The sequence below is a fragment of the Olsenella massiliensis genome, from assembly GCF_001457795.1.
GTDB classification, from domain to species: Bacteria; Actinomycetota; Coriobacteriia; order Coriobacteriales; family Atopobiaceae; genus Olsenella_F; species Olsenella_F massiliensis.
In genome coordinates this window covers 632,855-745,082 of sequence record NZ_LN898211.1, presented here as the reverse complement: position 1 = coordinate 745,082, position 112,228 = coordinate 632,855, and the positions used below count along the sequence as shown (strand labels likewise).

Genomic DNA, 112,228 nt, shown 5'->3' with positions numbered 1-112,228 from the left:
GGCACGCTCCTGGAAGCCCTCGTCCTCAAGGCTCACCTGATAGGAGGTGCGCAGGTCCTGCAGGCGGGTGTCGGAGGGGCTGGGGCGGCCGTGCGACGCGAACCAGTCGTACACGACCCCCTTGCGCGTAAAGAACGCCACCATGGGGTGGACGGCCCCCGCGATGCAGGCGATCGTCAGGGCCGTGAAGCCAAGGGCGATGAGGGTCGCGACGGGGTCCGGCTCGCCGATGACGATGACCCAGCACAGGAGGGAGACGAGCAGGCACAGGCCGCCCGCCAGCGCGAACAGCCTCTTGAGGTAGCCCCCGTGCTGAGCCAGGTACAGCTCGCGAAATCCCTCAAAGTCAACCTGCGCCTCGTACGTCTCGTGCATCGTGTGAACCTCCGCCGTCGCCAATGAGCCCGCCCAGGAGCCATGTTCCTGGCCCACTGTAGGTGACGCACGTCAGGGAAATATCAGTTGCCCATGAGGGCCGTGAAAGCTCTCGGCAAGCTCCGGCAAGCGGCAGGGTCGCCACATGCCATGGGCGGCACCGGCCGTCACGGACATTCCCGTCGTCATATGCCGTGTAAAAGCGTCGATCGTCCCGCGCCTCTCTGGCCGTCATAGTAAAATGAGGCTGGTATGTGCCGTCGCAGGCGCGCGTCCCGCAGGGGCGGGACGCCCCTAAGGGGCAGAAGAGAGAGGAAAGACCGTTGGGAGAGGAGCTAGGGTAATGTATAAAATCCTCGAAAAGACGCAATTCTCCGAGAAGGTGTTCAAGTTTCGCGTCGAGGCGCCGGAGATGGCCAAGCACGCGCATGCGGGCCAGTTCCTCATGATTCGCGCCAACGAGTCGGGCGAGCGCGTCCCCTTCACCTTCGCCGACTGGAGCGTCGACGAAGGCTGGGTCGAGTTCATCTTCATGGTCATCGGCAAGACCACCACGATGCTCGCGGCCATGGAGGTCGGCGACTGCATCCAGGACGTCACGGGCCCGCTGGGGCACCCCACCGAGATGGGTCAGGGCAGGTGGGCCGTCATCGGGGGCGGCGTGGGGCTGGCCATCGCCTTTCCCGTCGCCCGCCAATTCGTCGCCGCAGGCCGTGAGGTCCACGCCATCATGGGCGCCCGCACCAAGGACCTCCTGCTGCTCGAGGACCAGTTCCGCGAGGTCCTTGACGACGAGCACGTCCACGTCACCACGGACGATGGCTCCTACGGCGAGAAGGGCGTCGTCACCGCCCCGCTCGAGCGCCTGCTGAAGGAGGGCAAGGTCGACCACGTCTTCTGCGTCGGCCCCGTGCCCATGATGAAGTTCTCCGCGCTCACCGCCCAGAAGTACGACATCCCCATCGTCGCGTCGCTCAACCCCATCATGGTCGACGGTACCGGCATGTGCGGCTGCTGCCGCGTGGAGGTGGGCGGCCAGACGAAGTTCGCCTGCGTCGACGGCCCCGACTTTGACGCGACGAAGGTTGACTGGAACGACCTGCGGGCCCGTCAGGCCGCATACCGCACCGAGGAGGGCCAGGCCCTCAAGGCTTACGAGGAGGCGAACTGCGCATGCCAGAGATAAAGGGTCGTTGGGTCGCGGACATGAAGTCGCCGCGCACCGCCGACAACGAGGAGCCCGCCGACGAGCGCGCCCGTGACTTCCGTCCCGTCGACAAGGGCTTCACCGAGGACATGGCCGTGGCCGAGGCCGCGCGCTGCCTCAGATGCAAGAAGCCCCTCTGCGTCGAGGGCTGCCCCGTCAACATCGACATCCCCGCCTTCATCGAGAAGATCTACGACCGCAAGTTCGGCGAGGGCCTGGACATCATCCACGAGTCCTCGATGCTGCCCGCCGTCTGCGGGCGCGTCTGCCCCCAGGAGAACCAGTGCGAGGGCGTCTGCGTCCGCGGCAAGAAGGGCGACCCGGTGGCCGTCGGCCAGCTCGAGCGCTTCCTGGGCGACCGCCCCGAGCTTGCCAGCCCCACGAAGGTGTCCCCCAAGAACGGCCTGAAGGTCGCCGTCATCGGCTCCGGCCCCTCCGGCATCGCCTGCGCCGGCGAGCTGGCGCGCAACGGCTTTGACGTGACCGTGTACGAGGCGTTCTTCACGGGCGGCGGCGTGCTCGTGTACGGCATCCCCGAGTTCCGCCTGCCCAAGGCCGTCGTGAGGCGCGAGATCGACGGCCTCAAGGACCTGGGCGTCACGTTTGAGTACAACAGCGTCATGGGACGTTTGGCCGACGCCGACGAGCTGCTGGGCGAGAAGGGCTTCGACGCCATCTACGTGGCGACGGGCGCCGGGCTTCCCAAGTTCCTCAACATCCCCGGGGAGAACCTCCCCAACGTCTTCTTCGCCAACGAGTACCTCACGCGCGTCAACCTCATGAGGGCCAACGAGTTCCCCGCCTATGACACGCCCACCAAGCATGGCAAGAACGTCATCGTCTTTGGCGGCGGCAACGTGGCCATGGACGCCGTGCGCACCGCCAAGCGCCTGGGGGCCGAGCGCGCCATCATCGCCTATCGCCGCACCGAGGACGAGATGCCCGCGCGTCGCGCCGAGCTTCATCACGCCAAGGCGGAGGGCGTCGAGGTCATGCCTCTCGTCTCGCCCCTTGAGTTTTTGGCCGGCGAGGACGGCAACGTCTGCGCGGCCCGCGTCCAGAAGATGGAGCTGGGAGAGCCCGACGAGTCGGGGCGCCGCCGTCCCGTGCCCGTCGAGGGGGCCGTCGAGGAGATTGCCTGCGACGTCGCCATCTCGGCCATCGGCACCAACGCCAACCCGTTTGCCCGGCTCATCGGCGGCATGCAGCTCAACAAGTGGGGCTACATCGACGCCGACGAGGACGGTCGCACCTCCAACCCCCGGATCTGGGCCGGCGGCGACATCGTCACCGGCGCGGCCACGGTCATCCTGGCCATGGGTGCCGGCAAGAAGGCCGCCGCGAGCATGACCAAGGTGCTGCTGGGCCAGGAGTAGCGCCCTCACGCGCGGCAGTGACGCAAGACAGCCCCCCGGCATCTCACGGTGCCGGGGGGCTTAGACGTGGCGGCGCATCCCTAGCGGCGTATCCAGCTCTCGTCTGCCGGATCGTCCCTGAAGGCCAGCAGGCGCGGCCTGTCGCCCGCGGCGAGGTAGCCCTCCGCCACTGCCACGTCCACGAGAGTGTCAAGGTCACAGAGGCTGTGGTTGGTCACCTGGGCCGCCGCGAGGCGCTCGGCGGCGCGGCGCATGCCGTAGGTGAAGATGCTCACGACGCCCAGCACCTCGGCGCCCGCCGTGCGCAGCGGCTCCACGCAGTCAAGCACGCTGCCGCCCGTGGAGATGAGGTCCTCAACGACCACGACCCTCTCGCCCCGCTCGAGCCGTCCCTCTATCTGGTTCTTACGGCCATGGTCCTTGGCCGACCCGCGCACGTAGCCCATGGGCACGCCCAGGCGGTCGGCGGCGATGGCGGCGTGGGCGATGCCGGCCGTGGAGGTTCCCATGAGCATCTGGAGCGTGGGGTGGCACTCCTTGGCCACCTGCGCGAGCGCCTCGTCGATGAGCGTGCGCACCTCGGGGTGGCTCAGCGTGAGGCGGTTGTCGCAGTAGATGGGGCTCTTGATGCCCGACGCCCAGGTAAACGGCTCGTCGGGACGTAGGAACACCGCCCTCACGGACAGAAGCGCGCGGGCGATGTCTTGGCTTGATGCCATGATGCCTCCTTCGTCGGGACGCGTCGGCGCCGGCCCCGTCCCGAATACCGTCGTGACCTTGCTAGCGCCGCGCCTTGAGCGTGGCAAAGAGCCTGCCGTTATGCCGCTTCACGAACGAGATGAAGTTGCCCTCCTGGTAGCAGAGGCCGACGTGCCGGGCCTTGATGGGCGCCAGCATCGCCTGCATCATCCTGCTGCGCGGACGCGCCACCTCCACGGCCACCCGTGCCCGCTCGGTGGAGATCATGTTTTTGATCTCAGCGAGCTTCTGTGCGCGCGAGAGCTCGCAGAGAGGGTTGCAGACGTTCTCTATGCAGCCCACCAGACGCTCGATGTAGCGACGCTGGACCATCTCCATGCTGGCGGCGTCGCCGTCCAGGCCCCAATGCCGATAGAGGTCGAGCATCCACCCGTGCTCCTCCTCGCGCTTCTCGTACATGTCCGGGCGCCAGCGTGCCGTCTCGGACTCCGAGCGCTGCCGGATGAAGTGGTAGAACGGCTGCGACATGACGCCCACCCGCTCGACGTCACGGATGAAGTCGAGCACGAAGGGAAAGTCGTCCCAGAAGGTGGCCCTGAAGCGCAGGCCCAGGTCCTCGATGCGCCTGCGAAGGAAGAGCTTGTTCCAGGGCGGATAGAGCTGGTTGTTGTCAAAGAGCCGCCAGGCCGCGCGCCTGAAGTCCGCCTGGGTGGCAAAGACGGCGTCCTCGCAGCTTTTGACCTCGCTGTCGTGCCGGTCGTCGGACCCGAAGTAGGTGTCGATGTAGAACCCGGACACCACCAGCTCGAGGCGGTTGCGCACGCCAAACTCATACATCGTTGCCAGCATCGTGGGCTCGGCCCAGTCGTCGGCGTCAAAGAACATGACGTACGTGCCGGCGGCGCGGTCGAGCGCCGCGTTGCGCGCGGCCGGTGCGCCGGCGTTTTCCTGGTGGATGACCGTGATGCGGATGTCGCGCGCGGCGAAGGAGTCAAGGATGGCCCCCGTACGGTCCTGGGACCCGTCGTCCACCGCCAAAAGCTCAAAGTCCTCGAACGTCTGATGCTGGAGGCTCTCGACGGCCCTGCCGACATAGGCGGCGACGTTGTACGCCGGCATGATGACGGATATCTTGGGCTGCGTGGGGGACATGCCGTAACGTCTCCAGACCAAAGGGCCAATACGGGCGCCCGCATTCGCACCGACGACGGGCGTCGGGGGGCGCGACGGGCGGCGGTGCCGCCGAGGACATTATCACCTAGACCGGCTCGGACGTTGTGGACGCCCTATGATGAGCGAGCGAATCCAACAAAGTGCACAAGACGCCGGCCCGCGGACGTTCGCGGCGGCGCCTGCGCGCCCACGGCGAAACGACGCGCGTGGCCTGCGTCAGTCGCGCGCGACGAGCGTCCCCAGCTGCAGCCCCAGACCCGCGGCATCAATCCTCGTCAGGGTGGCTCCCGACTCCTCCTCCTGGGTCGTGGGCGCCTCGGCCTGCGAGAGCCTGGAGACGCCTACGGACTGAATCTGCTCCACCACGCCCAGAAGCTCGCTCGACCCCATGTCCGTCTCCAGCGAGCTGAGCAGCTCCGCACCCGAGCCCAGCAGCGACGTCACGCCCGATCCGCGCAGCCCCCTGAGCCTGTCCCACAGGGAGTCGGCGGCGACGATCACATGGTCGAGCCGCACCTGCGTGGCGGCGGCGACGGCCGGCACGAGCGCGGCGGCGCCCCCCTCGCCAAAGCACGATCGTATCGTGGCGTCGGGCGAGGTCGTCAGCGCGGCGTCAAGCGGCAGGGCGGACAGGACCCCGGTGCGACGCGTGGCGTCAAGGGACAGGATCTGCACCTTCTGGAGCGCGGGCGCGGATGACGAGACGTCGTCGACGGTGACCAGCAGCAGGTTCGTGAAGGAGTCCGAGGAGGCCATGACGCCCTCGGCCGAGACGGGCTCCACCTCCTGGGCCCCGACGGAGCTTATGAGCCCGTCGTCTCCCGACCTGCCGTGCGCGCGGGCGCACCGCCACAGCAGCACGAGGGTCACCGCCAGCGCCACGGCGACCACGACAAGTATGGCCACCGCGACGCGGTTGCGCTGCGGGCCCAGGTCGAGAACGTCACTGCGCTCAAAGCTCTGCCGTTGTCGTCTTCTCAGCCCCATGCGTCTGTCCCCTCCTCGTCGCCGGTCGCGTCCCGACCGCCGCATCCCGACCCGGGCGCCATCCTCAGTCCCACGGCAGCAGGGCCCCCGCGGGATAGTCGACGCCCTCAAGGCACAGCCCGCGCGCCGGCGCCGTGGGACCCGCCGCACGACGGTCGCAGGCGTCGAGCGCGGCGCGCACCCACGAGACGTCACGTCTGCCGCTGCCGACCTCCACGAGGCTGCCGACCACGATGCGCACCATGTTATGCAGGAAGGCGTTGCCGTCCACCTCGACCGTCACGAGCGGCTCGCCCGCCTCGTTGTCCTGCGACACCCGAACCCTCTGGACGTTCCTGCACGTCGAGCGCCCGTCATGTCGGATGAGCTGGGCCGAGGAGGCCTTGCAGAAGCTCGCGAAGTCGTGCTCACCCACCAGGCAGCGCGCCGCCCGGTCCATCGCCGCCACGTCCAGCCGGGGCTGGGAGCGAAGCCACCAGGCGTGATCCCAGGCCATGACGGGACGCGCGGCGCCACAGGCGATGCGGTAGCGATAGTGACGGCTCGTGGCGTCAAAGCGGGCGGAGAAGCCCGCCTCGGCACGATAGAGGGCGCGGACCGACAGGTCGTCGGGCGTGAGCGCCACGAGCGAGGCGTGCATGCGCCTGCCGCTGAGCTGGCACTCGGGGCCCCTGAGGGGCAAGCTGACGTACTGGCCCAGGGCGTGGACGCCCGCGTCGGTGCGACCGGCGGCGTCAAGCTCCACCTCGCGTCGCAGGACGACCTCAAGGGCCCGACGCAGCTCCCCCAGCACGGTGCGCCGTCCCGGCTGCTCCGCCATGCCCGAGAAGCCCTCCCCTCGGTACCCCACCATGATCACGAGCGTGGAGCGTCGCGTCGCCGCATCCGTCACAGGCTCACCCCCGCCGCCTGCCACTCCCCTGCCGTCAGCTCGTCGCAGCGACGCGGGGGCGCGGGTCTCGCCACATGGTCCCCGAGGGGCTTTCCCATCCAGACCATGTCATACCAGCGGCCAAACTTGTGACCGCTGTCATGGAAGGTCCCCACGAGCCCATAGCCCTGCCGCTCGTGAAAGCGGAGGCTGGCGTTGGTCAGATACTCGTCCTCCACGGGCGCATAGCCTATGCAGGCGTTGAGGTCGAGGATGCCTCGCAGGCGCGACGTCTCCTCCAGGGCCCGGTAGAGACGGCCCCCCAGGCCCTGGCCCCGCTCCTCGCGAGCAAGGTAGATGGTGGTCTCGGCCGACCACCCATAGGCGGAGCGCCCCACGAAGGGGCCCGTGCAGGCATAGCCCAGGACGCGTCCCGCGCGCGTTGCCACCAGATAGGGGTGGCCCAAGGCGCAGGTCCGCTCCATCCGCGCGCGAAACGTCTCCGTCGAGGGAGTCTCCCATTCAAAGCTGACGGCCGTGCGCTCGACGTAGGGGGCGTAGACCGCGCGGCAGGCTGCCGCGTCATGCGGCGTCGCCCTGCGTATGGTCACCTCGTCCGCCATCCACCCTCCCCGTCCGTCCGCCGTGAGGCGGGCAGTCCTCGTGCCTGCTAGTGTAGCGTCATTGTGCCCGACTGAGACGCCTGAGGCCAGACGGACGCAAGACGCGCCCGCGCCCGCCGTGCAGGCCGCCCGGGCGCCCCCTACATGAGAACGACCAGCACGGGCACAGCCACGCTCGTCAGCATGACCATGAGGTCGCGTGCCTCAAGACGAGGCGGGGACATGAGGGTTCCCCCTCCCGTGAAGCCACGGTCGCGCATGGCCTCCGCCAGCTGGTCGGACCGTCCGAACAGGGATGCCACCAACGGCACCAGCACCGCCGCGTACGACCTGAGCCGTCGTGACACACGTCGGTCGTCGAAGCGCGCCCCGCGCGCGATCTGGGCGAGGCGTATGCGGTCGAACTCCTCGATGACCTCCGGGATGAAGCGCAGGGCTATCGACACGGTGGTGGTCACGGCGCCCACGGGCACGCCCCATGAGAGCAGCGGCCTCAGCGTCCATCCCAGGGCGCGGGCGAGCTGGGGAGAGGTCGTGGTGGCGCTCACGAGCGAGACCCACGTCACCAGCAGGCAGATGCGCAGCTGTTTCCTACACCTCTCTCGATGTGTATACCATACATGCCCCCCATCTCTGCCCTCTTGCCCTACACGACGCTCTCCCGCGCACGCCGCAGGTGCCCAGAAGCCTGAGGTCGTAGCTGCCGTCCACGACCAGCGCATGACCCAGCATGACCAGCACGAGCACCAGCAGGGCCGGCCTCAGGGCGCGCAGGGCCGCGCAGAGGGGCACGCGACAGCTTGCGACGGCGGCAAGGGCAAGCGCCCCCAACAGCCCCAGCGCGACGTCCCTTGAGGCCAGTAGGGTCGCCAGGCTCAGCGAGACGAGCGCGAGCATCTTGGCGCGGGCGTCCACCTCATGAAGCCAGCAGGAATTCCTCAGATGGGACCCCAGGGAGAACGACCTAGAAAGCCCCATCGTCAACCTCCGCCTTCCTTAGGTCACGGGGAAGGTCAAGTCCCGCGGCGGCGGCGAGGGCGGGGTCCCTGACAAGCGCCTCGGGCGAGCCCGACCACACCACCGTGCCCGCGCTCAGCACGCAGACCGTCGCGGCGCGATTCAGCCACTCCGCCACCTCGTGCGTTATCACGACGACGGCGGCGCCGCGACGAGCCAGCAGGTTCGCCAGATCCATGACGGCCTGCGCGGCATGGCCGTCAAGTCCCGCCGTAGGCTCGTCGAGCACGTAGGCGCCAGGCCTTAGGGCCACGATGCCCGCGAGAGCCGCCCGACGCGCCTCGCCGCCCGAGAGCAAAAGGGGGGACCTGTCCCAGAGCTCCTCCGCGACGCCAAGGTCCCTCAAGGCCAAGACGGCCCGCCGATGCGCCTCGTCCTGCCCCATGCCGCGATTGAGAGGGCCGTACATGACGTCCTGCCTGACGCTGTCGGCAAAGAGCTGGTCTGCGGGCCTCTGGAAGGCAAGGCCCACGTCACTCGGGCGCACGTGCCTTCCCGCCAGGCGCACCGATCCCTCGTCAGGCTTCGCCAGGCCCGCCGCCACCAGAGCGCAGGTGGTCTTGCCGGCGCCCGACGGGCCCACGAGCAGCGTGACGCGCCCGCGCCGGGCCGTGAGCTCGACGTCGCGAAGGGCGGGCGCCGCAGGAGGACGGCGCGCGTCGTCGTACCAAAGGCTCACATGCCTCAGCTCAAGGCCCTGACCAGACGCACACTCGCCAACAGGCCCTGGCGACGCACGCGGCGTGTCGTCCACGAGCGGCTTCAGAAAGTACGCCGAGGGCGGCTCCTCACCGGCGAGCAGACGCGCCCGCAGGCCCACGAGGCCGGCGATCTCACGCGCCCGCGCACCGCGCGCGGAGAAGAGCTCGTCGGGCGTTCCCTCCCACGCGAGCGCGCCTTCCTTCAGCACGAGCACCCGATGCGCCCCAAGAACCTCCTCGGGCCGATGCGTTACCTCAAAGATGCCCATGCCCCGCGCACAAAGCGCGTCCAAGACGCCGCGAAGCTGCCGACGCGCGCGAAGGTCGAGCTGCGCCGTGACCTCGTCCGCGACAAGAAACGACGGACTCATCGCAAGCGCTCCCGCCAGGGCGACGAGCTGCTGCTGCCCGCCGGAGAGCTCACCGACGGTCCGCCTCGCCAAGTCTTTTGCGCCCACGGCATCAAGTGACGCCGCCACGCGACGTCGTACCTCGTCTTCGGCAAGGCCCAGGTTCATAGGGCCAAAGGCCACGTCGTCCCACACGTGCGAGCTCACGAACGACGTCGTGGGGTCCTGCCGCACCAGGCAGGCGCGCTCTCCCTTTTCAAGGGCGACGACTCCCGACTGAGGCGTCAAGGAGCCGCTCGCCAGTCGCGCGAGCGTGGACTTGCCCGAGCCGCTGCGACCCACGACCACGACGCGTCGGCCGGCCGAAAGCTTCAGCGACAGGTCCCTGACCGTCCAGGCGCCGGCGCCGAGGCGGACAAAGACGTGCTCCATGTGCAGCATGGCCCACTCCCCTCTCATCCGGATGGCCTGACCCGGCGCGCCAGGACGACACGACGCCGCCTTGTGACGTCCCGCAGACAGACGCGGCCGACATACGAAGGGAGGCCCGCAGCGCGAGCCTCCCCGACACGTCATGCACGCGAGAGAACCGAAGCTACTCGGCGTCCTCGGCCTTGGGCTCGGCGTCCTCGGCCTCGGCGGGCGCCTCCTGCGGCGCCTCGACAGGCTCCTGCGCGGCCTCGGCGGGCGCCTCCTGCGGCGCCTCGGCGACCTTTTCGACCTTCTTGACGGAGGTCTTGGCGGCGGCCTTGGGCTGGACGGCCTCGGTCACGAGCTCAATGATGACGACCTTGGCGGCGTCGCCCTTGCGAGGACCGAGCTTCATGATGCGCGTGTAGCCGCCGTCACGGTCGGCCCACAGGCCCTGTGCGGCCTTCTCAAAGACCTCGCGCACGATCTCCTTGTCACCGACCTTGGCGATGGCAAGGCGACGGGAGTGGAGGTCGCCCCTCTTGGCCCAGGTGATGACGCGGTCCACGTCGGGACGGATGGCCTTGGCGCGCGACTCGAGCGTCTTGATGCGATCATGGGCCAGAAGCGACGCGACGAGGCTCTTCTTCATTGCCTTGGTATGGCTCGCGTCAGTGCCGAGCTTCATACCCCTCTTCTTGTTGTGTCTCATGGTCTAGCTACTCCTCAGTTAACGAGCGACGTGCCTTAGGCCTTGAGGCCAAGGCCCATCTCCTCGAGCTTGTCCTTGACTTCCTCGATGGACTTGACGCCAAAGTTGCGAATGTTGAGCAGGTCGTTCTCAGAGAACTCGACAAGCTGTCGCACCGAGTGGATGTTGGCGCGCTTGAGGCAGTTATAGGAGCGGACCGAAAGGGCCAGATCCTCGATCTGCTTGTCAAGCTCGGTGTTGTCCTCCTCGACGTCGTCCGCGAAGATGGATGCGTCCTCCTGGGGCTCCTCCTCGGCCGTGAGGCTCATGAAGGCGCTCATGTGCTGGTTGATGATATTGGCCGCCTCGACGACGGCGTCGCGCGGCGAGATGGAGCCGTTGGTCTCGATCTCGAGGACCAAACGGTCATAGTCGTTGCGCTGGCCGACGCGGCAGGCCTCGACGAGCTTGGCGCAGCGGCGGACGGGCGAGTAGAGCGAGTCGACGCACACGTAGCCGATGGGGTCGTTCTTGCCCTCGTTGTCGGTGCCGGCCACGTAGCCGCGACCCGTGCCGACGTGCATCTGCATGGAGAGGTGCGCGCCCTCGCCCAGCGTGCAGATGACATGGTCCTTGTTCACGAGCTCAAACTGCGACGGAATCTTGAAGTCGCCGCCCGTGACGGTGCAGGGACCTTCGACGTTGATCGTCGCGGTGCCGCTCGCGGCCGTGCCGTTGCCCTTGAAGACCAGGCCCTTGACGTTCAGGACGATGTCGGTGACGTCCTCGTAGACGCCCTCGACCGTATCGAACTCCTTCTGGACGCCGTCGATCTTGATGGCCTCGACAGCGGCCCCCTCGAGGGAGGAGAGCAGGACGCGGCGCAGCGAGTTGCCCAGCGTCTCGCCGTAGCCGCGCTCGAGGGGCTCGGCGGTGATGCGGGCGAGGTCGCTGTGAATCTCCTCGACCTTGACATCCGGACGGATGAATTCTGACATAGCAAATCCTCCTGCAATCGACGCTTACTTGGAGTAGAGCTCGACGATCAGCTGCGCGTCAATGTCAAGGTCGATCTGGTTGCGAACGGGAACCTGAAGCACGGTGCCCTGGAGCTTCTCGATGTCAACCTCAAGCCAGGCGGGAACGGCCTTGCCGTTGGAGGCGACGATGGCCTCCTTGATGGGGAGAAGGTCCTTGGCCTTGTTGGAGATGGCGACCAGGTCGCCGGCCTTCACCTGGTAGGAGGGGATGTCCACGCGCCTGCCGTTCACGGTGATGTGACCATGGCGGACGGTCTGGCGGGCCTCCTTGCGGGTGCGGGCAAAGCCAAGACGAAAGACGACGTTGTCGAGACGGCTCTCGAGCAGGCTCATCAGGTTGTCGCCCGTGATGCCCTCGGTCTTCATGGCCTTCTGGTAATAGCTGCGGAACTGCTTCTCGAGCACGCCGTAGATGAACTTGGCCTTCTGCTTCTCACGCAGCTGGACGCCGTACTCGCTCTCCTGGCGGCGACGGCGGCGGAGCTGACGCTTGGATTCCTTGTTGATGCCCATGACGACGGGATCGATGCCAAGCTGGCGGCACCTCTTGAGGACAGGGGTCCTATCAACTGCCATTTCTACTGTCCTTCCTTGCTACACCCGACGACGCTTGCACGGGCGGCAACCGTTGTGCGGAATGGGGGTCTTGTCCTGGATGCCCGACACCTCGAGACCGGCGGCCTGGAGGGAGCGAATGGCGGTCTCACGACCGGAGCCGGGCCCCTTCACGAACACGGCCACCCTGCGAAGGCCATGCTCCATGGCGGCCTTGGCGCACGCCTCCGCGGCGATCTGCGCGGCAAAGGGCGTGGACTTGCGGGAGCCCTTGAAGCCCACGGTGCCGCCGGACTGCCAGGCGATGACGTTGCCCTGGGGGTCGGTGATGGAGATGATCGTGTTGTTGAACGTGCTCTTGATGTGGGCCTGGCCCACGGCGATGTTCTTGCGCTCGGCGCGACGGACGCGCGTCGCGTGCTGGTTCTTCTTCTGCGGCATTGTCTACTCTCCTACGCCTTCTTCTTTGCACCGATCTGACGCCTCTTGCCCTTGCGGGTGCGAGCGTTGGTGTGGGTGCGCTGGCCGTGGACAGGAAGACCCTTGCGATGACGAAGGCCGCGGTAGCAGCCGATCTCCATCAGGCGCGCGACGTTCTGGCGAACCTCGCGACGCAGGTCACCCTCCGTGGTGAAGGTGGCGCCAATGAAGTCGCGAATCTTGGTGATCTCGTCCTCGGTCAGATCCTTGACGCGCGTGTCGGGGTCGATGCCGCACTCGGCGCAAATCCTCTTGGCGCTGGTCGCGCCGATGCCGTACAGATAGGTAAGTCCGACCTCAGTGCGCTTGTCGCGCGGGAGGTCGACACCGTTGATACGTGCCAACTTCGAGCTCCTCTCTTAGCCCTGACGCTGCTTGTGGCGAGGGTTATCACAAATGACGTAGACCTTGCCATGGCGACGGATGATCTTGCACTTGTCGCACATCTTCTTAACCGAAGGACGTACCTTCATTGTGCTTTCCTTCCGGTAGTTCCTTGCTCGTACTGAAACCTCACCGGCAGCATCAGGTGGAGCTGACCTGCCTTATCGAAACGCCCAGCCGCAGGCGTGGATATCTGTCGTGATGCCGCGCACCCCTCGGGGCCGCCCGCTACTTGTAGCGATAGGTGATGCGACCCCTCGTGAGGTCGTAGGGAGAAATCTCGACCACCACGCGGTCGCCGGGAAGGATGCGAATGTAGTTCATGCGAATCTTGCCCGAGATCGTGCAAAGGATGGTCTTGCCATTTTCAAGTTCCACGTTGAACATGGCGTTGGGGAGAGGCTCGATGACCTTGCCCTCCAGCTCGATTCCGTCCTGCTTAGCCACCGTACCTACTTTCTCTCGCTAGTCACAGCGACCATATATCATACATAAAGACGCGCGGGACGTCCCCCTGCCGCAGAGAATTTCATATTCCCTGCAGAGGGGGACGTCCGTCCGCGCCCGTCACCTGCCTCAAGGAGAGGTCCCTCCCCTGAAAGGCGCCTACTTCTGACCGCCCTGCATGGGCAGCCAGGGTCCGTCCTCGTCCTGGGTGAGGATGACGGGGCCGTCCTCGGTGATGGCGATGGTGTTCTCGTAATGGGCCGCCGCCTTGCCGTCATCCGTGACGACGGTCCAGCCGTTGCCCAGCGTATGGTTTTCGTGGGTGCCCAGCGTGATCATGGGCTCGATGGCAATGACCATGCCCGCCTGAAGCCTGACGCCGCGACCCTTCTTGCCAAAGTTCGGCACGTTGGGGTCCTCGTGCATCACGTGACCCACGCCGTGGCCCACGTACTCCCTGACGACGCCGTATCCGTGCGCCTCGGCGAGCTGCTGGACGGCATGCCCGATGTCACCCAGGTGGTTGCCGGGGACGGCCTGCTCGATGCCCGCCTTCAGGCAGTCGCGGGTGACCTCGCAGAGGCCCCTGACCGCCTCGGAGGGGGTGCCCACGAAGAAGGTCCAGGCGTTGTCGCCCACCCAGCCCCCAAAGGTGGCGCCCGTGTCGATGGAGATGACGTCACCGTCGTTGAGGAAGACCTCCGGTGACGGGATGCCGTGAACGATCTGCTCGTTGAGCGAGGCGCAGATGCTGCCCGGGAAGCCGCCGTAGCCCTTGAAGGTGGGAATGGCACCGTGCAGGCGAATGAAGCTCTCCACGGCGACGTCGATCTCCTTGGTGGAGACGCCGGGACGAACCATGGAGCCGGCGAGGCGCAGGGCCTGCTTGGACAGCGACCCCGCCTGCTTCATCTCTTCGATTTCTGCCGCTGACTTGATGTGAATCATAGACCGAGCGAAGACGTGACGTCGGCATAGACCTCGCCGACGGGACGGTCTCCGTCAACCTCCTTCAGTATTCCGTGCCCTCGATAGTATTCGATGAGGGGTGCCGTCTGATTCTTGTAGGTCTCGAGGCGCCGTGCGATGGTCTCGGGCCTATCGTCATCGCGCTGATACATCTTCCCGCCGCAGCGGGGGCAGGCCGTGACGCCCTCAGTCGCGGTGTACCCGCAGTCATGGCAGGTGCGTCGCGAGCTCAGGCGATTGACGATGACCTCAGGCCTGACGTCCACCAGAAGCGCCGCGTCCAGGCCCATGTCGAGCTTCGCCAGCTCGACGTCCAGAGCGTCCGCCTGATCGGTGTTACGGGGGAAGCCGTCGAGGACGAAGCCCCTCTGGGCGTCATCCTGCTGAAGGCGCTCCGTGACCAGGCCGATGACGAGCTCGTCAGGAACGAGCTTGCCGGCGTCCATGTAGCCTTTTGCCTGGACGCCCAGCGCGCTCTGCGCCTTGACGGCCGCACGCAGGAGGTCCCCCGTCGAAATATGGGCGACGCCGTAGTCCTCGACCAGCTTCTGCGCCTGGGTTCCCTTGCCCGCGCCCGGTGCTCCTAGAAGTACGATTCTCATGCTTCTCTTCCTTCCCGAGACCTCTCCAGAGGCGTAACGCGTCGCGCACCGATGTCCCTGGCGCGAGCGCGGGCCGAAGCGGGGCCAAGGCGCGCGGCACGGTCAGGGAGAGGCACGTACGTATACGTAAGTGTACTTGCTTGACGGGCGTCATGCCGGCGAGGAGGCCCAGGAGCCTGCGAGCGGGCACGGCCAAGGCCGACGTCCCGCAGGCGAGCGGGACATGCGGCGCTCCCTGGCGCGCCTGACGAGGCAGGGGCCGACGCACGCTGCGCCGACCCCTGCCTCCCCAGCTCTTGCGAATCATTCCCCGCCAGACGGCCCCGAGCGCGGCCTAGACGAAGAATCCCTCGTAATTGTGCATCTTGAGCTGGGACTCAAGCTGCGAGATCGTGTCCATGGCCACACCGACCATGATGAGCACCGAGGTCCCGCCAAAGCTCTGGAGCAGGGTGTTGCCCGTGAGCGAGAACAGGATGGACGGGACGATCGCGAGCGCGGCCATGAAGAGCGCGCCGGGAAGCGTGATGTGGTCGAGCACGTTCTTGATGTACGCGATGGTCGCGCCGCCCGGGCGCACGCCCGGGATGAAGCCGCCGGCCTTCCTCAGCTGGTCGGCCGTCTCCTCCGGGTTGAACACCATGCTCGTGTAGAAGTACGCGAAGAACACGATGAGGAGCACGGAGAGGACCCAGTTGACCCACCCGCTGGAGAGCAAAGACGCAAAGCCCTGAATCCAGGCGACGCTGGGGAAGAACACGGCCACCTGCGCCGGCAAGTACAGAAGCGCCGAGGCGAAGATGATGGGGACGACGCCCGCCGTGTTGACCTTGATCGGCAGGTAGGTGGACTGCCCGCCCATCATGCGACGACCGATGACGCGCTTGGCGTACTGCACCGGAATGCGACGCTGTCCACGCTCGATGTACACGATCAGCGGGATGATGGCGACGATGACCAGCAGTGTGACGACCGTGATGATGGCCCCCAGGCCCGAGGTCGTCCACGCCTGCGTGAGGGTGGGTCCCAGGCCGGCCATGATGTTCACGAAGATGATCAGGGACATGCCGTTGCCGATGCCGCGCTGCGTGAGCACCTCGCCCATCCACATGATGATGATGGCACCCGTGAGCAGCGTGGCGACGACGATGACGTTCTCAAGCGCCTCGGGCACGCCCGGCATGCCGGCGAAGTTGATGCCCTGTGACTTGAACAGGAAGAGATACCCGATGGCGTTGATCAGCGCGAGGAGGATCGTGACGTAGCGCGTGTACTGCGTGATCTTGCGCTGGCCCGACTCCCCCTCCTTGGCGAGCTCGCCCAGCGAGGGCACCACGGCCTGCATCATCTGCAGGATGATCTGCGCGGTGATGTACGGCATGATGCCCAGGCTGAACACCGAGACGCGCGAGAGCCCGCCGCCCGAGAACAGGTTGAGCACCGCCAGGGCACCCCCGCCCGAGCTCAGGGCCGTCCCAACAGAGATCATCTGCTTGAACGGGATGCCCGGGGCAGGCAGGTAGGCGCCCAGACGATACAGGAGGAGGATCCCGATGGTGAACAGGATCTTCTTCCTGAGCTCAGGGATGCGAAACGCGTTGGCGATTCCCTTTAGCACGCCTCTTCGACCTTTCCTCCAGCGGCCTCGATCTTAGCCTTGGCGGACGCGGAGACCTTGTCCACCTTGACGATCAGGGCCTTGGTGAGCTCGCCGTCACCCAGAACCTTGACGGGGATGTAGTCGTGCTTGATGACGCCCTTGGCCTTGAGGCTCTCGGCGTCAACGGTATCCCCGGCCTCGTAGAGCTTCTCAAGGCGAGCGACGTTGACGGGGGCGTACTCGACGCGGTTGCGGTTCTTGAAGCCGGGGAGCTTGGGCAGGCGCATCGCGAGGGCGGTCTGGCCGCCCTCGAAGCCGGCGCCCTTGCCGCCGCCGGAGCGGGAGAGCTGGCCCTTGGAGCCACGGCCGGCCGTGGTGCCGAAGCCGGAGGAATTCCCGCGACCGATGCGCTTGCGGCTCTTGCGCGAGCCCTCGGCAGGACGAAGATCATTGAGCTGCATGTGGGTGACTCCTAGTTCTCTTCAACCTCAACAAGGTGCTTGACCTTGAAGATCATTCCACGGACGCTCGGGTTGTCAGGAAGGACCGAGACATCGCCGATCTTGCGAAGGCCCATGGCGCGGCAGGTGCGCGTCTGGTCCCTCTTGACGGACGCGACGGCACTGCGCACGAGCCTGACGGTGAGCTTCTTCTCGTCTGCCATGGCTTAGGCCTCCTTCCCGGTGAACATCTCGGAGACGGTCAGGCCGCGACGCTCGGCGGCCTCCTCGGGGGAGGTCAGGGACTTGAGGCCCTCGGCGGCAGCCTTGATGATGTTGAGGGCGTTGTCGGTGCCCAGCGACTTGGACAGCACGTTGGTGATGCCGGCAAGCTCAAAGAGCGGACGGACGGGGCCGCCGGCGATGACGCCGGTACCCTCGACGGCGGGCTTGATCAGGACGCAGCCCGCGCCATAGCGGCCCTCGACGACGTGCGGGACGGAACCGCTCGCGGTGACGGGCACCTTGAACATGTTCTTCTTGGCGTCATCGACGCCCTTCTGGATGGCCAGGGGCACCTCGGCGGACTTGCCCATGCCGATGCCCACGTTGCCCTTGCCGTCGCCGACGACGACCAGGGCGAGCAGGGACATGCGACGACCGCCCTTGACGGTCTTGGACACTCGATGGATATAGACTACGCGCTCCTGAAGATCGGAGTCATTCTGGCGCTTACGATCACGTGGCATTCAAATCCTCCTAGAACTTCAGGCCCGCGGCACGGGCGCCATCAGCTAGAGCCTTCACACGGCCGTGATAGATGCGACCGGCGCGGTCAAAGACGACCTCGGAGACGCCCTTCTCGAGGGCGCGCTCACCGATGAGCTTGCCGACGAACTCCGCAGCCTCCTTGTTGGAGCCGATCTTGCCCAGGGCGCGGAACTCGGCGCTCAGCGTGGAGGCGGAGCAGATGATCCTGCCGTCAGCGTCATCGACGACCTGCGCGTAGATGTGCGCGTTGGTGCGATGCACGGTGAGGCGGGGACGCTCTGCGGTACCGAAGATCTTGGCGCGGACACGGCGCTGGCGGCGCTTGAGACCCGCTCTCTTTGCCTGGAACCTGTTCATTCCTTCTCCTTCACGATGCCATCACCTGACGGGGTGATGGTCTTTCCTATGTGGGGCCGCCGCCTGCGAAAGACGCCGCCGCGCAGGCGACCCGGACGGTCAGCCGACCGCCGGGACGGCGCGCACTGCTACTTGGCGGCCTTGCCGAGCTTCCTGCGGATGTGCTCGCCGGCGTAGTGGATGCCCTTGCCCTTGTACGGCTCGGGCGGACGCTTGGCGCGCACCTCGGCGGCAACCTGACCCACCTGCTCCTTGGAGATGCCCTTCACCGTGATGTGGGTGTTGTCGGGCACCTCGAAGCTGATGCCCTCGGGGCAGGTGTAGATGACGGGGTGCGAGTAGCCCAGGGAGAGGTCCAGGTCCTTGCCCTTGAGGACGGCACGATAGCCGACGCCCGCGAGCTCGAGCTTCTTCTCGAAGCCGTCGGACACGCCCGTGACCATGTTCTGGACGAGGGTGCGAACGAGGCCCTGCTGGGCATTGGACTGCTTGGTCTCGTCGTTGCGGGTGACGAGGATCTCCTCGCCCTTCTGCTCGACGGTGACGAGATCGGAGAACGTGCGGGTGAGCTCGCCCTTGGAGCCCTTGACGGTGACGGTGGCGCCATCGATGGTCACAGTGACCCCGGCAGGGACCGTGACAGGCTTCTTGCCAATTCGAGACATTGTCTCCTCCTTACTTCCTGTCGCGCCTTACCAGATGTAGCACATGACCTCGCCGCCGATGCCCTGCTTGCGGGCGTCGCGGTCGCACATCATGCCCCTGGAGGTAGAGATGACGGCAGTGCCCAGGCCGCCGAGGACGCGAGGCAGCTTGTCGGCAGAGGAGTAGATGCGCAGGCCGCACTTGGAGATGCGCTTGATGCCGCGGATGACGCGGGCGTTCTTCTTGCCGTACTTGAGCGTGATGTGCAGGGTCTTCTGAGGCGTGGTGTCCTCGACCTCATAGGACTGGATGTAGCCCTCCTCGCAGATGACACGGGCGAGCTCGGCCAGGACCTTGCTCGAGGGCATGGAGACCTCGGGCTTGCCGGCGTTGTTTGCGTTGCGGATGCGCGTCAGCATGTCTGCGATGGGATCAGTAACCTTCATTGATTCCTTCTCCTTAGTTCGTGATGAAACTGTACGTACGGTTCGTACTCGCCCGTGGCGAGAGCGCCTGTACGACAGAGCCCCGGCTTACCAGCTTGCCTTGCGGACGCCAGGAAGCTCGCCCTTGCTCGCGAGTTCGCGGAAGCACACGCGGCACAGGCCGAACTTGCGATAGACGGAGTGGGGACGCCCACAGCGCTGGCAGCGGTTCTGCTTGCGAGTTGAGTACTTCGGCTCACGCGACGCCTTGACGATCATCGATGTCTTAGCCACAAATCCTCCTCTTCGAGGGTAGACCCCGGTCTTGGCTCATGCCAGGTTGCCGAGGCGACAAACGACAGTAGTTAGTTCCGCTTGAACGGGAAGTGGAAGGCCTCGAGCAGCGCCCTGCCCTCCTCGTCCGTGGGGGCGGTGGTGACGATGGTGATGTCCATGCCGCGGGTGTGGTCGACCTTGTCAAAGTCGATCTCGGGGAAGATCAGCTGCTCGGTGACGCCCATGGAGAAGTTGCCGTGACCGTCGAACGACTTGGGGCTGATGCCGCGGAAGTCGCGGATACGCGGGATGGCGGTGGCGATGAGGCGATCGAGGAACTCGAACATGCGGTCGCCGCGCAGGGTCACCTTGGCGCCGATGGGCTGACCGGCGCGCAGGTGGAAGGTGGCGATGGACTTGCGGGCGCGGGTCACGATGGGCTGCTGGCCGGTGATGGTGCGCAGGTCAGCGACGGCGCCCTCGATCGCCTTGGAGTCGGTGGCAGCCTCGCCGACGCCCATGTTGACGACGATCTTCTCGAACTTGGGAATCTGATGGACGTTCTTGTAGCCAAACTTCTTCTGAAGCTGGTCGCGCACCTGGGAGACGTAGATCTCCTTAAGACGCGGGATGTACGCGGTCTGATCTGCCATGCGATCTCCTCACTCATGGTGGTGTTTAGCACGGGGTTGGCGCGGCGGCGCGGCGGCCGTCCGTTAGCCTCGTGCCCCCCGATTCGTGGCAAGCGAAGCGGGAGCCAGTGTCAGCCTGCGAGCTTTAGACAGCATGGTCCTAGAGTTCGCACGCAAGCCTATATGTTAGGCCTTTGCGGAAGTGGTCCCGGCTCAGGAAAAAACATCAAAACTTATTCACAACTGCTGGTTCGTCGCGGCGGGCCGGCACCCTTGTAGGAAAATCGAGCGCCATGGGAGCGCCTCGCGTTCCCAGCCTTAGCCAAAACACGACAAAGATTACAGAATATCAGGTCTCAGGCAGGATATTTTGATATGTATGTCGTGTTTTAGCTAAGCGAGCCATATGCATGACATTGCATACGAAGGCTCCCCCGCAACTTCGTGCGGGAGAGCTCGCCGTCGTTCCTGATACGTGCCTCACGCTGGCGACGCGCCACGCTGGTGACTCGCACTGACGCCTCATGAGGGCGCCCCATGCCGCTGTCCCGCGCGGGCGGCGTCTAGCCCTTCCTGCGGCGCAGGACGATTGCGACGGCGATGACGGCGACCGCCGCAAGGCCCAGGCCGACGCTGAGGCCCACGGGCAGTGAGTCGTCGTTCGTCTGGGGAGTTGCGCCCGTCGTGCCACCGTCCTGAGGCGCCTGAGGCGTCAATCCCGGCTGGGCATGATAGGCATTGTCAAACACCGCGCCGACGGAGTCGTTGTTGACGCCCTCATAGAGCCTGGTCTTCGTGCCGTCGGCGTTGATCCTGTGCCAGAGGCGCCGGACCGCGAGGTTGCCGTCCGCGCCCTTGGTGACCTCGTAGCTCACCTGGTAAGCAGCCGCGTCATAGCTGTAACCTGCCGCGGAGCCGGCAAGCTCGCGAATCGTGTAGGCGTAGGTGCCCTCCCTGGCAAAGGTGATGGCACCAAACTCAACGCCATACTCATACGCATCGCCCGTGACGCTGACGGTGACGGTCTTGGAGCCGCCCTCGCTGCCGGCGGGCATGGGGTTGCCGGGGTCGTCCGCCGAAAGCACGAAGCTGAAGGTGGCGGGAGCGGCGGGTCGGTCGCCCGAGACGCGCTTCAGGACCGTGGGGTCACCATAGGTGGGCTTTGGCTCGGCAGGCGTCGGCGGCGTCACCTTGAGCTTGGTGTTCGTGAGCGTGAAGCCCGACGCCATAGTGCCCGTGGCCGCAGCGGCGCTAAAGCCCGCGACCTCGCCTAGCTCGACAACGGAGTAGGAGACCTCCCTGCCGTCACGATACGTCGGCACGCCCGAGAAGGTCGCGGTCCAGCCGTTGTCGGCACTGAGCGTCACGGTGGCGCCGTCGACCGCCTCCGCGCCGTCCATGAGCTGAGCCTTCACCGCGCTGCCCGAAGGTGCCGCCATGGGAGAGCCGCCCTCGTCGAGCCAGACCTTCCTGACGGTGATGTCGCGCGTCGCCGCCTTTACCTTGAGCGTCGCGCGAATGCTGGTGTCGCCCGCCGGGGCGACGGCATCCCTGCCGAACGCCCACTGGGCCGCGCCCCATGTGAACGCGAACGCCTTGCTCGTGCCTGTCGCCGACGTCGCGACGGCATCAAAGTGTCCCGTCACCGTGCCCGTCGCCGTGAGCAGCGTTCCTGCCGCAGCCGTCAGGGGTACCCCGACGCCGGGAATCGTGAGCTTCATCCATCCCGCGTCACCCGTGTTCGTGGCAGCCCCCGCAGCATTGACGACGCCCTGGAGGTCGGCGTACGTCCTGATGGAGCCAGGGTCAGAGAGCTCAAAGCCCACCGTGACCCTGTTGCCGTTCACCTTGACGGAGGAGACCTTGAAGCCGTCGCCAAAGCCGGCCGTGGTCACCTTGGAGGTGTCACCGTCAAGCCCCGCCGGCAGCGTGAGTCCCTCGGGCACGTCAATCGTGGCCGTGAAGCCAAACGAGCCGAGGTCGAGCGCGATCTTGCTGGGTTCGACGCCGGGATACAGGGCCTCGATCTGGGCCATCTGCGCCTGAATCGCCGTGACCTTCACCGCGCCGGTGAGGCCCACCGTCGAGCCCTGCACGGCCTCGTACGCCGCGTCGTTTTCCGTATTGGCGTCGATGAGCAGGTCGGCCGGAAGGTCCAGGGCGGTCACGACCTTGGCCAGGATGGTCTGCCGGACGACGGGAGAGCCCGCCGTGCCCTTGACGTCCATCCCGGACGCGGTCTGCGCGCCGCTCCAGGTGAAGTTGAACGCCGCCTTCACGGCGTCGGAGCCTCTGCCCCGGGCCGTGAGTCTGCCGCTCACGTCGCTCGTGGCCGTGAGCTCGCTGCCGTTGGGGGTGCCCGCCTTGAGCGTGAGCCCGCCGATCGAGACTCTCATGGCGCCGCCCATGCCCGCCGTGCTGGCGTCGGCAAGCAGCGTCGCGAGGTTGGCGTGCTGGCGCTTGAGACCCAGCGTGACGGTGACGGTCTGGCCCGAGACCTGCGTGTCCGTGACCTCGAACAGGCCCCCTCCGCCCACGAGCGTCACCGTGGGGTTGGCGGGTAGGGTCACCTCAGCGGGCAGGGTCAGCCTTGCCGTGATCGCGCCTTCCGTGCCCGTCAGCGCGACCTTGGACAGGTCGGCGACGTCCGCGGAGAACTGCTCCCTCATGGACTGAACCTTCGCCTTGACGTCCGTCAAGTCGATTGCCTGCGTGAGGCTGAACGTGGACGTGCCGTCCGCCACGGCGATCAGGTAGTCGTTCGTGGCGGCGGCGGAGGCCCCCCACAGGTCCGCGCCCAGCGTCCCGGACGCGGTGACGTCGATGACGGTGGGGTCCTCCTTCCACTTGAGGTAATACGTGGTGTCGGCCGTTATCGTGGGCTCCTGTGGCGAGACGACGATTCCCCCGCCCAGGTCAAGGTCCTCAAAGCGGACGGCTCCCGTGCCGTCTGCCGACGTGTACCAGTTGTAGAACGTGCCGAGGCTGGGGTCGTGGACGTCCTCGATGACGCTCCCGCGCTTCGTGGCGACGTCCGCCGTCAGCTTGAGGTCGTTGTGGCTCAGTCCGCCCAAAAGGCCCCACAGGCCCTGGTCATAGCGCGCCTGGGCCCTAAGCTTGGCGACGTCGCCGCCCGATGCGTCCTTGACGACGTCAAAGACCTCGGGATGCGTCTTGAACACGCTCGAGTCGGCGAACGTGCCGCCGTTCGCGCTAAACGACACGACGTAGTGGTTCTCGTCGAGCTGGGCGTACAGGTCTATCTGGGTGGTTGTGCCCGAGAAGCTCAGGGTCGCGCCGGGCGCCGTCGCGGCCCCTGAGCCGTCGGGCGCGGTGTTCCAGCCCCTGAAGGTCTTCCCGGTGACCTTGAAGTCGGGGTTCTTTGCCACGACGTCCTCAAAGCCCAGGGCGGTGGCTGTGGTCTCGCCCGCCTTGAGGGACTGGGTCCAGCTGGCGGCGCCCTGGTGATAGACGACCGAGCGAGACCCCCATGCGGCATAGACCTCGAGGTTGGACGTCACCTTGGTGGTCGCATGGTCAAACGGGTGCTCCGCGCCGCCTGCGTCCTTGTAGAACCAGCCCTTGAACACCGTGCCGTCTGCGGCGGTGGCGACGCCCGGGTCGCTCGTGCCCCTCGTGAACCCCAGCGCGTACCCGCGCACGGTGGTCTGGACCTTGTCGGCGGAGCTGCCGTCCGCAAACGTCGCGCCGTCCTTGTTGAGCTTGAAGGTCACGGTGGCACCCGGCACCCACACGTGCTTTTGGCCGTCCGCCGTTGGGGTGCCCACCTCATAGCGGTAGGTGGACCCGTTCGCGTTGATGGGGGTGACCAGGCTCACGCTTGGGTCCGCCAGCGTCAGCAGCGTCAGCGGCTCGTCCCCGTTTTCCGGACCGTTCGTTGGGATCGTCTGCGCGACGCCGGCGTTCTTGATGAGGAAGGAGCCTCCCGTCACGACATAGTGACTGCCGTCGTTTGCGCCGCCGTTGTCCACCGTCGCGTCCTGCGCGGGCGTGTTGACCGCCGAGCTGCCCTTGAAGGTGAGAAGGCCAGGCGTGCCATCCGAGGTCTGCACGCCGTACGCAGGATACGTCACGAGCCCGCTCGTCTCGAAGGTGGAGTTCTCAAACGTGACGTTGCCGCCGTAGTTAAGGTTGAGCCCGCCGCCCCTGCTGTTGAGGATCTTGAGGGTGGAGTCTTGGATCGTCGTGTTGTTCGAATAGCTTTGGGTCGCGGCGTCGTAGGTCGACCCCACGGTCATGCGCCCACCGTTCACGACGAGGGTCGAGCCGTTTTTGATGAGGCTCGGAGACGTGCCGACAAGGCCAAACCCCTGGTAATACAGGTCTCCCAGGAACGCCCAGTTGCTCGTGGGCCACTTGCCCTTGGTGCTTAGGTATGACCTGTCCATGTAGAGGTTATGCGGCGCGTTCCACGTCTGGATGTTGAAGCGCACGCCCTCGGTCACAAGCCTGGTGTTCTCGAGCCACAGCGGGGCGCCGTGCCCTCCCCAGGCGCCCTTGTCCGCATCGTCAGACCTGCCCTTGACCGTGACGTCCGCGTTGACGAACTTGGACCCGCCGGCATAGTCCATCCCGCGCCCCTGCAGGTAGTCTGCGCCCGTGGCGGTCGAATCGGCCTTGATGACAAGCGCCGACCGGTCGCTTCCCTTGACGAGGCCCTTGTTGTTGAAAGCGTAGGCGTTGCCGTCAAGCACGTAGTTACCGTCGTTGAGCTCGCCGCCCTTGAGGATGGTGATGGCCGTCCGGCAGCCGCGCATCGTGAGGGTCTTGCCCGGCGCCACCGTAAGGTGAGAGCCGCTGTTCACGGTGATGCAGCTCGTGCCCGCCGCCGGCGTAGAGGCCGGCTGCCAGGTGGTGTCCTGCGCGATCTCGAGCGTGACCGGCTTCGTCGCGACCCCGACGGACAGGGGCCACTCCCCTGCCGCCTTGTCCAGGTTCGTGGCGATGATCCTGCCGTTGGCCGTCACGGCGGCAAACGCGGCGGCATAGGTCTTCTTTGGCGTCGTGGCGCTCTGGCCGTCATACGAGTCGGACCCGTTGACGGGGTCCACGTAGATGACGCTGCCCGCGACGGGATCGTATTTGGCATAGAGCGTCATGTCCTCAGACCCCATGACGACGGGGTCCTTCACCGGCCGGGTGAGTGAGCTGTCGGCGTACCATCCCGCGAACGTCGAGCCGGCCTTGGTGGGGACATGGCTTGCAAGGTCAAGCGTCTTGCCCGTGGCGACGGACGTGGTGGGGGACAGCCCCTCGGGCAGCGTCCCCCCGTTGAGCGCGAAGGTGAGCGTGGCAGACGCCGAGGCGGCCTCGTCGGGGTCAGCGCCGCGCGCGGCGCCCGGGCGCACGTCCTGCGGCGAGGGTGCCGTCGGGGCGGTGTTCGCGTCCGTCTCGGGCGCGGCGGGGGCTGACGGCGCGGTCGCGGGAGCTGACGGCGCAGCCTGCGTTGTCGTCACGACACCGGCGCCACCGGATGCGGGCGTGGCGTCAGATGGGCCCTTCGTCAGGCCGGTGGCATAGGCCAAGCCGTCCGCCGGGATCATGGACGTGACGAGCGCGGCGCAAAGCGCAAGGACGGCAAGGTGCCGTCTGAGGATACGAGTGCATCTCATGGGGTGCGTCTCCTGGTTCGTGTGAGGTGACTCGGCACATTCTTAACCAAGATTGAATTGTAGGGGCGGCGCTCCTCAAACGCAACTGGGCATCTGCCCTACCGCCGCGGCAGCGACGCATGTCATAGCGATCCGACGAAAAACCCCGCCTCGTCTGAGGCGGGGTGCGCGGTGTCATGTGGCGCCGGGGCTTCCCGGCACGAAGCTGCCGCCACGGGCTCCCTAGATCTCCTCGCCCGACTTCTTGGCGTAGCGAACCTTCTTGCCCGACTCGTCAAAGCGGTACCCCACGCGGGTGGGGGTGTCGGTCTTGGGGTCGATGAGGGCCACGTTCGAAACGTCGATGGCGGCCTCCCTCTCGACGATCCCGCCGTTGTTGCCCATCTGGTCGGCCTTCTGGGCCTTCTTGACCAGGGCGACGCCGCGGACGACGACCTTGCCCTCGGACGGGATGGCGCGGATGACCTCACCGCGCTTGCCCTTGTCCTTGCCGGAGAGGACCTGAACCTGGTCGCCCTTCTTGATCTTCATCTTAGCCATGAGCTCACTCCCCTACAGCGTCTCGGGCGCGAGCGAGACGATCTTCATGTACTTGCGCTCGCGCAGCTCGCGAGCGACGGGCCCAAAGATGCGCGTGCCCTTGGGCTCGCCGTCCTTGTTGACCAGCACGCAGGCGTTCTGGTCGAACTTGATGTAGCTCCCGTCCTTGCGGCGGTGCTCCTTGACGGTGCGCACGATGACGCAACGGACGACGTCGCCCTTCTTGACCTGGCCCGAGGGCGTCGCCTCCTGCACGGCGCACATGATGACGTCGCCGAGGCCAGCATAGCGACGCTTGGAGCCACCAAGGACCTTGATGCACTTCACGCGCTTGGCGCCGCTGTTGTCAGCGACGTTGAGCATGCTCTCCATCTGAATCATTGCAAATTCCTCCGTACGCTACCCTGAGCAGAGGTGCGGCCGCACGGGCGCCGCACATGTCGGGGAGCGGTTGATACGATCGTTTACTTAGCCTTCTCGACGATCTCGACGACGCGCCAACGCTTGGTCTTGGACAGGGGCCGCGTCTCCATGACGCGGACGGTGTCGCCAAGGCCACACTCGTTCTTCTCGTCGTGGCAGTGGAGCTTCTTGCTGATCGTCATCATCTTGCCGTACTTGGGGTGATGCTTACGGTAGGTAATCTGCACCGCGATGGTCTTGTCGCCGGAAAGCGAGATGACCTCACCGGTGCGGACATGCCTTGCGTTCCTGCTTTCGGTATCTGCCATGTCTTATCTCTCCTGCGATCTACTTCTGGCTTGCGGACGCGTCCGCAGCAATCTGGCGTGCGCGCATCTCGGTCTGGACGCGGGCGATGTCACGCTTGACGATGCTCACGCGGGCGGTGTTGTCCAGCTGGCTGGTGGCCATCTGGAAGCGGAGGTTGAAGAGCTCCGCACGGCCGTCCTCGAGCTTCTGGGCGAGCTCGTCGTCGGAGAGCTCTTGGATGTCCTTGTACTTCATTTACTTTGCCTCCCCGTCCTGCTGCTCGGCGCGGGTGATGATCTTGGTCTTGATGGGAAGCTTGTGCTGCGCCAGGCGCAGGGCCTCCTTGGCGACGGCCTCTTCGACGCCGTCAAGTTCGAACATGACGCGGCCGGGCTTGACGACGGCCACCCACTCCTCGGGGTTGCCCTTGCCGGAGCCCATGCGGGTCTCGGCGGGCTTCTTGGTGATGGGCTTGTCGGGGAAGATCGTGATCCAGACCCTGCCGCCACGCTTCATCTGACGCGTCATGGCGATACGGGCGGCCTCGATCTGGCGGTTGGTGATCCAGTGGGCCTCCAGGGCCTGGATGCCCCACGTGCCAAAGTGCAGCTCGGTGTTGCCCTTGGCCTTGCCCTTCATGGAGCCACGCTGAACCTTGCGGTGAAGGACGCGCTTGGGAGCCAGCATTAACGACCCCTCCTCTCGTTACGCCCGCGACGAGGACGGTTGACGCTGGTGCCCTCGAGCTCGGGGTGCAGGGCGGGCTGGCCGGGAAGCTGCTCTCCCTGGTAGATCCAAACCTTGACGCCCACGGCGCCCATGGTGGTGCGAGCGGTGGCCTGGCCAAAGCTGATCTTGGCGCGCAGGGTGTGCAGGGGCACGCGACCCTCGCGGTACCACTCGCGGCGGCCCATCTCGGCGCCGTTCAGACGGCCGGAGCACTGGATGCGGATGCCCTGGGCGCCGGACTTGCGCGCGGACTGGACGGCCTTGCGCATGGCGCGGCGGAAGGCGATGCGGCCCTCAAGCTGCTCGGCGATGGACTGGGCGGTGAGCTGGGCGTCGAGCTCGGGGCGCCTGACCTCGACGACGTCCACGTTGACGCCGCCCTTCTGCACGCCGCAGATCTTCTCGAGCTTGCCGCGCAGCGCGTCGATGTCCGCGCCCTTCTTGCCGATGACGATGCCGGGACGGGCGGTGTAGATGGTGATCTTCACCTTGTCGCCGGCGCGGTCGATCTCGACGCGCGACAGCGCCGCGTTGGCGAGCTGCTTGCTCAAAAACGAGCGAATCTCAAGGTCGTTACCAAGGTTCTTGGCGTAGTCCTTCTTATCGGCGTACCAACGGGAACGCCACTCCTCGGTGATGCCGAGACGAAAGCCGGTAGGCTGAACTTTCTGGCCCATGCTCTCCCTACGCCTCCTTTCCAGGTGCGACGACGACGGTGATGTGGCTGGTGCGCTTGTTGATGCGCGACGCGGAGCCCTTGGCGCGCGGACGGATGCGCTTGAGCGTGGGGCCCTCGTCAACGTAGGCGCTCTTGACCACGAGGTTGCGGGCGCGCAGGCCGTTGTTGTTCTCGGCGTTGGCGACGGCGGACTGCACGACCTTGGCGACCGGCTCGGCGGCGGCGCGGGTCGAGAACTGCAGAACCTCGAGCGCCTTCTCGACGGGAAGGTTGCGAATCAGGCCAACGACCATGCGGACCTTACGAGGAGCCATGCGCACATACTTGGCGGTGGCGCTGACCTCTTGCGCCGCGGCGTTCTTTGCCATTATCTACGCACCTCCTAACCCTGCTTGTGGCCACGGAAGGTGCGGGTCTGGGAGAACTCCCCCAGCTTGTGCCCCACCATGGACTCGGTGATGTACACGGGAACGTGCTTGCGGCCGTCGTGGACGGCGATCGTGTGGCCGACCATCTCGGGGAAGATGGTCGAGGCGCGCGACCAGGTCTTGATGACCTCCTTCTTGCCGGACTCGTTCATGGCGGCGACACGCGCGAGGAGGCGAGTCTCCACAAACGGACCCTTCTTGAGACTTCTGCTCATACTTTCGATCTCCTAAGGCTCGTGTGCTACTTGGAACGACGACGAATGATCAGACGGTTGCTGGCCTTCTTGGGGTCGCGCGTCTTCTTGCCCTTGGTCGGAATGCCCCAGGGGGTGACGGACGGCCGGCCGGAGGTGTGGTTCTTGCCCTCGCCGCCGCCGTGCGGGTGGTCAACCGGGTTCATGACCGTGCCGCGGACCGTCGGGCGGACGCCCATCCAGCGCTTGCGGCCCGCCTTGCCGATCACGATGTTGGAATGCTCGGCGTTGCCGACCTCGCCGATGGTGGCGCGGCAGGTGAGCAGCACGCGACGCAGCTCGGAGGAGGGCATGCGCAGGACCGCGTAGCCGTTGTCCTTGCCCATGAGCTGCACGGAGGTTCCGGCGGCACGGGCCATGGCCGCGCCCTTGCCGGGCTGGAACTCCACGGCGTGGACGAGCGTGCCCACGGGGATCTCCGAGAGGGGCATGGCGTTGCCCGGCTTGATGTCGACGTCCTTGGTGCCCGACAGGACCTTGTCGCCCACGTGGAGGCCCTCGGGGGCGAGGATGTAGGCCTTGGCGCCGTCGACGTAGTGAAGCAGCGCGATGCGGGCGGAGCGGTTGGGGTCGTACTCGATGGTGGCGACCTTGGCCGGGATGTTGTCCTTGTTGCGCTTGAAGTCGATCCTGCGGTACTTGCGCTTGGTGCCGCCGCCCTGATGACGGGTGGTGATGCGGCCGTTGTTGTTGCGACCGGCCTTCTTGTTGAGGGGCTCCAGGAGCGACTTCTCGGGCTTCGTGGAGGTGATCTCCTTGAAGTCGGAGATCGTCTGCCAGCGACGACCGGCGCTCGTGGGCTTGAGGTGCCTAACTGCCATTGCTTCTTTCCCTTTCTTCCGTTGGCCACCACGCTCGGGACCAAGTGTGGTGACACCGGACTACCACGGTACCGCGCGTATCCATCATGCGCGGCATGCAAGCCCGCCTCGCGAGCGTCTGTCGCAAGACGGGCGGGTTGCCTTAGCCCTCGGCTGCCTGCGTGTTGGCGAAGATCTCGATCTGCTCACCATCGGCGATGGTGACGATGGCCTTCTTCCAGGAGCGGGTCTTGCCGGCGACGTAGCGCACGCGCTTGGTCTTGGGCTTGACCCACATCGTGTTGACCTTCTTGACGTGGACGCCGAACAGCTTCTCGACGGCGTCCGCGATCTCCTCCTTGGGGGCGGAGCGGGCGACCTCGAAGCTGTACTTGTTCTGCGACATCTGGTCAAAGGAGCGCTCGGTGACGACCGGGCGGATGATGACCTCGTAAGCGGAGTTCATTTAAGCGAGCACCTCCTCGAGCTGCTTGGCGACGGCGGTGGTCATGACGAGCGCACCGTTGTCGAGGAGGTTGCGGGTGTTGGCCTCGGAGACGCCAAAGATGAGGACCTGGGGAAGGTTGCGGAACGAGAGGTAGGTGATGACGTCGTCATCGTCAAGGATGAGGGTCACGCGCGTGCTCTCGAGACCCAGGGCCTTGAGGACGGCGGCCGCCTGCTTGGAGGAGGGCTCCTCGAAGGAGAGGCCGTCGAGCAGGATGAGCTCGTTGTCAGCCACCTTGCCGGAGAGGACGGACCTCATGGCAAGCTTCCTCTCCTTCCTGTTGGTGCGCTTGGCGTGGCTGCGCGGGGTGGGGCCGAAGACGGTGCCGCCGCCGGTCCACTGGGGGGCGCGGATGGTGCCCTGACGCGCGCGGCCGGTGCCCTTCTGGCGCCACGGCTTGGCGCCGCCGCCGGACACGGCGGAGCGGTTCTTGGTGGAGTGGGTGCCCTGACGCAGGGACGCCTCGTAGGCGACGACAACCTGGTGCACCACGGGGATGTTCGGCTCGATGCCGAAGACGCTGTCAGCGAGCTCGGCGGTCTCGACCGCCTGCCCCTGCGCGTTCTTGACTTCAATCTTGGACATTGTGTCTCCCTTGCTAGCCTAAGGATCGGTACGTGCGAGGCCTTAGGCCATGCGGACCTGGACGAGGGCGTTCTTGCCGCCGGGGACGGCGCCCTTGACGAGCATGAGGTTCTGCTCGGCGTCAATGCGGACGAGCTTGAGGTTCTTGACGGTGACGCGCTCGTCGCCCATGTGCCCCGCCATGTGCAGGCCCTTGCGAACGCGGGCGGGATAGGCGCACTGGCCGATGGAGCCGGGCTTGCGCTGGTTGCGCGAGCCGTGGGTCATGGGGCCGCGGGCGAAGTTCCAGCGCTTGATGGTGCCCTGGAAGCCCTTGCCCTTGGAAGTGCCGATGACGTCGACGACCTTGACCTCGGCGAAGTCCGCGACGGTGACCTTGTCGCCCGTGGCGTGCTTCTCGCCGTCCTCGACGCGAACCTCGCGCAGGTAGCGCATGGGCTCGACGCCGTGGGCGTCAAAGTGACCCTGCATCGGCTTGTTGACGTGCTTGGACGTGATGTCTCCGAAGCCAATCTGGACGGCGTCATAGCCGTCGGTTGCCTTCGTCTTCACCTGCGAGACCACGCAGGGGCCGGCCTGGATGACGGTGACGGGAACGACGTTGTCGTTTTCGTCCCACACCTGCGTCATCCCGATCTTGCGGCCAAGAATCGTGCTGACCATGCTTGTTCCTTACCCTCGGTGGTCATGGGACCTTCGCGTGCGCGCAGGGACAGCTCCTCCGTCCCTCCCCAGCGGACCACATCCTATGGTTGCCGCGCCGCTCAAGGCAGCCGGGCGAGCTCGGGCACTCGACACAGCTGTCCCCTCAAGAAACACAGCCTGACTAGTTTACACTTCGGATGCCGCGTTCACAATGTTTGCGCAGAAAATAGTGGGTGACATGCAGGGCATGTCCTCAGCCGAGGTCCCGCGCCCATCCCGTCTCGTGCCGCATCTTAGCCAGAACACGACCGATATATCAAAAAACGTCAAAACTACGGGCATTTCTGTAACAAACGTCGTGTTTTGGCTAAGGCGCCCGCTCGACATGCAAGAGGCCCCCGACCGCGCGGTCGGGGACCTCTCAGGATCGTAGGCAAACAACGAGACTTAGAGCTTGATCTCGATGTCCACGCCCGCAGGCAGGTCAAGGCGCATCAACGAGTCCACGGTGGACGAGCTGGGGTCCACGATGTCGATGAGGCGCTTGTGGGTGCGCATCTCAAACTGCTCGCGGGAGTCCTTGTCCTTGTGGGGCGAGCGGATCACGGTGTAGACGTTGCGCCTGGTGGGCAGGGGGATGGGGCCGGCAACCCTGGCACCGGTCTTCTGGGCGGTGTCAACGATGAGCTTGGCCGACTGGTCCACAACCTCGTGGTCGTAGCCCTTGAGGCGAATCCTGATCTTCTGGTTAGGCACGGTACTTACCTCCATCATGAGCGTGAAGCTCCCTTGTGGGGGCCTCGTCCGCCTGGCAGGCGGACGAGGCCCGGTTCTGCTTGCTAGTTGGCGCTTCCGCCGTTCTTGGAGACGATCTCCTCGCGAATGTTCTTGGGGACGGCCTCGTAGGAGTCAAACTGCATGGTGTAGCTCGCGCGACCCTGCGTCTGGGAGCGAAGGTCGGTGGCGTAGCCAAACATCTCGCCCAGGGGCACCTTGGCGCGGATGAGCTTGGTGTTGGAGCGGTCCTCCATGCCCTCGATCTTGCCGCGGCGGCCCGAGAGGTTGCCCATGACGTCGCCCATGTACTGCTCGGGCGTCTCGACCTCGACGCTCTCGATGGGCTCGAGCAGCACGGGATCGGACTGCTGCAGGGCCTTCTTGATGGCCATGGACCCGGCGATCTTGAAGGCGGCCTCGGAGGAGTCGACCTCGTGGTAGGAGCCGTCAACGAGCGTGACCTTGATGTCCTGCGTGGGATAGCCCGCGATGACGCCGGACTGGAGCGCCTCCTGGATGCCCTTGTCCACCGAGGGGATGTACTCCTTGGGGATGGCGCCGCCCACGGTGGCGTCCACGAACTCGTAGCCAAAGCCGGGCTCCATGGGCTCCACGTCGATGATGGCGTCGCCGTACTGGCCGCGGCCGCCGGACTGGCGGACGAACTTGCCCTGGACGTGGCTCACGGCCTTGCCCGCCGTCTCGCGGTAGGCGACCTGCGGCTTGCCGACGTTGCACTCGACGTGGAACTCGCGGCGCAGGCGGTCGACGATGATCTCGAGGTGAAGCTCGCCCATGCCGGCGATGATCGTCTGACCGGTCTCGTGGTCGGTGTGGACGCGGAAGGTGGGATCCTCCTCGGCCAGCTTGGCCAGGCCCACGGACATCTTCTCCTGCTCGGCCTTGCTCTTGGGCTCCACGGCCACGTCGATGACGGGGTCGGCAAAGTCGATGGACTCCAGGATGATGGGGTGCTTCTCGTCGCAGAGGGTGTCGCCGGTGGAGGTGTTCTTCATGCCGACGCAGGCGACGATGTCGCCGGCGGAGCACTCGTCGCGGTCAACGCGGTCGTTGGCGTTCATCTCGAGGATGCGGCCAAGGCGCTCGCGCCCGTCCTTGACGGAGTTGTAGACGTAGGAGCCCGCCTCCGCCTGGCCGGAGTACACGCGGATGTAGGTGAGCTTGCCGACGAAGGGGTCAGTCATGATCTTGAACGCCAGGGCGCTGAAGGGCTCCTTGGTGTCGGCGTGACGAACGTCCTCGGCGCCCTTGGGGGTCGTGCCGTGGATCTCCTGGATGTCCAGGGGGCTGGGCAGGTAGTCGACGACGGCGTCAAGGAGCTCCTGGATGCCCTTGTTCTTGTAGGCGGAGCCCACGAAGACGGGGTTGAGCTCGTTGGCGAGGACGCCCTTGCGGATGGCCGCCTTGACCTCGTCAACGGTGACCTCCTCGTCCATGAGGAGCTTCTCCATGAGGTCGTCGTCAAAGTTGGAGACGGCGTCGAGCAGCTCCTCGCGCTTCTGCTGGGCAAGCTCGACGAACTCCTCGGGGATGGCGTCCATGACCTCGGGGTAGATCATGCCCTTGGCGTCCTCCTTGAAGTCCCACGCCTCCATGGTGACGAGGTCGATGAGGCCCCAAAAGTTGGACTCGGCGCCCATGGGGATCTGCGCCGCCACGGCGGCGGCGCCCAGGCGGTCCTTCATGGTCTCGATGGCATGGAAGAAGTCGGCACCCACGCGGTCGAACTTGTTGATGAAGGCGATGCGGGGCACGCCGTAGTTGCCGGCTTGGCGCCAGACGGTCTCGGACTGGGGCTGCACGCCGGCGACGGCGTCAAAGACGGCGACGGCGCCGTCGAGGACGCGCAGGCAGCGCTCGACCTCGGCCGTGAAGTCAACGTGGCCCGGGGTGTCGATGATCTGGATGATGTGGTCCTTCCAGAAGCAGGTCGTCGCGGCGGACGTGATGGTCACGCCGCGCTCCTGCTCCTGGGCCATCCAGTCCATGGTGGCAGCACCGTCATGGACCTCACCGATCTTGTGGGTCTTGCCGGTGTAGTAGAGGATGCGCTCCGTCGTGGTGGTCTTGCCGGCGTCGATGTGGGCCATGATGCCGATGTTGCGGAGGTCCTCGAGCTTGTACTTAACCTTTGCCATGTGTTCGTCTCTCCCTCAGGGGTTAGAAGCGGTAGTGAGAGAACGCGCGGTTGGCCTCAGCCATCTTGAAGAGGTCCTCGCGACGCTTCACGGACGCGCCGACGCCGTTGGAGGCGTCCACGATCTCGTTCGCGAGGCGCTCGGCCATGGTCTTCTCCTTGCGTGCGCGCGAGAAGTTGACCATCCAGCGGATGGCGAGGGTGGTGGCGCGACGGGAGTTGACCTCCATGGGCACCTGGTAGGTGGCGCCGCCGACGCGCTTGGGCTTGACCTCGAGGGTCGGGCGGACGTTGTCCATGGCCTTCTTGAAGACGGCCAGGGGGTCCTGCTCGGTCTTCTGCTGAACCATGTCAAAGGCACCGTAGACGATGCGCTCGGCGGTGGCCTTCTTGCCGTCGAGAAGGACCTTGTTGATGAGCTGGGTCACGAGACGGTTGTTGTAGACGGCGTCGGGAGTGACCTCACGACGACTTGCTGCTGCACGACGCGGCATGTGTATCTCCTCAGAAAACTGGTTGCAGTGTCAGATGGGACGCGGGGCTACTCCTTGGGGCGCTTGGCGCCGTAGCGGGAGCGGGCCTTCTTGCGGTCCTGGACAGCAGCGCAGTCGTAGGCGCCGCGGACGATCTTGTAGCGCACGCCAGGCAGGTCGCGGACGCGGCCGCCGCGGATGAGCACGATGGAGTGCTCCTGGAGGTTGTGTCCCTCGCCCGGAATGTAGGCCGTGACCTCGATGCCGTTGACGAGGCGCACGCGGGCGACCTTGCGCAGCGCCGAGTTGGGCTTCTTGGGCGTGGTCGTGAAGACGCGCGTGCACACGCCGCGCTTCTGCGGGTTGTGCTGCAGCGCTGCGTTCTTGGACTTGGCCTGGTGAGACACGCGGCCCTGGCGGACGAGCTGGTTGATGGTAGGCAAAGCTTCTCTCCTTAGGTGAGATCGAACGGGGTGTGGTGCGCGAGCACCTATGCATCGAGGAGGGCGCAGCACCGCTCTCCGGGATCGTCGTGACGGCATGCCCGCGACCGCCGCCCAAAACCCAGCCTGGGGGTTCGCGAGGACGGACATGCGGCGAGCAGTACCGCAGAATACGCCGTCACGGGGGCCATGTCAAAATACCACGGCCCCGGGCGTATCCTTAATCAGACGCATCTTCATGAGAAGCACACAGTCAGAGCTGCGCCGCCCTGCCCGAGCCGGACGTGAGGCGTCGGCGCGAAACCTGGTACCGCGGCGCTCCCGGGTGCCATGGCGCTCCCGGGTGCCACGACGCGACGCGCGCCTCACTCGGCAGGAGGCCTCAGGTCCTCGGCGGCATGCGAGAGCCCGATGGCGACGAGGTCCACCACATGCTCGTCCAAGAGCGAGTAGTAGACCCTCTGCCCGTCACGGCGCGACGAGACGAGGCCGCGGTCCCTCAGGAGCCGCAGCTGGTGAGAGACGGCCGACTGTGACACATGGCAGACCTCCTGGAGGTCGGTGACGCTCTTCTCCCCCCCGACGAGGCCGCCCAGGATCTGGAAGCGGGTGAAGTCCGACAGCGCGTCAAAGATCTGCGTGGCGTCGTACACCACGTCGTCGTCCGCCAGGTAGCACGCCAGCTCCTCGTCGGTGATGCCCATACGCCCGCCCTTCCCCCTGTCGCAGATGTCCCCGCCCCATGACGGGCCGCGCGTGGCGCGCGGCGCCGTTTTTGATGGCTAGATGGCGTCCAGCGCCTGGCGCACGTCGGCAAGGAGGTCCTCGGTGCCCTCGATGCCGCAGGACAGGCGCACCATGCCCGCGCCGATGCCGGCGTGGGCCAGCTCCTCGTCAGTCATCTGGCGATGCGTGGAGCTGGCCGGGTGCAGGCAGCAGGACCGCGCGTCCGCCACATGGGTCTCGATGGCAAAGATCTTGAGCGCCGCCATGAAGCGCTCGGCGGCGGGGCGGCCCCCCGCAAGCTCGCAGCTCACGACGCCGCAGGACCCCCCGGGAAGGTACTTCTGGGCGAGCTCGAAGGACGGGTCACCCGGCAGGCTCGGGTAGTTGACCCGCGCCACCTGCCCGCTGCCCGCAAGGAGCTCCGCCAACGCGCGGCCGTTCGCGCAGTGCCGGGCCATGCGCACGTGCAGGGACTCCAGGCCGAGGTTCAGCAGGAACGCGTTCTGGGGGCTCTGGATGGACCCGAAGTCACGCATGAGCTGCGTCGTCGCCTTAGTGATGAAGGCCCCCTGCCTGCCAAAGCGCTCTGCGTAGACGACGCCGTGGTAGGAGTCGTCGGGGCGGGTGAGGCCGGGAAAGGCGTCGGCGTGCGCCATCCAGTCGAACCTGCCCGCGTCGACGATCGCCCCGCCGACCGCGGCACCGTGGCCGTCCATGTACTTGGTGGTGGAATGGGTCACGATGTCCGCCCCCCACTCGATGGGACGGCAGTTGACCGGCGTGGGGAAGGTGTTGTCCACGATCAGGGGGACGCCATGGTCGTGGGCGGCGCGGGCGAACTTCTCGATGTCGAGGACCGTGAGCGCCGGGTTGGCGAGGGTCTCGCCGAACACGCACTTCGTGGTGGGCCTAAACGCCGCGTCGAGTTCCTCGGGCGTGCAGAAGGGCGAGACGAAGCTGCACTCGATGCCCATCTTGCGCAGCGTGTGGGCCAGCAGGTTGAAGGTTCCGCCGTAGATGGTGGAGCTTGCCACCACGTGGTCGCCGCACGCGGCGAGGTTGAAGACGGCAAAGAAGTTCGCGGCCTGCCCGGAGCTGGTGAGCATGGCGGCGCAGCCGCCCTCGAGCGAGGCGATCTTGGCGGCCACGTGGTCGTTGGTGGGATTCTGCAGACGGGTGTAGAAGTAGCCGCTGTCCTCAAGGTCAAAGAGGCGTCCCATGGCGTCCGAGCTGTCGTACTTGAAGGTGGTGGACTGGACGATGGGCACCTGGCGGGGCTCGCCGTTCGTCGGGACATACCCTGCCTGCACGCAGCGCGTATCGATGCTACACGTCATGAAGCGCCTCCCATGTGGACGATGGCAACATACCGGCGCCTGCGGCGGCCAAGATGGCGCGGCGCCGTTGCCTTAGTATAGTATCCGAGAGGACGAGGACCCTTGAGGAGGACGCATGTCGGACGTTGCCATCACCTGCTGCTCCACCGTTGACCTGTCGCATGAGTGGCTCGAGAGGATCGGCGTCGGCTGCCTGCCCTTTAACTACTATCTTGACGGCGTCCCCTGCAAGGACGACTTTGGCAGGACCCACTCCCCCAGGGAGCTCTACGAGCGCATGCGCGCCGGGGCCGTCGTCAAGACCTCCCAGGTCAGCGTGGGCAGCTACCTTGAGCACTGGCGACCCCTCCTCAAGGCGGGCCGCGACGTCCTGCACGTCTCGCTGTCCTCGGGCATATCGGGAACCTACTCGTCCGCCTGCACGGCCCAGGATCAGCTCAGGGCCGAGTTTCCCGACCGCACGGTCCACGTGGTCGACTCCCTGTGCGCCTCCTCCGGCTACGGCCTGCTCGTGGACAAGCTGGCCGAGCTCAGGGACGGCGGCATGGACGTCGACGAGCTGCACGGATGGGCGCTGGCGCATCGCCTTGACGTGCAGCACTGGTTCTTCTCGTCGGACCTCACGTTCTTCGTGCGGGGCGGGCGCATCTCCAAGGCGGCGGGCGCCGTGGGCGGCCTGCTCAAGATCTGTCCCGTGATGAACGTGCCCGATGACGGCACCCTGGCCGTCAAGGAGAAGATCCGCACCAAGGGCAGGGCCGAGCGGCGCGTCCTTGAGCTCATGGAACAGCTCGCCCAGGGCGGGGCCGACTACGCCGAGAAGGTCTTCATCTGCCACTCCGAGTGCCTGAGTGACGCCCAGGACCTCGGCGCGATGGTCACGAGGTCCTTCCCCGCGCTGCGCGGCGAGGTGGAATACTTTGACATCGGGGCCACCATCGGCTGCCACACCGGCCCCGGAACCGTGGCGCTCTTCTACTGGGGCACCAGGCGGCCGTAGGCCCCGACGCCTAGGCGCAGGACGCGTCCGGGTCCAGCGGCATCGCAAAGAACTCCTGATAGCGCTCGAGGACTCCCGGCTCATGAAGGGTCGAGAGGAAGGTCACGCTCCCCTGCTGCCGATCGTCGGCAAGCAGATCGCGCTCACCCAGCAGCGAGGCGAGCCGCCGGGCCGTTCCTGCGGCGCCGTCAAAGAAGGGAACGTCGCCCACGACGGCGCGAATCTGACGCGCCACGAAGGGATAGTGGGTGCAGCCCAGGACCACGGAGTCGACCTTCCCGCGGTAGGCGCCCACCAGCTCCGTCAGCAGGTCCTGAAGGTCCGGGGCGTCAAGGTCTCCCTGCTCGATGCGATGGGCCAGGCCCACGCACGGGACGGCCACCACGTCCGAGTCTGAGCCGTACGCGCGCGCGAGGCGCTGGAACTTGTCGAGGGCCAGCGTCACCTGCGTGGCCATGACCAGGATGCTGTCGTGGGGCACCCGCTCCGTCGCGGGCTTCAGGGCGGGCTCGACGCCGACGAAGGTCAGGTCGGCAAACTCGTCGCGCAGCCGGGCCAGCGCCACGCTCGTGGCGGTGTTGCAGGCGATGACGACGGCCTTGGCGCCGCAGGAGGCCAGGTGGCGCACGATGTCGCGGGAGTACCCGAGTATCTGCTCGCTCGACTTGCTCCCATAGGGGTTGTGCGCCCCGTCGCCCACGTAGACGAAGTCCTCGTGGGGAAGCTGGTCCACGAGGCGGCGCAGCACGCTGATGCCGCCGATCCCGGAGTCAAAGACCCCCACGAAGCCGCGCTTGTCCGCCATGGCACCAACCCCCTCCCGGCATGTCCCCACACAGGCCCATAATCGTCATGTCACGTGCACAGCATACCCGTTTGCGGGCGGGGACCTGCGAAGGCCCCGTGCCGCGCGCGCCGGGTCGCCGTCCCTCTCAGCTCATCCTGCCCCGGTCCATGGAGAGGCTCGCGTCCGCCACGGCCATGGTGCTCGCGCGGTGGCTCACCACCAGCACCGTACGCCTGCCGCGCTGCTCGTCGAGGCTGCGCAGGATCACGCCCTCGTTGAGCGCGTCGAGGTTGCTCGTGGGCTCGTCCAGGATGAGGAAGGGGGCGTCGTGGAGAAACGCGCGCGCCAGCCCCAGGCGCTGGCGCTCCCCACCCGAGAGCGTGTCGCCCAGCTCGCCGACGGGCGTGTCGTAGCCCCGCGGCAGGCTCATGATGAAGTCGTGCACCGAGGCGGCGCGACAGGCCTCCTCGAGCTGTCCTTGGCTGGCGTCCGGTCGCGCGATGAGCAGGTTGTCTTTGATGCTGCCGTGAAAGAGGTAGGTGTCCTGCTCGACGAGGGACTCAAGCTCCCTCAGGCGGTCGGTGCGGATGGTGTCGATGCGCTGGGCGCTGATGGACACCTGGCCGCGGGTGACGTCCCAGAAGCGCATCAGGAGTCGGCAGAGCGTTGACTTGCCCGAGCCGCTCGCGCCCGTGATTCCCACGATGCCGCCCACGGGCACGCTCAGCGACACGTTGTCAAGGACCCGCTCCTCGTCGTAGGCAAAGCTCACGTTCTTCATGGCGGCGCCCTCAAACGCTATGTCGTCACCCTCCAGGACCTCCTCGACCTGAGGCTCCTCGTCCAACAGGTCGATGACGCGGCGGGCGGAGGCGAGGGTGCCCTGAAGCCCGCCGCCCAGGTTGGCCAGGGCGATGACCGGGCCAAACGAGCTGAGCTGGAGCACGGTGGCGAGGACGGCCGAGGGAGCGTCGATGGACGAGGCGCCCCACAGCGCCGCCCCCACGACGAGCGTGGTCAAAGACAGGACCGCGACGAGGGCCTGGGTGACGGCCGCGCCCGTCGAGGCGCCCGCGGCGAGCCGTCGCTGGGTCTGCGCAAGGCCCTCGGACCTCTCGTCCAGGCCGTCCAGGCGCGTCTCCGCGGCGCCAAACTGCAGCACCTCGGCAAGGCCGCGCAGACCGTCGAGCACGTAGGTTGACAGGGCGGCCGCCTGGGCTCGCGAGGCGACGCCGGCAGGGGCGCAGGCGCGCGAGACGGCCAGGGGCACCGCGACGCCCACCAGCAGGTAGCCCACGGCAGCCACCACGCCCAGCTGCCAGGCGAGGCCTCCTATGAGGCGCACCATGACGGCGCAGGTGAGCGTCGCGATGCCGACCGGCGAGACGGTGTGGGCAAAGAACACCTCCAGAAGCTCTATGTCCGCGGTGACCGTCGAGATGATGCTGCCCTTGTCCGCCCCCGCGAGCTTGGCGGGACTCAGACGTCGCAGGCTGGCAAAGACCTGGCTGCGCACCTGGGCCAGAAGCTTGAACGCGATGTAGTGGTTGCAGGTCTGCTCGAGGTAGTGCAGCACCCCGCGCAGGACGCCCAGGCCCGCCAGGACGGCCGCGCAGGCGCCTGGCGAGAGCGCGGGCCACGCGCCTGCCGTCACCCCCGCGAGCGAGAGGGCCTCGGCCACCGCGAGGGCGGGGATGAGGATGGCGCAGCAATGGCCCGCCACGCCGCAGATGACGGACAGGGCCATCACGCCCGCCAGCGGGCGCGTCAGCCCCAACAGGCGCCACATGACCCAGGCGTTACTCCGCGTCCGCATCACCGGCCTCCTCAGGGTCAATCGGGCCTGCGGGCCCGAAGGCGACGCGCCCCGCGCGAGCGCGCGGCGTGAAGTTCTCGAGCGCCCGCTGGGCCTCCCACAGGGCACGATAGTCGTCACTGTCCGCCAGCAGCCGCTCATGGCTGCCCGCGCCCACCACCCGACCGCCGTCAAGCACGTGGACCTCGCGAGCCTTCGTCACGTTGGACAGGCGGTGGCTGATGAGGACGACCGCCTTGTAGCGCGCGACGGAGCGCACCGCCGCCATGATGGCCTCCTCGCTTTCGACGTCGATGTTGCTCGTCGCCTCGTCGAGGATGTAGACGGGAGAGTTGCGCAGGAGCGCCCGAGCCAGGGCCAGGCGCTGGCGCTGACCTCCCGAGAGGCTCTCCCCCTGAGCCTCGACGACGGTGTCAAGGCCCTCGCGAGCGCGCAGGTACCCGTCAAGCCGCACGCTCGCCAGGACCTGCCACAGGTCGTCGTCGGGCGCGTCGGGGTCGCCCATGAGCAGGTTGTCGCGCACCGTGCCAGCAAAGAGGTAGCTTGAGCTGGGCACCAGGGTCACATAGCGCGCAAGGCTCTGCGCACGGTAGTCCGACAGGGGACGGCCGCCCAGCAGCACCGTGCCTCCCATGGGCGCGACCGCGCCTCTCAGCAGGGACGCGATGGTGGACTTGCCCGACCCCGAGGCGCCGACGAGGGCGGTGAGCCCCACGGACGGCACGTCGATGGACACGTCGTGAAGGACCTCCCGCTCGCCGTCCCACGAGAAGTCCACGTGGCTCATGCGCAGATGGTCCCCCGGCGCGGGGTCGGCGGTGCCGCCACCTGACGGCTCGGGGAGGTCGAGCACCGCAAACATGGCGTCGGCGGCGGCCAGGCCGTTCATGGCCACGTGGAAGTGGGAGCCCAGCGCGCGCAGGGGCAAAAAGAAGTCGGCCGACAGCAGCGCCACCAGAAGCGCGCCAAAGAGACTGACGGAGCCTGCGGAGAGGAGGCCGAGCGCCACGGCGATGCCCAGGGCGGCGCCGCCCAGGGCCATGACGTCCATGACGATGATGGAGTTGAGCTGCATGCGCAGCACCCTCATCGTCACGACCCTGAAGCGCTCGGACTCGGCGTCCATGGCCTCATGGCGCGCCGCGTCGGCCTGGTAGATCTTGAGCGTCGTGAGGCCCTGGAGATTCTCGAGGAAGGAGTCGCCCAGAGTGACGTACTCGTCCCAGTATGCGCCGAGCAGGCGACGGGCAACCTTCTGCGTGGCCATGATGGTCAGGGGGATGAGCGGCACGCACGCAAGCAGCGTGAGCGCCGCCGGCCAGGTCGCGCCCTCCAGGGCCACCAGCGCCACGACGAGCGTGGGGGGCGCCAGCAGCGAGAAGGCGAGCTGGGGAAGATACTTGCCGAAGTAGGCCTCAAGCTGTTCGCAGCCCTCGACGGCAAGCTGCACGACCTTGGCCGTGGACACCTGGGCGTCGTAGCCCGGCCCCACGACCAGAAGCTTCTCGTGCAGACGATGCCTGAGGGAGCGCTTGGCCTCGCGCGAGGCGGCCCATCCCTCCGCCGAGGCGCGTTTGACGGCGAGCACCCTGAGGGGCAGGGCCGCCAGGCCCGCCACGAGCGCCAGCGGCACGAAGGCGGCCCCGGCGCCGCAGGAAAGGTCGGCCAGCGCACGGGCGAGGGCCCCGGCCAGCACGACGTCCGACACCAGGCCCAGCCAGCTCGCGCCCGCCGCGAGCAAGGCGTGTCGCAGCGCGTCGGGCGCCAGGTCAAAGAGTCTCTTCCGTATCATCGCCTCACCGCGTCACCCCTCGCTTGCCCCCCGTGACGAGGCAAGGCATAATCGTTGTGCCACAAAGCGTAACAAACGGCCGCGTTCGTGGGTCTCGCGCACCCTCCCGAGCCACGCGTCCATCACGCCGGCCGCAGCAACGGGACAGGAGAGCTTTAGCATGAGCAACGAAGGCAAGAAGGTCAAGGTCCACTACACCGGCACGCTCGACGACGGCACCAAGTTCGACTCGTCGCTCGACCGGGGCGAGCCCCTGGCGTTCACCTGCATGGCCGGGCAGATGATTCCCGGCTTTGACCGCGCGGTCAGGGACATGGCCGTCGGTGACACCGTCACGATTCGCCTGGAGCCCCAGGACGCCTATGGCGAGCGGCGCGAGGAGCTCGTGCAGGAGGTCCCGATGTCCGAGGTGCCCGAGAACCTGCGCGGGGTCACGGTGGGCACGCAGCTGATGCTGCGCTCGCCCCAGGGCGCCCCTGTGCCCGCCCGCGTCAGCAGGGTGACGCCGACGACGCTGCACCTTGACCTCAACCACGAGATGGCCGGCAAGGCGCTCAACTTCACGATCGAGCTGCTCGAGGCCAAGTAGGGCCATCCGTCGCGACGCGGGCAAAGACGGGCCCGGCCGCCGCAGGCGCGGGGTCGCGCCCGGCAATACGTCGCACGAGCGTTTGGGGGAGGAAGCATGGGCGTCTCGTCCTACAAGGCCAAGCAGATGATCGTCATGCGGCGGGACCTCAGGATGCGCAAGGGAAAGATTGCCGCCCAAGCCGGTCACGCCTGCGTCGAGGCGGTGCTCCTCGCCCTGGTGAAGGAGGGGCGCCAGGACCAGCTGCGCGCGAGCGACGACGGTGGGCGGGCCTACCTGGCCGATGCCGCACGACGGCACACCGCGCTCTATGACTGGTTTGACGCGGGCGTCGCCAAGGTCTGCGTGTACGTCGACTCCGAGGAGGAGCTCCTGGCCCTGGCGGACGAGGGTCGCAGGCGCGGGCTTGTCGTCGCGCTCGTACGCGACGCGGGGCTGACCGAGTTCCATGGCGAGCCCACCTACACCTGCCTGGCGTTTGAGCCCCTGCGCGCAGAGGACATAGACCCCCTCACCAAGGACCTGCCGCTGTACTAGCGAGCAGGCGGTCCAAGATGCCTATACTGGCCCTATGAACACCAGGTCGGACAAGCTCTCGCAGGCGCTCTCGGTCCTCGCGACGATCATCGTCGTCGCGGCCGTCATCGTGGGCCCTCGTGCGATGGCGTGGAGGGCCGCCCTGGGCGGCGGGGCGGACGTGCGGGCCGCCGCAGGAGATTCCCCCCGCGCCACGACGACCCCGACCCCGCCCGACGCGGGCGTCGTCGTTCGCGAGGACGGCAGCTACACCTCCAAGGACGAGGTGGCGGCCTACGTCCACGAGTTTGGGCGCCTGCCGCGCAACTTCGTCACCAAGACCAAGGCGAGGGAGCGCGGCTGGGACAACGCCAAAGGCAACCTCGACGAGGTCTGCCCCGGGATGTCCATCGGTGGCGGGCGCTACCACAACGACGACGGCGCGCTTCCCGACGCCACAGGGCGCAGGTGGACCGAGTGCGACATCGACTACCACGGCGGCCGTCGGGGCGCCCGGCGCCTCGTGTTCTCCGACGACGGGCTCATCTACTACACCGCCGACCACTACCGGACCTTCGAGCGCCTGTACTAGCGCAGGGGAGCTGCCATGACCCGACGTCAGCGCCTTGTCATAGACGAGAGGGACGTTTCCGACGCCGCCTCTCTGCACGCCTACCTCGCCCGACGCCTGGGCTTCCCGATCTACTACGGGGCGAACCTCTCGGCGCTCGCCGACTGCCTCGGTGACGTCGTGACGCCCACGCACATCATCGTCCTGCGCAGGAGGCCTCCTGCGTCCGAGCCCCGCTGGCTCGACGACGTCTGTCGCGTCCTTTTGAGGGCCGCTCGCGACAACGCGGCCCTCGCCGTCACGGTCGTGGGCGACGAGGACTCAGACCCGACGCTCCCGTAGCGGCGCGGCGGACGAGCCATCCGGGCACGGGCATGATGATGTGCTGGACCGCGTTGCCGAAGGCCTCGAGGTCGCCCGAGAGAAGCGTGTCAAGCAGAAAGAGCCCCGTGCCCCCACCAGGGCGAGCATGGGGTCGATGCGGCCGCCTGACGGCAGCAGGTGCAGGATGCCCGCAAAGAGGATGATCATGAGGACGCCCGACCAGAAGATGGTGATGGAGAGGCCCAAGGGGACGGGAATGGCCTGAAGCGGGCGGCGGGCCACGTATTTCAGCACGTCTCTTCCTCCGTTCCAAAGCATGTCGCAGGGATGGAAGGTGGCCCTGCCGGCGGGCGCCCCGACGTCATGCGGACGTCCCCGGACCCCTTGCGAGGCCCGGGGACGCTGACGTGCCCGAGGGGATGACTCCTGTTGGCGCCCGCGCGCATCAAGGGCCAGGCCCCTTGCGCCGGGAGGCTAGCTCCTCTTGTTGCGCCTGCCCATCCCGACCACAAAGAGCGCAAAGGCGCCCAGGAAGCCCAGGAGCGAAACGTTGCCCGCAGAGAGGCCGGTGCTTGCGGGGACCTCGGCCTCGGGCTGGTAGGAGGCGACGGCCTTGGCGACGACGTCCTCGTCGGTGACGGGAAGCTTCACGTCGGCAGCGGCCTTCTGGGCGTCAAAGTCCTTGACGGCGGAGGCGTAGGCGAACGGCGTCGCGAGCGTGCCGTCGTCCTTGAGGTCGGACGCCTTGAACGGCGTGGACGCGTCGCCCTTCCCAAGGTAGCTGCGCACCTCGCCCAACAGCGCGTTCACCTTGGCATAGGTCTCGTTCGAGACGACCCTGTGCGCCTCGTCGGCAAGGGCGTTGCGGGCGGGTCCGTCAGCGGTGGCCTGCATCTGCGCGTCCACCTCCTGCTGCTGGGCGACGATCTCCTTCTGCAGCGCGTCCAGGTAGGCATGGACCCCGTCGGCCACGGACTCGCGGTTGTTGTAGGCCAGGGTGTTGAGGTCCATGAGGGCGTAGTCCAGGTACGTGGTGCCGCTGTCCTGCATGGCCGTCGCCTCGTTGACGTCGATCAGGGTCGGGTCGTAGACCTTCTTGCCGCTCTCGTCCTTCTTGTACTCGGTGATCTCGCCGATGTGGCTCACGTCAAAGTTCGCCTCGGACGGATACAGGCTCTCGTCCACCTTGGTCAGCAGCGCGGAGTAGCTCGGCACGAAGACGCTGAACTCGCTGCGGGACAGGGCCTCCCACTGCACGGTGGCTATGTCGGCGTCAAGCCCCCGGCGCACCTGGAAGACGTGCGTCTCGGTGGTGCGGTTGTTGCCGATGGCATAGAGGTCGGCGTTCTTGTTGGCGTCCACGTCGGTGCCCTCGCCGCGGGTGGCATAGGCCCTCAGCACCGTGAAGGTGTCCGACTTGGAGGCGGGAGTAAAGGTGAGGTCGGAGCTGGTGAGGCTCGTGACCTGGCCCTTGTCGTCGGTGGTGTAGTCTGTGCCCGCCACCTTGGCGTCGCCAAAGTAGTCATGGCCCTGGACGTAGCGGGTGTTCTGTCCCGCCTCCTGCGCCTCGGAGGTTGAGCCGTAGGAGCCGGCGACGTCCATCGCGCCGTCCCTCTCCACGTAGGACCCGGCCTTCTTGGCCGTCTCGACGATGCCAGCCGAATGCAGGCAGGTCTCGGCGTCGTCCAGGTTTGCGTCGAACTTGAGGTTGTCCATGTTGGGGTTGAGCGAGACGACGTCGGGCGTCATCTTGACGGCGCACCACTCGTGACCCGACAGCTGCATGAAGATCCAGGTCTCCTTGGCGTCGCCGATCACGATCTGGTTGGCGTCCTGCGTGCCCTTCTCGTCAATGACCTTGCCGAGAAGCTCCACGCCCTCGCGGGCCGTAGAAGCCTGCGACAGGACGAAGTCGGCGATGGAGTACTCGCCGATTCCCGTGTCCACCCTGGGGTCCACCGCGTCGATCTTGTCGTTCATGTTGGTGGTCAACGTCGAGGAGACGCTCACGCCCTTCTCGTTGGTGCCCGCCTCAGAGTACGCCTTGGCGGCGACGTCGCCCTCAAGCGTCCAGTTGTCCGGCGTGTCACGGACATAGGTGTAGCGGAAGGTGGGTCCCTCTATCTTGTACTGGAAGCTCTCCGACGGGTCCACGCCGTTCTCGTATGACTGGAGGGTCTTGCCCTGCGTGGTCGCCGGCTCAATGCCAAAGGCCTTGCCATAGCGATTGGCAAAGTCCTCCGACCTGCCCCAGTAGGTGTCGCCGTCCGCCGACTGTGCGCTGCCCACGTAGATCTGCGTGCAGGCGAGCGCCACCGACGGGCTTGTCGCCAGGGCGAGCGACAGCCCCGCCGTTATCAGGACCTGGGGAATCTTGGAAAACCTCACGTGCGACTTCTTCAACATGCGACCCTCCGCTTCTTGTGACGGGACGATTCCGCGCCGACCGGCGCCGCGCGCTGCGCCACCTGGCGCGTGACGCTGCACCACCTGGCGCATGGCGCTGCACCACCTGGCGCGTGACGCTGCACCACCTGGCGCGTGGCCCGACCGCCAGCCTGTAATGAACCCTCGCAGCAAGCGTAGCCAAGCGCCATACGGACAGCGCCGGCCTTATGATGCGGTTTCGCGAGCGTGCAGAAATTGACGATGAGTGGATTAGCTTAGTCTAGATATCCAATGTACCTATCTTAATGTATGAGGTTGTATCCTTTGTTTAACAGGATGATTTAAATATTACTTCAAAGCATTATATTGAATATTTATGGTAGTTATGCTGCTAATCATCGTGCCACGCCGCCGCGCATGCTCCCCACGTCCGAGCGCGTCGCCCCATGCTCGGGCATATCGCCCCCTGCTCGGGCGCGTCTTCCCGTGCTCGCGAGCATCGCCCCGCGCCTGCGAGCATGCTTGAAATTATCAATGACCAAGTCAGGCCGATTTGGTCATTGATAAGACGTTTTCCCAGGATGCAAATAATTAATGCTCAGCGTGAGCCCTCTCCGGTCATTAATAATCTCAGAGCTTTCTCTAATAGTTTCAAAGTTTTCTCCGGGGGTCCGGGGGGTCCGGGCAAATCGCAGGCTGCAAGCTATACCATCCGACAGCCCCCTAGAAAGTTCCGACGATTCCCTAGAACTCGGCGTTGCCGACGGTGCGTGGGTGCGGCAGAACGTCACGGATGTTGTCGACGCCGGTAAGGTACATGACGAGGCGCTCAAAGCCCAGGCCAAAGCCCGCATGGCGGCATCCGCCGAAGCGCCGAAGGTCGCGATAGTAGCGGTACTGGTCAAGGTCGAGCCCCAGATCGCGCATGCGACCCTCAAGCACGTCCAGACGCTCCTCGCGCTGAGAGCCGCCGATGATCTCGCCGATGCCGGGCACGAGGCAGTCGGCGGCGGCAACCGTCTTGCCGTCGTCGTTGAGGCGCATGTAGAAGGCCTTGATGGCGGCGGGGTAGTCCGTCACGAAAACGGGGCATCCAAAATGCCGCTCGGTGAGGTAGCGCTCGTGCTCGGTCTGCAGGTCGACGCCCCAGCTTACCGGGAACTCAAACGTGGTGCCGGACGCCTGCGCCGCCTTGAGAATGGAGACGGCCTCGGTGTAGCTGACGCGGGCAAAGTCGCTCGTGGCAACGTGCCTCAGACGGTCGAGCAGGCCCTTGTCGACAAACTTGGAAAAGAACGCGAGCTCGTCGGCACAGCTGCTCATGACGTAGTTGAGGACGTACTTCAGCATGGCCTCGGCGACGTCCATGTCGCCCGCCAGATCGCAGAACGCCATCTCGGGTTCGACCATCCAGAATTCCGCCGCATGGCGCCGCGTGTTGGAGTCCTCGGCGCGGAAGGTGGGGCCAAAGGTATAGACGTCCCCAAACGCAAGGGCAAAGTTCTCGGCCTGCAGCTGGCCCGAAACGGTGAGGTTGGTGGGCCTGCCAAAGAAGTCCTGCGACCAGTCGATGTTGCCGTCCTCGGTGCGCGGGGGGTTCTCGACGTCGAGCGTGGTGACGCGGAACATCTCACCGGCGCCCTCGGCGTCCGACGAGGTGATGATGGGCGTGTTGACGTAGACGAAGCCACGCTCCTGGAAGAAGCGGTGAATGGCGAAGGCCGCCTCACTGCGCACGCGAAACACGGCCCGGAAGAGGTTGGTGCGGCTCCGCAGGTGCTGCTGGGTACGCAGGAACTCGCGCGTGGCCCGCTTCTTCTGCATGGGATAGTCCGGTGCGGACGCCCCCTCTACCGCGAGCTCCGTCGCCTGGAGCTCAAAGGGCTGCGGGCGGTCGGGCGTGAGGGCAAGCTCGCCCGTGACGACGAGCGCCGAGCCAACGCCCTGAGAGACGATGTGGTTGTAGGTCTCGTCGCCAAGGCGGTCCCGGTTAAGGACTACCTGCAGGTCCTTGAAGCAGCTGCCATCGTTGAGCGTGACGAAGGCGAAGTTCTTCATGTCGCGCGTTGAGCGGACCCAGCCGGCGACGGTGAGCGTCGATCCGCCCAGCGCCTCCTTGTCCGCATAGAGCCTCGCGATTCTCGTACGATCCATCTGCTGCCCTCCAGTCAGTTTGCCGCCAGGTCACGTGGGGCTTCTCCCTCAAAACATGCACACGATAGCCTAACGGCAGCCAAATCGCAGCGCGCTGCCCCGAATGTACCGGGACAGCGGCAATCGACAGAGACGTTCAATGTACTCTTGCTGTAGGGGCAAGGAGCTAGACGGCCGTGGTGTTGGTTACGCCATCGGCAAGGCTCCATTGGCAAAGACCGTCACGACATGCTCAAACGTATCCCTCAGGGTATCGTAGGCGGTGCGAGTCATATCGTGCCAGTACACCACTGCGCCTGGCTTTGCGCTGCGGCGCCTGTCAGCAAGCGCGCAGACTGCCTCCCCCGCATACTTTGCGCCATAGGTGTAGTAGTTTATCTTGCGAATGCCAGCGTCGATGGCACGCGCATAATCTTCGTCTGAGACTCCCGATCCCCCATGCATCACCAGGGGAACCTTGGCAAGGGCACGAATGTCCGAAAGAACATCGAAGTTGAGGTGAGGCTCTCCCTTGTAGATGCCATGCACGGTGCCAAATGAGCACGCGAGAATGTCAAGACCGGTAACCTTGACAAACTCAGCAGCTTGATCTGGATTGGTGTATACGGCACCAGACTCCTCGACCGTGCCACCCTCATCCTTCTCGCCCGCTTCGCGGCTACCCATCGAGCCAATCTCACACTCGAGACCCGCTTGATAGTCCCTGCAGAGCGATGCCATACGGCAGGATCGCTCGACATTGGTTTCATATGGCAGGGCGGAGCCGTCGAACATTACGCCCGTGAACCCCATGTCCAGCGCACGCACCGCATAGGAGAGGTCCTCGCAGTGGTCGAGATGGACACAGACAAGTGCGCTTGAACGCTCTGCCAGAGCTATCATGGTAGGGCCAATGTCCTTGAGGGGAGCAAGGTGCTGATGCCCTTGAGCATGTTGGATAATGATGGGGTGGCCTGTTTGCTCGGCAACATCGAGCGCAGCTCGCACTGATTCAAAACTTGCAACGTTTATGGCAGCAATTGCCATATTATTCTGTTCAGCAATACTACATATATCCCTCAAATTTACTAACATACCCTGCTCCAATCTCTTCTCGATAGACCTCGTTATTTCGCACTAACCGTTCCGGAAACACGCGCAAAATACTCTGGATATTTTTTTAGGAATCTGCTCGGACTGCCGTGGATGAGCGACGAGCTACCCACAACTAGCCCAGAAGCCCCAATACCAACCATGCGGGCGGCATGTTCGGCAGTTGTGTTCCCATCCACAATCACTTCCATCGGCAACTCCGACTCCCACGCAAGACGAACCACCCTAGCAAGCTTCTCAAAATGATTCGGCACAATCTTCTGCCCGGCAAAACCCGGATTAACAGCCATTACCAGCACGAAATCCAACACTCCGAAGCACTCACGAAGATAGTCGATAGGCACTCCAGGACTAATGGCAAGGCCTGCGTGAACGCCTCTCTTAGCCAGCCGCTGTAGCGTCTGGTAGGGCTGATTGCAAACCTCGGGATGGAAGCTACATCTATCACCTTGGCACAAAGGAAAAAAATCAATGCACTGCTCAGGGTTTTGTACGGCAAGATGCAGGTCAATGGGAAGGCTGGTGTGCCTCCTCACGTCTTTGAAGTCATCAACCCCCAAACAGATAGTCGGAGAATAGTGCCCGTCTGTCACGTCAAAGTGAATCGCCTCAACATGCGCTTGCTCGAAGGCACGCAGGTAGTTGACACGTTTTCCAGGATCGCAGCAGGCGAGCGACGGGAAAATCATCACGTTTGCGGACACTTTGGACCTCTTAATCTAGTACGTTTTCAGCCACGAGCCTATGGTCTCAACCCGCGTTCGCGGACGCCACTTCCTATCCTTCAGTGTTGATGTCGAATATCTTATCCAGGTTTTTTGCAAACCCATTATCACAAATTGCCATTTGTACCTCAAAAATGTATGCCAGCGACCTCGTTACAGAGTATTCGATTATCGAAGAAGAGGAGTCGTAGGTGGTAGCGTAGGTTACGGCAACAGGACTGCCAGGCTCGATGCCCAGGTGGGCCGAGTCATAATCATCTGCTTTTACGATCTTTATTTTCTTTAATGCATAGGCAGGTACTATCCCATACTCCTCAAGCACACGGTAAAGGGACACATCTTCAGCAAAATCTCTTTTAATCAAGTCAGGGCACAGATGCAGCGGGATGACGCAGCTTGCAATCTGATACAGCTCCCCGTTGATGTATCTCAAACGCTCTAGCGAAAAAATCTTTTCCCCTGGCTTGATTCCAAGGCGCTCAGCAATATTCGCATCAGCTTCCCTGATATCTTGCACGAGAACTTTTGAGGTGGGTATTCCGCCCTGAGAAACCACTTGATCAAAGAAGGAAATCTGTCTGTTACTCAAGGCAAAAGACCTGTCAGAGGAGTGAACTTCGGCACCCTTGCTAAAGGACCCCACTCCATGAACGTTATGCACTACTCCATCGCGGCTGAGTAGATCCTTGGCTTTTCTTACCGTCGTCCGGCTGACTCCGTATCGTTCGCTTAGCTCTCTTTCGCCGGGAAGAGGGGTATTCGCAGGAGTGCTAGAAAAAAGCGACTCAAGTTCGTTCTTGAGTGATACATACAAAGGAATGCCTTTGTCTTTTTTCAGCCGGAGTTTCGTGGACGTTGACAAGGTTGCATACTCTCTCTCTGCTTCAGGTCTCATGGTTGCAGCCATTACATCCTGTTGAATCTATCGCACCTAAAAGGTGATAACCACCCTGAATTTGTCTCCCTTGCAGGCAGACTCGAAGGCCGCCTTGGCCTCCTCCACAGGATAGCTTTCACTCACGAACGGCTCGACAGAAATTACTCCCTCGGAGAGCAGACGAGTAGCCCTCACAAAATCACCCTGGCTTGAGTTGGCTACCCCAATAAATTGCAGGTTATGTCCATGCAGGGTGTTTGGGCTAAAGGGAACTGGGGTATCCGGGTGGAAGGAGCTATAAAACACAAGCTTGCCCATATTTGCCAGGCATGAGGCCGCCTCGGCCACGACGCTGGTAAGGGGGGTGGTGTCAATCACCACATCACACATTTCACCCCTCGTGATTTCGAAGATTCGATCGTGCAGGTTACTCTTTGAGGGATTAATGGCAAACTTGGCCCCAAGAGAAAGGGCAAGGTCTGTCCGCTGCTCATTCATGTCAGACACGATAACCATTGCACCCCTCTTTGCCGCAAGAAGGGCATTAAGTTGTCCCATGATTCCGCATCCGATTACGAGCACAACATCGCCAAAATGGATATCCGCAGTTTCGATTGAGCGCACCACACAGGACACTGGCTCAGCGATTGCCGCCTGAGTGGGTGGGATGCCATCATACTTGAAACAGCTTGATACGTTTACCGGATAATGTGAGCTCAACCCACCCATTCCATGGTAAGGAAGCCCTGGAAGATGCTTGCTGTGGTCAAAGTTCTTGCACGCATTTTGGTTACCGGATTTGCACTGGGCACAGCTGTTGCACGCAAGCTGCACACCACATACAACCGAGTCTCCGACATGCCACATTTTCTCGTCAACCCCGGGACCAATCTCTTGGACCACTCCAGCGATCTCGTGGCCGCCGATAAACGGGTACTCAACCTTGTTGATGCCCTTGTAAACCCGCTGCTCCCAGGTGCAAATGGCACATGCGTTGACGCGAACCAGAATTTGCCCATAGCCTACGGGTGGAACTTCGTACTCCTCAACCCGAAGGTCCTCGACACCATGAAATACGACTGTCTTCATTTTTTCTGGCATGCTCTCTCCTTCGCGCGTCATAAACACCTGCTGGACACTTGCTCTGCTACTGACTAAAAAGCTGAGAACTTTGTCGCGCTCAAGACAACACGAGTATAAATTGGTCTGATTATAATACAAGTGGTCTTTTTTACTGGTATTATTCTATGATGCCATCTCTCTTTTATTATTAAAAAAGCACATCACCCTCTATCCATACAAAACCGGTTAGGAAACTGCGTGGCTTCCTTTTTCTGCAAAGAGTTTGCTCGTTGTAACGAGCTTTCACTCTGCAGAACGTCCGAATCGATTGTTCTCTCTGAGCTTTCTTCCGAGCTTGCCCTTGGTTGAAGCCGCAGTATGCTCAAGCTGCATCCTTGACAAGGACTTGTCATAGAAATACTTGTCAAGCAGCTGGACGACCCCAAACGAGTTCATCGTTTTTATTGTGATGCTGACGTTCTTTTTCTCATCCATCGGATCGCTGAACACAATTTGGATGCCAGCCGCCCTGCCAATCGGAGAGTTCCAATATGCGACCTTGTCACGGGGTATTACACATATTGAGCTTGGGTTTTTCCATTTATGGCAGATTATTACGTCCGGATATAGCGTCATAACAGGATCGTTGCTCGTTACAAATGTCAGGACTATCAGGAGTGCAAGCAGGATAAGATTGACCACAATAAAACCTGGCCCAGTCCAGATAAAGAAACCAATTGCCAGCGCGCCAAGAATAAAGAAGCTCCAAGGCCTGTTGCGGACCGATTTGATGGGCTTTCCATCCGCCATGACATCATTAACATCCCAGATATACATGTCACGAGAGTCTATCGGCTTAAATACCTCAGCCGTATAGTCTCCAGGCGTAGCCTGACTCGATAAGATGCCCATTGAGACGCTCCAGCTCCCTCGTGCCTACTACCCCTTCGCGTCAGCTTGCTATCACTTTGCGTTATGTAATGTGCAGACACGCATATCACGCAAAATTCGAATCTAGCAGCACCGATCCTTCGTCCCTAAGCTCGGAATGGTAGTGGCCTTCTGTCGAAAAAATTGCCCTTACTCCATGCCATTGATAGCAAGCAAGGTCTTGTAAGCAACCTCGGTTACGGCCGAGCGTGCCTCAAGAAGCACCTTGGCAAGATTGTGCTCCATAGCATTTGCCTCATACGCTTTGCCGACAGAGCTGATAAAGGCGCGGCGAAGATCGCTGGCGATGTTAATCTTAACCATGTTGTACTTTTTCATAGCAAAGATTGTCGAGTACTCAATCCCAGATCCACCATGGAGAACAAGCGGGCAGGGGCTAACTGCGGATATCTTCTCCAAGAGGGGCAGATCGATTTTTGGGGTGTCCTCAAGACCGTGGACATTTCCGACGGAAACTGCAAGAAGATCGCAGCCGCTCCCCTCAACGAACTCTTTCACCTGGCTGGGATCAGTCTTCAAATCCGCCTCGGATACGTGGTCGTCTTCTTTGCCCTTAATTGCCCCAAGCTCTGCCTCTACCGGCACGCCCTTGCAGTGACAGTAGTCGACCGCGCGTCGCGAGAACAGGATATTCTCTTCAAAGGGCAGCGCCGCTCCATCAATCATTACCGATGTGAAGCCCGCATTCACAGCATTTCTGACATCATCAATCGTCTTGCCATGATCAAGATGGAGCGCAAAGGGGACGCTATAGCTTTTGTCCGCCATATGCACAATAGTAGAGATGTACTCATATCCCGACAGCCTCACGTTTGTTGGCGCGATTTGAATAATTCCCGGCATTCCGGCGCGCTCAAATGCGTCCATGATTGCCAGTGTCATTTCAAGGTTGGTCGTATTAAATGCCGGCAGAAGAACATCGTTCTTTTTTGCGATTGTCACGAGTTCGTTCATATCTACCAAAGCCATAGCGTCCTCCATTTTCAACAACGCGCTTGTAATCTCATGCTCTTTTTTGCGCTACGGCGCTGCTCGTCCGATGGAGCCGAATGCGCGGCCTAAGACTCCTTGCCAATGCAGTACTGATTGACCATATCCACACACCTTTTTGTCAAATCAAACGTGTGTCTGAAGGCAAAGCTCTTTACTCTAGTCTTGTTTTTCAAGAAGCAAATGACATGGGAGGCCTTGGGACGACGGGTCTTGATTTCCACCGAAAGCGAGGAGATGGTGGTTCCTTCGGCGATTCCCTCTCCACGCATCTGACTTTGAGTCAGGCGGGGAGTTGTAACGATTGAGCAGGCGTACACATCCGCCCACTTAATGTACTCTGGAGCAGAAAGTCCCTCTTTATCGCCTGCTATCAATCCGATCAAGCGATTGTTGGGCAGGCAAATCAATTCGCGCCGCTCGTCAATCTGAAGGTAGTTGGCGACGCGCTTCGTCGGCAAAAAATTCACATCGCTCTCGAGTTGGCTCTTGCGCCTGTCGTAAGCAGCCATCACCTCATCGAATGTTTTCTCCGCAATAGTCGTTGTGTAGCTCTCGGAAGCGAGCTTATAGCAGTCCTTGCAAATTACCCCAGTGCTATATTTAAACTTCCTAAAACCGAGCTTCTTTCCACATATATCGCAGGTAGCTTTCTCTCTCAAGAACTCACCTCGCTTCGATCCCCAAGGACAAGCTTGATTGCATCATGAACACGCAAAAACTTTGAATAGACCGATTCGTAGTGCCTCAAAAGCCCCTCGTTGGGATGAAACTGCTGCATTGTATCGACGGGAAGGTTACGCTGCACGAGCGATGAATTGCCCCTCAAGGCGCTCAGAGCAAGGAGTGCAGCCCCAAACGAGGCACTTGCGTATGATTCAGATCGTACCGTTGTCACGTTGAGGACGCTCGACAGGACGCGCATCCATGTGTCGCTCTTTGAGCCGCCTCCGATTACCTTGAGGGCGTCAAAGTCAGTCAAGGAAACCTGCATCTCCTCAGCGAGCTGACATACCCCGAACGCAACTCCCTCCATGACAGCCAACGTCATTTGAGCTCTCGTTACGTCGCTGGTCAGGCCGATAAATGCCCCGGTGAGGGAGGCGTCTCCATAGATTGTCTTTTCCCCGGAAATATGGGGATAGTAGATGAGGGGTTTTCTCGTTGGAGATTGTTCGAATTCAGCTGTAATCTCCGACTCCACCTCGTCAAAACTATCCCTCATCAGGATGGATTTGTTCCACCAACTGAAGCTCAAGCCACAGGCCTGAACGGTCCCCTGAACGAGATTGATTACGTCATTGCCCTGAAGTGAGACCTGAATGTTCTTCCCCTTGAATGCAGGGTCAAAATGGGGGCGTGTGAACATCAGGACACCCGAGGTGCCAAGTGACAATACGGGCAAGTTATTCTGCAGACAACCTGTTGCCAAGGCGGATGCCGGATTGTCTCCCGTACCGACAATGACGGGGATTCCTCGAGACAACCCCAGTGCCTTGGCATACTCGTCGTGTAGTGTCCCGGCAATCTCAGCACTACTCCTCACGTTCGGCAGGAGCGCACGCGAAAGGCCGAGAGCGTCAATCGCCGCATATGACCATTTTTTCTTTGAGAGATTGAATAGCGACGAAGTTGATGCCTCACAGTAGTCCGTCCCAAGATACGAGCCGGTCATCTGGTGGACAAGCCAATCCGGACCAATGAGGAACTTGTACAACCTGTGGTAATTCTCTGCCTCATTCTCTTTGAGCCAAAGAAGGTTCAGAGCGGGACTCCCGCAGGAAATGATTTGAGATAGATACTTCTCTCCGATGTCTTCGAGAGTCCTTCTGGCACGTCCGACCATATCCGAGGTCCTTGAGTCGTTCCACATGATTGCTGGACGGATACTGTTTCCACGCGCATCTAAAAAAACGGTGGTATGCATTTGACCGGTGACTCCGATGCAGGCAACATCAACGGGACCTCCCGACAGAAGCTCGCGCAGACCATCGAATGTCGCATCCCACCAGAGCGCTGGGTCAATCTCCTTCCATCCAGGATGGGGACGAGTGGGCTCATACTCTCGTTGGCACTCCTTCGCCAGCACGCCAGCATTGCTGACAAGCGCAAGCTTTACTGATGAGGTTCCTAGGTCTATGCCGACGACGTATTTCATTCCCACATACCAAACTTTACGATGACCTTATAAGTGTCGGGACGCATCGCCTCGTCGATGGCGGCCTGGAAGTCCGTGTAGTCAAACACCTTCTCAACCAGCGGCAAAGGGTCAATTATCTTCTTATCAATTAGTTGCACTGCTTGATAGAAGGAGTGCACGGTTGGGCTTTCTGCGCCCGTAATCGTCTTTTGCTGAGCGTGCACGGCATTGATGGCAACCGGGATGGACTCATTGGGATGAATGGAGCTGAACAGGATGCAGGTCCCGCAGGGGGCCGTCATCTCGATGGCCTGACCGGCAATTTCCGGCAGCGCAACGGTATCAAAGACCACATCCGCCCCACGTCCGCCCGTAAGGTCCTTAATGGTCTGAATCGGATTGACACTTGTGGGGTCAAAGGCATCACTTGCGCCGAGTTCAAGCGCCTTGTTCCTACGATCAGCCATTGGTTCGCTCAAAAACACCCGAGCACCACGACTGACTGCAAGCATCACGTGCAGCAGTCCCATTGTCCCGCCGCCCACGACGAGGACGTCTTGACCAAACTCGATGTTGGCTCGATTGACACTGTTGACAACGCACGCGAGTGGCTCCGTTAGAGCCATCCTCTCCCAGGAGTCTTGTTTCTCATACCCCACAAGATCCTTCGCATCTGCGGCGACGTACTGGGCAAACCCGCAATAGCCGGAAATTCCATCCTCATTGTGAAAAACCTTGGAGTGAGGGAAGTCCTCGCAGATGTTTTCATTGCCCGTTTTACAGAAGTAGCACTCCTTACAATCGTCAATGATGTAGTTGACTACCTTCTGCCCAACATGAAAGCGACTTGTGTTCACGCGGCTGCCCATGGAGTGAATCACTCCGACATACTCGTGACCGCCAATGCGCGGGTATGAGTAATCGCAGTCCCCAAGGTAGTCACGTATGTCATTGGTGCATATTCCAGCGGCCTTCACCTCAATGAGTACCTGGTTACTTCCAATGGAAGGCATTTCGATTTCCTCGACCTTCACATTACCCGGAGCAATCATTAAACATGCCTTCATGTTGGAATGATCCTTTCTCAAGAGCGTGGCGTAGCGAGCCACCGGAGGTGACCCGTCACGCCACGAAGAGATTGTTACGCGTAGGTGAGAATGCCCGTTGCACCGAAGACGATGCCGACAGCGACAATCAGTCCGATGATCTTAAGGGACGACCAACGCTTGTTGAGAAGAGCGTAAATGCCCATAGTGGCTGCCAGTGGCAATGCCTTTGGCAGCACCTGATCGAAGAAGTCGGCCTGGATGTTAAACGTGGACCCCGAAGTGACGATATCAATGCCGCATGTGACCTTGACGTAGTTCACGATGAGGCCACCCATAACCATGCAACCCATGATGGAGGCGCCTGTTAAAACCTGGTCCAGCTTCCCACTCTCTATGAAGTTCAGCACCGCCTCGCTACCTGCGCGATAGCCAAACATGAAGTTGATGTAGCTAAAAGCATATGCGCCGCCGCAAATGAGAATGGTGTAGAGAATCGGCCCCCATATTCCTGCGCCCTTCAAAGTGAGGTCTATGCAAATTCCTAACAGAATGGGGATGACGACGCCCTGCCAAATGGTGTCGCCAACGCCGGCCAGAGGACCCATGAGAGCAGTCTTGAGATTGGTGATAAGCTCCCCAGGAACATCCTCCCCCATTGCCATCTGCTCTTCGAGAGCAATCGCCAAACCGAGGATGCAGGCACCGAACTCAATGTGCACGTTGAAGAACTCTGCTTCACGCCGCATCACGGCTTTGCGCTTCGATGGGTCATCCTTATACAGGCAGTAGATAATGGGGACGAAAACGTGAGCGCACGCCAGCCCCATCATCCTCTCGTAGTTATAGCAGCATTGTACGAACGTCTCCCAGTTGAACCACGCATGCAAAAGGGCCTTCTTGGTGACGAGTCCGCCTTCACGGGCCATCACGGTATTGTTGTCCTGCGCCATTAGAATTCCTCCTCGTCATCCTCAGTTGCGCCCTCAATGGCTGGGGTAGCTGATCCAACAGTTGCAGTTACCTGCACGTAGATGATGGCAACAAGCGCAGCGATGATACCGAGCGGGAGCAATCCCATTCCTGAGTAGACCGCAAGTATGAAGCCCATGAACAGGAACACGCGAGCAGGCCCCTTATAGATATACTGAAGTGTTATGCCGATTCCCAGTGCAGGCATAAGACCGCCGATAACCTCAAAGACCGTCAGAATTCGACCGGAAACCACGTCAAGGAGTCCCTGGATGTAGGCAGCTCCAAAGTATGCCGCCAACGCACAGGGAATCACAGCGATAACTGCACAGAACATCTGGGGGAACAGCACGTTGGCTCGCCAGATCTTGTTGTATTGCTCGTTCTCGATGTACCTATCGCCAATGTGAACAAAGATCGAGTCAAAGGTCATACGGAGATACCAGACGATAGTTCCAAGAATGCCGATTGGAACGGCAAGAGCGAGAGCCGTATTGGCACCCATATTGCCTACGATCGCATAAGCCGTGCCAAGAATACCCGCGAGCGCCATGTCCGCAGGCATTGATCCACCTGCCGAGATGAAGCCGAGATAGACAAGGTTAATCGTCCCGCCGATTAGCGCGCCTTGGAGGGGGTCGCCAAGGATGATTCCTGTAACAAAGCCACAGACTAATGGGCGCTGTAGGGACCACAGGCCAACAAAGGGAAGGTTTCCCACTGCGAGCCAATAGACAATGCCACACAGCAAAGCTTGAATTGGTGCCATTCTTATGCCTCCGACCTATACTTTTTGATAATTGCATCGTCTACTTCAGTAACCCCTTGCTCGGGAACAAGCTGATAGAAAACGCGCACTCCTTTCTCCCTCATCCGCTCGATTGCATCCACCTCTTCCGGGGAAGCAGATACGTTCTTAACAAAGGGCCGGCGATTCCCCCTGATTCCCATTCCCCCGAGATTCACCTGCCGAATGGGAACGCCAGCGTCAATAAGCTGGGCGAAGGCGATGGGAGACTTAGTGAGAACGATGATGCGCTCCCCGGGCCTTCCCTCTGCGACAAGGCGTTCGGCGGCCTTCTCGACAGTGATAACGAAGACCTTGACACCCGCAGGTGCCAGAGATTTGATCACACGCTTATTAAAGGTGTCAGCGGCAACTCCGTCGTCAACAATCAAGATGCAATTGGCGTTCATTGAGGGAGTCCATGCCGTGACCACCTCCCCATGAATCAGACGATCGTCGACACGAGACCAGACCACATTTCTCATTACTTCCACTCCCTTCCAACGCTGTGACGAACTAGAACTCCTCATTTTCGATTTCGTTTTCGTCCTCAATTTCAATATTGCTTGAAAGAAGCTCTCGAACATCGAGCACGCTTTCCTTCGCAGCAGTTATCGCGTTGTCACAAACGATCTGGCACGAGATTCCAGGATCACTCCTGCAAAGTAGGGCCTCGAGAAGGACGGCGAGGTTCACACCGGTGACGTGGTAGATATCGTGATCACGCGAGAGGTCAGTCACTACGTTGAAGGGAGTACCGTGGAATAAGTCAGAGAAGAAGATGACATTCCCCTCATCTTCCGGAAGGAGGACTGCCTCCAACCTTGTGCGAAACGATTCTGGTTCATCCTGCGGATAGAGACCAACAGCCTCTATTTCCGCCTGTGGGCCGAGAAGCATGGTTGCCGCGCTGAGCAATCCCTTCGCGAAATCTCCGTGCGACACCAAAACAAATTTCATCACTATTGCCCCTCCCCCTGAAATAGCACTAATTTTTCCTGACAAAACCCCTAGGTTTCGCAGTGAGCCACCACACTGATATCGCTCTTAGAATTCCAGTGGTTTTAAGGTGTACATTCCTTCAATTTATGAATTGACTCTATCACATATAATCTTCCAATTAGTACAAATAAGTACATTGTTATTATTTAGTACCAGTGGTATTGCTATGAATGGTAGTTTTTTGTCAGTGAGTGGTTTATATATGTCCTATGAGCCATATAAAGAGGATTCTTCATTATATGAAGCTATATTTATATCATTATTAAGTAATTTTGTATTAATTAATTCAACTGGTCCTATAGTACGAAACCCCTTCTCGCGCCTCGTCCGGTGGTGTCGATTCTAGTGTATTCCTCATCGCCATCCTGAATCTGGCGTATAAATTCAGTTATGCGGGTGTAAAAACCACTTGGTTCTTTTTTACTCAAATTGGTTCTTTTCTAGTTCATGGGAGCTATACTTTTGCTGTCTCTACTATGGCCCTTTGCAAGGAGTCGCTCCTCTCGCGCGGAACGAGAGAGGCATCCGGATGGAACATAGGTAGCCTCCCCTGCTTGAGAGTCTTCTTCTGGCGCCATTGAAAAACAGGCAAAGGGTTGCGATGGCCATAGCTCGCGAAAGGAGCCGGCAGTGAAAATCGACAGCACCAAGCTCAGCGGACAATGCGAATGTGGCACCAACCATGTGATGACAACCCAAGCAGCTCTCATTGATTCAGGCTTGATGTCAAACTTTGATTCCATTATGGACGAGTTCACTATCTCTGGAACCAGAGGCACCATCTATGACGAGAACACATACGATGCCAGTAATCTGACAAGACCAAAATCCCAGGTTGATGTGATTCTGAACCCCACCGGCTTGCATGCGGACGAGCATGCCACCGAAGAGGTCTTGGAGAAGCTCTCAGGTCACCAGGTGGACTATCTCGTTGCCATTGGAAGCGGGACCATTCATGACACGACGCGCTACTGTGCGCACAAGCTCAACATTCCCTTTGTGGCTTGCCCGACCGCCGCAAGTGTCGATGGCTTCTGCTCGACAGTATCAGCCATGACCTGGCAGGGCGTAAAAACCACGATGCCAGGAATTGCGCCCAGACTCGTCATTGCGGATACGTCTGTAATAAACGCTGCACCACTCAGACTTTCCTTGTCTGGCATAGGCGATATCATCGGAAAGTTCACTGCCCTTGCGGACTGGAAGATTACTCACCTCGTGAATGGCGAGCATTTCTGTAAGAGAATTAATGACCTAACCATGAATGCCGTCAACACCGTCTTTGAGTGCTGCAACCGAGTGCCAAAGGGCGACGAGGCCGCAACGGCCAACCTGATATATGCCCTCTTGCTATCCGGCCTGGCAATGCAGCTCATGGGAAACTCAAGGCCAGCCTCCGGTTCCGAGCATCATATTTCTCACACCATCGAGATGGAGCCGCCGAGCATCAGAATCCATTCTTCAGGCTTGCATGGGGAAAAGGTGGGAGTCGGCACGATCCTAATCTCGGAGTACTACCACAGACTCGCCAAGATTGAGGATATTTCAAGCCACGTCATTCCATATCGTCGTTTCTCCGAAGAAGAGCTTCGAGGTTTTTGGGGCAATGAACTCTACGAAGGGATTGCCCAGGAGAACAGCGTAGACGAAATTGAGATGGTATCTCCCGAGATGCTCGTGTCCGCATGGCCAGCCATCAGAGGCGTTGTGCAGGACATTCCCACAGCAGATTCGCTTCGGTCACTTTATTCCAGCATTGGAATGAAGCAGACGCTCGAATCGATTGACATTCCGTCTTCTCATGCCAAGAATCTGATCTCGTTCTCGCCAAGCGCACGAAGAAGGGCAACCTTCAACAGGATAAGCAGAATGATAGAACTGTAGTTTTGCGTGCAGCTACGAGGCGATTCGTCACCTCCTGGCACATCAATTCGTTCCATCTTCGCAGAAGGAGTCTACGTGAGAAGCACGCTCCCCCCTGTCGACAGCTGCCCCATCTCTACCTTTGACGGGACGAAAGTATTCGTCTTGGATATGGATGGGACAATCTATCTCGACACTACCTGGATAGATGGGGCCAAAAATTTTCTCGATCGTATCAAACGAAGTGGGAGGAGATTCATCCTCCTGACCAACAACTCATCGAAAGACCCCTCGAGCTATATCTCCAAGCTGCATACAATGGGCTATGCGATAGGCGATGAAGAAATCATTACCTCGGGACAGGCTGCGACTTGGTATTTGAACAAGCACTATCAAAACAAGCGGGTGTTTCTTCTCGGCAACCAGCTCTTGAAGAATGAGTTCCTTGCAAGCGGGATAGTACTCGACGACATGAACCCCGAAGTTGTAGTCATTGGATTTGATACCGAGCTTACCTATTCAAGTATGACCAAGGCATGCGATTTCGTTAGGTCAGGACTCCCGTACATCGCTACCCACCCGGACCTGAATTGTCCCACATCCAGCGGCTTCATCCCCGACGCCGGAGCGATAATGGCCTTCGTCCAAGCGTCTTCGAACAGGACGCCGGACACGGTGATTGGAAAGCCCAACACGCCAATCACGGATTATCTCATGGAGCGGCTCGTGGAACTGGGATTTGAATCAATCCAGCGTGGCGAAATCGCCATGGTAGGCGATCGGCTCTATACCGATATTGCTGCGGGAAACAATGCGGGGTTCGTCTCAGTATTGGTTCTTTCGGGAGAGTCAACACTGGATGATGCGCAAAGCTCCCCATACCTTCCGAACCATGTCTTCACATCGGTAAAGGAGATACCGCTGAGCATGTAGTGTTGATTAAAGAGAGCCATCCTTACGACAGGGAGGCGACGCCCTGTTTTTTGCACAAACGCAGGAGGGCCCAGTCATCGACAGAACTGGGCCCTCCATTTCCGACCAAAAGTAAAGTGGTGCAGGGCCCCTCCTAGGGGGCATGAGTCCACCCCCGGTGCTACGCCACCCTCCTCTTCCTGTCGAACGCCTCTCCGACGAGCCTCAGCGCCCTGTCGACGCCGCCCGGCTCCTCCGGCAGCGGCTTGCACCCGTAGCCGGGGTCGAGCGACCTGACGCCGATGAAGTTCCTCGAGGCCAACCACGCGTCGTTCTGGTCGCAGCACACGGCGCCCACCAGCCTGACGAGAGAGCCGAACGAGGGGAACGCCTGGACCACCCTCGTGCGGCGTTTGGCCTCGCAGTTCATCCGCTCCTGCACGTTGTTCGTGCGCGCCCACGTCACGTGCTCGCGGGGGAAGTCGAGGTAGGCAAGCGCCGAGGACGCCGCGTCCTCGAGCAGCTCCGCGTCCGGGGGTCGACGGCGGCCAGCAAGTCGCACGTGCGCCGGTAGCCCGCCCTCGCGAGCGCCTCCTCGTGTAAAGCCTCCATAGCGGCCGTCCCTTCCGTTGGAATCGTCTGTGTGGCAACTCACGGTTCTAGGAGGGCGGCGGCGCCCTCCTAGACGCGGACCGCGTGGCTGCTTACACCAAGTTTTGGGACGCGTCCGTTTCGACGCCTATATGCGACGCCAAACAGGGTCTCTTGGGCCCGTGGGGCCTCGGAGGAGCTTGGGAGCCCGAAAGACCACAAAAAGGCGTCATCGGCGCTCAGAAAGCGCGGCCACGAGGCCCTCTCGGTACGTGCCCGCATAACCCCTGCGATCACGCTGGTAAACGCTAGCGATCAGGGTGTCAATGACCAACATCACGCTGGCATCCACCCCCATGGAGGTCATCGGTGTGGAGCGGTCGGCCACCTCGACGACACGCAGGCACGACGTCGCCAATTTGGAGAGCGGGTTATCCGACGCGTCGCAAATCGCCAGAACTGGCACCCTCTTATCGATCGCAGCTTTGGCGACTCCTACCGACTCCGCCTTCTCGCCGGACTTAGAGAGAACGATGACGAGGCCCTTTTCCGGGCCGAGCAACCTCAGGCGACGCTTCGTCTGGATCAAGTCTTCGTCGCAAACCGCGTTTTTGCCCAGGCCGACCAGCGACCAGCACAGGCGAGAGGCCAAAAGGAAGCTCTCCATATACCCATAGCAGAGAATATTGCCCGCCTCGTCGACCATTCGGGCGGCCTCCTCAAGGGACTCCTCCCGATTGCTCGCGATGGCCGCCCTCAGAAGATCGCAATACCTGCCTTCGAGCTTACCCATCACCATCAATGGGCTGTCCTCATCCTTGATCTCGGTGCAGGGCCCATCCGCCGAACTGCTTATGTCCGCGATCATCTCGCCGAACATCGAGTAGCCCATCTTTTTCGAGAAGCGCATGACGGTCGACTGCCCCACGTCGAGCCGTTTCGCAAGTTCATGCGAGGTCACTTCGCCGACATCGTCGCCGTTCATGATGAGGTAATCGGCTACTTTCCTCTCCGCCATAGTGAACTTGGGATACAGGCTCTTGACCCTCGTGGTAAACAGCGCAATCACCGCCTATAGAAATAGAAAGCCGGGGAGGTCGACCCCTCCCCGGCAAAAGTATAGTGCTCAACGCAGCACTAAAGGTCCTCGTCCTCATCAACCGAGTCCGCGGAACACGCACCTTCCTCAAAACGCCCCACACCGTCGGGGACTGATGAGCACAGGCGCTCGGCGATCTCTGCAGTCCGGGCCCCGTCTTCCAGGCTAAGCACCGCCTCAAGGGCCGCGGCAAGGTTCATTCCGGCGACGACCCTGACCGACTCGGACTCATGGGCAAGGAGACAAGCACGGTTATAGGGGGTGCCGCCGACCAAGTCGCAGATAATGACAGCCTCGTCACCATCGACCGCCTCCCTGAGCAGCCGCTCGAATTCATCTGGGGAGACATCGGCAGCGAAGTCAATTGAAGAGAGCTTCTCACCGTCGCCCGAAAGCATGTCGACGGCGGACTTCAGGCCAGAGGCGTAACGACCGTGGCCTACCGCTATCAGTCTCATCGGACCCCCTCCTCGCAGGCAGGCACGCGGGGAGCCTGCTTCTCGAGGCACTGCAGCTCCTGGATAAAGCCAATCAGAAGCCCGCAGGCCGTCGCCTCCTCCGACACGGACGCATCCAGCCCGGTGATTTTGACAACGGCGTCCTCAAGGGTCATAGCCGAACGAATCTTTGCGATCTTCGCCACCTGCTCGTCCTTCTCGTCGGAGAAGAGGAACCCGTAGGCCGCCGCCCGAAGGGTAAAGAAGGGAACGATGTCATGCTTCAAACAAAGCAGCGCGGGCCCCAGAAAGCGATCATGCCGTCCAAGCTTACGCATAGGCTGCCTGACGACGCGGTCAATCCGATCGCGGAAATGGGGGCTCTTGAACTTGTCGAGCATCGTCCTGAAAAACGACTCGTCGGGCACAGGAATACCGTACTCGGCCTCGAGCGCCGCTCGACCTTCTTTCCACGCCCTTCTGGCAAGATCTGCGCAGAACTCGTCGGACGCCACATCGTTGATCGTCGCGAACCCATAGTAGGCACCCATAAAACCGAGCGAGCAGTGGAGGAGGTTCTCGCTCCAAATCTTCTCAGCCATGCGCAGCTCGACGTCGTCTGAACGCTTGAAGAACGACGGGTACTCATAGCCATCGCCGAAGAGGAACCTATCCTCGACCGGCAGGAAGGGCTTGTCGTCCCCCTCAAGGGAGAGCGGCTTCGCGCCAGGCTTGGACGAGTAAGTCATCTTTCGGTTCGCCTTCGAGGTGACCAGGGCAACCTGTCCATCGAAGATTTCGTAGTCATCGTCATCAAGGAGCTTGCGGAGCGCGCCGCTAAAGTAGCTCCGGAGACCGACGAAGTTGCCCCCGAGGATAACGGCGGCCTTTTGACCGGATCCGCTCTTCCTCCGAAGACGGGCCATGTCCGCCAAATCCCGGGCGACGTCATCGAAGGAGGAGGGGAAGACGGCCACCGCGATGTAGTCCGACTCGGCCAGCCGCTTGAGATACGCCTCTCGGTCGGCCTTGGCGTCATAAACTTTGAAGTCGCTGACGCAAGTCGCCTTCGACATGCCGGAATCGAGGTTAGTCTGCTCGACGACGTAGTGACCCTGCTCGCGAAGGGATCTGATCAGCTCGGGATTGATGTCGCCGAAGGCGAGGTCAAACCCGCCCTCAGAGAAGAACATCTCACCGAACATCCCACGACCCGTGCGGCCTGCGCCGATGATCGTGACTTTACTCATTTTCCGCCCTCTTCTTCTCGTGATAGCTGATGGCGATGCAGTCCATCTGCCCCGAGAAAGCCACCGGTCCATACCCCAACGGAATGAACAGGGTCTCCCCCGGCGAAATCGGCTCGCCACACACCGTGCCACCACCCTCCACGCAGGTCACGAAGAGGAAGCTGTCGAAGTCGAAAGACGCCTCGCCGGCGGCCTTGAACCGCAGAGCGGTGTATTCGCCGGGAACATCGTGGTAGACGTAGCGAGTCACGCCACCAATCTTGACGCCCTCCGCACGCTCGGCCGCGAAGGGAAGCTCCGGGAAGCTTGCGCAGGCGCAGACGTCGTCGATGCTGAGCGGGCGGTTGGGGTCGTTGCGGTCGTTATCATAAAAGCGGTACGTGATGTCGCTGTTCGTGCCAAAGGTCGCGCTGACCTTGCCGGACCCCCAGCCGCCGTGGATCACGCCGGCGGGCGTGTGGACGAAATCACCGCCCTTGACCTCGAGCGTCGAGAACAGCGCGTCCCACTCTTTCTCTTCGATGCAGCGCCTGAACTCTGCAGCGTCCATGGGCTTGTGGCCGAAGAGCCATGTGTCCTTCTCGTCGGACTCGTCCAGGGCCACCGCGCCCGAGACCTTGCCACGACAACCCTCGTGCTCCATCGCGTAGGCATCGTCGGGGTGCGACTGGTAAGACTGGAACCCCTCGTTGCAGGTGATCGTCATCCTCACGGGAAACACCTCGTCAGAAGTCCCGAAAAGCTCGCGATGCACACGGTAAAGCTCCGAGAGAGTCATGCCCGCCCCGGTCACGGGGTTGTCGATCTCGCCGGGCAGAGCGAGCACGGAATAGATCGTGCCGACGGTGTCCAGATCGGTCTTCAGCCCGAAGCGGTCAATCAGCTTACGCCCTGCCCACACAAAGGACTTGTACACTGGCTCGATGCGGAAAATGGTTTTTTTGTTTATCTCCATGCTACGCCCTTAAAGGATTCCCACGAGGCCGAGCACGAGCACGACGCCCATGAGGCCGAAGATCATCTTTGTAATCGAGACGCCCTTCTTGGACAGCAGGAACCAGCAGCCGACAACGAGCAGCAGGCTCAGCAGGTTGGGGAAGATGCCGTTGATGACGTCCTGCAGCACCACGGGGGTGGCATCCGCCGAGGCAGCGAAGGACAGCGGGGTAGACACCTTCACATAGCTCGCCGAGAGCGCGCCGATAACGACGATTCCGAAGAGCTGAATGGCAATCTTGATGCGGTCCATCGCGGAGCCCATGAGCGTCGAGACGGCGTCCTTGCCGAGGCCGTATCCGCTATTGAACAGGGCCCGGGCATACGTCCACAACAGGATGGGCGTAGCGATGATGAAGAGGGTCGCGCCGAGCGGGCTCAGAGCGTCGCCCGTGCCGGTAAGCGAAATGGCAATCGTGGTGAGCAGCGGGAGGATTGTCGCCTGGACCAGAGAGTCGCCCACGCCGGCAAGGGGCCCCATCAGCGAGGACTTAACCGTTCGGATCATGTCGTCGCTCACCGGCTTGCCCAAGGCCTTCTGCTCCTCCATGCTGACGAGGATTCCCCACAGCACACTGGCCGTCGTCTGCTCCGTGTTGATGAAGTCGAACATGCGGAGCATGCCCGCGCGCTGGCCGTCCTTGTCGTAGTACTTCTTGTAGAGGGGAATCATATCGTAGGCGTAGCAGTTGCCGTGCCAGTTCTCGAGGTTGCAGCAGGTGAGGTACCTGACCTGGTAGCGCCAGAACAGACGGTCAAGCTCCTTCTTAGTCAGCGGCTCGTCGCAGATAGCCTTCGGGCTCTCGATGGCCTCATTCTCAGTGGCTTTGCTCATTTCTACATCTCCACATCGTCGTCATCGGTGAACACATTTACGCCTGCACTTGCGCTTTCGGCAGCCGTCTCGGGACGCGAGTCAATCTTCCAGTACAGGAATGCCAGCGCCGCGGCAAAGATGGCGATGGGGATGAAGCCCATCTGCATGGAGGAGACCATCATGAAACCAAGAACGAAGAAGATGAACATCCAGTTCCCCACGATGTTGTACTTGAGCAGCATTGCCATGCCCACGGCAGGCAGGATGCCGCCGAGGAGGCCGAGCGCGTGCAGGACGTTCTGCGGGACAACGGCAAGGAGGCTGTCGACCGCACCGGTGCCAAGGTACATCAGGACAAAAACGACAGCAAAGTTCATTGCCGCCAAGAAGACCTGGGGAAGGATGACGTTGCCGACTTCAATCTTCTTGTAGTCGACTTCCTTGATGCCCTTGCGGACGATCCCCGTGCAGACGGTGTTGAAGGCGCGCATCACGTGGGTCAGGTTCGCGGTGAGGATGGAGATCGGCGCCGCGATGGCGAGGGCGGTTCCGGTATCAAGCCCGTTGATGATCGACATGGCCATGATTGGATAGGAGACGACGCCCACGTCGACGGAGACTGCCCCGCCGACCGCGAAGGCGCCCATGTACGCAAGCTGGAATGCAATGCCGAGCTCAAGACCCTTCTGCAAGTCGCCGAAGATCAGGCCGACAAGGAGTCCGCCGACGAGCGGCCTTTGACATGTGTAGCGGCCAAAGACCATGCCCCCGAAGGAGGCAAAGGTGTTCGTAAGGTGATAGAGCAGCGCCACGAGAAGCACTTGGATGAAATATGCCATCTTAGATGCCAGCCTTCCTCTTTGCCTCAGGCCAAGTAAGGTCCGGAGTGGTGAACGCGGGGTTTATGACGAGCTTGACCCCATGAGAATCCAGAAAGTCAAGGGCGTCGATCTGGGAGCGGGTAAGGTAGAGCATCTTTTCGACGAGCCTCGCGCCCTCGCAATTCGGCTGTGGGCCGCAATTCAAAACGCCGTCGAATGTGAAGCCCTGTTCCACAAGGGCGCGGGCGGTCTCGGGCGTCTTGAAGATGACGAGGTAGCGCTTCTTCGACGCGACGGCCTCGGGCAGCTTGACGAGGGCTTTGCTGATGGAAAACCCGAACACGCGAATCGAACCGAGAGTATTCGCGAACACCCTGAGCATGAACTTATCCTGGGCAATCTGGTCATCAATGATGATCACACCGTCAACGGGGTTCTCTTTGGTCACCCTCGTTGTGGTCTGGCCATGCACCACACGGCTGTCGACGCGGTAATGAGCAATCAAACCTGTGCTCCTCTCCAATTCCGGCTACAGTGACTCTGAAGGGCCTTCGATGTTATAGTCGCACAATTCAGCCGGATTTGAACCGTATAAGTCTTTTTTTTCAATTAATGGATGGTTTTTCTGGTTCAGCGGTTGACCATATCTCTCCTTCTTTCATGTAGCGTCCGCACACCAGCGATTGGCGTCAGGGGCCGCAGAAATCTCTGCGGCCCCTGACGCCAATAACCAAGTGAGATTCGCTTGCATGTCTCTGTGAGAGCAAAGTAGACATAAACACCTGTCCCCAATACGGCCAGGAAGACTGCGGCGCAGCGGCGAGCTATGCTCGGAGCCACTGTAGCGGCCGGCCGGCCCCTGGCAGTGAGCTCGCGCAGGGCCGATGCAAGGGGTGTGGCCTACACTACGCCGGCTAAAGGAATCCAGGCCACGCGAACCCAGCAAGGAGAACGCCGCTGTACTACCTGGTATCTGCCGTCATGAGCAGGATATATGCCACATCGCGCGTGAGACGCACCTGGCAACAGGTGCTACCGCACCCCCACCTCAGCCGTGGCGACGAGGGGCACGCCCGTGCCGCACACGTCGTCCACGAGAACGTCTCCCACATGCACGGGAGCCGTGACCGTCGTCCTGTTGATGACGTCCATCACGTCAAAGATGAGTCGCTTGGGCACGTCTTCTTTCGTCTTCACCGAGACGCGCTCGCTTGCGCCGTCCCTCACCACCACCGTGCTCGTGACGGTGCGTGTGGGGTTGGTCACCTCCTTGCGGCCATAGACGTCCCCCCGCCTGCAGCCGTTGCCCGTGACGGACACGACCTTTCCGCCGTCGCCGACCGTCACCTCAAGCTGGCAGCCCATGGGGCAGTTGATGCACGTGAGCCTTCTTGTCTCCATTGCTCGCTCCCTACTCCCGCTCGACGGCCACGGTGACGCTGGAGAGGCCCGGGCGCCCGACGAGGTCTGCCTTGCGCAAGATGACCTGCTCCATCTCGCCCGGCGCCATGATCTGCTTCCGGCGATGCTGCACGCGCTCGCCGTCCAGGTACACGCTCACGTAGGCGTCCTGGCAGACGTCCCCCACGCGAAAGCGCACGGTCAGCTTGTCCGCCATGCGCACGGGGTCGATCGTAGAGGGCACCGTGTAGCGGACGCCCCCCGTGGCGCGCACGGCGATCCTTGCGTGCGCCGCATCGCGCTGGCCGGCGCCGGCAGGGCCCAGCTCGCCGTGCACGAAGGCGACGGCGCGCCTGCCCGCCTCGTCGGCCTCCTCGCTCACATAATCGACGAGATCATGAACGTGCAGGACGTTGCCGCAGGCGAAGATGCCCAGAACGGAGGTCTCAAAGCTCTCGTTGACCACAGGCCCGCTCGTCACGGGACTCAGCCTGACGCCGCACGCGCTCGAGAGCTCGTTCTCGGGGATGAGCCCGCACGACAGCAGCAGGGTGTCGCAGGCGTAGCGCTCCTCGGTGCCCGGGATGGGACGGCGGTCGGGCCCCACCCGGGCGATGGTCACGGCCTTGACGCGCTCCGCGCCCTCGATGTCCACGACGGTGTGCGAGAGCTTGAGGGGAATGCCAAAGTCGTCCAGGCACTGGACGATGTTGCGCTTGAGCCCGCCGGAGTAGGGCAGCAGCTCGGCGACGACCTTGACCTTGGCGCCCTCGAGCGTCATGCGGCGGGCCATGATGAGCCCTATGTCACCGGAGCCCAGGATGACGACCTCGCGCCCCGGCAGGTAGCCCTCGACGTTCACGAGGCGCTGGGCGGTGCCGGCCGTGTAGATGCCCGCCGGCCGGCAGCCCGGGATGTTGAGGGCGCCGCGCGGGCGCTCGCGGCAGCCCATGGCGAGGACGACGGCGCCCGCCTGGACCTGGAACATGCCGTCATCGCGGTTCATGGCCGTGACGACGCGCTCGGGCGAGACGTCCATGACCATGGTGTTGAGCTTGTAGGGAATCCCCTCCTCTTCCACCCGCCTGACGAAGCGGTGGGCATACTCGGGACCCGTGAGCTCCTCCTTGAAGCGATGCAGGCCGAAGCCGTTGTGGATGCACTGGTTGAGGATGCCGCCCAAGCAGTTGTCGCGCTCGAGGACGAGGATGGAGTCGCATCCCTCCTCATGGGCGGCGACGGCGGCGGAGAGGCCCGCCGGCCCGCCACCGATGATGACGACGTCCACGCTCCTCAGGTCGTTGCTGCCGCTCATTGCCCCTGGACCTCCTTCGTGCGCCCCACCACGATCCTCGAGGCGCCGCCTCTCTTGCCAATCTCCTCCAAAGGCAGCCCCAGCTCGCGCGAGAGGATGTCCATGACGCGAGGGCTGCAGAAGCCTGCCTGGCAGCGACCGGCGCCGGCGCGGACCCTCCGCTTGACGCCGTCGAGGTCGCGCGCTCCCAGGGGCCTGCGGATGGCGTCCAGGATCTCGCCCTCGCTCACCGACTCGCAGCGGCAGACGATCTGCCCATAGGCCGGCTCACGCCTGATGAGCTCGTTTCTCTCCGCAAGGGTGAGCAGGGAGGGGTCGACGGTCCCCGTACGCGTTTGCACCCAGGCGTCCTTGGGTGAAAGCCCCAGGTCGTCCTTGACCATGCCGCCCAGGTACTCCCCAATGGCGGGAGCGCTCGTGAGACCTGGCGACTCTATGCCCGCGCAGTCATAGAAGCCCGGGGCGCCCTCCACGTGCCCCAGGACGAACTCGTGGCGGTCCTCGTGGGCGCGCAGGCCCGCAAAGCTCGTGATGACCTGGCGCAGCGGCAGGTCACGAAGGTTCTCTGAGGCCTTCTCGCGAATCGTGTCCAGGCCAACCTGCGTCGTCTCGACGTCGTCGCGCTGGTCATCCGCCAAGTCGAGGGCCGTCGGGCCCACGAGGGTGTTGCCGTCCACCGTAGGCGTCACGAGCACGCCCTTGCCCAGTTCGGTGGGTTGGGGAAAGACCACGTGGCGCACGTAGCCGGCGGTCGTGCGGTCGAGCAGGAAGTACTCGCCGCGTCGGGGCGTGATGTGAATCCTGGTCGCCGACACCATGTTGTGAAGGCGGTCCGCATACACGCCGGCGGCGTTGACGACGGCGCGGGCGCGGTATTCGCCGTTGTTCGTGCGAATGTGCCAGACGCCGCCCTCGTCCTGCCAGAGCCTCTCGGCGCGGGTGTTGAAGTGAAAGTCCACGCCGTTGGTGAAGGCGTTCTCGGCCAGGGCGATGTTGAGGAGGAACACGTTGATGATTCCCGCCGAGGGGGCCCAGAGGGCGCCGACGACCGCATCGGTCAGCTGCGGCTCCATCGCGCGGGCCTCGTCGCCCGAGATGATCTTGAGCCCGGGGACCCCGTTGGCGGCCCCTCGCTCAAAGAGGTCCCTGAGGCCGCCCAGCCGCTCCTTGCTCGTGCAGACGAGAAGCGACCCCGTGCGCTCAAAGGGAACGTCGAGGTCACGTGCGAGCGGCTCCATCATCTCGTTGCCCCGGACGTTCATCCGGGCCATCATCGAGCCGGGCATGCAGTCGTACCCCGCGTGGACGATGGCGCTGTTGGCCTTTGAGGTCCCGCAGCACACGTCGTCGGCGCGGTCCATGACCAGGACATCCGCCTCGTAGCGCGAGAGCTCGCGCGCGACGGCAGACCCCGACACGCCAGCGCCGATGACGATTACGTCGTACGTCATTCGCTCGTCCCTTCCCCGTCCATTGCCCTGTCCTTCCATTCGTCAGAGCCGGTCCTCCTCGGCCCAGCCCCTCGTTGACGCAACCGCCTTATGCCAGCCCCCCAGGACCGTCCGGCGCCAGGCGTCCGTCCGCCCCGGGGCGAACTCCCTCTCGTGGGAGGTGCTCGCGGCGACGTCCGTCACCGACTCCCAGAACCCCACGGCGAGCCCGGCAAGGTACGCGGCGCCCAGCGCCGTCGTCTCGACGCAGGAGGGCCTTCTCACCGGGGCGTCGATGACGTCGGCCTGAAACTGCATGAGGAAGTCGTTCTTGCAGGCCCCACCGTCAACCTTCAGGGCCGAGAGGTGGATGTGCGAGTCAAGCTCCATGGCCCGCAGGACGTCGCAGGTCTGAAACGCGAGGGACTCGAGGGTCGCCCGGATGACGTGGTACTTGTTGGTGCCGCGCGAGAGGCCCACGATGGCGCCGCGGGCGAAGGGGTCCCAGTACGGGGCTCCCAGCCCCGTGAAGGCGGGCACCACGTAGCAGCCGTTGGTGTCTGCCACCCGCGTGGCAAAGTACTCGGAGTCGGCCGCAGAGTCGATGACTCTCAGCTCGTCGCGCAGCCACTGGACGGCGGCGCCCGCCACGTACACCGAGCCCTCCAGGGCGTAGCTGACCGTGCCATCCAGGCCCCAGGCGATGGTCGTGAGCAGTCCGTTCTTTGAGTAGATGGGTGTTTCTCCCGTGTTCATGAGCATGAAGCAGCCCGTGCCGTAGGTGTTCTTTGCCTGGCCGGGCTCAAAGCAGGCCTGCCCAAAGAGCGCCGCCTGCTGGTCGCCCGCCGCGCCGGCAAGGGGAAGCGCCCTGCCAAGGAACTCGGGGTCGGTCATGCCATAGACGCAGCTTGATGGCCTGACCTCGGGAAGCAGCGACAGGGGCACGCCCAGGGCCTCGCAGAGCCCCTCGTCCCAGGCGAGCGTGTTGATGTTGAACAGCAGGGTGCGCGAGGCGTTGGAATAGTCCGTCACGTGCACGCGACCCTTGGTGAGCTTGAAGATGAGCCAGGAGTCCACGGTGCCAAAGCAGAGCTCGCCCGCGTCGGCCCGCTCGCGCGCGCCCTCCACGTTGTCCAAGATCCAACGGATCTTGGTGCCCGAGAAGTACGGGTCCATGACGAGTCCCGTCTTGGCGCGAAACTCCTCGACGAGCTCGGGACGCTCCTCCTTGAGCCTCTCCGTGAACTCCGCCGTGCGTCGGCACTGCCACACGATGGCATGGCACACGGGCTGACCGGTGGCGCGGTCCCAGACGACGGTGGTCTCGCGTTGGTTCGTGATGCCTATGGCGGCCACGTCCTCAGGCGCCGCACCGATGTTTGACAGCGCCTGACGGGCCACGGAGAGCTGGGTCTGCCAGATCTCGTTGGCGTCATGCTCCACCCAGCCCGGCTCGGGGAAGTACTGGGTGAACTCGCGCTGCGCCATGGAGCACACCCTGCCCTCATGGTCAAACAGTATGCAGCGGCTGCTCGTCGTGCCTGCGTCCAGGGCCATGATGTAGCGAGTCATGTCATCTCCCTCTCTCTGGGCGGCCGCCTAGGCGGACCACACGTCCTGGTTGGTGGTGGATACCGACACGCACCCGCTCTTGAGGGCGCTCGTCACCTGGCGCCTGTCCGAAAGCAGGCCGCCCGCCATGACGGGCACCTTGGAGACCCGCACGATCTCGCGATAGACCTCGGGCATGAGGACGGCGGGCAGCACCTCGATGAGGTCGGGCTGCACGTCTCGACGTGCCTGACGTATGACGTTCTCAAAGGCGATGGAGTCAATCATGAAGAAGCGCAGCATCGTGTTGAGCCCCAGCTCCCGGGCGCGGAGGATGAGGGAGGGATGGGTGGAGATGATGCCGTCCGCCTGGGTGCCCTCCTTGATGAAGTCACAGACGATGGGTTGGGCCGTGAGTCCCACGATGCGGTCAACGTGGACCATGGCGATCTTTCCCGCCGCCTTGACGCGCCGAACGACGTCGGCGATCGTGCAGGCGTCCCCGTAGAGGACGAAGATGATGCCGCTCGACGACGCAAGCGCCTTCCCGAGGCTCTCGTCATCCTTCACGGCTGCGATGACGGGATTCTTGCGTACCTCGGCGACAAAGTCAGCCGTTCTCATGTCTGCTCTCCCCGCTCTGTCGTGTCACGCGCGGCGCTCGCGCACTCCTGCCACCAGACCTGCCGCGCTGGTCGTCCCCGGAAGCTCGATAGAGAAAAAAGAGCATGACCGGATGTGGCTCACCGCCGTACATCCAAGCCATGCTCGTCGTCTCATGTGGCTCGCGTCTCTGAGGTTGGTGCCCCGCCGCAGGGCAGGACTTCCTTAGGATAGCGCACTTTCCTGCGGAAGAGGGACCCGACCGCTCAGTGCTGCGCGTTCTCGGCGGGCGGCAGGTCGCTCACACCAGCTCGCAGCTGGGATGCGCGCATCCCGTCATACGGCCGTCCTGCCAGGCCAAGGCCGTCTGCCAGGCTCAGGCCATCGCGCCAGGCCTTTGTCCTCGAGGCGCGTATCATGGGGATGACGACACCAGGCACGCCGCGCGTGAGGCAGGGAGGAGAGACGATGTCAGACACCGAGCCTTCCGAGGGCTATCGCCTTGAGCATGACTCCCTGGGAGACGTGCTCGTTGCCCGCAACGCCGCCTGGGGCGCCCAGACCCAGCGCTCCCTGGAGAACTTCCCCATCGGCACCGAGACCATGCCCGAGGGCATCATTCACGCGTTTGCCCTCATCAAGAAGGCGGCCGCCCAGGCCAACGACGAGCTGGGGGTCCTTGACCATGAGGTGGCCTCGCTCATCGCCGACGCCGCCGACGAGGTGCTGGCGGGCCGCCATGCGGACGCCTTCCCCCTCAAGGTCTGGCAGACGGGTTCGGGAACCCAGTCAAACATGAACATGAACGAGGTTCTCGCCCACGTTGCCAACGAGCGCGCCCGCGCGAGACGCGGCGCCGCACCAGAGCGCCCCATCCACCCCAACGACCACGTCAACTGCAGCCAGAGCTCCAACGACACCTTTCCCACCGCCCTGCACGTGGCGGCGTACCTGGCCCTCACGCAACGCCTGATGCCGGCGGCCCGTCAGCTTGCGGACACGCTCCGACGGCTGGAGCGGGACAACGAGGGCGTGGTCAAGAGCGGTCGCACGCACCTGCAGGACGCCGTGCCCATAGCCTTCAGCCAGGAGATTCGCGGCTGGCGGGGGCTCGTGGAAGAGCCGCTGGCGCAGATGGAGGCGGCCCTTCCCTTCCTGGGCAGGCTCGCCCTGGGAGGCACGGCCGTGGGGACGGGGCTCAACGCGCCCGAGGGCTTTGACGAGCTCGTCGCCAGGCGCCTGTGCGCGCTCACGGGCGGCGACTTCGTCAGCGCGCCCAACAAGTTTCATGCCCTCACCAGCAAGGACGCCGTCGTCTTTGCTCACGGCGCCGTCAAGACCCTTGCCGCCAACCTCATGAAGCTGGCCAACGACGTCAGGTGGCTGGCCTCGGGGCCACGTCTGGGCCTGGGCGAGATCAGCATCCCCGCCAACGAGCCGGGCAGCTCCATCATGCCGGGCAAGGTCAATCCCACGCAGTGCGAGGCTCTGACCATGGTCGCGGCGCAGGTCATGGGCAACGACGTCACCATCGGCCTCGCCGCGAGCCAGGGCAACTTCGAGCTCAACGTGTTCATGCCCGTCATCGCGTACGACTTCTTGCAGAGCGTGCGCCTGCTCGCCGACGCGACGGTGAGCTTTGATTTGCGCTGCATGCGCGGCGTCACGGCCAATCGCCAGCGCATGCATGACAACCTGCATCGCTCGCTCATGAACGTGACGGCGCTCAGCCCCCACCTAGGCTACGAGCGCGCCGCAAAGGTGGCTCAGCGCGCCCACGCCGACGGGCTTGACCTGCGCGAGGCCTGCGTGCGGCTGGGCTACCTGACGGGTGAGCAGTTTGACGAGCTCTACAAGCCAGAGGAGATGGTCTAGCGTGGACGAGACGAGCGCACGAAGCCTGAGGCTCCACGAGGAGCTCGAGGGCAAGATCGAGGTGATCTCCCGCAAGAGGGTGGAGACGCGCGAGGACCTGGCGCTGCTGTACACGCCCGGCGTGGCCGAGCCCTGCCGACAGATTCAGGCGGACTACCAAACGTCCTGGTCCCTCACCCGACGCTCCCATCTGGTGGCGGTCGTCACGGACGGCACCGCGGTGCTCGGCCTGGGCGACATCGGCGCCGCGGCGGGCATGCCGGTCATGGAGGGCAAGTGCGCCCTCTTCAAGGAGTTCGGCGACGTGGACGCGTTTCCCATCTGCGTGGACACGCATGACACGGACGAGTTCGTGCGGACGGTCCAGCTCATCTCAAAGAGCTTTGGCGGCATCAACCTCGAGGACATAGCCGCCCCGCGCTGCTTTGAGATCGAGCGGAGGCTCAGGGAGCTCTGCGACGTGCCCGTGTTCCACGACGACCAGCACGGCACGGCCATCGTCGTCGCGGCGGCGCTCCTCAACGCCGTGAAGCTGACCGGGAAGGCCATGGGGACCCTCAAGATCGTCCTCAACGGGGCCGGGGCGGCCGGCTGCGCCATTGCCGAGCTGCTCTGTCGCATGGGCTTTGGCAACGTGATCCTCTGCGACGTGCGCGGGATCATCTGCGAGGGAGACGCCGGCCTGACCTCTCGACAGGAGGAACTCTCGCACGTCACCAACGCCGAGCACGAGCGCGGCTCCCTCGCCGACGCCCTGCGCGGGGCCGACGCCTTCGTGGGCGTCTCGCGCCCCAACCTCGTGACGCCGCAGATGGTGTCGAGCATGCGCGAGGGCATCGTCTTCGCCATGGCCAACCCCACGCCCGAGATCATGCCCGACCTGGCCCGCGAGGGCGGTGCCGCGGTCGTGGGCACGGGTCGCTCGGACTTTCCCAACCAGATCAACAACGTCCTTGTCTTTCCCGGCATTTTCAAGGGCGCCCTCAGGGCACGTGCCCCGCGCATCACCGACGAGATGGAGGTCGCTGCCGCCCGTGCCATCGCCGCCTGCGTGCCCGACGAGCGGCTCGCCCCGGATTACATCATCCCGTCCGCCCTCGACAAGGGCGTGGCCGACGTGGTCGCTGAGGCCGTGGCGCAACGAGCGTAGTCGCCACCGCCGCGCGGACGGCACGATCGCACGGGCGCCCCTCATGGCGACAGGTCCCCATGACCTCCAGGAGACCGCTCCCGAGGCCGTCGTGCGGCCTGATGTATACTGAGCAGCTCGTTTTGGATATCTTTGTTGAGGCAGCGTACGTTCGGGGGATGTCGTGACACATGTGGGCATGTCTTGCTCCTCGGCTCATACTCCTAGCTTGACGGTGTGATTCCTTTGACGGCACGGGGCATCTCACAGGCGGGACGGCGGCCCTCGCGACCCACGGGGCGCCGAGGGGCGGCGTCTTCTGCCCCTACGACGCGCAGCCCCCAAGGGACGCGGCGGGGGGCCTCTCGCCCGGGGGCTTCCTCCCGCAGCCCTCGACGACACGCAAACGCCCAAGGACGCCCCCGCCGCGACGTGCGCCGTCGCGCACGGACGCCACGGCGCCACGGCGGGCTCGCGCGACGCGCCCTCATCGTGGCGACCCTCGTCATCGTGCTCGTCCTGGGCCTCAGGCTCACCGTCTGCGGGGGCGCAGCGACCTCCTGGAACGCCGCCGAAACGGGACGCCTCAAAGGTAAGTCGCTGGGCATATCTGACGTCGAGTCCCTGAACCTGTCTCCCTATTCCTGGGACAACGTCAAGAAGGTCAACGGGCGCCTCGCCTACGTGCGCGACGGCGAGACCCTCTCCTCCTTTGGCATCGACGTCTCCGAGCACAACGGCGACATCGACTGGAAGAAGGTCCGCGAGGCGGGCGTGGAGTTTGCCTACATCCGCGTGGGCTATCGTGGGTCCATCGCCGGCAACATCGTCGAGGACGCCCGCTTTGCCCGCAACATGGCCGAGGCGCGATCTGCCGGCGTCAAGGTGGGCGTGTACTTCTTCTCACAGGCCAAGACCGAGGGCGAGGCCCGCGAGGAGGCGGACTTCGCCACAAGCAAGCTCGGCGGCGCCGACGTTGACTATCCCGTCGCCTTTGACATGGAGCCGGACGCCGCAGGGTCCGACCGCGTGAGCACGCTTTCCGGCCAGGAGCTGACCACGGCGGCCAGGTCCTTCTGCGACCAGTGCGAGAAGAACGGCTACCATGCCGTCGTATACGGCAACCAATATGACCTCTCCCAGTACGACCAGGCCGAGCTTGCACGCCACGGCTTCTGGTACGCGGAGTACGGGACGACGCCCACGAGCCGCCTGCGCTTCAGGCTCTGGCAGTACACGAAGACGGGAACGATACCGGGCATCGACGGCAAGGTTGACCTTGACCTTGACCTGTCAGGCGCGCTCGACGCGGAGGACGCCCAGCGGTAGCAGCCACGGCTTTCTCCGCGCCTGTTCCGGGAACTGCGCCTGTTCCGTGCGCGGCGCCTGTCCCATGTGCAGCGCTTGTCCCTTGTGTGGCCGGACGGGTGATCGCGGGGAGTTTCAAGCGCATCTCTCGCGCGCCTTTGCGGCTTTGATGCGGTGGACGAAAGACGCGTCTCTCCCATGACCCGTCTGGCTTGCCCAGCTTGTCTGGAGCCGCCCGCCGGAGCCGCTTGCCCACGCCGCTCACCTGGCACCGATTCCTATGCGTTTGAGAGTTTCAGAAACACAAATTAATACGTTTGAGGATGTGTCGCCGCGTTTGCCCAGGTAAAAATCGGCTCGCTTCCTCAAGCTTATAGGAATCCAGTTGCCGCTTCCTCAAGCTTATAGGAATCCAGTTGCCGCTTCCTCAAGCTTATAGGAATCCAGTTGCCACGTCCCCAAACCTATAGGTTTTCGCCTACGACACTCTCGAACCTATAGGAATCAAGCAGCGGCACCCTCAAACGTATAGGAATCCAGCGGCGGCGGTCTCAAGCCTATAGGTCCCCCACCGGATGCCCCAGATGCCCCTGCGGCACCCCGTGGCACCGACCTACGGCTCCCTCTACAGGACGCCCAGCCTCACGAAGGCGTTGTAGATGCCGTCGTGGTCAACGTCATCCGTCACGAAGTCCGCCTGGAGCTTGACGTCGTCGTTGCCGTTGCCCATGGCCACGGACGTGCCCACCACGCCGAACATGGAGAGGTCGTTGCCGCCGTCACCAAAGGCGACGGCCTGCTCGGGAGCGATGCCGTAGCGCTCGAGCGTCCTGCGAACCGCCGCGTGCTTGCCGCCGTACCTGGGAAACGCGTCGACGAAGTGCTCGCTCCAGCGGGTCATCTTGATGTTGCTGGTGACCTCGCTGACGATGCCCGTCTCACCGGGCCCCAGATAGATGTTGAGCTGGTAGATGTCGTTCTCGAGCGCCTGCTCGATGTCGCCCTCGGGAAAGGTCATGGCCACGGACTCCTCTATGGCGCGCACATGATCGTCATGGCCGCTCAGGTAGCAGCGCCCCTTCTCCATGAAGAGGGCGTTGTAGCGACCTTCCTTGACCTGCTGGACGATGGCCCTGACGTCCTCGCGGTCGATGTGCTCGTCGTAGTAGACCTCGTCACGCGTGAGGCAGAGCTGGCCGTTGAACAGGATGAAGCCCTCGAAGGTGTCGATGGAGATCTCGTCGAGCTGATAAGGGGGGCGCCCCGTGGCGATGAAGCACTTCACGCCCAGCTTCTTGAGCTCGGCCAGGGCCATGAGGGTCGTCTCGGGGACCATGTGCGTCGCAAACGAGAGCAGCGTGCCGTCCACGTCAAAGAAGGCGGCTTTTATGTCGGCTGGTGGGTTCCAGATGGCCATGGTGCTCCTCGTGTGTCCGGCCTCGCGCGCCCCGGGCGAACCGTTCGCGTGCAAGACGTGTCGTTTCGTCGAATCTCCCCTGCTGACCAATGTAGCCATTTTTTTGCTTTGTTTCCTATCTACATGCAATTTCCTAGCTGCGCCTACCATGCTTTCAACACGGTTTCAACAAGGTTTTCGACCAGTTTTTACCTATATCTTGTGGTGAATTGAGCCTTTCTGTACCACCAATTGTGGTGTTCACGCGCTTGAACGGCGCAAGTTGTGGCATAGTTATCTTTGCGCGCATCGCGCAGGGACACGTCGAGCGGCATCCGGGGGCTTCCAATGAAGATTATCAAGCGCAATGGCTCGGAGGTCTCCTTTGACCTTCAGAAGATCGTCAACGCCATCAAGGCGGCCAACCGGGAGGTTCCCGAGGCGGACCGGCTCAGCGAGCGCGAGGTGAGCTTTGCGGCCCTCAACGTGCAGGACGCATGCGCCCAGGCGGGTCACACCGTCACGGTCGAGGAGATTCAGGACCTCGTCGAGGACCAGCTCATGGCCCTGGACCGCTTTGCCGTAGCCCGCAAGTACATCATCTACCGCTACGTGCAGAACCAGAAGCGCCACAAGAACACCACGGACGACAAGATCCTCTCGCTGATCGAGTCCAACAACGAGGAGGTCAAGCAGGAGAACTCCAACAAGAACCCCAGCGTGGTCTCCGTCCAGCGCGACTACATGGCCGGCGAGGTCTCCAAGGACCTGGCCATGCGCGAGCTCTTGCCCGCCGACGTCGTCGCGGCGCACAACGAGGGCATCCTTCACTTTCATGACGCCGACTATTACGCGCAGCACATGCATAACTGCGACCTCGTCAACCTCGAGGACATGCTCCAGAACGGCACGGTCATCAGCGGCACCATGATCGAGAAGCCCCACAGCTTCTCGACCGCCTGCAACATCGCCACGCAGATCATCGCCCAGGTGGCCAGCTGCCAGTATGGCGGCCAGTCCATCAGCCTCGCGCACCTGGCGCCCTTCGTGGACGTGAGCCGCAAGAAGATTCGCCGCCAGGTCTACGCCGAGCTGGAGACCATCGGCGCCCATCCCGACGAGGGCACGATCTCCAAGATCGTCGAGAAGCGCCTGCGCGACGAGGTCTCCCGCGGCGTCCAGACCATCCAGTACCAGGTGGTCACGCTCATGACCACCAACGGCCAGGCCCCCTTCATCACGGTCTTCATGTACCTGGGCGAGGCCAAGGACGAGCAGGAGCGGCGCGACCTGGCGCTGTGCATCGAGGAGATGCTGCGCCAGCGCTACCAGGGCGTCAAGAACGAGGACGGCGTCTGGATCACCCCCGCCTTCCCCAAGCTCATCTACGTGCTCGAACCTGACAACGTGCGCGAGGACGGCGCGTACTTCTATCTCACCAAGCTGGCGGCAAAGTGCACGGCCCGCCGCATGGTGCCCGACTACATCTCCGAGAAGAAGATGCGTGAGTACAAGCTGTCGAAGGGCGAGGTCGAGGGGCAGGGCGACGTCTACACCTGCATGGGCTGCCGCTCCTTCCTCACGCCCGACCGCTCGGGCGACGGCTTTGGCAACGTGGCCAACGCCGGCAACTGGGAGCCGGGCAGGCCCAAGTACTACGGTCGCTTTAACCAGGGCGTCGTGACCATCAACCTGCCCGACGTCGCGCTCTCGTCCGACGGGGACATGGAGCGCTTCTGGGAGGTCTTTGAGGAGCGCCTCGAGCTCTGCCACAAGGCCCTGCGCTACCGCCACGACCGCCTCCGCGGCACGCTCTCGGACGCCGCCCCCATCCTCTGGCAGTACGGGGCGCTGGCCCGCCTCAAGAAGGGCGAGACCATCGACAAGCTGCTCTACGGCGGCTACTCCACCATCAGCCTGGGCTACGCCGGCCTGTACGAGTGCGTCAAGTACATGACGGGGCACAGCCACACCGACGAGGAGGCCACGCCGTTTGCCCTCGCCGTGATGCAGCGCATGAACGACAAGTGCAGCGAGTGGAAGGCGGCCGAGAACATCGACTACTCCCTCTACGGGACCCCGCTCGAATCGACCACCTACAAGTTCGCCAAGTGCCTCCAGCGCCGGTTTGGCACGGTCAAGGGCATCACGGACCACGGGTACATCACGAACTCCTACCACGTCAACGTCCGCGAGGACATAGACGCCTTCACGAAGCTCAAGTTTGAGAGCGAGTTCCAGCGCCTCTCGCCCGGCGGCGCCATCAGCTACGTCGAGGTGCCCAACATGCAGGACAACATCCCCGCGGTCATCAAGCTCATGCAGTACATCTACGACAACATCATGTATGCCGAGCTCAACACCAAGAGCGACTACTGCCAGGTCTGCGGCTACGACGGCGAGATACAGGTCGTGGAGGACGACGGCAAGCTCGTGTGGGAGTGCCCCCACTGCCACAACCGCGACCAATCCAAGATGAACGTTGCGCGTCGCACCTGCGGCTACATTGGGACGCAGTTCTGGAACCAGGGGCGCACCGAGGAGATCAAGGACCGCGTGCTGCACCTGTAGCGCGACGCCGCAGCGGCACGCATGACCACACGACGGGACGGCGCAGGCTTGTGCAGGCGTCGTCCCGTTTGCTGACCAGGGAAGGAAGCATGAACGTTTCGGCCATCAAGACCTGCGACATAGCCAACGGCCCCGGAGTGCGCAGCTCACTCTTCGTGTCCGGCTGCCGGCGGCATTGCCCCTTCTGCTTTAACCAGCAGGCGGCGGACTTTGGGGCCGGCAGGCCCTTTGACGCCGCCGCCCAGGAGGAGCTCATGGAGAGCCTCTCCCCCGCCTACGTGGACGGCATCACCATCCTGGGCGGGGAGCCCATGGAGGTGGAGAACCAGGGTCCGCTTGCCGACTTCCTTGAGCTTGTGCGCCGGCGGCAGCCGGACAAGGGCGTCTGGCTCTACTCGGGCTTCACCTGGGAGGAGCTCACGGGCGCGGCGCCCGTGGCCGCACCCTACGCCGCCTCGCCGCGCACCGAGAACACCGACCGACTGCTGGAGCTGGTAGACGTTCTCGTGGACGGCCCCTTCGTGCAGGCGCTGCACGACATATCACTGCGCTTTAGGGGGTCGTCCAACCAGCGGCTCATCGATGTCCGGAAGAGCCGTGCCGCAGGCGAGGTTATCCTGTGGAGGGACGACCCCCTGTTTGAGACCCACGCGCTCTGACCGTCACCCGCGCATGAGCGCGACGGCGCGCACAGACCGCCCCCCATGAAAGGCAAGCACCCTAAGACAAGCACCCCGCGAAAGGCCGCACATGAGACTCTCCGACCTCAAGGAGCCCACCTACATCAACCGCCTGGGCTCGTTTGACCCCAGGACGCCCCGGGGCGCCGCCGCCATCCTGCTTGCCGTGGTGGGATTTGCCGTCGTCGCGGCGTTTCTGGCCCTTCCCGACCTTGAGGACGGCGAGCGGCTGGGGTTGGGCGTCATTCTCGTCGGCGTGATCTGGGCCGAGACGTACCTGCTGCGCTCCATCGACAAGGCGGACAAGGGGCCACTGTCGTAGGAGAGCGCGGCGCGGCGCGGACGGCAGGGCCGACCCAGCCGGGGCATGCGACGGCCTCCGAGGGGGAATCGGCCCAACGGCCAGGCCCACATCGCGGCCAGGCCCGTGTTGCCCGCGACGGTTCCTACCCTCGACGATTCTGCAGGCACAGCTGATGAAGGCCGCGCAGCGTCAGCGTCGCGTCCACCGTGGCCTCGTGCGAGACGAGCGCGGCCATCTGCGCCGCGCGCTCCCCGGTCATGACCACGGTGGCCCTCTCTCCCAGCTCCTCACAGATGAGGTCGATGAGCCCGTCAAGGCGCGCGGCCTCACCCAGGACGACGCCCGACAGCATGGCCTCGCGCGTCGAGCGCCCGATGACCTCGCGGGGCACCTCAAGCCTGATGAGGGGCAGGCGCGCCGCCCACTCGCTCAGCGAGCGAGCGCCCAGGGCGATGCCCGGGGCTATGAGCCCTCCCAGGAAGGTCCCGTCCCGTCCGATGACCTCCATGTTCACGGTCGTGCCAAAGTCTATGGCCACGGCAGGCAGCTCATAGCGCTCGCGCGTCGCCACGGCGTCGGCGATGCGGTCGGGGCCGATCTCGGCCGGATCGCGGTAGCGCATCTTAAGGCCCGTCCTGAGCCCCGGGCCCACCACCAGGGGCCGCGTGGCGCTCAGCCGCGCCAACGCCCCCTGCCAGGCCTGGGCGTGCGTCGGCACCACGCAGGAGAGGATGGACGCCCCGACGGCGCGCCCTTCCCCCTCGCCCACGCCGGGAAGCGACGCCAGCGTCAGGAACGCCTCGTCGGCGGTGAGGCTGCGCGGGGTGCTGAGGTCCCAGCGGAGCACGGGGTCGTCATGGGCCTGCGCGCCGGCGGCAAAGACCCCCACCGACGTCACCGTGTTGCCCACGTCAACGGCCACGACGCCGCACGCACGCGCAACGTCCCCCTCGTGACGCGACCCTGACGCCATGTTCGCCTCCCCTTGTCGCCCGTCCTGCCGGCCTCTACGCTACACTGTAGCAAGTCTACCCCGCGATCCAGGGGCAGACGTCCATCAACCCGACTTTTCGCCCGGCGCCCGACGCGCCTGGCACCAGGAAAAGCGGATATGAGAAGGAGCATACGTATGGACGAACGGACGGGAGCCGGCAGGCTCCGCGACGAGCTGAGCGTGCCGGGATTTGTGATTGGCGTCATCGGCTGCGTCATCCTGACGGCGGCGTCGGCCTACACGGCCCTCAAGCTGGGGTCGCTCCCCTGGCCCACGATATTTACCTCCATCGCGTCGCTGCTGCTCCTGCGGGCCTGCGGACGCACGGACATCGGCGAGGCAAACGTCACGCAGATCGTCATGTCGGCGGGGTCCATGGTCGCGGGCGGCCTCGCCTTCACGATCCCGGGCATCTGGATGCTGGGGCTGGCCGACGAGGTGAGCTGGTGGCAGCTGCTCTTTGTCGCCCTCGCTGGCACCCTGCTGGGCCTTGTGTGCACGGCGCTCATCCGTCGGCGCTTTGTTGACCACTCCGACCTGGAGTATCCCATCGGCACCGCCGCCGCCGAGACGCTCGAGGCGGCGCGCGTGGGAGGCTCCACCGGCAAGCGCCTCTTTGGGTCCATGGCGCTGGCGGGCGTCTACTGCGTGCTGAGGGACGCTCTGGGCCTGCTGCCGCAGCTGCTGCTCGCCCTGCCCGTTCCTGGCGTGGCCTTTGGCATCTACAACTCGCCCATGCTGCTGTCCGTAGGCTTCCTCGTGGGCTTCGTGCCCGTCGCCTTCTGGTTCGGCGGCGCCCTCGTCGCCAACTTTGGCCTCGTCGTGGGAGGCACGGCAGCGGGGATCTGGACGGTCGAGACGGCACAGAGCGTCGTCAGGAGCCTGGGCATGGGCCTCATGATGGGCGCCGGCGTCGCCGTCGTCATCAAGGACGTCATCCCGCGGCTCCTGCGCCAGGGACGCCAGGCCGACGCGGGGCAGCGGGGCTGGGACAGCGACGTGACCTCTAGGCGCGACGGCGGGTTCCTCGCCCTGCTCGTTGCCGTCGCCGCCCTCGTGGCGGGCGTGGGGCTGGGGCTGGGACCCCTGCCCACCCTCATCATCGTGCTCCTCGCGTTTGTGACCACCATCATGAGCGCCCAGTCCGTGGGGCAGACGGGCATCGACCCCATGGAGGTCTTTGGCCTCATCGTGCTGCTGCTGGTGGCGCTCGTGTCCGACCTCTCGCAGCTGAGCCTCTTCTTTGTCGCCGGCATCATCACCTGCGCCTGCGGACTTGCCGGTGACGTGATGAGCGACTTCAAGACCGGCGCCATCCTGGGCAACAACCCCCGCACGCTCTGGAAGGCGCAGGCGCTGGGCGCCCTCATCGGCGTGGTGGTCGCCGTGGTGACGATGGTCGCCCTTGAGCGTGCCTACGGCCCCGACGCCTTTGGCCTGGGCAAGACCTTCGTCGCCACCCAGGCGAGCGTCGTCGCGACCATGGTGTCGGGCATACCCAGCATGCCTGCCTTCGTCATCGGGCTTTTCGGGGGCATCGCGCTCTACCTGCTGGGGCTGCCGGCCATCATGGTGGGCCTTGGCGTCTACCTGCCCTTCTTCATGACCTCCTCGGCCTTTTTGGGTGCCGTCGCCAAGCTGGCGTACGACAAGGTCAAGGCGGCGCGGCGCGCGGGGCTGTCTGAGGGTGACGCGGCCGTCGCCGAGGCGCGGGACCAGGAAAGCGGCATCGTGCTTGCCTCCGGCGTGCTGGGCGGCGAGTCCATCGTCGGCGTCGTGATCGCGGCCGTCACCATCCTGGCGTCGCTCGCCGGCTAGCATGACCTCAGCCGGGCGAGGGCGCGACCTCGCTCAAAAGCGCAACCCCGCCGCGTCATGGCCGGCTTCTGCTGGCCGTGGCGCGGCGGGGCCTTGCGTTAGCGCGAACGTGATACGGACGTTCTGGGGACGTTCGCTCAGGCTACGCCTGGGGACGAAACACGATGGCGCCCGTGTCGGGGTCCATCTCGTCCACGATGGCGAGCGAGTCCACCCGATAGCCCTGTGACCTCAGCTTTTCACCGCCAGGCTGAAAGCCCTTCTCCACGGCGATGCCGATGCCCTCGATGACGGCGCCGGCCGCCCGGCAGATCTCCACCAGGCCGTCCATGGCGCAGCCGTTGGCCATGAAGTCGTCAATGATGAGCACGTGGTCGCCCTCGCCCAGATACTTGGAGGAGACGATCACGTCGTACACGCGCTTGTGCGTGAAGGACGTGATGCGCGTGGCATACACGGTGCCGTCGAGGTTGACGCTCTGGCTCTTCTTGGCAAAGACGCAGGGCACGCCAAACTCCTCCGCGACGATCGCCGCGATGGCAATGCCGCTCGCCTCGATCGTGAGCACCTTGTTGATGGGGACGTCCGAGAAGTCCCTGCGCCACTGGCGGGCCATCTCCCTGAAGAGACCAATGTCCATCTGATGATTCAAGAACGAGTCAACCTTGAGCACCTGGCCGCTCTTGACCACGCCGTCCCTGCTGATGCGCTCCTCTAGCAGCTTCACCCGCGACCTCCCGCCGTCCGCTTGAAATGAGGTATGGCTACGATACGCCATTTGGGCGCCTGGCGTGTGGGACGATGAGGCTGCCGTGGTCGCCCCTGTTGACGACCACGGCAGGACGACCAAACAAAGCCATGACATTCCCCTGATGTCGGTACTACGTGTGTCAGATAGCATGTATATAGCGTATCTTTTCTGACATACGTCATGCATGGCTGGGGGCCGCATGGGACTGCCGGGTACCATCACATCCAACCGCACGGCAGCGTGCCGCCAGGCCTCGCAGCTTGAGACTGCGACGTCGTCCTATGACGCGGTGCGCTTTTCCTCCCTCGCAGGTGCCGCTGACGGACTTCCTCCAAGTGCGCACGACCAAGCTAGATCCTCCTATCTTGACGCTGCCAAGAGCTATGTGCAGGCCGTGAAGCAAGACGCCAGCGCCCTGCGTGAAGTCGCCGAGGTGTTGGGAGAAGTCGACCAGGAAGTCGCGAACAAGCTGACCGTGGGCATGGGGGAGCTTCCATGAGCGCTTTGTCACGCACATGCATGCCTCCCGACGACAAGGCTGGCTTTTCCTGCCATGCGTCCGTACAACAAGCCGAGGCGCTCGCTCGACGTCATAACCAATGCATGCTGGAGCTTGAAGGAAGGGAGGACGGCCTGCGCAGGGGCGTACGTGCGATGCAGGAGGGCCAAGAGACGCTTCGCGTCGCTCTGGACCGCATAGCCGTCATGGATGAGCTGGCTTTCTTGCAAGGAGCTGCCATGACGCAAAGACTGCTCGAAGACGTCCAGGCAACCGCCCGCAAGCTCTCTGAGAACGTCGAGGAGGAACAGGAGCGAATGGCCCGCGAGCTTGCACGAACAAGACGTCAAAAGGGCGAGGAGATAGTCTCCTTCAACAGACGTTGGAGCAATCTTGCGGCAGGGAGAGGACATATCTCATGAGAGCTGATGTCACTCAGCTTCTTACCGACATCTCGCATGACCTCATGACCGCAAACAAGGCAACGGATGACGCAGGGAGGCAGGAAGAGGCCCTTTCGTGCGTCATCATGGACGTGTCTGCGGGAGAGTCTCAGGCATATGCCTCCTTGAGGGACTATCTTGCACGAGTGAGAATGCCCTCCATCTCTCTGCATAGAGACTTCCTGCTTGCGTTTATCAGCGACCTTTCCCATGATCGAGAGAACGTCGCGGCCAAGCTCCTGCCGCTAGGTGCCACCATCGACACTGACGCCATATCTCAGGCGGTTGACGAAAGGCGGCGCTGGGCGTCCTCCCTGTATGACGAGGCAAGCAGGCTGAGCATACATAGCCCTGTCGTGGCACAGGGAATGCGTTCCTTTGGCGACCTTCTTGCTGACCAGGCGCGCCAATTGGAAGAGAAGCTTCGCGTTGCCATTGAATACTTCCATGATGGCGGCATCTACGCCAACAGCTACGCATATTGCACCCTACTTGCCCAACAGCGGCAGGCGCTCTCTGCCGTCATCCGGAGGGGCTCCGTCGGAGCGTTTGACATTTCCCAGATTGACCTTTCTTGGGTCATCCAACACGACGAGTCATGGCAGCGAAAACGTAATCGCGCCACGCTTGAGCGCTATTTCATGTTGGATGATCGGGGCAACATCGTGGGATTTCGCCTGGGTGGTGAGGGGCGCATGAAGGATCTTCTTGGCATTGCCCTTAGGTCACTGCTCGACGATGGTGCCCCCAACGAAATCATACGATTGACTCCTGACGAGCGTTATGCGCTCCTGTACATGATGGTCAAGGAATCCCCAGTGGTTGACAGAATCGAACACGAGGCGCTCAGCTCACTCCTTTCGAATCTATCTGGCATTTTTTCCTTGGGTCACTTGGGCACTGCCTCGCAACTGGAGGATTTTGTTGAAAATGGCACTAATCTGGTCAACGGACAAAGTCTTGGACCGGTAACTTCCCTCCTCTCGTTCACGGCAGATGATGGAGTCTTCTATTCGAAAGATGTTGATGGCAGCGTCCAAAAGAAAAACGGATACGGTGACTGGATCGAGTTTGCGGGACCATTCTTGGGCATGGACCTAGACACGCACGTCACGACCTTTTCTTATGGAAAAAAGGAATATCGTCTCCAAACGTGGGACGGCACCTATGCCGCAGGGCTCACCTACGGTGGTGAGATTGCGCTCTATGCGCGGGATTTGCCGACCACAAAGAGCGAGCAACACATCAATCTCACCCCACAGGAAGTCAGGGATAATTTGGACACGCTGTCAGCGCAGCAGACAAAGAGCATCTTCACCACCTATGAGGCAGTCACGGGAAGCGACGCGCCCTATAAGAAAATCACCGTCAACACGCGAGGAACGAAGCATCTCGAGCGATATGTGGGCAAAGGTTACTGGGTTTTCTTAAGTGGTTTTGTTCCAACCAAGCCAAATGGAGGTTATATGCCCGGATATCGACAAGAGGACCTTTCTGTAACGGGCGAGATGCGCTTTGAGGACAAAGGCTTGCAGGATGCCATGGAATACGCCCTCAAGGAGCACGGCGTGGACGCACGGCTCCAGGAGGATGGAGCGCTCAAAATCAACTGGGAAAGGTAGGGAATGGTGACCATGACCAGACGGGGCCTCCTCCGCGCGTCGCTTCTGCTCGCGGGCGGCGCGCTCGCCCAGGGCTGCTCGGGGCGTCGCGGGGAGGTTCCCGACGTCACAATCGGCGGCCCCGAGGACGCTCTGGCCTGGGCGCTCGGCGAGCTCGGCGGGCGCTACGGAGAGGAGTTCGAGCAGGAGCCAGGGACCGGGGTGACACCGTACGAGCCGGACTCCCGGCACCTGGAGTACGAGCTGTGCGCCCGTCCCGCGGCCGACCCCAAGAAGCCCTTCGGCTGCACCGTGGCGACGCACGCCGACACGCGCAGGCTCAGCTACCCACTCATGGACGACTATACCCAGTACCGGTTTAAGCCGCAGCTCGAGGAACCCTTCCTCGAGGCGGCGCGGGGGACGGACGGGCTCGCCGGCTACAGTGCCCGACTCTCGGAGCCCTACATGGGCGAGCGCGACTGGCGACCCTCCGAGCTCGAGGCGTACCTCCACAACGGCTACACCCGCCCTGGCCTGGCCGTCACACTCATGCTCCCACGGGACGGCTCGGCGAGCTCCTGGGCGGGGGCGGTGAGGTCGTTCCTCGGGGCCGTGTGGGGGCTCGGCAGGCGGATGGACGTGTACGCGGGCATGGAAGGCTTCGTCCCGTACGAGTGGGGAAACCTCTTCACCCTCGACGTCTCCCAGACCGTACCCTCTGGCCGCGGCCCCAAGCCCCCCTCCCTCGACTATATAGAGCAGGAAGTCAGGGATAGCCAGATTGATCTCGGATCGGACAGGCTCGAGCGCTGGGACGGCGCGGGCGACCCCGGGGATCCGGGTTACACCAGACTGCCCCAGATCACCTGGCTTCCGGGTCACCCGGTCATGGACTGAGGGGGCGCCGGTGCCGTGCTCACGCTGGACGGCCGACGATGCGTGCGCCCCTCTCCCCTAGCGCCAGGCGGCCTCGTAGATGCCGGCAATCTCCTCGTCCGTGGTCTCGGCGGGGTCACAGGGAAAGGACCCGCCCATGGTCGCGCGGGCGTTTTGTGCCAGGGTTAGGGCGTCCTCGCGCCTGATGCCGTAGTCGCTCATCCTCAGGTTGGCGACGCCGCAGGCCTCCTGAAGGCTGACCAGCGCCTCAATGAAGTCCTGGGGCTCGCTCGCGTCAGCCTTGCCCAGGGCGCGCGCCATGGTGACAAAGCGGGCGTCACACACATGCCTGTCAATCCAGAACTGAAAGTAGGAACGGCTCAGCATGATGAGGCCGGCGCCATGCGGCAGAGCGGGATGATGGGCGCTCATGGCGTGCTCCATGGCATGCTCGGACGTGCAGTCGCTCGTACACATGGAATAGCCGCTCATCGTGTTGGCAAAGGCGAGAAACGTGCGCGCCTCGAGGTCGGAGCCGTCAACGACGGCTCGGGCGAGATATGCGCCCACGTTGGTGATGGCCGCAAGCTGCACCATGTCCGAAAAAGGATTCGACAGCCTGGAGATGTGCCCCTCCAAACTATGGAAGAGCGCGTCAAAGCCCTGGTAGGCCGTAAACGCGGGCGGAACCGAAAGCATGAGCTCGGGATCCACGACGGCGATGGCGGCAAAGCCGTTGGGCGACCCCACGTCGATCTTCTCCCTGGTGTCAAGCTTGGTGATGACGCCCGACGAGTCCACCTCGGAGCCGGTGCCGGCCGTGGTGGTGATGGCGACCCAGGGCAGCCCAGGATTGGCGAGCGGAAGGCGCCTGCCCGTGGATCCGCCCGCATAGTCCCAGAGGTCGTCGGAGGGCTGCGGCGCGAACATCGCCATGACCTTGGCGGAGTCCAGCACCGAGCCGCCGCCGAGCCCCACCACCAGGTCGCAGCCCTGCTCGCGGATGACAAACGCGCCCTCCTCGACCTGCTCCTTGGTGGGGTTGGCCTGCACCTTGTCAAAGACGACCGTCTTGACGCCCGCCTGGGCGAGCTCGGCAAGGGCGCGGTCCAGGTAGCCGTTGGCGCGAGCTGACGTGCCGCTGGAGATGACCACGAGCGCCTTGGTGCCCGGAAGCTGCTGCTCATGCAGGTGGTTGAGCTGACCTGCCCCAAAGAGGACCTTCGTGGGACCCCAGAACTGGTACGTGAGCTGTGGCACGTCTCCTCGATTCTGTTGCTGGGGCGCACGCCCCGTGCCTCGCCGCCTCTTCTCGCCCGCCCTGGCGCGTCCGCGCCGCGCCTACGCCTTGTCTGCGGGGAAGCGCACCCCCGCCTGACGGCGCGCCTCGTCCATGATGTTAAGCGAGCAGAGCGTGACCTGCGCAAAGTGCGCCACGGCCTCGCGCGCCGCCGCGTCGCCCCGGACCGCATCCCTGAAGAGCGACAGCTCGCAGATCATGTCATTGTCGGGAACGTCCGCCTTGATGGTCTCGCGCTCGCCGCTGACGGTGGCGTACACCATGCCCTTGTCCTCGTGGCGCACGAGCGCGATGTCGCGCGGGACGTTTGCGTTGGGAATGAGGAGCGTGCCTCCGTCGCCCATGACCTGAGAGTCTACGAGGTCATCCCCCACCTTGCTGTAGGAGAGGTCAACGATCTTGTCCGCGTAGCGCAGCGACAGGCTGCCGGCGACGTCAATGATGTCGCGACCCTCCTTGGCCTCCCAGGCCAGCTCCCGCGCGAGCAGCGACGCCAGGACGGACTGGGGCCGGCCAAAGAGGGCCACCGCCAGCTCGACCACATAGACGCCGATGTCCATGAGGGCGCCCTCGGAGAGCTCGGGGTCAAACTGACTCACGTACTCGCGAGCGTTGAGCCTGGCAATGCGGGAGGTCACCTTGCCAAAGCGCAGCGACGCCTGCGAGATGGCGCCAAGCTCGGGAAGGGTCCTTTGGATGTTGGCAAAACCCTGGGTGTGCAGGTTGCGCATGGCCTCCAGGCATACGACGCCCCTCTCGGCGGCTGCCGAGAGGACCTCGCGCCCCGCCCGTTCGTTGGAGGCCAGGGCCTTCTCTATCAGCACGTGCTTGCCGCCCGCGATCATCGTCAGGGCCTGCTCGGCATGGAGGCCGTTGGGGGAGGCAACGTACACGGCGTCAACCTCGTCACTCTGCGCAAGCGCGCCAAGATCGTCATAGAAGGCCGTCGCACCACGGGGCTCCCCAAAGGCATGCGCGCGGTCAAGGTCGCGCGAGTAGGCCGCACCATAGGTCACGCCCTCGGTGTGGCGCACCGCGTCAAGAAAGCGCTCGGTGATGGCGCTTGACCCGATGGTTGCCAGGCGGATGGGAGAGGTTGACATACCGGACCACCTTTCATGAGGAGCGGCGACGGTCGCACGCAAGGGCGCATGGCACGTTGGGGCGACCCTTGAAACGGTTGCGGTGCGCCCATGTGTCTGCTGTACCCGCCAGGGCCGGCAGGCAAACCCAAACGCGGCCGCCAACCGGTCGCAAACGTGAGCTACAGGTCGCGTCGCTGGTACAGGCCCGCATCGTCAAAGCCCAGGCGACGATAGTAGCCCCGCGTGCCCACCGCGCTGATGACGGTAAGGGCGTCAAAGCCCGCCTCGCGCGCGACGTCTGCGGCACGCTCCACCAGGGCGCGACCAAGCCCCTGGTGCTGCGAGGGGGAATCCTCCCTGCCCAGGTGCGCAGCCTGGCCGTACACGTGGACCTCGCGAATCATGGCCTCGCCCGGACGCGTGGGAAGCTCATGGGCCGCCGCATCAAGGCCGCCCGCGCGCAGCTCGTCCCAGCGCGGGAGCGAGAGCCTGAGGAAGCCCGCGATGCGGCCGTCGGGCGTGACCCACTGAAGAAAGTGCTCCACGGTGACGGCAGTCTGGTAGCGGACGTCCTCGATGCGCAAGGTCGCCAGCTCGACGTCAGAAAGCGCGATCTCGCGAAAGCGGACGTCCTGGACCCTGCCCTGGACGCCCCTCTCGGCAAGGCGACGGTCCACCAGCTGGCGGAGGTTGGCCTTCTTGTTGCCCACGAGGATGTCGCCCGCCCCTATGTCGCGAATCATGCGCGAGATTCGCACGTACGGAGGGGTGGCAAGCACGTCTGCCTCAAGAACGTCCAGGAGCTCGTCCTCGGTGTAGGGGCGCCAGCGGCCGCTTTGGTAGCTGTCCACGAGCTTTGTGCCAGCCACCAGGGAGCAGGGGTAGAGCTTGACCTCGTCGGGAAGGAAGCCGGAATCGCTGACGAAGGTGGCGTAGTCCTCCTTGTCAAGCTCGGGCGTGGCGGTGGGCAGGTTGAGCATGAGGTGGGCGTGGATCTTGAAGCCAAAGAGGCGGGCGAGCGAGAAGGCCCTCCTCACCTGGGACGTTCTCATCTGACGTTTGCAGGCGTCAAGCACCTCCTGACGCGTGGACTGAACGCCCAGCTGAACCTTGGTGCAGCCAAGCTCGCGGATGCCCAGCAGGCTCTGGGGGGTGACGGCGTCGGGACGCGTCTCGATGACGAGACCCACCACGCGATGGTCGGCCGCCTCGTTGCGACGCTGCTCGCACGCGAGCTCCTCAAGAGTGGCGCTCATCTGCGGAAGGACGCGCCGGTAGGGCGAGGGCGCGACGCCACGGGCGCCATACAGACGCGCGACCGCCTCGTTGTAGGTCAGGGAGCCGGCACTTACCTGGTCCTGCTCTCTGGCGACGAAGCGCGCGGCAGCCTCCGCCGTGCTGGGGACGCCCGCCTTTCGGTAGAGGGCGTAGCGCTCGCGCAGGGTCTCCTCCGGGCTGGGCCACTCGTTGAGCGCCCGAAAGAGCTCGCGCACGAACCAGCGCTGGTAGCCCTGCGGATAGTCGGTCCAGCTGCCGCCGAGGACGATGAGCTCGACCTTGTCGGTGGCGTGGCCCATCTGGTCAAGGGCCCTCAGGCGCATCGACGCCTGCAGGTAGGGGTCGAAGAAGTTCTTCTCGGCACGCTGACAGGCTGGCTCGGAGGCAAGGTAGCTCTTGGGCATCCGCAGGTCGGAGGGGCAATAGACGCAGCTGCCCGAGCAGGGCGCGGGACGAGTGATGACCGTGATCGTGGCCACGCCCGAGGCGGTGCGCCGAGGCTTCATCCTGAGCTCCGCAACCAGACGTCGCTCCAGCTCGCCGCTCACGCCCCACGAGCGCCAGCGCTCGGGTTCCTGCTCCTTGACGCGCAGGTAGAACGGCAGGATATGACGCTTGGAGAGGTGTCGGGCGCTTTTGGGGACGTCGCGGTTGTGCCGCCGCACGGCTCGCTCCACCAGCCTCCCGTCGTGAGGGGTTTCGGGGTGCTCGCGCAGGCGGGCGATGATGTCAAGAAGCAGCTCCTCCATGAAAAGCAATTATAAGGGCGCGGCGAGGAACGGGCGCACGGGGGAGAAGATGCGCGGAGGGCGGACGCTGCCCGTGGGAGCCAGGCAGGTGAGGGCCGCGCAAGACCTAGAATGTCCCCATGGAAGGGACGAGACTAAGGGGCGAGGTGACGATGGGCCCATCGACCGCACGTCTGCTGGTCGAGCTCAACCGTGACTTCTACCGGGTCAACGCCACGTCGTTTTCCCGGACCAGGCAGGGCGGTTGGCGGGGGTGGGAGCGAGCGCTGCGGGTGGCTGTCCGGGCGCTTGGCGAGACCTGCGGCAGGCCGCAGGGCGTTGGCAAGGACAAACGGGCTACCGTGCTCGACGTCGCCTGCGGCAACATGCGACTTGCCCGCTACCTGGGGCGCAAGCTGCCTTTTGGCTGCGTCCAGCGCATCGACTACCTCGGCGTTGACGGCTGCGTGAGGCTGGTCGAGGACGGCACGGTGGCCCGGGAGGGGCTCGCCTCGGCGAGGGGAATCAACCGCGAGCTCATCGTCTGGCTGTTCGCGAGCGCGGGTAAGAGGTCCCCCTCTCCCCTGGGCGACCTTCCCACGGCCGATGCCGTCGCCTGCTTTGGGCTCCTGCACCACGTGCCCACCGCCGCCGCCCGACGGCGCCTGATGAGAGCCCTTGTCGAGCAGACGGTCCCAGGCGGCGTGACCTGCGTGTCCCTCTGGAGATTCTTGGATGACCCGAGACTCGCGAGCGCCGCGGAGACGACAACGCGCCAGGGCCTATCGGCGTTGGGACTTTCGGCTACGGCGCTCGAGACGGGCGATCGCCTGTTGGGCTGGGAGGGGCGAAGGGACACCTGGCGCTACTGCCACAGCTTCTCGACGGCGGAGATCGATGATCTGGTGGAGGCGGTGAGCGGTGCGGCTGAGCTCGTGGGGCGCTTTCGCGCGGACGGCCGAGGCGGCGCGCTCAACGAGTACCTCATATTGAGGCGCACAGATGGTGGATCGGCAATGCGCTCCTCGTGCTGAGGTCGCCATTCCCCGCCGATCGCGCCATTGCTGCGTGCTCACGACGATTACGCGGACTATTCCCAAGTACCAATACGTTTGAGAGCTCCGCGCGGGGGCGTCTCCTTGCACCTATAAACTTGAGAGTCTCTCCTAGGTGAATTTCCCTGAGTACCAATACGTTTGAGGATGTACCCGCAGTACCTATAAGTTTGAGGGCGGGGAGCTTGCGTACCAATACGTTTGAGAGCCAATCCTTTTGATACCTATAGGTTTGAGGGTTCGAGGAAAAAAGTACCTGGGCAAACGCAGCACCGATTCCTCAAACTTATAGGCGTGTCTGTCCGGCGGCCTCAAACATATAGGCGTGTCTGCCCGGCGGCCTCAGGCCAACGTCTTTTGGTGGTGCAGGCGCATCGAATCTCGCCGCATGCCGCCAGCTGCCAGCCGTCCGCCGCCAGGCGTCCGCCGCCAGGCGCCCGCTGCCGCGCAGCTCTCCTACAGGTCGTCCACCAGCGCCGTTGACTTGGCGTAGGCCGTGGAGCGCGCCTCAAAGAAATCCGTCTTGACCATGTTGGCGTTGGAGTACTGCGACACCCACGCCATGTCGGCTGGCTCGCTTGAGAACCCCTCGTACAGCTGTCCGTATCCCAGGCTCGACCAACGCAGGTTACCCAGATAGTGGATGTAGTCGCTCACCTGCCGACTCGTGAGGCCCGGCACGTCGTCGCCGATGACGTAGCGGCCCCAGGCCACCTCCTGGCGCACGCCCTCCTCGAGCATCTCCCCGAGCATGGCCACGTTCCTGTCCGAGAAGAGCTCGGGCTCCTCCTTCTGCAGCTCAAGGATGATGCTGCGGAACAGCCAGAGATGGGTGTTCTCGTCGCGGTTGATGTAGCGAATCTCCTGGGCGCTGCCCGGCATCTTGCCGTTGCGCGCCAGGTTGTAGAAGAACATGAAGCCGGAGTAAAAGTACACGCCCTCAAGGATGTAGTTTGCCATCATGACCTTGAGCAGGGTGAGGGGGCGCCGGTCCTCGAGGAACTCGTTGTACAGGTCGCCGATGAACTTGTTGCGGCGCAGAAGATGCTCGTCGTCCTTCCACTGGAAGAGAATTGCGTCGCGCTCCTCGGGCGAGCAGATGGTGTCGAGCATGTAGGAGTAGCTCTGGGAATGGATGGACTCCTGGAACGTCTGAATGCGCAGGCAGAGGTTGACCTCGTTGGCCGTCACGTACTCGCTGACGTTGGGGAGGTTGGCGCTCTGCAGAGAGTCGAGAAAGATCAAAAACGAGAGGATCTTGTCATAGGCGACGCGCTCCTGGGCGAGCAGATGCGGATAGTCCTTGACGTCCTGGGAGAGGTTGATCTCCTCGGGGATCCAGAAGTTGTTCATGGCCTGGCGATACCAGTCGCTGACCCAGGGGTACTTCATGTTGTTGAAGTCGTTGAGGTTGGTGGTGTTGCCGCCGATCATGCGCCGGTCGAGGACGTCGGTGTCCCCGTCGGGGTTGAAGAGGGGGTTCCTCTCGAGCGGCCTCGTCATGTCAATGCCCATGTGCGTGCTCCCTTCGATGATGCCGATGACGCCCACCCGGCGCCCTGGCCGCGCCGCCGGCTGCGGCGCCCTGCCCATACGGCCCGCTAGCTGGCGCAGCTTTCGCACTCCTCGACCTCGAGCGACTTGCTGCGCACGTAGTAGAGGCTCTTGACCCCGTCGCGCCAGGCCTCCAGATAGAGGCCGAGCACCTGGCGCATGGTGAAGTCATTGGTGATGTAGAGGTTGACCGACTGGGCCTGGTCAACATGTCGCTGGCGCACGCCGGCGGCCCTCATGCTCCAGGTCTGGTCGATCAGGTGGGCGGGCTTGTAGTACCACCAGGTGGCCGGAGACAGCTCGGGCGCCACGCGCGGGAGCATGGAGCCCTTCTTCTCCTCGAGGAAGAAGCGGCGCATGACGGGGTCCAGGCCGGCCGTGGTGCCCGCGATGATCGAGGTCGAGCTCGTGGGGGCGACGGCCATGAGGTAGGCGTTGCGCATGCCCTGGCTGGCCACCCGCTCGCGCACGGCCTGCCATGCGGGCGAGGTGTAGCCGCGCTTGTCAAAATAGGCGCCCGTCTGCCAGTCGGAACCCTCGAACAGCTCGTAGCTGCCCCTCTCGACCGCCAGCTTGGACGAGGCCTCGACGGCGTGACGGTTGATGCGCTCAAAGACCTCGTCGGCAAAGGCCAGATGCTCCTCGCTCTCCCACTTGATGTGGCGCTTGGCCAGCATGTGGTGATAGCCCGAGACGCCCAGGCCCACGGAACGATAGCGATGGTTGGTGATCTTGGCGTAGGGCAGCGCATAGAAGTTGAGGTCGATGACGTTGTCCAGGGCGCGGACCGCCGCCTCCACGATGGAGCCCAGGCGCTCGTCGTCCTCCACGGGAATGTGTCCCAGCGAGAGGGACGCGAGATTGCAGACCACGAAGTCGCCCGGGCGCGTGGTGGTGACGACCACGGTGTCGCCGTCCTCGCTCTTGACCTCCTGCGAGACGGTCTCTATGGGACTCATGTTCTGCGCGATCTCGGTGCAGAGGTTCGAGCAGTAGATGACGCCCGCCTGCGGGTTGGGGTTTGCGCGGTTGACGGTGTCGCGCATGAAGGCGAAGGGCGTGCCCGTCTCGACGGCGCTCTTGATGACCAGGCGGACGATGTCCTTGACGAGGACGGTGCGCTTGGGAATGCGCGGGTCGGCCACGCACTCCAGATAGCGGCGCTCCCACTCCTCGCCAAAGTAGTCCTCCAGGGCGTAGCCCTTGACGGTGAGGACGTCATGCGGGCACATGAGGTTCCACTCCTGGTTGAGGTCCTGCTCGGCGAGCCGCCAGAAGAGGTCCGGATAGCACACCGCCGGGAAGACGTCGTGGGCCTTCATGCGATCGTCACCGTTGTTGGTGCGCAGCTGGAGGAACTCGGGAAGGTCGCGATGCCAGGCGTCGAGGTAGACCGCGACGGCGCCCGACCGCACGCCCAGCTGGTCCACGGCGACGGCGGTGTCGTTGATAACGCGAATCCAGCGGATGACGCCGCCGGCCGCCCCCTCAAAGCCGCGGATTGACCCGCCCTTGGCACGGACTTTTCCCAGGTACATGCCCATGCCTCCGCCATACTTGGAGACCTTGGCAAAGTTGTCCACGCTGCGATAGATGCCCTCGAGGCTGTCGGGCACGGTGTCGACGAAGCAGCTCGAAAGCTGATGGTGAGGCTTGCGGGCGTTGGCCAGGGTGGGCGTCGCCATGGTGACCTCAAGCAGGCTCAGCATGTCGTAAAAGCGGCGCACCCAGGCCAGGCGGTCATGCTTCTCCCGCATGGCCAGATGCAGCGCGATGCCAAGGAACATCTCCTGCGGGCTCTCCAGGGGCACATGATGATGCGAGCAGATGACGTAACGCTTGAGGAGGAGGTCAAGACCCGAATAGGTGAAGAGGTCGTCGCGGGTCGGGTCCATGAGGCTGGCGGCCTCGTCAATCTCGTCTTTGCTGTAGCTCTGAAGGATGTACTCGCCGTACAGCCCCAGATCAGTAAGATGGCGCATCTTGCCGTAGAAGCTCGTGACGCCCTGCTCGCGCTCCACCTGGGTCAGGGCGCGGCGGTTCTGAAAGGCCAGGAGGCGCCCCGCGATGTACTCCCACCGCGGCGCGTCCTGCGTCGTGAGCTCGACGGCGGCTCGCACGAGCGCCTCAAGGCGCTCCGTGGCGCCCATGGACTGCTTGGCGAAGCCGCGCAGCTTCGCCGCGAGGGCCGAGAGCGCGTACTCGCCCTCGGGAAAGTCGCGCTCGACGCCTGAGAGGACCTCCCCCAGCTGGCGCGCGTCATCGCCGGCCATGCCGGCCTGCAGGCAGATGTCCATGCGACAGGCACGCTGCTCGCTGCGGCGATGACGGTACAGGATGTACGCCTTGGCGGCGTCGTAGTAGCCACCCTCCATGAGGGAGCGCTCGACGATGTCCTGGATGCCCTCCACCGTGGAGACGTGGCCGCCGGAGATTGCCGCCTCGACCTTCTCGAGCAGCGCACGTAGGTCTTCGTCCGCAGCCTTGGTCCCAGTCTCCACGAACGACTTCCTCATAGCCGCGACGATCTTTGCTCCGTCGTAGCCTTCCTTGCGTCCGTCACGCTTGGTAACCAGCATGTCCGCCCCATTCGCATCCTCGAGCAAATTGCTCCGCTCTTAGTACATTTAGTATCCTGTGAAGTATGAGTCCACAATATGTGGTGCCCAAACGGGTTCCATGGTAACAGCTGCCCTGCGAGTATCAATTGAGAAAGTCGTTTCGTCGGCCGAAGGGCGGGGCGGGGCGACGCCCCGTGCTTTAGGACGAGCGGATGGGAGGGCGGGTCCGGGTGGCGAAGGCGGCCAAAATCGGGCCGGCTACTTGAGGGGCCCCGTTCAACGTGTACGTTGCGAAGGGTACCTTTGACGTTTGCCCAGGATTCGTTTTTTGCGACCCGTCCAAACGCGCACGTTAAGCAAGGCCCCCAACGTATCAGGGGCAACACGCCTGCGGTCCGACTCCCGGACCGCAGGCGCGCGCTCGTTCGTGTCCGCGACGTCGCCCTACTTGACGCCGGCCTTCTGCCGGGCGCGCTCGATGGCGGCCAGCTGCTCGGGCGAAAGCCTGATGCCGTGAACGCGGGCGCCCGCCTCGCGCTCGTTGAGCTCCACGTCGCCAAAGGTGCCGTGCCGCCGCGTTTCGTCCACGTACGGCGCCACCACCTTCGTCGTAGGGTCGTTGGGGTTCACGATCTTGAACTCACCGCCCGCCCGATGGTTCTCCTTGGCGACGCTGATCATGAGCTTGATGCGGTTGAGCTGGTTGACCTCGGACGCGCCGGGGTCATAGTCCACGGCGACGATGTTGCTCTCGGGATGCAGCTGCCGCAGCCGCTTGATGACGGACTTGCCCACCACATGGTTAGGCAGACACGCAAAGGGAGAGCAGCACACGATGTTGGGCGTGCCGTGCTGGATGAGATCGGCCATCTCGGCGGTCAGAAGCCAGCCCTCGCCCATGGTGTTGCACAGCGACAGGATCTTGCTGGCCTTGTCCGCCAGCTCAAAGATGTCCTCGTATGGCTGAAAGCGCGAGGAGGCGGCGAGCATCTTGTTAAGCGGTCTCCTCATGGCGTTGACCATCTTGATGCCCGCCAGGTGCGTAAGGCGGCTGTGCGCCCTGGTGCCCAGCTCAGCGTTGGTGTTGATGGCGTTGGACATGCCAAAGAGGAAGAAGTCCACAAGTCCTGGGACGTCCGCCTCGCAGCCTTCGCCCTCGATGACCTCCACCACCTGATTGTTGGCCGTGGGATGAAACTTGACCAGGATCTCGCCCACCACGCCCACGCGCGGCTTGGAGCGGTCGTTCGTCAGGGGCAGCGCGTCAAAGCGGTCGATGGCGTCCTGGCACAGCCGATAGAAGCTCTTGCGGTCGGTGCGCGGAATCAGGGTCTTGGCGCGGCTCATCAGAGACTCAAAGAGCGCGTTTGCCGAGCCCGGCACCGTCTCGTACGGGCGCGTGCGGTACAGCAGCTGCATGATGAGGTCGCCAAAGAGCAGGGCGTAGACCGCCTTCACGATGAGCCCGGGCTTAAAGATGTTGAATCCCGGGGACGACTCGCCCAGGCCGCTCGCGGCCGAGAGCGAGATCACGGGGACCTCCTCGTGCCCGGCGTCCTTGAGGGCCTTGCGGATGAGGGCGATGTAGTTGGTGGCGCGACATCCCCCGCCCGTCTGCGAGATGAGCACCGCCGTGCGCGTGAGGTCATACTCGCCCGAGAGCACCGCCTCCATGATCTGTCCCGTGACCAGAATCGACGGGTAGCAGATGTCATTGTTCACGTACTTGAGGCCCGCGTCCACGGCGCGGTGGTCCACGGAGGGCAACAGCACGCAGTTGTACCCCTCGCTCCTGAGCAGCGCCTCCACGATGTCAAAGTGGATGGGCGCCATCTGCGGCACGAGGATGGTGTAGCCCTCCTCCTGCATGCGTTTGGTGTAGTTGTGCTTGGCAAACGCGGCGCTCTTGGCCTCGCGATACACCGGGGTCCGACGGCTGAGGTCGGTCTGGCGCGCGTGTTCCAGAGAGCCGTCGGCCAGGCGCACGCCCACGGGTGACACCTCGGTGGCGACGCCCGCGGCCGTCTGACGCTCAAGCTCGGCGCGCTGCTCCTTGAGCGCCGCCATGAGCGAGCGCACGCGAATGCGGGCGGCGCCCAGGTTGCTCACCTCGTCGATCTTGAGCACGGTGTAGATCTTGCCGGACGCCTCGAGGATCTCCTCCACCTGGTCGGTGGTGAGGGCGTCGAGCCCGCAGCCAAAGCTCTGCAGCTGGATGAGGTCAAGGTCGTTGCGCGACGCCACAAAGCGGGCGGCGCGATACAGGCGGCTATGGTACATCCACTGGTCCACGACGCGGATGGGACGCTCGGGCAGCATCTTGTGCGAGACGGAGTCCTCGGTCAGCACGGCCAGGTCAAAGCCATGTAGCAGCTCGGGGATGGCATGGTTGATCTCGCCGTCGTTGTGGTAGGGTCGCCCCGCGAGCACGATGCCGTGGGCGTCGTGGTCCTCGATCCACTTGAGCGTCTCGTCCCCCTTGCGGTGCATGGCCTCCTTAAAGGCAAGGTCTTCCTCCCAGGCGGCGTTGACGGCCTCGTCGATCTCCCTGCGCGTGATGGGCTCGCCTTTGAAGCGCCCCTTGCCCGCACGCGCGTCCGTGGCGCGCTGGACGGCGACGACCTCGTACAGGCGCCGCTTGAGCTCCCTCTTGTCGTCGTAGGGCAGGAAGGGGTCCAGGTATTCCACGCCCGGCGCGGCGAGCTCGTCCATGTTGAGCCTGAGCGACTGGGGATAGCTCATGACGATGGGGCAGTTGTAATGGTTGGTGGCCGAGTCGTCCTCCTTGCGCTCCCAGCGAATGCAGGGCATCCAGATGAAGTCGGGGTCCTTGGCCAGGAGGTTCATGACGTGGCCGTGCGAGAGCTTGGCCGGATAGCACACCGACTCGGACGGCATCGACTCGATGCCCGCCTCATAGGTGGCCTTGGTGGTCTTGTCGCTAAGAACCACCGAGAAGCCCAGCTTGGTGAAGAAGGTGTGCCAGAAGGGATAGTTCTCGTACAGGTTGAGCGCGCGCGGGATGCCCACGGTGCCACGAGGCGCCTCCTGTGCCGAGAGGCCCGCGCGGTCAAAGAGCAGGCGGTTCTTGAACTCAAAGAGGTTGGGCGCCTGAGACTGCTCCTTGCGCGACTTGCCCGAACCCTTCTCGCAGCGATTGCCCGTGATGAAGCGCCGGCCGCCCCCAAAGTCATTGATGGTGAGCTGACAGTTGTTGGAGCAGCGCCCGCAATGGGCGTTGGTGCGCCTTACCTTGAGGCCGTCGATCTGGTCCTTGGTGAGCAGCTGCGAGAGGCCCGCGGCCCCGGCCCTGTCACGGGCGAGAAGCGCCGCCCCGTAGGCGCCCATGACGCCCGCGATGTCCGGCCGAATCACGTCGCGTCCCGTGAGCAGCTCAAAGGCGCGCAGCGTGGCGTCGCTCATGAACGTGCCGCCCTGCACGACCACGTACTTGCCGATCTCGTCGTAGTCACGCAGCTTGATGACCTTGAAGAGCGCGTTCTTGATGACCGAGTACGAGAGGCCCGCGGCGACGTCCCCGATGGTGGCGCCCTCCTTCTGAGCCTGCTTGACGCGGGAGTTCATGAACACGGTGCAGCGGCTTCCCAAATCGATGGGCTTGGAGCCCCTGACCGCCGCCTGCGCGAACTCCTGGACGGTCATGCCCATGGAGTCGGCGAAGTTGGCGATGAAGGAGCCGCAACCCGCCGAGCAGGCCTCGTTGAGCATGATGTGCTCGATGACGCCGCCCTTGACCTGGAGGCACTTCATGTCCTGGCCGCCGATGTCCAGGATGAACTCCACGTCGGGCACGAAGGCCTTGGCGCCGCGCAGGTGGGCGACCGTCTCGATCTCTCCGGAGTCGGCGCGCAGCGCCTCGATGAGGATGCCCTCGCCGTAGCCCGTGGTGGTCACGTGCCCTATGGCGCAGCCTTCGGGCAGATGGTCGTAGATGTCGTCCATAATCCTGCGGGCGGTGCCCAGGACGTCGCCGTTGTTGTTGTCGTACCAGGTGTAGAGGAGCTGGCCGTCCTCGCCCACGACGGCGGCCTTCATGGTGGTGGAGCCGGCGTCGATGCCGATGAACACGCGGCCTCGGTAGTCCTCGAGCGAACCCTTGGGCACCACCTGGCCGTCGTGGCGCTCCTTGAAGCGGCGGTACTCCTCGTCGGTGGCAAAGAGCGGGTCAAGGCGGGCGACCTCCGAGCCCTGGGTGTCCCTGAGGTTGGCAAGCGCGCCGATGACCTCGCCAAAGGTCACGCGCCTGTCCGACTCGCCGGCAAGGGCCGCCCCCGTCGCCACGAAGAGATGGGCGTTCTCGGGGAGAATGCGGTGCTCCTCGTCGAGCCTGAGCGTCACGTAGAAGCGCTCCCGCAGTTCGGAGAGGTACTGAAGGGGACCGCCCAAGAAGGCCACGTAGCCGCGGATGGGGTGCCCGCAGGCGAGCCCCGACACCGTCTGGTTGGCCACGGCCTGGAAGATGGAGGCGGCCACGTCGGCGGGGGCGGCGCCCTCGTTGAGCAGCGGCTGCACGTCGGACTTGGCAAAGACGCCGCAGCGTGACGCGATGGGGTAGATGTGCGTGGCCTCCTTGGCAAGCTCGTTGAGACCCGAGGCGTCCGTCTTCATGAGCGAGGCCATCTGGTCGATGAAGGCTCCCGTGCCGCCGGCGCAGGTGCCGTTCATGCGCTGCTCGATGCCGTTGTCAAAATAGATGATCTTGGCGTCCTCGCCGCCCAGCTCGATGGCGCAGTCCGTGTTGGGGATGAGAGACTCCACGGCGCGCTTGGAGGCGATGACCTCCTGGACGAACTCAAGGCCGAGCCACTTGGCAAGCAGCATGCCGCCCGACCCCGTGATGGACACGCGCATGGGGGGGTCGCCGATGACGGACTGGGCGCGCTGGAAGAGCTCCCTGGCGGTGGCGCGCACGTCAGTGTGATGACGCTCGTAGTTGGCATAGATGAGCGTGCCGCCCTCGTCGATGACCGCCAGCTTCACCGTGGTCGATCCAACGTCGATGCCCAGGCGAAGACGCGCGTGCGACAGGTCGATGGGATGAGCGGGATACAGCTCCGCCCCCAGCTGCCTGAGCGTGACGGGCCGGGCGGCGGCAACCTGCGCCCGGATGGAGTCTGCGTGGTTAGTCATTGCTCGTCTCCTTAGGATGCGTCTGCAGGTGCCGAGGTATGCTGGGTATCTTGACGTCCATGGTCCGGCCGTAGAGGTCGCCGGGACGCACGAACATCAGCGTGGTCATGACGCGCGCCATCATGGCGACGGATTCGTTCATGCCGCCGGTGAGCCACCGGACGAGGACGCCCACCTCGGCCGAGATGGCAAAGGTGAGGTAGTAGTCAAAGACGGGCCCCAGCAGGTCGACGTCAAGCCCGTCGGCGGCGCGGGCGGCCACCGCCTCGCGCGCCACCCGCTGAAGACGGTTGGCGAAGGCGGGGTCTCCCCCGTCGCCCAGGAGCGCGGCAAGGTAGCGTCCGCGGTCCTTGAAGTAGCGCAGCAGCTCCTCGGCCCCGGGACAGGGCGCAAAGTCATCGAGCGCGTCCTGGAGGTCGCTCAGGTGGGTGGCGGCGACGTTCGCCACGAGGCCTCGCATGTCGGCGATCGTCTCGGCCTCGATCTGGTTGACGAGGTCAGTGATGTCGCGAAAGTGCGAGTAGAACGTGCGTCGGGTGACGCCGGCGCAATCGGTGACGGCCGTGACCGTGACCTGCGAGAGGTCGCCGGTGGCTGCGATCTCGGCGGCCAGGGCGTCACGCAGGGCCGCGCGGGTGCGCAGCGCGCGGCGGTCTCGCCTGACGACGGGCGCGGGCGCGGTGGCACGGTCGGGGAAGGCGGAGCGCATTATGTGGTGACCTCCTGAGATGCGATGGGGCGCCGTCACGCGACTGGCACGTGAGGGACGCCGTGACAGGTCGAGACATTATTGCACAACATGAGCAGTAGTGCACAGTGTGAGAAATAATGAGGGGCGCCAAGGCCGGGACGTTCCGCAATGAGACACATGCCGTCCCCGCTCAGAGACATCCCCCGCAAGATCGTTGACGCGAGGTGGCGGCTCGCCTAGTATGAACAATGTTCATACAAAGGAGGCAGCGTTGAGCACCGTCGTCACGTCCAAGGAGAAGATCCTGTCCGCCAGCAAGAGGCTCGTCAAGGAGCACGGCTGGGCGGGCGTGAGCATCCGTTCGGTGGCTGCCGCCTGCGGCATCTCGATAGGGTCGGTCTATACCTACTATGACTCCAAGACGTCGCTGGTAAGCGATACGGTCGAGAGCATCTGGCGCGAGATCTTCCATCAATCGGATGACGGCGAAGCGTTCAAGGACGTCCAATCCTGCGTGATATGGATGTACGACCGCATGAGACGCGGGAGCGTGGCCTACCCGGGCTTCCTCACGCTCCATTCGGCGGGATTCATGCACGAGGCGCAGCCGGACGGCAAGTTCCGCATGCAAAAGACGTGGCTGCACATAGTGGACGGATTCAAGACGGTCATACGACACGACCCAAGCGTTCGCCCGGACGCCTTCACGGAACGGTTCACGGTCGAGCAGTTTGCCAACGTGCTGCTCTCGTTGATGCTGTCCGCGATGCTGCGCGGCGACTATGACCCGGCGCCCGTGCTCGAAATCGTCCGCAGGACCCTGTACGCATGCTGAGCGAATCCGCGTCCATCGGAAGGGGCGGCGGATCTGGCGCGACCAAGGAGATCGAGCGCCACTGACTGAGGGACGTCATCCGAAATGCCCACCTTCGTTTGAGGTGCCCCTGGGCGAGCGCCTACAGCAGCCCCAGGGCCGAGAAGGCCGGCACGATGAGGATGGGCATGAAGGCCGCGGGCAGCATGTTGGCGACCTTGAGGTCAGTCACCTTGAGGAGATTGGTGCCAACCGCCAGCAGCAGCAACGACCCCGTGACGGCGACCTCGCCGATGATGGCGTCGGTGAGGACGCTCCCCATAAGCGCCGAGAGCACCGAGAGCGCTCCCTCGTACACCACAAGGCTCACCCCGCAGAACGGGACGCCTACGCCCATCGTCGCCGCGAGCGGAACGCACACCACCATGTCAATGACGCCCTTGGCGACGAGCGTGGAGTGATCGAGCTGGATGCCGCTCGCCAGAGAGCCCACAATGGCCATGGCGCCGGTGCAGGTGAAGAGCGTGGCGATCACGAACCCCTGCGAGAAGTCGCCCAGCCGACCCAGGGCGGGGTGGCGTTGGGTGTCCCCTCTCCCCACCAACGCGTCGATGCGTCGTTGCGCCCAGGCTCCCAGACGCCTCACCTGCGCGTCTATGTCCAGCCGCCATCCAACAAGACAGCCCAGCGCCATGGCGACCGTGACCACGACGACGCTTCCGCCGGTTGCCATGCCCTGCACGCCCACGAGCACCACGCAGAGTCCCTGACCCTTGAGCAGGAAGTCGCCCAGCTCGTCGGAGACGCCCCGCTTGAAGAGCAGGCCGATGACGCCGCCGAGAAACGCCTCGAGGCCGTTGATGAGGGCGCCCAGAACAATCATGCTCGTCTCTTTCCTGATGGGTTGGTCGCGCCCCAAGCGTCGTGAGAGGCCTCCCGCGCCATGGCGGCAACCCAGCTACGCATCGGCAACGACATCCGCCGCGTCGAGGTGCTCCCCGAACCACCTCTGCGCATACGTGCAGGTAAGGCGCGCCTTGAGCCCCGCGCGGCGCAGATGGCCAGCAAGCTCGGCGCAGAGCGCGGCCGCGACGCCCCGCCCCCTGCCCGCAGGCTCCACGAAGGTGTGCGTCACGTTTACGACGCCGTCGTCGTTGGGGTCGCCGACGCCGCACGGCTCGAACTCGATGTGGCCCAGCTCGACGCCATGAGCGTCCCGGCAGCGGATGACACCGTCCTCGAACGTAAAGCTCCTGTCCTGCATGCCAATCCCCCACCCTTCGTCCAAGTTCCGGGCGACCAAGCGACCGGCGCGCGACGTCAGCCGCACGCATCCTTCCAGGCACGATGATAGTCCTAAAAGCCGGCCCAGAGCATATGCTGACGAGCCACGGAGCATGCGCGGGCCACGCGCTTGAGCACGTCTGCGGCGGAAAGGTACACCCTCCCAAACGTGCGGCGCACCCTCTCAGCCGCAGGGCGCCGCCGTCTGCTCCCCCAAAAGCTCGAGCAGGTCCTCCCTCCTGAGGCCCGCGAGCGAGAGTCCCGCGCCCTCGCCCACGACCTGGTCGGCAAGCTTGCTCTTGGACTCCTGCAGGGCCATGATCCTCTCCTCGATGGTGTCCGCGGCGATGACCTTGTACACGCTCACCGCCCGCGTCTGCCCAATGCGGTGCGCGCGGTCCGTGGCCTGGTTCTGCGCCGCGGCGTTCCACCAGGGGTCGGCATGGATGACCACCGACGCCCCAACGAGGTTGAGCCCCGTTCCGCCCGCCTTGAGCGACACGAGAAACACGGGGGTCTCGTCCGCGTTGAACGCATCCACCAGCTCAACCCGCCGACGCTTGGGCGTTGACCCGTCAATCCTGAAGAAGGCGACCCCCTGCTCGACCAGACGCCCCTCAATCAGGGTCAGATAGCTCGTGAACTGCGAGAACACCAGCACCTTCTGCTGGGCGTCGATAGCCGCCGTCACGAGCTCCATGATGGTGTCGAGCTTGCAGGACCCGCCGCGATAGTCGTCCAAAAGCAGGCGCGGGTCGCAACAGATCTGCCGCAGCCTGGTGAGCTCCGCCAGGACCTGGATCTTGTCTGCGGCAAGGCCGCCCTCGTCCCTGTTGGCGAGCGAGAGCCTGAGAGCCTGCTCGTGGGCGTGATAGAGGCGCGACTGAGCCCTGTCCATATGGGCGTGCACCACCTGCTCGAGCTTGTCAGGCAGGTCCTTGAGCACGTCCGTCTTGCGGCGGCGCAGGATGAAGGGGCCCACCGCCCGCCGCAGGCGCTCCGCGACGTCCGCGTCGCCGTCGGCGATGGGCTGCTCGTAGCGGTCACGAAAGCGTTCATAGGCGCCCAGGAGCCCCGGCATCAGAAAGTCAAAGATGCTCCATAGCTCCGCGAGGCGGTTCTCGACGGGCGTGCCGGTGAGAGCAAAGCGATGCCGGGCGTCGAGCGCCTTGGTGGCACGGGCCACCAGCGTCTCGTGGTTCTTGATGTACTGCGCCTCGTCGAGCGCCACCAGCCAGAGCGGCTTCTGTGACCAGCCTTTGACGTCACGACGAAGCAGGTCATAGGACGTCACGTACACCTCGTGCGACTCCTGGCGAAGGCTGGCCCGCTGGGAGGCGCCTCCCGCCACCACGACGACGTCGAGCCCGGGCGCAAACTTCTCAAACTCCGCCTGCCAGTTATAGACCAGGGAGGCGGGGCAGACCACCAGGCTGGGGCCCTCGGCATGGCGCGCCTCGATGAGACCGATGAGCTGGACCGACTTGCCCAGGCCCATCTCGTCCGCCAAGATGCCGCCCATGCCCATCTCGCAGAGCGCCGAGAGCCACTGGAAGCCCTCAAGCTGATAGCCGCGCAGCCGGGGCGCAAGTTCGGTGGGCGGCAGGAAGCTGGCAAGGTCCAGCGATCGAACGTGCGCGAGATACTCCTCAAGCGAGGCGTCCCTCTGGTCGTCGTCCAGGAGGCCATCGAGCAAAAACGCCTTGTAGGCGGGAATCTGCACCCGGCCCGACGCAAGCTCGCGCGCGCCCAGGCCCAGCTCGTCCAAGAGCTCGCCGGCGCCGCCAAGGTCAAGCGTGCTCAGGTCGAGAAACGACCCGTCCCTCAGGCGATGGTAGCGCCGCCTCTGCCGACAGCTCGCAAGCAACGCCGGCAGCTCGTCGAGGGGCAGGTCGTCCGTCGAGATCGTGACCTCAAGGAGCCCAGATCGCACGGCAGCGCCCACGCGCACCCGAGGGCGCGCCGTGCTCGCAAGCCGCGAGAAGGCGTCCGTGACGAGAAGCTCGCCTTTTTGCGCAAGCTCGGGGACGCCCTCAAACACCAGGCGCGCCACGTCGTCGTGCGACGAGGTCGAAAGCATCGCCTGCACCTTGCCCTTGAGCGTCCTCGTGACGGGAAAGTAGCGTCCCACGAGCTGGCGCATGGCAGCCTCGGCCAGGGCGTCGCGCGTCACGTCCATGCGCTCCCCCACCGCATGGTCGAGCACGTCAAAGCGCCTGTCTCCATAGGATGCCACGACGCTGCAGGTCACCCCAGAGCGACGGCGGTCAAGATAGAGCTGA

At 63.7% G+C, this 112,228-nt stretch carries 112 protein-coding genes and 1 pseudogene (2 of these 113 cut by a window edge); 22 read left to right on the top strand and 91 right to left on the bottom strand.

From position 1 onward, the window contains the following. A protein-coding gene (locus BN3001_RS07375) for a hypothetical protein (RefSeq protein ID WP_148362971.1) crosses the window boundary here: on the bottom strand, positions 1-375 show its 5' portion. 333 nt of this gene lie to the left of the window's left edge; only the first 375 of its 708 coding nucleotides appear in the window; it begins with the start codon at positions 373-375; the stop codon falls past the left edge of the window. 343 nt (positions 376-718) lie between these two features. Here BN3001_RS07375 and BN3001_RS07370 point away from each other — a divergent pair, with 343 nt between their 5' ends. Continuing rightward, positions 719-1,561: a sulfide/dihydroorotate dehydrogenase-like FAD/NAD-binding protein gene (locus BN3001_RS07370; protein WP_058271101.1), complete on the top strand. Its 843-nt coding sequence runs from the start codon at positions 719-721 to the stop codon at positions 1,559-1,561. Continuing rightward, the gene (gene gltA, locus BN3001_RS07365; RefSeq protein ID WP_058271100.1) at positions 1,549-2,958 is read left to right on the top strand and encodes an NADPH-dependent glutamate synthase; all 1,410 of its coding nucleotides are present in this window, start codon (positions 1,549-1,551) and stop codon (positions 2,956-2,958) included. Before BN3001_RS07370 ends, gltA begins: the two co-directional genes overlap by 13 nt. An 80-nt stretch (positions 2,959-3,038) precedes the next feature. Here gltA and pyrE read toward each other — a convergent pair whose 3' ends face one another. The 45 genes from pyrE to BN3001_RS07140 form a co-directional block, all read right to left on the bottom strand. Then, positions 3,039-3,677, bottom strand: coding sequence for an orotate phosphoribosyltransferase (gene pyrE, locus BN3001_RS07360; RefSeq protein ID WP_058271099.1), 639 nt, complete (start codon positions 3,675-3,677; stop codon positions 3,039-3,041). A gap of 61 nt (positions 3,678-3,738) precedes the next feature. Next, a complete protein-coding gene (locus BN3001_RS07355) occupies positions 3,739-4,809 on the bottom strand; it encodes a glycosyltransferase family 2 protein (protein WP_058271098.1) in 1,071 nt (356 codons plus the stop codon). 237 nt (positions 4,810-5,046) lie between these two features. After that, positions 5,047-5,817 (bottom strand): hypothetical protein, encoded by a 771-nt coding sequence (locus BN3001_RS07350; RefSeq protein ID WP_058271097.1) that lies wholly within the window; start codon positions 5,815-5,817, stop codon positions 5,047-5,049. Positions 5,818-5,881: 64 nt separating this feature from the next. Beyond that, positions 5,882-6,709: a tRNA pseudouridine(38-40) synthase TruA gene (gene truA / locus BN3001_RS07345; RefSeq protein ID WP_235815079.1), complete on the bottom strand. Its 828-nt coding sequence runs from the start codon at positions 6,707-6,709 to the stop codon at positions 5,882-5,884. After that, entirely contained in the window at positions 6,706-7,311 is a 606-nt protein-coding gene (locus BN3001_RS07340) for a GNAT family N-acetyltransferase (RefSeq protein ID WP_058271096.1), read from the bottom strand. The genes truA and BN3001_RS07340 overlap by 4 nt, the downstream gene beginning before the upstream one ends. Before the next feature lie 140 nt (positions 7,312-7,451). After that, positions 7,452-7,883: an energy-coupling factor transporter transmembrane component T family protein gene (locus BN3001_RS08655; protein ID WP_268872530.1), complete on the bottom strand. Its 432-nt coding sequence runs from the start codon at positions 7,881-7,883 to the stop codon at positions 7,452-7,454. Positions 7,884-7,902: 19 nt separating this feature from the next. Continuing rightward, positions 7,903-8,289, bottom strand: a complete 387-nt coding sequence (locus tag BN3001_RS08650; protein ID WP_058271094.1) for a CbiQ family ECF transporter T component — start codon at positions 8,287-8,289, stop codon at positions 7,903-7,905. Beyond that, the gene (locus tag BN3001_RS07325) at positions 8,276-9,820 is read right to left on the bottom strand and encodes an ABC transporter ATP-binding protein (RefSeq protein ID WP_058271093.1); all 1,545 of its coding nucleotides are present in this window, start codon (positions 9,818-9,820) and stop codon (positions 8,276-8,278) included. Before BN3001_RS07325 ends, BN3001_RS08650 begins: the two co-directional genes overlap by 14 nt. 154 nt (positions 9,821-9,974) lie before the next feature. Beyond that, the gene (rplQ, locus tag BN3001_RS07320) at positions 9,975-10,502 is read right to left on the bottom strand and encodes a 50S ribosomal protein L17 (RefSeq protein ID WP_058271092.1); all 528 of its coding nucleotides are present in this window, start codon (positions 10,500-10,502) and stop codon (positions 9,975-9,977) included. 35 nt (positions 10,503-10,537) lie between these two features. Continuing rightward, positions 10,538-11,479, bottom strand: a complete 942-nt coding sequence (locus BN3001_RS07315; protein ID WP_058271091.1) for a DNA-directed RNA polymerase subunit alpha — start codon at positions 11,477-11,479, stop codon at positions 10,538-10,540. A gap of 24 nt (positions 11,480-11,503) precedes the next feature. Beyond that, entirely contained in the window at positions 11,504-12,097 is a 594-nt protein-coding gene (gene rpsD, locus BN3001_RS07310) for a 30S ribosomal protein S4 (protein WP_058271090.1), read from the bottom strand. An 18-nt stretch (positions 12,098-12,115) separates the two neighbouring features. After that, positions 12,116-12,517: a 30S ribosomal protein S11 gene (gene rpsK / locus BN3001_RS07305; protein WP_058271089.1), complete on the bottom strand. Its 402-nt coding sequence runs from the start codon at positions 12,515-12,517 to the stop codon at positions 12,116-12,118. 11 nt (positions 12,518-12,528) lie between these two features. Beyond that, positions 12,529-12,900: a 30S ribosomal protein S13 gene (gene rpsM / locus BN3001_RS07300; protein WP_058271088.1), complete on the bottom strand. Its 372-nt coding sequence runs from the start codon at positions 12,898-12,900 to the stop codon at positions 12,529-12,531. Positions 12,901-12,915: 15 nt separating this feature from the next. Continuing rightward, entirely contained in the window at positions 12,916-13,029 is a 114-nt protein-coding gene (gene rpmJ / locus BN3001_RS07295; RefSeq protein WP_058271087.1) for a 50S ribosomal protein L36, read from the bottom strand. Between the two features lie 139 nt (positions 13,030-13,168). Beyond that, positions 13,169-13,387 carry a translation initiation factor IF-1 gene (gene infA / locus BN3001_RS07290; protein WP_040652360.1) on the bottom strand — a complete coding sequence of 73 codons (219 nt, stop codon included), beginning with the start codon at positions 13,385-13,387 and terminating at the stop codon, positions 13,169-13,171. Positions 13,388-13,546: 159 nt separating this feature from the next. Beyond that, positions 13,547-14,335: a type I methionyl aminopeptidase gene (map, locus tag BN3001_RS07285; RefSeq protein WP_058271086.1), complete on the bottom strand. Its 789-nt coding sequence runs from the start codon at positions 14,333-14,335 to the stop codon at positions 13,547-13,549. After that, complete coding sequence (locus tag BN3001_RS07280; protein ID WP_058271085.1) at positions 14,332-14,958, bottom strand: adenylate kinase; 627 nt, start codon at positions 14,956-14,958, stop codon at positions 14,332-14,334. The genes map and BN3001_RS07280 overlap by 4 nt, the downstream gene beginning before the upstream one ends. A 334-nt stretch (positions 14,959-15,292) precedes the next feature. Continuing rightward, positions 15,293-16,576 (bottom strand): preprotein translocase subunit SecY, encoded by a 1,284-nt coding sequence (gene secY / locus BN3001_RS07275; protein WP_058271084.1) that lies wholly within the window; start codon positions 16,574-16,576, stop codon positions 15,293-15,295. Beyond that, entirely contained in the window at positions 16,570-17,019 is a 450-nt protein-coding gene (gene rplO, locus BN3001_RS07270; RefSeq protein ID WP_058271083.1) for a 50S ribosomal protein L15, read from the bottom strand. The genes secY and rplO overlap by 7 nt, the downstream gene beginning before the upstream one ends. 11 nt (positions 17,020-17,030) lie before the next feature. Beyond that, positions 17,031-17,222 carry a 50S ribosomal protein L30 gene (gene rpmD / locus BN3001_RS07265; protein WP_058271082.1) on the bottom strand — a complete coding sequence of 64 codons (192 nt, stop codon included), beginning with the start codon at positions 17,220-17,222 and terminating at the stop codon, positions 17,031-17,033. Positions 17,223-17,225: 3 nt separating this feature from the next. Further along, positions 17,226-17,747, bottom strand: coding sequence for a 30S ribosomal protein S5 (gene rpsE / locus BN3001_RS07260; RefSeq protein ID WP_058271081.1), 522 nt, complete (start codon positions 17,745-17,747; stop codon positions 17,226-17,228). A gap of 10 nt (positions 17,748-17,757) precedes the next feature. Beyond that, complete coding sequence (gene rplR / locus BN3001_RS07255; RefSeq protein ID WP_058271080.1) at positions 17,758-18,126, bottom strand: 50S ribosomal protein L18; 369 nt, start codon at positions 18,124-18,126, stop codon at positions 17,758-17,760. Between the two features lie 128 nt (positions 18,127-18,254). Next, a complete protein-coding gene (gene rplF / locus BN3001_RS07250) occupies positions 18,255-18,791 on the bottom strand; it encodes a 50S ribosomal protein L6 (protein WP_058271079.1) in 537 nt (178 codons plus the stop codon). A 27-nt stretch (positions 18,792-18,818) separates the two neighbouring features. Further along, positions 18,819-19,217 (bottom strand): 30S ribosomal protein S8, encoded by a 399-nt coding sequence (rpsH, locus tag BN3001_RS07245; protein WP_058271078.1) that lies wholly within the window; start codon positions 19,215-19,217, stop codon positions 18,819-18,821. Between the two features lie 87 nt (positions 19,218-19,304). Further along, entirely contained in the window at positions 19,305-19,490 is a 186-nt protein-coding gene (locus tag BN3001_RS07240; RefSeq protein ID WP_058271077.1) for a type Z 30S ribosomal protein S14, read from the bottom strand. A gap of 71 nt (positions 19,491-19,561) precedes the next feature. Next, on the bottom strand, positions 19,562-20,125 hold the full coding sequence (gene rplE, locus BN3001_RS07235) for a 50S ribosomal protein L5 (protein WP_058271076.1): 564 nt from the start codon (positions 20,123-20,125) through the stop codon (positions 19,562-19,564). 542 nt (positions 20,126-20,667) lie between these two features. Beyond that, on the bottom strand, positions 20,668-25,737 hold the full coding sequence (locus BN3001_RS07230) for an InlB B-repeat-containing protein (protein ID WP_058271075.1): 5,070 nt from the start codon (positions 25,735-25,737) through the stop codon (positions 20,668-20,670). 222 nt (positions 25,738-25,959) lie between these two features. Next, a complete protein-coding gene (gene rplX / locus BN3001_RS07225) occupies positions 25,960-26,277 on the bottom strand; it encodes a 50S ribosomal protein L24 (RefSeq protein WP_058271074.1) in 318 nt (105 codons plus the stop codon). Positions 26,278-26,289: 12 nt separating this feature from the next. Then, entirely contained in the window at positions 26,290-26,658 is a 369-nt protein-coding gene (gene rplN / locus BN3001_RS07220) for a 50S ribosomal protein L14 (RefSeq protein WP_058271073.1), read from the bottom strand. A gap of 83 nt (positions 26,659-26,741) precedes the next feature. After that, complete coding sequence (gene rpsQ, locus BN3001_RS07215) at positions 26,742-27,008, bottom strand: 30S ribosomal protein S17 (RefSeq protein WP_058271072.1); 267 nt, start codon at positions 27,006-27,008, stop codon at positions 26,742-26,744. Between the two features lie 19 nt (positions 27,009-27,027). Beyond that, a complete protein-coding gene (gene rpmC, locus BN3001_RS07210) occupies positions 27,028-27,243 on the bottom strand; it encodes a 50S ribosomal protein L29 (RefSeq protein ID WP_058271071.1) in 216 nt (71 codons plus the stop codon). Then, on the bottom strand, positions 27,244-27,675 hold the full coding sequence (gene rplP, locus BN3001_RS07205) for a 50S ribosomal protein L16 (protein ID WP_058271070.1): 432 nt from the start codon (positions 27,673-27,675) through the stop codon (positions 27,244-27,246). Next, positions 27,675-28,394, bottom strand: coding sequence for a 30S ribosomal protein S3 (rpsC, locus tag BN3001_RS07200; protein ID WP_058271069.1), 720 nt, complete (start codon positions 28,392-28,394; stop codon positions 27,675-27,677). Before rpsC ends, rplP begins: the two co-directional genes overlap by 1 nt. A 7-nt stretch (positions 28,395-28,401) precedes the next feature. Then, positions 28,402-28,764, bottom strand: a complete 363-nt coding sequence (gene rplV / locus BN3001_RS07195) for a 50S ribosomal protein L22 (protein ID WP_058271068.1) — start codon at positions 28,762-28,764, stop codon at positions 28,402-28,404. A gap of 14 nt (positions 28,765-28,778) precedes the next feature. Continuing rightward, entirely contained in the window at positions 28,779-29,039 is a 261-nt protein-coding gene (gene rpsS, locus BN3001_RS07190) for a 30S ribosomal protein S19 (protein WP_058271067.1), read from the bottom strand. A gap of 26 nt (positions 29,040-29,065) precedes the next feature. Beyond that, positions 29,066-29,899: a 50S ribosomal protein L2 gene (gene rplB / locus BN3001_RS07185; RefSeq protein WP_058271066.1), complete on the bottom strand. Its 834-nt coding sequence runs from the start codon at positions 29,897-29,899 to the stop codon at positions 29,066-29,068. 142 nt (positions 29,900-30,041) lie between these two features. Continuing rightward, complete coding sequence (rplW, locus tag BN3001_RS07180; RefSeq protein WP_058271065.1) at positions 30,042-30,344, bottom strand: 50S ribosomal protein L23; 303 nt, start codon at positions 30,342-30,344, stop codon at positions 30,042-30,044. Next, positions 30,345-30,971 carry a 50S ribosomal protein L4 gene (rplD, locus tag BN3001_RS07175; protein ID WP_058271064.1) on the bottom strand — a complete coding sequence of 209 codons (627 nt, stop codon included), beginning with the start codon at positions 30,969-30,971 and terminating at the stop codon, positions 30,345-30,347. It abuts the gene before it with no gap. A 42-nt stretch (positions 30,972-31,013) separates the two neighbouring features. Next, positions 31,014-31,634 carry a 50S ribosomal protein L3 gene (gene rplC, locus BN3001_RS07170; RefSeq protein ID WP_058271063.1) on the bottom strand — a complete coding sequence of 207 codons (621 nt, stop codon included), beginning with the start codon at positions 31,632-31,634 and terminating at the stop codon, positions 31,014-31,016. Between the two features lie 429 nt (positions 31,635-32,063). Further along, on the bottom strand, positions 32,064-32,372 hold the full coding sequence (gene rpsJ, locus BN3001_RS07165; protein ID WP_058271288.1) for a 30S ribosomal protein S10: 309 nt from the start codon (positions 32,370-32,372) through the stop codon (positions 32,064-32,066). 83 nt (positions 32,373-32,455) lie between these two features. Beyond that, a complete protein-coding gene (fusA, locus tag BN3001_RS07160; RefSeq protein ID WP_058271062.1) occupies positions 32,456-34,552 on the bottom strand; it encodes an elongation factor G in 2,097 nt (698 codons plus the stop codon). Between the two features lie 22 nt (positions 34,553-34,574). Beyond that, positions 34,575-35,045: a 30S ribosomal protein S7 gene (gene rpsG, locus BN3001_RS07155; protein ID WP_058271061.1), complete on the bottom strand. Its 471-nt coding sequence runs from the start codon at positions 35,043-35,045 to the stop codon at positions 34,575-34,577. A gap of 47 nt (positions 35,046-35,092) precedes the next feature. Next, positions 35,093-35,467: a 30S ribosomal protein S12 gene (gene rpsL / locus BN3001_RS07150; RefSeq protein WP_058271060.1), complete on the bottom strand. Its 375-nt coding sequence runs from the start codon at positions 35,465-35,467 to the stop codon at positions 35,093-35,095. Positions 35,468-35,832: 365 nt separating this feature from the next. Continuing rightward, positions 35,833-36,171 (bottom strand): ArsR/SmtB family transcription factor, encoded by a 339-nt coding sequence (locus BN3001_RS07145; protein ID WP_058271059.1) that lies wholly within the window; start codon positions 36,169-36,171, stop codon positions 35,833-35,835. Between the two features lie 78 nt (positions 36,172-36,249). Then, positions 36,250-37,530: an O-acetylhomoserine aminocarboxypropyltransferase/cysteine synthase family protein gene (locus tag BN3001_RS07140; RefSeq protein ID WP_058271058.1), complete on the bottom strand. Its 1,281-nt coding sequence runs from the start codon at positions 37,528-37,530 to the stop codon at positions 36,250-36,252. A gap of 115 nt (positions 37,531-37,645) precedes the next feature. Between BN3001_RS07140 and BN3001_RS07135 the strand changes: the two genes are divergently transcribed. Next, on the top strand, positions 37,646-38,530 hold the full coding sequence (locus tag BN3001_RS07135) for a DegV family protein (RefSeq protein ID WP_058271057.1): 885 nt from the start codon (positions 37,646-37,648) through the stop codon (positions 38,528-38,530). A gap of 10 nt (positions 38,531-38,540) precedes the next feature. Here BN3001_RS07135 and murI read toward each other — a convergent pair whose 3' ends face one another. From murI to BN3001_RS07120, 3 genes are all read right to left on the bottom strand, one after another. Next, entirely contained in the window at positions 38,541-39,335 is a 795-nt protein-coding gene (gene murI, locus BN3001_RS07130; protein ID WP_058271056.1) for a glutamate racemase, read from the bottom strand. 127 nt (positions 39,336-39,462) lie between these two features. Continuing rightward, a complete protein-coding gene (locus tag BN3001_RS07125; protein WP_235815078.1) occupies positions 39,463-41,133 on the bottom strand; it encodes an amino acid ABC transporter ATP-binding/permease protein in 1,671 nt (556 codons plus the stop codon). Beyond that, complete coding sequence (locus tag BN3001_RS07120) at positions 41,117-42,925, bottom strand: ABC transporter ATP-binding protein/permease (protein ID WP_082630048.1); 1,809 nt, start codon at positions 42,923-42,925, stop codon at positions 41,117-41,119. Before BN3001_RS07120 ends, BN3001_RS07125 begins: the two co-directional genes overlap by 17 nt. A gap of 160 nt (positions 42,926-43,085) precedes the next feature. Between BN3001_RS07120 and BN3001_RS07115 the strand changes: the two genes are divergently transcribed. The 4 genes from BN3001_RS07115 to BN3001_RS07100 all read left to right on the top strand — a co-directional run bounded on the left by BN3001_RS07115 (position 43,086) and on the right by BN3001_RS07100 (position 44,943). Next, the gene (locus BN3001_RS07115; RefSeq protein ID WP_058271055.1) at positions 43,086-43,514 is read left to right on the top strand and encodes an FKBP-type peptidyl-prolyl cis-trans isomerase; all 429 of its coding nucleotides are present in this window, start codon (positions 43,086-43,088) and stop codon (positions 43,512-43,514) included. 96 nt (positions 43,515-43,610) lie between these two features. After that, positions 43,611-44,051 (top strand): aminoacyl-tRNA hydrolase, encoded by a 441-nt coding sequence (locus BN3001_RS07110; RefSeq protein ID WP_058271054.1) that lies wholly within the window; start codon positions 43,611-43,613, stop codon positions 44,049-44,051. Positions 44,052-44,085: 34 nt separating this feature from the next. Next, positions 44,086-44,622 carry a ribonuclease domain-containing protein gene (locus BN3001_RS07105; RefSeq protein ID WP_082630047.1) on the top strand — a complete coding sequence of 179 codons (537 nt, stop codon included), beginning with the start codon at positions 44,086-44,088 and terminating at the stop codon, positions 44,620-44,622. Between the two features lie 15 nt (positions 44,623-44,637). Further along, positions 44,638-44,943: a barstar family protein gene (locus tag BN3001_RS07100; RefSeq protein ID WP_058271053.1), complete on the top strand. Its 306-nt coding sequence runs from the start codon at positions 44,638-44,640 to the stop codon at positions 44,941-44,943. On the opposite strand, the gene BN3001_RS08260 is transcribed toward BN3001_RS07100, so the two are convergent. The 16 genes from BN3001_RS08260 to BN3001_RS07030 form a co-directional block, all read right to left on the bottom strand. Next, positions 44,923-45,219: a hypothetical protein gene (locus BN3001_RS08260; protein WP_235815077.1), complete on the bottom strand. Its 297-nt coding sequence runs from the start codon at positions 45,217-45,219 to the stop codon at positions 44,923-44,925. The genes BN3001_RS07100 and BN3001_RS08260 overlap by 21 nt on opposite strands. 180 nt (positions 45,220-45,399) lie before the next feature. Next, positions 45,400-47,313 (bottom strand): C69 family dipeptidase, encoded by a 1,914-nt coding sequence (locus tag BN3001_RS07090; protein ID WP_197407472.1) that lies wholly within the window; start codon positions 47,311-47,313, stop codon positions 45,400-45,402. Between the two features lie 744 nt (positions 47,314-48,057). Continuing rightward, positions 48,058-49,467, bottom strand: coding sequence for an asparagine--tRNA ligase (gene asnS, locus BN3001_RS07085; RefSeq protein ID WP_058271050.1), 1,410 nt, complete (start codon positions 49,465-49,467; stop codon positions 48,058-48,060). A gap of 186 nt (positions 49,468-49,653) precedes the next feature. Then, on the bottom strand, positions 49,654-50,541 hold the full coding sequence (locus BN3001_RS07080; RefSeq protein WP_058271049.1) for a class II fructose-bisphosphate aldolase: 888 nt from the start codon (positions 50,539-50,541) through the stop codon (positions 49,654-49,656). Between the two features lie 32 nt (positions 50,542-50,573). Next, a complete protein-coding gene (locus BN3001_RS08255) occupies positions 50,574-51,263 on the bottom strand; it encodes a ribulose-phosphate 3-epimerase (RefSeq protein ID WP_082630045.1) in 690 nt (229 codons plus the stop codon). Positions 51,264-51,336: 73 nt separating this feature from the next. Next, positions 51,337-52,191: a GntR family transcriptional regulator gene (locus BN3001_RS08250; RefSeq protein WP_082630044.1), complete on the bottom strand. Its 855-nt coding sequence runs from the start codon at positions 52,189-52,191 to the stop codon at positions 51,337-51,339. Between the two features lie 24 nt (positions 52,192-52,215). Next, the gene (locus tag BN3001_RS07075) at positions 52,216-53,262 is read right to left on the bottom strand and encodes a zinc-dependent alcohol dehydrogenase (RefSeq protein WP_058271048.1); all 1,047 of its coding nucleotides are present in this window, start codon (positions 53,260-53,262) and stop codon (positions 52,216-52,218) included. A gap of 264 nt (positions 53,263-53,526) precedes the next feature. Next, positions 53,527-54,135 (bottom strand): hypothetical protein, encoded by a 609-nt coding sequence (locus BN3001_RS07070; RefSeq protein WP_058271047.1) that lies wholly within the window; start codon positions 54,133-54,135, stop codon positions 53,527-53,529. A gap of 168 nt (positions 54,136-54,303) precedes the next feature. Continuing rightward, positions 54,304-55,143: a class II aldolase gene (locus BN3001_RS07065; protein WP_058271285.1), complete on the bottom strand. Its 840-nt coding sequence runs from the start codon at positions 55,141-55,143 to the stop codon at positions 54,304-54,306. 89 nt (positions 55,144-55,232) lie between these two features. Then, positions 55,233-55,826: a DUF4428 domain-containing protein gene (locus tag BN3001_RS07060; protein ID WP_058271046.1), complete on the bottom strand. Its 594-nt coding sequence runs from the start codon at positions 55,824-55,826 to the stop codon at positions 55,233-55,235. Then, the gene (locus tag BN3001_RS07055; protein WP_070638520.1) at positions 55,823-57,322 is read right to left on the bottom strand and encodes a xylulokinase; all 1,500 of its coding nucleotides are present in this window, start codon (positions 57,320-57,322) and stop codon (positions 55,823-55,825) included. Before BN3001_RS07055 ends, BN3001_RS07060 begins: the two co-directional genes overlap by 4 nt. Further along, positions 57,319-58,371 (bottom strand): zinc-dependent alcohol dehydrogenase, encoded by a 1,053-nt coding sequence (locus tag BN3001_RS07050; protein ID WP_058271044.1) that lies wholly within the window; start codon positions 58,369-58,371, stop codon positions 57,319-57,321. The genes BN3001_RS07055 and BN3001_RS07050 overlap by 4 nt, the downstream gene beginning before the upstream one ends. Positions 58,372-58,445: 74 nt before the next feature. Then, positions 58,446-59,303: a PTS system mannose/fructose/sorbose family transporter subunit IID gene (locus tag BN3001_RS07045; protein ID WP_235815075.1), complete on the bottom strand. Its 858-nt coding sequence runs from the start codon at positions 59,301-59,303 to the stop codon at positions 58,446-58,448. Beyond that, a complete protein-coding gene (locus tag BN3001_RS07040; protein WP_058271043.1) occupies positions 59,303-60,091 on the bottom strand; it encodes a PTS mannose/fructose/sorbose/N-acetylgalactosamine transporter subunit IIC in 789 nt (262 codons plus the stop codon). Before BN3001_RS07040 ends, BN3001_RS07045 begins: the two co-directional genes overlap by 1 nt. A gap of 2 nt (positions 60,092-60,093) precedes the next feature. After that, complete coding sequence (locus BN3001_RS07035) at positions 60,094-60,594, bottom strand: PTS sugar transporter subunit IIB (protein WP_058271042.1); 501 nt, start codon at positions 60,592-60,594, stop codon at positions 60,094-60,096. Positions 60,595-60,625: 31 nt separating this feature from the next. Then, a complete protein-coding gene (locus BN3001_RS07030; RefSeq protein WP_058271041.1) occupies positions 60,626-61,069 on the bottom strand; it encodes a PTS sugar transporter subunit IIA in 444 nt (147 codons plus the stop codon). 672 nt (positions 61,070-61,741) lie between these two features. On the opposite strand from BN3001_RS07030, the gene BN3001_RS07025 reads away from it, so the two are divergent. Both BN3001_RS07025 and BN3001_RS07020 read left to right on the top strand, forming a co-directional pair. Then, positions 61,742-62,995 (top strand): sn-glycerol-1-phosphate dehydrogenase, encoded by a 1,254-nt coding sequence (locus tag BN3001_RS07025; protein ID WP_058271040.1) that lies wholly within the window; start codon positions 61,742-61,744, stop codon positions 62,993-62,995. Between the two features lie 75 nt (positions 62,996-63,070). Then, complete coding sequence (locus BN3001_RS07020) at positions 63,071-63,907, top strand: HAD-IIA family hydrolase (RefSeq protein WP_197407471.1); 837 nt, start codon at positions 63,071-63,073, stop codon at positions 63,905-63,907. Between the two features lie 160 nt (positions 63,908-64,067). Here BN3001_RS07020 and BN3001_RS07015 read toward each other — a convergent pair. The 13 genes and pseudogenes from BN3001_RS07015 to BN3001_RS06955 all read right to left on the bottom strand — a co-directional run. Beyond that, positions 64,068-64,513 (bottom strand): annotated as a pseudogene (locus tag BN3001_RS07015) (transposase); the annotation flags it as partial. A 193-nt stretch (positions 64,514-64,706) separates the two neighbouring features. After that, positions 64,707-65,546 carry a MurR/RpiR family transcriptional regulator gene (locus BN3001_RS07010; protein ID WP_058271038.1) on the bottom strand — a complete coding sequence of 280 codons (840 nt, stop codon included), beginning with the start codon at positions 65,544-65,546 and terminating at the stop codon, positions 64,707-64,709. 68 nt (positions 65,547-65,614) lie between these two features. Then, complete coding sequence (locus BN3001_RS07005; RefSeq protein ID WP_058271037.1) at positions 65,615-66,034, bottom strand: PTS sugar transporter subunit IIA; 420 nt, start codon at positions 66,032-66,034, stop codon at positions 65,615-65,617. Then, positions 66,031-67,263 carry a mannitol dehydrogenase family protein gene (locus BN3001_RS07000; RefSeq protein WP_058271036.1) on the bottom strand — a complete coding sequence of 411 codons (1,233 nt, stop codon included), beginning with the start codon at positions 67,261-67,263 and terminating at the stop codon, positions 66,031-66,033. The genes BN3001_RS07005 and BN3001_RS07000 overlap by 4 nt, the downstream gene beginning before the upstream one ends. Then, positions 67,256-68,218, bottom strand: a complete 963-nt coding sequence (locus BN3001_RS06995) for a class I mannose-6-phosphate isomerase (protein ID WP_058271035.1) — start codon at positions 68,216-68,218, stop codon at positions 67,256-67,258. The genes BN3001_RS07000 and BN3001_RS06995 overlap by 8 nt, the downstream gene beginning before the upstream one ends. A 9-nt stretch (positions 68,219-68,227) precedes the next feature. Next, positions 68,228-69,094, bottom strand: coding sequence for a PTS system mannose/fructose/sorbose family transporter subunit IID (locus BN3001_RS06990; RefSeq protein ID WP_058271034.1), 867 nt, complete (start codon positions 69,092-69,094; stop codon positions 68,228-68,230). Positions 69,095-69,096: 2 nt separating this feature from the next. Next, on the bottom strand, positions 69,097-69,915 hold the full coding sequence (locus BN3001_RS06985) for a PTS sugar transporter subunit IIC (protein ID WP_058271033.1): 819 nt from the start codon (positions 69,913-69,915) through the stop codon (positions 69,097-69,099). Position 69,916: 1 nt separating this feature from the next. Continuing rightward, the gene (locus BN3001_RS06980) at positions 69,917-70,402 is read right to left on the bottom strand and encodes a PTS sugar transporter subunit IIB (RefSeq protein WP_058271032.1); all 486 of its coding nucleotides are present in this window, start codon (positions 70,400-70,402) and stop codon (positions 69,917-69,919) included. Between the two features lie 527 nt (positions 70,403-70,929). Beyond that, the gene (locus BN3001_RS06975; RefSeq protein WP_058271031.1) at positions 70,930-71,298 is read right to left on the bottom strand and encodes a DUF1667 domain-containing protein; all 369 of its coding nucleotides are present in this window, start codon (positions 71,296-71,298) and stop codon (positions 70,930-70,932) included. 10 nt (positions 71,299-71,308) lie between these two features. After that, the gene (locus BN3001_RS06970) at positions 71,309-72,613 is read right to left on the bottom strand and encodes an NAD(P)/FAD-dependent oxidoreductase (protein ID WP_197407470.1); all 1,305 of its coding nucleotides are present in this window, start codon (positions 72,611-72,613) and stop codon (positions 71,309-71,311) included. Then, positions 72,610-74,064: an NAD(P)/FAD-dependent oxidoreductase gene (locus BN3001_RS06965; protein WP_058271030.1), complete on the bottom strand. Its 1,455-nt coding sequence runs from the start codon at positions 74,062-74,064 to the stop codon at positions 72,610-72,612. The genes BN3001_RS06970 and BN3001_RS06965 overlap by 4 nt, the downstream gene beginning before the upstream one ends. Before the next feature lie 42 nt (positions 74,065-74,106). Further along, the gene (gene glpK, locus BN3001_RS06960) at positions 74,107-75,615 is read right to left on the bottom strand and encodes a glycerol kinase GlpK (protein ID WP_058271029.1); all 1,509 of its coding nucleotides are present in this window, start codon (positions 75,613-75,615) and stop codon (positions 74,107-74,109) included. Positions 75,616-75,642: 27 nt separating this feature from the next. Beyond that, the gene (locus BN3001_RS06955; protein ID WP_058271028.1) at positions 75,643-76,218 is read right to left on the bottom strand and encodes a glycerol-3-phosphate responsive antiterminator; all 576 of its coding nucleotides are present in this window, start codon (positions 76,216-76,218) and stop codon (positions 75,643-75,645) included. Between the two features lie 447 nt (positions 76,219-76,665). Here BN3001_RS06955 and fumC point away from each other — a divergent pair, with 447 nt between their 5' ends. The 3 genes from fumC (at position 76,666) to BN3001_RS06940 (ending at position 80,530) form a co-directional block, all read left to right on the top strand. After that, positions 76,666-78,072, top strand: a complete 1,407-nt coding sequence (gene fumC / locus BN3001_RS06950) for a class II fumarate hydratase (RefSeq protein ID WP_058271027.1) — start codon at positions 76,666-76,668, stop codon at positions 78,070-78,072. A gap of 1 nt (position 78,073) precedes the next feature. Continuing rightward, positions 78,074-79,222 carry an NAD(P)-dependent malic enzyme gene (locus BN3001_RS06945; RefSeq protein ID WP_058271026.1) on the top strand — a complete coding sequence of 383 codons (1,149 nt, stop codon included), beginning with the start codon at positions 78,074-78,076 and terminating at the stop codon, positions 79,220-79,222. Between the two features lie 411 nt (positions 79,223-79,633). Next, positions 79,634-80,530, top strand: a complete 897-nt coding sequence (locus BN3001_RS06940) for a glycoside hydrolase family 25 protein (RefSeq protein WP_058271025.1) — start codon at positions 79,634-79,636, stop codon at positions 80,528-80,530. A 604-nt stretch (positions 80,531-81,134) separates the two neighbouring features. On the opposite strand, the gene BN3001_RS06935 is transcribed toward BN3001_RS06940, so the two are convergent. After that, positions 81,135-81,926, bottom strand: coding sequence for a Cof-type HAD-IIB family hydrolase (locus BN3001_RS06935; RefSeq protein ID WP_058271024.1), 792 nt, complete (start codon positions 81,924-81,926; stop codon positions 81,135-81,137). Positions 81,927-82,253: 327 nt separating this feature from the next. Here BN3001_RS06935 and nrdD point away from each other — a divergent pair, with 327 nt between their 5' ends. The 3 genes from nrdD to BN3001_RS06920 all read left to right on the top strand — a co-directional run bounded on the left by nrdD (position 82,254) and on the right by BN3001_RS06920 (position 85,478). Next, a complete protein-coding gene (gene nrdD, locus BN3001_RS06930) occupies positions 82,254-84,476 on the top strand; it encodes an anaerobic ribonucleoside-triphosphate reductase (protein WP_058271023.1) in 2,223 nt (740 codons plus the stop codon). A gap of 89 nt (positions 84,477-84,565) precedes the next feature. Then, on the top strand, positions 84,566-85,135 hold the full coding sequence (gene nrdG, locus BN3001_RS06925; protein WP_058271022.1) for an anaerobic ribonucleoside-triphosphate reductase activating protein: 570 nt from the start codon (positions 84,566-84,568) through the stop codon (positions 85,133-85,135). Positions 85,136-85,226: 91 nt separating this feature from the next. Then, on the top strand, positions 85,227-85,478 hold the full coding sequence (locus BN3001_RS06920) for a hypothetical protein (protein WP_058271021.1): 252 nt from the start codon (positions 85,227-85,229) through the stop codon (positions 85,476-85,478). A gap of 124 nt (positions 85,479-85,602) precedes the next feature. On the opposite strand, the gene BN3001_RS06915 is transcribed toward BN3001_RS06920, so the two are convergent. Beyond that, a complete protein-coding gene (locus BN3001_RS06915) occupies positions 85,603-86,433 on the bottom strand; it encodes a type III pantothenate kinase (protein ID WP_058271020.1) in 831 nt (276 codons plus the stop codon). 156 nt (positions 86,434-86,589) lie between these two features. Between BN3001_RS06915 and BN3001_RS06910 the strand changes: the two genes are divergently transcribed. After that, the gene (locus tag BN3001_RS06910) at positions 86,590-88,272 is read left to right on the top strand and encodes an OPT/YSL family transporter (RefSeq protein WP_058271019.1); all 1,683 of its coding nucleotides are present in this window, start codon (positions 86,590-86,592) and stop codon (positions 88,270-88,272) included. Between the two features lie 142 nt (positions 88,273-88,414). Here BN3001_RS06910 and BN3001_RS06905 read toward each other — a convergent pair whose 3' ends face one another. Continuing rightward, positions 88,415-88,999 (bottom strand): xanthine phosphoribosyltransferase, encoded by a 585-nt coding sequence (locus BN3001_RS06905; RefSeq protein ID WP_058271018.1) that lies wholly within the window; start codon positions 88,997-88,999, stop codon positions 88,415-88,417. 223 nt (positions 89,000-89,222) lie between these two features. Here BN3001_RS06905 and BN3001_RS06900 point away from each other — a divergent pair, with 223 nt between their 5' ends. Genes BN3001_RS06900 through BN3001_RS06885 form a run of 4 tightly spaced genes read left to right on the top strand, consistent with a single transcriptional unit; the run spans position 89,223 to position 92,466 of the window. After that, the gene (locus BN3001_RS06900; RefSeq protein WP_058271017.1) at positions 89,223-89,522 is read left to right on the top strand and encodes a hypothetical protein; all 300 of its coding nucleotides are present in this window, start codon (positions 89,223-89,225) and stop codon (positions 89,520-89,522) included. After that, positions 89,519-89,944, top strand: a complete 426-nt coding sequence (locus BN3001_RS08405; protein ID WP_148362968.1) for a hypothetical protein — start codon at positions 89,519-89,521, stop codon at positions 89,942-89,944. Before BN3001_RS06900 ends, BN3001_RS08405 begins: the two co-directional genes overlap by 4 nt. Beyond that, positions 89,941-91,587 (top strand): DUF4474 domain-containing protein, encoded by a 1,647-nt coding sequence (locus tag BN3001_RS06890; protein ID WP_058271015.1) that lies wholly within the window; start codon positions 89,941-89,943, stop codon positions 91,585-91,587. Before BN3001_RS08405 ends, BN3001_RS06890 begins: the two co-directional genes overlap by 4 nt. A 12-nt stretch (positions 91,588-91,599) precedes the next feature. Beyond that, positions 91,600-92,466, top strand: a complete 867-nt coding sequence (locus BN3001_RS06885) for a hypothetical protein (protein WP_082630082.1) — start codon at positions 91,600-91,602, stop codon at positions 92,464-92,466. Positions 92,467-92,523: 57 nt separating this feature from the next. Here the strand turns inward: BN3001_RS06885 and BN3001_RS06880 are convergent, their stop codons facing one another. The 3 genes from BN3001_RS06880 to BN3001_RS06870 all read right to left on the bottom strand — a co-directional run bounded on the left by BN3001_RS06880 (position 92,524) and on the right by BN3001_RS06870 (position 96,857). Further along, complete coding sequence (locus BN3001_RS06880) at positions 92,524-93,705, bottom strand: iron-containing alcohol dehydrogenase (protein WP_058271013.1); 1,182 nt, start codon at positions 93,703-93,705, stop codon at positions 92,524-92,526. An 81-nt stretch (positions 93,706-93,786) separates the two neighbouring features. Next, positions 93,787-94,848 (bottom strand): Gfo/Idh/MocA family protein, encoded by a 1,062-nt coding sequence (locus tag BN3001_RS06875; RefSeq protein WP_058271012.1) that lies wholly within the window; start codon positions 94,846-94,848, stop codon positions 93,787-93,789. A gap of 161 nt (positions 94,849-95,009) precedes the next feature. Continuing rightward, entirely contained in the window at positions 95,010-96,857 is a 1,848-nt protein-coding gene (locus tag BN3001_RS06870; RefSeq protein WP_058271011.1) for an elongator complex protein 3, read from the bottom strand. Between the two features lie 152 nt (positions 96,858-97,009). Here BN3001_RS06870 and BN3001_RS06865 point away from each other — a divergent pair, with 152 nt between their 5' ends. Then, positions 97,010-97,870 carry a class I SAM-dependent methyltransferase gene (locus BN3001_RS06865; RefSeq protein ID WP_058271010.1) on the top strand — a complete coding sequence of 287 codons (861 nt, stop codon included), beginning with the start codon at positions 97,010-97,012 and terminating at the stop codon, positions 97,868-97,870. 477 nt (positions 97,871-98,347) lie between these two features. On the opposite strand, the gene BN3001_RS06860 is transcribed toward BN3001_RS06865, so the two are convergent. The 4 genes from BN3001_RS06860 to BN3001_RS06845 all read right to left on the bottom strand — a co-directional run bounded on the left by BN3001_RS06860 (position 98,348) and on the right by BN3001_RS06845 (position 107,866). After that, positions 98,348-99,406, bottom strand: a complete 1,059-nt coding sequence (locus tag BN3001_RS06860; RefSeq protein WP_197407469.1) for a ribonucleotide-diphosphate reductase subunit beta — start codon at positions 99,404-99,406, stop codon at positions 98,348-98,350. Between the two features lie 86 nt (positions 99,407-99,492). Beyond that, positions 99,493-102,024, bottom strand: coding sequence for a ribonucleoside-diphosphate reductase subunit alpha (locus BN3001_RS06855; protein ID WP_058271009.1), 2,532 nt, complete (start codon positions 102,022-102,024; stop codon positions 99,493-99,495). 426 nt (positions 102,025-102,450) lie between these two features. Continuing rightward, a complete protein-coding gene (locus BN3001_RS06850) occupies positions 102,451-107,157 on the bottom strand; it encodes a 2-hydroxyacyl-CoA dehydratase (RefSeq protein ID WP_058271008.1) in 4,707 nt (1,568 codons plus the stop codon). Continuing rightward, on the bottom strand, positions 107,150-107,866 hold the full coding sequence (locus tag BN3001_RS06845) for a TetR/AcrR family transcriptional regulator (RefSeq protein WP_058271007.1): 717 nt from the start codon (positions 107,864-107,866) through the stop codon (positions 107,150-107,152). Before BN3001_RS06845 ends, BN3001_RS06850 begins: the two co-directional genes overlap by 8 nt. 253 nt (positions 107,867-108,119) lie before the next feature. Between BN3001_RS06845 and BN3001_RS06840 the strand changes: the two genes are divergently transcribed. Continuing rightward, the gene (locus BN3001_RS06840) at positions 108,120-108,683 is read left to right on the top strand and encodes a TetR/AcrR family transcriptional regulator (RefSeq protein WP_058271006.1); all 564 of its coding nucleotides are present in this window, start codon (positions 108,120-108,122) and stop codon (positions 108,681-108,683) included. 121 nt (positions 108,684-108,804) lie between these two features. Here BN3001_RS06840 and BN3001_RS06835 read toward each other — a convergent pair whose 3' ends face one another. From BN3001_RS06835 to BN3001_RS06825, 3 genes are all read right to left on the bottom strand, one after another. After that, positions 108,805-109,545: a DUF554 domain-containing protein gene (locus tag BN3001_RS06835; protein WP_058271005.1), complete on the bottom strand. Its 741-nt coding sequence runs from the start codon at positions 109,543-109,545 to the stop codon at positions 108,805-108,807. Positions 109,546-109,620: 75 nt separating this feature from the next. Then, the gene (locus BN3001_RS06830; protein ID WP_058271004.1) at positions 109,621-109,926 is read right to left on the bottom strand and encodes a GNAT family N-acetyltransferase; all 306 of its coding nucleotides are present in this window, start codon (positions 109,924-109,926) and stop codon (positions 109,621-109,623) included. A gap of 204 nt (positions 109,927-110,130) precedes the next feature. Further along, positions 110,131-112,228, bottom strand: partial view of a DEAD/DEAH box helicase gene (locus tag BN3001_RS06825; RefSeq protein WP_235815073.1) — the 3' portion only. The gene runs 1,064 nt beyond the window's last position; the window shows 2,098 of its 3,162 coding nt (coding positions 1,065-3,162); its start codon lies beyond the right edge, outside the window; the stop codon is at positions 110,131-110,133.

What these genes read in the sequence shown, in the direction of transcription:
- BN3001_RS07325 (WP_058271093.1), bottom strand. Translation starts at nt 9,820, where the DNA reads ATGCTGCACATGGAGCACGTCTTTGTCCGCCTCGGCGCCGGCGCCTGG.
- rplN (WP_058271073.1), bottom strand. Translation starts at nt 26,658, where the DNA reads ATGATTCAGATGGAGAGCATGCTCAACGTCGCTGACAACAGCGGCGCC.
- rplX (WP_058271074.1), bottom strand. Translation starts at nt 26,277, where the DNA reads ATGGCTAAGATGAAGATCAAGAAGGGCGACCAGGTTCAGGTCCTCTCC.
- BN3001_RS07030 (WP_058271041.1), bottom strand. Translation starts at nt 61,069, where the DNA reads ATGAAATTTGTTTTGGTGTCGCACGGAGATTTCGCGAAGGGATTGCTC.
- BN3001_RS06920 (WP_058271021.1), top strand. Translation starts at nt 85,227, where the DNA reads ATGAGACTCTCCGACCTCAAGGAGCCCACCTACATCAACCGCCTGGGC.
- map (WP_058271086.1), bottom strand. Translation starts at nt 14,335, where the DNA reads ATGATTCACATCAAGTCAGCGGCAGAAATCGAAGAGATGAAGCAGGCG.
- BN3001_RS06990 (WP_058271034.1), bottom strand. Translation starts at nt 69,094, where the DNA reads ATGAGCAAAGCCACTGAGAATGAGGCCATCGAGAGCCCGAAGGCTATC.
- BN3001_RS06915 (WP_058271020.1), bottom strand. Translation starts at nt 86,433, where the DNA reads ATGGCGTCAGGGTCGCGTCACGAGGGGGACGTTGCGCGTGCGTGCGGC.
- BN3001_RS07115 (WP_058271055.1), top strand. Translation starts at nt 43,086, where the DNA reads ATGAGCAACGAAGGCAAGAAGGTCAAGGTCCACTACACCGGCACGCTC.
- BN3001_RS06965 (WP_058271030.1), bottom strand. Translation starts at nt 74,064, where the DNA reads ATGACGTACGACGTAATCGTCATCGGCGCTGGCGTGTCGGGGTCTGCC.
- BN3001_RS07000 (WP_058271036.1), bottom strand. Translation starts at nt 67,263, where the DNA reads ATGAGTAAAGTCACGATCATCGGCGCAGGCCGCACGGGTCGTGGGATG.
- rplR (WP_058271080.1), bottom strand. Translation starts at nt 18,126, where the DNA reads ATGAACAGGTTCCAGGCAAAGAGAGCGGGTCTCAAGCGCCGCCAGCGC.
- BN3001_RS07280 (WP_058271085.1), bottom strand. Translation starts at nt 14,958, where the DNA reads ATGAGAATCGTACTTCTAGGAGCACCGGGCGCGGGCAAGGGAACCCAG.
- BN3001_RS06900 (WP_058271017.1), top strand. Translation starts at nt 89,223, where the DNA reads ATGGGACTGCCGGGTACCATCACATCCAACCGCACGGCAGCGTGCCGC.
- murI (WP_058271056.1), bottom strand. Translation starts at nt 39,335, where the DNA reads ATGGCGGACAAGCGCGGCTTCGTGGGGGTCTTTGACTCCGGGATCGGC.
- BN3001_RS06995 (WP_058271035.1), bottom strand. Translation starts at nt 68,218, where the DNA reads ATGGAGATAAACAAAAAAACCATTTTCCGCATCGAGCCAGTGTACAAG.
- rpmD (WP_058271082.1), bottom strand. Translation starts at nt 17,222, where the DNA reads ATGGCAGACGAGAAGAAGCTCACCGTCAGGCTCGTGCGCAGTGCCGTC.
- BN3001_RS07140 (WP_058271058.1), bottom strand. Translation starts at nt 37,530, where the DNA reads ATGACGTGTAGCATCGATACGCGCTGCGTGCAGGCAGGGTATGTCCCG.
- rplW (WP_058271065.1), bottom strand. Translation starts at nt 30,344, where the DNA reads ATGAACTCCGCTTACGAGGTCATCATCCGCCCGGTCGTCACCGAGCGC.
- BN3001_RS06955 (WP_058271028.1), bottom strand. Translation starts at nt 76,218, where the DNA reads ATGAGAACGGCTGACTTTGTCGCCGAGGTACGCAAGAATCCCGTCATC.
- asnS (WP_058271050.1), bottom strand. Translation starts at nt 49,467, where the DNA reads ATGGATCGTACGAGAATCGCGAGGCTCTATGCGGACAAGGAGGCGCTG.
- rpsG (WP_058271061.1), bottom strand. Translation starts at nt 35,045, where the DNA reads ATGCCGCGTCGTGCAGCAGCAAGTCGTCGTGAGGTCACTCCCGACGCC.
- BN3001_RS07125 (WP_235815078.1), bottom strand. Translation starts at nt 41,133, where the DNA reads ATGCGGACGCGGAGTAACGCCTGGGTCATGTGGCGCCTGTTGGGGCTG.
- nrdG (WP_058271022.1), top strand. Translation starts at nt 84,566, where the DNA reads ATGAACGTTTCGGCCATCAAGACCTGCGACATAGCCAACGGCCCCGGA.
- BN3001_RS08250 (WP_082630044.1), bottom strand. Translation starts at nt 52,191, where the DNA reads ATGGCTGCAACCATGAGACCTGAAGCAGAGAGAGAGTATGCAACCTTG.
- BN3001_RS06885 (WP_082630082.1), top strand. Translation starts at nt 91,600, where the DNA reads ATGACCAGACGGGGCCTCCTCCGCGCGTCGCTTCTGCTCGCGGGCGGC.
- BN3001_RS06865 (WP_058271010.1), top strand. Translation starts at nt 97,010, where the DNA reads ATGGGCCCATCGACCGCACGTCTGCTGGTCGAGCTCAACCGTGACTTC.
- rplB (WP_058271066.1), bottom strand. Translation starts at nt 29,899, where the DNA reads ATGGCAGTTAGGCACCTCAAGCCCACGAGCGCCGGTCGTCGCTGGCAG.
- BN3001_RS07055 (WP_070638520.1), bottom strand. Translation starts at nt 57,322, where the DNA reads ATGAAATACGTCGTCGGCATAGACCTAGGAACCTCATCAGTAAAGCTT.
- nrdD (WP_058271023.1), top strand. Translation starts at nt 82,254, where the DNA reads ATGAAGATTATCAAGCGCAATGGCTCGGAGGTCTCCTTTGACCTTCAG.
- rpsD (WP_058271090.1), bottom strand. Translation starts at nt 12,097, where the DNA reads ATGGCAGTTGATAGGACCCCTGTCCTCAAGAGGTGCCGCCAGCTTGGC.
- rplF (WP_058271079.1), bottom strand. Translation starts at nt 18,791, where the DNA reads ATGTCTCGAATTGGCAAGAAGCCTGTCACGGTCCCTGCCGGGGTCACT.
- rpsH (WP_058271078.1), bottom strand. Translation starts at nt 19,217, where the DNA reads ATGAAGGTTACTGATCCCATCGCAGACATGCTGACGCGCATCCGCAAC.
- BN3001_RS06830 (WP_058271004.1), bottom strand. Translation starts at nt 109,926, where the DNA reads ATGCAGGACAGGAGCTTTACGTTCGAGGACGGTGTCATCCGCTGCCGG.
- BN3001_RS07145 (WP_058271059.1), bottom strand. Translation starts at nt 36,171, where the DNA reads ATGGGCATCACCGACGAGGAGCTGGCGTGCTACCTGGCGGACGACGAC.
- BN3001_RS06835 (WP_058271005.1), bottom strand. Translation starts at nt 109,545, where the DNA reads ATGATTGTTCTGGGCGCCCTCATCAACGGCCTCGAGGCGTTTCTCGGC.
- BN3001_RS08405 (WP_148362968.1), top strand. Translation starts at nt 89,519, where the DNA reads ATGAGCGCTTTGTCACGCACATGCATGCCTCCCGACGACAAGGCTGGC.
- BN3001_RS07050 (WP_058271044.1), bottom strand. Translation starts at nt 58,371, where the DNA reads ATGAAGGCATGTTTAATGATTGCTCCGGGTAATGTGAAGGTCGAGGAA.
- BN3001_RS07355 (WP_058271098.1), bottom strand. Translation starts at nt 4,809, where the DNA reads ATGTCCCCCACGCAGCCCAAGATATCCGTCATCATGCCGGCGTACAAC.
- BN3001_RS07105 (WP_082630047.1), top strand. Translation starts at nt 44,086, where the DNA reads ATGAACACCAGGTCGGACAAGCTCTCGCAGGCGCTCTCGGTCCTCGCG.
- BN3001_RS07350 (WP_058271097.1), bottom strand. Translation starts at nt 5,817, where the DNA reads ATGGGGCTGAGAAGACGACAACGGCAGAGCTTTGAGCGCAGTGACGTT.
- BN3001_RS06975 (WP_058271031.1), bottom strand. Translation starts at nt 71,298, where the DNA reads ATGGAGACAAGAAGGCTCACGTGCATCAACTGCCCCATGGGCTGCCAG.
- fumC (WP_058271027.1), top strand. Translation starts at nt 76,666, where the DNA reads ATGTCAGACACCGAGCCTTCCGAGGGCTATCGCCTTGAGCATGACTCC.
- BN3001_RS06850 (WP_058271008.1), bottom strand. Translation starts at nt 107,157, where the DNA reads ATGACTAACCACGCAGACTCCATCCGGGCGCAGGTTGCCGCCGCCCGG.
- BN3001_RS07075 (WP_058271048.1), bottom strand. Translation starts at nt 53,262, where the DNA reads ATGCCAGAAAAAATGAAGACAGTCGTATTTCATGGTGTCGAGGACCTT.
- rplD (WP_058271064.1), bottom strand. Translation starts at nt 30,971, where the DNA reads ATGTCCAAGATTGAAGTCAAGAACGCGCAGGGGCAGGCGGTCGAGACC.
- BN3001_RS06845 (WP_058271007.1), bottom strand. Translation starts at nt 107,866, where the DNA reads ATGCGCTCCGCCTTCCCCGACCGTGCCACCGCGCCCGCGCCCGTCGTC.
- BN3001_RS06875 (WP_058271012.1), bottom strand. Translation starts at nt 94,848, where the DNA reads ATGTCAACCTCTCCCATCCGCCTGGCAACCATCGGGTCAAGCGCCATC.
- BN3001_RS07065 (WP_058271285.1), bottom strand. Translation starts at nt 55,143, where the DNA reads ATGGCTTTGGTAGATATGAACGAACTCGTGACAATCGCAAAAAAGAAC.
- BN3001_RS06860 (WP_197407469.1), bottom strand. Translation starts at nt 99,406, where the DNA reads ATGGGCATTGACATGACGAGGCCGCTCGAGAGGAACCCCCTCTTCAAC.
- BN3001_RS06985 (WP_058271033.1), bottom strand. Translation starts at nt 69,915, where the DNA reads ATGGCATATTTCATCCAAGTGCTTCTCGTGGCGCTGCTCTATCACCTT.
- rpsC (WP_058271069.1), bottom strand. Translation starts at nt 28,394, where the DNA reads ATGGGCCAGAAAGTTCAGCCTACCGGCTTTCGTCTCGGCATCACCGAG.
- BN3001_RS07340 (WP_058271096.1), bottom strand. Translation starts at nt 7,311, where the DNA reads ATGGCGGACGAGGTGACCATACGCAGGGCGACGCCGCATGACGCGGCA.
- BN3001_RS07370 (WP_058271101.1), top strand. Translation starts at nt 719, where the DNA reads ATGTATAAAATCCTCGAAAAGACGCAATTCTCCGAGAAGGTGTTCAAG.
- rpsK (WP_058271089.1), bottom strand. Translation starts at nt 12,517, where the DNA reads ATGCCGCAGAAGAAGAACCAGCACGCGACGCGCGTCCGTCGCGCCGAG.
- BN3001_RS06855 (WP_058271009.1), bottom strand. Translation starts at nt 102,024, where the DNA reads ATGCTGGTTACCAAGCGTGACGGACGCAAGGAAGGCTACGACGGAGCA.
- BN3001_RS07135 (WP_058271057.1), top strand. Translation starts at nt 37,646, where the DNA reads ATGTCGGACGTTGCCATCACCTGCTGCTCCACCGTTGACCTGTCGCAT.
- BN3001_RS07120 (WP_082630048.1), bottom strand. Translation starts at nt 42,925, where the DNA reads ATGATACGGAAGAGACTCTTTGACCTGGCGCCCGACGCGCTGCGACAC.
- rpsQ (WP_058271072.1), bottom strand. Translation starts at nt 27,008, where the DNA reads ATGGCAGATACCGAAAGCAGGAACGCAAGGCATGTCCGCACCGGTGAG.
- BN3001_RS06935 (WP_058271024.1), bottom strand. Translation starts at nt 81,926, where the DNA reads ATGGCCATCTGGAACCCACCAGCCGACATAAAAGCCGCCTTCTTTGAC.
- BN3001_RS06870 (WP_058271011.1), bottom strand. Translation starts at nt 96,857, where the DNA reads ATGGAGGAGCTGCTTCTTGACATCATCGCCCGCCTGCGCGAGCACCCC.
- BN3001_RS07080 (WP_058271049.1), bottom strand. Translation starts at nt 50,541, where the DNA reads ATGTTAGTAAATTTGAGGGATATATGTAGTATTGCTGAACAGAATAAT.
- BN3001_RS06970 (WP_197407470.1), bottom strand. Translation starts at nt 72,613, where the DNA reads ATGAGCGGCAGCAACGACCTGAGGAGCGTGGACGTCGTCATCATCGGT.
- rpsS (WP_058271067.1), bottom strand. Translation starts at nt 29,039, where the DNA reads ATGAGCAGAAGTCTCAAGAAGGGTCCGTTTGTGGAGACTCGCCTCCTC.
- rpsE (WP_058271081.1), bottom strand. Translation starts at nt 17,747, where the DNA reads ATGCCACGTGATCGTAAGCGCCAGAATGACTCCGATCTTCAGGAGCGC.
- BN3001_RS06910 (WP_058271019.1), top strand. Translation starts at nt 86,590, where the DNA reads ATGGACGAACGGACGGGAGCCGGCAGGCTCCGCGACGAGCTGAGCGTG.
- fusA (WP_058271062.1), bottom strand. Translation starts at nt 34,552, where the DNA reads ATGGCAAAGGTTAAGTACAAGCTCGAGGACCTCCGCAACATCGGCATC.
- BN3001_RS07045 (WP_235815075.1), bottom strand. Translation starts at nt 59,303, where the DNA reads ATGGCGCAGGACAACAATACCGTGATGGCCCGTGAAGGCGGACTCGTC.
- rplQ (WP_058271092.1), bottom strand. Translation starts at nt 10,502, where the DNA reads ATGAGACACAACAAGAAGAGGGGTATGAAGCTCGGCACTGACGCGAGC.
- rplP (WP_058271070.1), bottom strand. Translation starts at nt 27,675, where the DNA reads ATGCTGGCTCCCAAGCGCGTCCTTCACCGCAAGGTTCAGCGTGGCTCC.
- BN3001_RS08650 (WP_058271094.1), bottom strand. Translation starts at nt 8,289, where the DNA reads ATGGGGCTTTCTAGGTCGTTCTCCCTGGGGTCCCATCTGAGGAATTCC.
- BN3001_RS07040 (WP_058271043.1), bottom strand. Translation starts at nt 60,091, where the DNA reads ATGGCACCAATTCAAGCTTTGCTGTGTGGCATTGTCTATTGGCTCGCA.
- rplO (WP_058271083.1), bottom strand. Translation starts at nt 17,019, where the DNA reads ATGCAGCTCAATGATCTTCGTCCTGCCGAGGGCTCGCGCAAGAGCCGC.
- BN3001_RS07110 (WP_058271054.1), top strand. Translation starts at nt 43,611, where the DNA reads ATGGGCGTCTCGTCCTACAAGGCCAAGCAGATGATCGTCATGCGGCGG.
- BN3001_RS07315 (WP_058271091.1), bottom strand. Translation starts at nt 11,479, where the DNA reads ATGTCAGAATTCATCCGTCCGGATGTCAAGGTCGAGGAGATTCACAGC.
- rplV (WP_058271068.1), bottom strand. Translation starts at nt 28,764, where the DNA reads ATGGCAAAGAACGCCGCGGCGCAAGAGGTCAGCGCCACCGCCAAGTAT.
- BN3001_RS07070 (WP_058271047.1), bottom strand. Translation starts at nt 54,135, where the DNA reads ATGGGCATCTTATCGAGTCAGGCTACGCCTGGAGACTATACGGCTGAG.
- BN3001_RS07100 (WP_058271053.1), top strand. Translation starts at nt 44,638, where the DNA reads ATGACCCGACGTCAGCGCCTTGTCATAGACGAGAGGGACGTTTCCGAC.
- BN3001_RS07005 (WP_058271037.1), bottom strand. Translation starts at nt 66,034, where the DNA reads ATGAGACTGATAGCGGTAGGCCACGGTCGTTACGCCTCTGGCCTGAAG.
- glpK (WP_058271029.1), bottom strand. Translation starts at nt 75,615, where the DNA reads ATGACTCGCTACATCATGGCCCTGGACGCAGGCACGACGAGCAGCCGC.
- rplC (WP_058271063.1), bottom strand. Translation starts at nt 31,634, where the DNA reads ATGGTCAGCACGATTCTTGGCCGCAAGATCGGGATGACGCAGGTGTGG.
- BN3001_RS06890 (WP_058271015.1), top strand. Translation starts at nt 89,941, where the DNA reads ATGAGAGCTGATGTCACTCAGCTTCTTACCGACATCTCGCATGACCTC.
- BN3001_RS07230 (WP_058271075.1), bottom strand. Translation starts at nt 25,737, where the DNA reads ATGAGATGCACTCGTATCCTCAGACGGCACCTTGCCGTCCTTGCGCTT.
- rplE (WP_058271076.1), bottom strand. Translation starts at nt 20,125, where the DNA reads ATGGCAGATCAGACCGCGTACATCCCGCGTCTTAAGGAGATCTACGTC.
- pyrE (WP_058271099.1), bottom strand. Translation starts at nt 3,677, where the DNA reads ATGGCATCAAGCCAAGACATCGCCCGCGCGCTTCTGTCCGTGAGGGCG.
- rpmC (WP_058271071.1), bottom strand. Translation starts at nt 27,243, where the DNA reads ATGAAGTACAAGGACATCCAAGAGCTCTCCGACGACGAGCTCGCCCAG.
- BN3001_RS07035 (WP_058271042.1), bottom strand. Translation starts at nt 60,594, where the DNA reads ATGAGAAATGTGGTCTGGTCTCGTGTCGACGATCGTCTGATTCATGGG.
- rpmJ (WP_058271087.1), bottom strand. Translation starts at nt 13,029, where the DNA reads ATGAAGGTACGTCCTTCGGTTAAGAAGATGTGCGACAAGTGCAAGATC.
- gltA (WP_058271100.1), top strand. Translation starts at nt 1,549, where the DNA reads ATGCCAGAGATAAAGGGTCGTTGGGTCGCGGACATGAAGTCGCCGCGC.